We start from the raw sequence: 96333 nt of genomic DNA on the forward strand, positions 1-96333 counted from the left end.
GCGGGTCTGGCGACGCTTTTGAGTGAATTCAGCGTCAGAAAAGCTGAGTTGTTGATCCATGGCTAATCTCCAGCAAGGGCTGAGAGGAGATTAGCTTATTATCGGGGACTTAATCGCAGGTTCCTTAGCATGACAGGTGAGCTAGATCGATTGTTGAACCTGCCAGTTGATAAATCCAAGCTTGAACATGAACTAAGATTGGCAAAAGAAAGTTTAGATCTTGTTATTAAACAAGCCAGAGATATGGGAATTGAAGATGAGGCAATTGTACAGGCAAGAAACCCTTATCAATTACCTGTGCAAGTAATTATGAAAGATGATCCATCTAAAGGGATTAATGCTGATACGTTTCAAGAAAAAACGCGTAAAAGACAATTGGGTTCAATTACCGTAAGACAACAAAGATTGACAAAATTAGAAAAACAGTTAAAAGAATATGATAAATTTATGGAAACTCTCCAGGAGGTTGATAGTAAAGTTCACTCTAAAAGAGGTTTTGTTGAAGACTCTGTAATGGAATTTTTTATAGAAATACTATGTCCTTTTATCCAGTATGACTCAGCTCAATCGAGACAGAGTGATCCTAATGATTTTATAGTAGATTTTTATCGTATGTTTGGTGTTGTTCTTGATCCGGATAAAGGCGGATCGGTTGCAATGAAGTTAGACCTGCAACTAGATTACTATCTTGCTTCAGGGCAAGCGATTGAATTATCTGTTCAGGATGGTATAGATAACTATTTTAACAATTTAAAGATATGTAATGTCAAAGAAATCATTCATGTTGGAAGTGATATTTTATATCTTTCATCTCCTGATCAAGGTGGTGCCAGATCAAAACTATGGCTAAATGATAAAATTGAAACCCAATATACAACAGAAGACGGTAAGAAAGAAGTTGTTCACGAATATCAACTACTAAGTATTTTAACAATCGAGCTGTCTCATTATCGGGCATGGGTTATTCGTGGTGGTGATGTTTATTGCTTTGATAGTATGGAAGATCAAAAAGAGGGTGAGAGAATCATCCCGGCAATTAAAGTTTATCCAAATATGGGGCAGCAAATTAATCTTGGCCTCTTCTCAAAAGACGGTGGGTTGACGAAATATGCTGAGTCAGTGGACGCAGATGTTAAAGACTTTGATAAGACTACTTCTGAGGATGGGGATGAAGTAAATAATTTAAAAGATATGCAAAGATGTTATGCTTGTACTATGGATCATCTTAAATCATTTCATAGAGATACAAAGTTTCTTATGTACAAAAAAATAAATAGCTATGTAAGGGATATACCCGCAGATGCAGATCAGGAATGATTAATTATCATATAATAAAATTTGGGTTGATAGTTTGATATATTATCAACCCAAAATCATTCGATAAAACTTCTATTTTTCTATTAATCTATGCTGCTTCTCAAGCTTCTTACGAATCCGCTCACGCTTGAGTTTGGAGAGATAATCCACAAACAGCTTGCCGTCGAGATGATCGGTCTCGTGTTGTACGCAGACAGCCATCAAGCCTTCACACTCTACCTCGAATGATTCTCCGTTACGGTCCAGGGCCTTAACGCGCACTTTGGCGGGTCGATCCAGGCTTTCATAAAAACCGGGTACTGACAGGCAACCTTCACCGTATTCTGTGACTTCATCCGTCAGTGGGGTGATTTCAGGGTTGATGAACGCCATGGGATCGCTTTTATCTTCCGACAGATCCATGACGAAGATGCGCTTCTGGACGTTGACCTGGGTGGCAGCCAGGCCCACACCCTTGCTTTCGTACATGGTGTCGAACATATCGTCGATGAACGTGCGCAGTGCGTCATCTACGGTCTCGACAGGGGTGCCGACTTCACGGAGACGCTCATCGGGGTATTCAAGAATCGTCAATATAGCCATAATTTATGCCGTTCCATTCTTCTATAACATTGCGTGCATTGCCCACACCGGAACGCACATCATTTAGGGTTTATTGTAAATTTCCCCCGTTACTGACACAAATTAGCATTTTCAATACAACTGATAATGACTGTCACTGACACGGCTGTTGGTTTGTCTAACCATCTGACCGATTTGCGACGGCCATCACGCTAGTTCAGGTTGGCTGGTCTAGTGCCGAAAAACGTTGGTATCATGGGTGGAAAACAGGCAGAGGCCTGATCGGCAGAGCTGAGACATAACAATGAAAAAACTGTTACTGGGATGTGTGCTGTGGAGTCTTTCCATGATCGCCTGGGGGGAAGCGTCTGACGAGATGTTCCGGGACGATCGGCCCGAGAGCTATACGGTGGTACCTGGTGACACTCTCTGGGAAATCTCCGGCCGCTTTCTCAAGAGCCCCTGGCGCTGGCCTGAAGTCTGGGATATGAACAGCCAGATCAACAACCCGCACCTGATTTATCCCGGTGATGTCATTAATCTGGTTTATATCGATGGCAAACCGCATCTAACCGTCAGTCGCAATGGTCAGTCCGCCACGGGGGATGGCCGCACGATCAAGCTAATACCAAAAATCCGCAAGCAACGCCTGGCGGATGCCATCCCGGCCATCCCCCTGGATGCGATCAGCGGGTTTCTCAGTCACAGCCGGATCGTCAGTATTCCAGAAACATTGACGAATGCTCCTTACATTGTCAGCGGTAAGGAGGATAGATTGATCAGTGCCGCAGGAGACCTTATTTATGCCAGAGGGGTGGTGGAAGACGAAATCACCCGCTTTGGGGTCTACCGCAAGCAGCAGGTGATTACTGACCTTGAAACCAATGAGGTGCTGGGTATCATGGCGTTGGGCTTGGGATCAGCGACACTGAAGAAGGTTAATGGTGACCTGTTGTCGCTCAGGGTGACTCGGGCTTCAGAAGAAATTCGTGGTGGTGACCGGCTGTTGGTGTCGGAAGAGCGGGGGCTTGCGCCATCTTTCATGCCCAGCGTCCCGGAAGATCGTGAAATGAGGGCCAGAATTCTTCACGTTATCAGCGGCGTTAACCAGATCGGACGTTTTCACAATGTGATTATCAACAAGGGCGAGCGGGAGAATTTGAAAACCGGCAATGTCATGGCGATCTATAAAGATGTTGAGGTGCGAGACCGGTTCGCAGATGAAGTGATCACCTTGCCTCCGGAACGTGTGGGTGTGTTGATGGTCTATCGCACGTTTGAGAAGGTTAGCTATGGTGTGGTCTTAAAAGCCAGTCAGCCGCTGCGTATTGGTGACCTGCTAAAAGCCCCCTGAGTGTATTCCTGATCTATCCTGATTCCCCATTGCCAACAACAATGCCACCCCTGCAGTGTCAGGGGTGGGGAAACAGGATGTCGTTATGTCCGCGCTATTTGATAAACACTGGGATCAACTGGAGCCATGGCTTCGGCTGTTTCATCTCCCGGGGCTGGGGCTGAAACGCTTCCACTATTTGCTGGAGCATGTCGGTAGTCCGGAAAAAGTGCTGTCCCTGTCATTGAAAGGTCTTCTTGAGAGCGTGCCGAAATCCCTGGCAGTGAATATTGCGTCCAGTAGTAAGTCTGTAGGGATGCAGGATAGTCTGGCAGCGACCCGTAAGTGGTTATCAGAACCCAATCACCACATTATTTGCAGGGATTCCAGTGGGTATCCTTCATCACTGGCAGCCATTGCTGATCCACCCCCTTTACTCTTTAGCCAGGGAAATCCGGAGCATCTGCTTTCCCCACAGATTGCCGTTGTTGGTACCCGTTCTCCCACCCCACAGGGAAAGCATCATGCTTTTCAGTTGGCAGAAGCGCTGGCGGGTTGTGGTCTGACCGTAACCAGTGGGCTGGCCCTGGGTATTGATGGCGAAGCCCATAAAGGGGCGTTATCAGGCAAGGGCACTACGGTCGCCGTCGTGGCAACCGGCTTGGATCGTGTTTATCCGGAAAGACACCGGCCACTGGCTGAAACGATCTCCAACCATGGCGTACTGGTGTCGGAATTTCCGCTGGGTACTTTGCCAAGACCCGGGCATTTTCCCCGTCGAAACCGCATTATCAGTGGTTTGAGTCATGGAGTATTGGTCGTTGAGGCTGATGTTAAAAGTGGCTCCCTGATCACGGCACGCCTAGCCAATGAGCAGGGACGTGAGGTGTTTGCCGTTCCAGGGCCTATCAATAATCCCTGTACCCGCGGTTGCCATAGCCTGATTCGGGAAGGCGCCACCCTGGTAGAAAGTGTTGAGGATATCCTGCAGGAGTTAACCGGGCCTTTGGGGTGTTGGCAGTCGGTTCCATCCCATGCGCAGGATGAGTTGCCGGAAACGGGCTCAGAGAGCGAAAAACAGGTGCTCAATGCCATGGGGTTTGAGACCTGTCATACCGATGATGTCGTGCTGAGAACCGGCCTGCCCAGCCATAGGGTTGCCAGTCTATTACTCGATCTGGAGCTTGACGGGAAAATTGTCAGTGTTCCTGGCGGTTTTATGCGTATAACCAACCGTTCCGCTCTGGACAGGTAACGGCGGTTACGATACTTTGCGCGCTCACAAAGAATAATCATATTTGTCCAACCCTGTTAGAAGAGAGCCTGTAATGAGCCAACCTTTTGTTGCCATTCTCATGGGATCCGATTCTGACCTGCCCAAGGTTGAAGCGGCCATTGATGTCCTGAAGAAACTCAATGTGCACTGCGAAGTTCGTGTACATTCCGCCCACCGTACCCCCGATGCCACTCACAGTTATGTCAAAGATGCTGATGCTCGTGGCTGCGCCGCATTCATCTGCTGTGCCGGTATGGCGGCGCACCTGGCGGGTGTTGTGGCATCACTGACCATCAAGCCGGTGATTGGTGTGCCGATTGATGCAGGTCCCCTGGATGGTATGGATGCCCTGCTCTCCACTGCGCAGATGCCGGGTGGTATTCCGGTCGCTACTGTCGCCATCGGCAAGGCCGGCGCGAAAAATGCCGGTTATCTGGCTTGCCAGATCATTGCCCTTGGTGATGCCGACCTGGCTGATCGTCTGAAGGCTGATCGTCGCGCCAATGCGGAAAACGTACTGGCCCGTAATGCTGCCCTGCAGGAAAAACTGGGCGCGTAATGGCTCAGGATGTTACTGAAGCTGCCCGGGCACTGCGCTCGGGTGGCGTTATCGCCTATCCTACTGAAGCGGTCTGGGGATTGGGGTGTGATCCCTGGAGTGAAGCAGCGGTTCACCGCATTCTTTCCATCAAACAGCGGCCGATCAGCAAGGGATTGATTCTTGTTGCATCCTGTCCGGATCAGATTGCCCCGTTACTTGAAACCCTGAGCGATGATCTGTCGTCCAAGATCCTGTCCATGCAATCGCAGCCGTTAACCTGGCTGGTGCCAGATGAAACGAACTGGATTCCTGGCTGGATCAAAGGGGATTTTGACAGCGTTGCCATCCGGATCAGCCAACATCCGCTGGTGGTCGAGCTGTGTAATCTATTTGGCAAGCCCATGGTTTCGACATCGGCCAACCGTGCCGGGGAACCGCCCATGGTGACGCGGGAAGAGGTGGTCGCCACTTTTGACCAGGACGTTGACTGGATTACGGAAGGCGGTACGGGTGATGCCCAGTCGCCTTCGAGCATACGTGATCTGGTGACGGATCAGGTCTTTCGTTAAAAATCATTGCCGGCCGGACTGTTACTGCCTCGTGCCGGCAGATGACCCACTGATCGGAATTTCGCTTATGACTGACCAACCGGATATCGCCGCGGTAAAACATTACCTGTTGGGCCTACAGGATCGTATCTGTGATGGGCTGGCGGCAGAGGATGGCAAAGCGACATTCCGGGAAGATAACTGGGAGCATCACCATGGCGGTGGTGGCAGAGCCCGGGTCATTGAAAATGGCGCGTTGTTTGAGAAAGGCGGTGTGAACTTCTCCCATGTTCGTGGCCGTCAGCTGCCGGCAGCCGCCAGTGCTCGTCGACCGGAGCTGGCCGGCCGGAGCTTTCAGGCCATGGGGGTTTCGCTGGTCATCCATCCGGAAAATCCGTATGTGCCGGTTTCCCATGCCAATGTCCGTCTGTTGATCGCTGAGAAGGAAGGTGCTGATCCGGTCTGGTGGTTTGGTGGTGGCTATGATCTGACCCCCTGCTACGGTTTTGAGGAAGATTGCCAACACTGGCATCAGGTGGCACACAAGGCTTGTGAACCCTTTGGTGAGTTCGTGTATCCCCGGTATAAACAGTGGTGTGATGAGTATTTCTTCCTGAAACACCGGAATGAACCCCGGGGTGTTGGCGGATTGTTTTTCGATGATTTGAATGAGTGGCCTTTCGAAAAGTGCTTCGGTTTCATGCAGTCAGTCGGTGACAGTTATATCGATGCCTATCTGCCGATTGTCAGAAAGCGGAAAAACATGAGCTGGGGCGAGCACGAAAAAGCCTTTCAGCGCTATCGTCGCGGACGTTATGTGGAATTTAATCTAGTGTATGACCGCGGTACGATCTTTGGGCTGCAGTCCGGTGGCCGGACAGAATCGATCCTGATGTCTATGCCCCCACAGGTCGACTGGCGTTATGACTGGCATCCAGAGGCGGGCACGCCGGAAGCAGACCTGTATGAGAATTATCTGGTTTCCCGTAACTGGCTGGATTGAGAGGGATTACGATGAGCGATGCAACCCATGATCGTTACGCCGTCATTGGTAACCCTGTCGGACACAGCAGGTCACCCGCCATCCATGCCGCCTTTGCTGAGCAAACAGGTCAGAGCATGACTTACAAGGCATTGTCGGCGCCTCTGGATGGCTTCAGAGACGTTGTTTCATCCTTCTTTCAGACCGGTGGCAAGGGGCTGAATATCACAGTGCCTTTCAAGTTGGAAGCCTGGCAGATGGCTGAGCGTCGCACAGAAAGGGCTGAGTTGGCAGGTGCTGTGAATACCCTGTGGCGGTCTGATGATGGCTGCTTATGGGGGGATACGACGGATGGCATCGGCATGGTGACCGATATTGCGTCAAATCATAACATCACCATCACAGGCAAGCGCGTACTGGTTCTGGGGGCGGGTGGCGCTGTACGGGGCGTCCTGCAACCGCTGCTGGAACAGAATCCGAGCAGCGTGGTTGTCGCTAACCGAACCCTTTCAAAGGCTGAAACACTGGCTGATCTTTTCCGTGCAATCGGGCCGATCACGGCGTCTGGTCTTGAAACGCTGGATGGCATTTTTGACCTCGTGATCAATGGTACCTCTGCCAGCCTGCAGGGCGATTTACCACCGATCCCTGAAGGGATTATCAGCCCGGATTCCCGGGTGTACGATATGATGTATGGCGCTGAAAAAACGGCGTTTATGCAGTGGGCGGAATCCCGTGGGGTGGCGCTGGCGGTCGATGGGCTGGGTATGTTGGTCGAGCAGGCGGCGGAATCCTTTGCCATCTGGCGCGACGTGCGTCCTGAAACCGGTCCGGTTATCCGTCAGGTTCGCACCGCCATGGTGGCTGCATAAATATCGCAAAGCATTTGCGACCATAATGGTAAGATGAACAGACTGTCAGGAAACAGCGTGGGGAGCAGTAAATGACAAGTGCCCGAAATATCGGCTTTATCGTGCTGGTGGATGCTGGTGACAACGATGTCCACAAGATCCGTGAGACCTTGCTGGAGATTGAGGAAATTGATCTTGTTCACTGCCTGATCGGGCCGACCGACCTGATCTGTTATGGTCGCACGACGGATGTCAGTCAGCTCAAGACCCTGATGAGTGATCGCATCCACGCCCTGTTGGAAGACCGGTTCAATCCGATTGAGCGGACGGAAACCATGTTAGTGCTGGATCATTACGGGAGTGCACTTTCTTCAGAAACACATGCTCGCCCCAATGGCACCGGTGCCTGGATTTTTGCTGACTTGAGAATCAGCGGTTCCACTATTGCTGAAAAGCTGCTGAGTCGTCACCCTGAAATCAAAACCGCATTCAACGTATTAGGTCGTAATGACACCGTGTTTTATGTGGAGTCGGAAACCCTGGACAGCCTGATGGGTGTCATCGATGAAGGGTTCCGGGTACTACGTGGTATTGGCAGCGAAGGCAAGCCGACCAAAGCGCTCTCCCGTACGGATACCCGTCTGGTTCTGATGTAACGCCCTACCCGTCCAGTCTGTTGCAATATTCAGCAGGCTGGATTCGCTAACTTCTATAATCATCTTCTACACGTTGTAATGGGACTGTTCCCATGGTGATTATTCATGTTGTTACCGCGTATGCGCTGTTGTTATGGCATATGCTCTGGCCTATTGCTTTCGGGCTTGCCTTGTCCTCTTACATCCGCAGTCGTGTCCCTTCTGAAACCATTATCCGGAAAATTGGTAAAAATTCGCTTCACAGCGCATCGATTGCCGCGCTGTTCGGGATGGTTTCCTCAATCTGTAATTATGCGACAGCGGGAATGGGACATACCTTGCGACTCAAGGGCGCCAGTTGGCCCAATACTCTGGTTTTCATGATTGCCAGTACCAATATCGGTGTGACCATGGTGGTGACGGTCTACGGTTTTCTGGGAAGCACACTGCTTGGGTTACTCGCAGGTACGGCGATTTTCTTCATGATTGCTGCGTTTTTTCTGGCCATACTGATCCGGTTACCCATGCCTGAAGCCCATCAGGATCAAGCCAGTAAGCAGAAAGGGGATCCCTCTTATTGGCAGAAAGCCTGTGTTTTTTTTCACGATGACCTGGACATGATCCGGCGAGATATCCTGGTGGGATTATTGGTGGCGTCTACCGTCAGTATCCTGGTGCCATCGGCCTGGTGGCAGGCCCTTTTCTGGCAGTCTGCTGAACCGGGGGTGATGGTATGGCTATGGAACGCCATGGTTGGCGTGGTTATAGCGGTTCTGACGTTTGGTTGCTCAATCGGGAATGTCGCGCTGGCCGCCGTCTTGTGGTGGCACGGTGTTTCGCCGGGGGGCGTGATGGCGTTCATGTTATCCAGCCTGCTGACCTTCCCGATGCTGGGGATGTACCGTAAATACTATGGTCTCCAGACAACAATCAGGCTGGTATCAGTCCTTGTTCTGGGCGTATTAGTGGCATGTCTGTTGATGGATATGCTGGTGAATCATTTTGCAGTCGATGTTGTCCGGCATAACGTGCTCGTGCAGCAATCTGGCGCCGTCCGTTCTCTCGCTACGCTGGGGCTTAATCTCCTGTTTGGCGGTTTGGGTGTGAGAATGTACTTGCAGGGCCGACAAAAAGAGAATGGTTGCTCTATGGGATCAATGTGAGTCGGTATTGCGTCGGGTTAAGATTCATTCTGCCTTTCTGCAGTAGTATGGTTATTTTGGCTGATGTACAGCCTGCCCTTTCCTATTCACTGTCAGCAATCACGGAAAGCAACATGTTACTAAGCAGGATTATCGGTCACCGGGGTAATGCCAGTCAGGCGCCGGAAAATACCCTGGCCAGTATCCGTAAAGCTCACGAGGCAGGCGCCCAGTGGGTAGAGATTGATGTGGTCCTGCTTGGTGATGGGAATCTGGTGATTCATCATGACCAGTCCCTTCGGCGTTGCACGAATGGCAAGGGCAGACTCCTCCGGAGCAACCTTGAAACTATCCGGAAACTCGATGCGGGTAGCTGGTTCAGCCCTGACTTTGCTGGTGAGCGGATTCCAACATTGGTCGAAGCGCTGGCGTTGATACAGGAACTGGGGCTGGGCCTTAATCTCGAAATCAAGATGCACCGTCATTCCGTGAAAGCCCTGGTCGAACCGGTGATCGCCACTTTACGCACACACTGGAAAGACAATGACAAGTTGATCCTGTCCAGCTTCAGCCATGAGGCGCTGCTGCAATGCCATGCCCTGGCGCCCGAATTCCGTCTGGGCCATCTATTTGAGAAGCTGCCCCGTAATTGGCTGGGTCGGGCTAGGGATGTTAATGCCGTGACCATTCATGTGGACTGCAAGCGCCTGCGGGAAGCCCGTGCCAGGGAGGTTATTGCAGAGGGTTATGAGTTGTACTGCTACACCGTTAACAAACCTAAAGTGGCGGAAAAACTGTGGTGCTGGGGGATCAAGGGTATTTTTACCGACCGTCCACAGGACTTTGTGGGGTAAAGGCTCGCCATGCTGAGTATTGCTGAATAGCCAGCATAATGAGCAGGTTGCAACCCAGCGCAATGACACCGATATGAATACCCTGCCACTGTTTATAGCCCTGGCTCAGTGCCAGCGCATAGACGCCAATCCCGGCCAGCAGCCCTGAGAATATGGCTCTGGCAGACACCCTGCGCCAGTGTAGTGCGACAATGAACGCCGGCATGCACTGGAGCAGGGTTTCCAGTTTGATTTCCACTAGGCGCCAGAACGTAACGTCACGATAAAGTGCCCCTATTGCCAGTGCCCCCATAATGAAAATGGATAGCCAGCGATCCAGCTGCATGTTGCTGTTCTGGACGGGCTCTTTTGCCAGGTCCCGGCTCAGCAGTGAAACCAGGCTGAGCAGAACGGAGTCTGCGGTCGACATAATGGCGGCCAGAATTGCCAGCAGAATCATCATGGCGCCCAGGGTATGAATGGCAGAACCATCATCGGCCCAGTGTTTCAGAATGATGGGTAGCATCTGATCACTCTGGTAGCCTTCCCTGAAGAGTGGAATGGCAGCCAGACCGACAAAGAAAATGATCAGGTGCGTTATGAAAACAAACACGCCCAATATCGCCATGGAGTGATAGAGCGTGGCATGGCTTTTCGCGGCGAATATGCGCTGAATAGCTTGTGGGTAGATAACCGTTGAGAGTCCTACGAGTAACAGAGTGCTCAGCCAATACCGTTGTTGTTCCGACGATGGCGGTGCCAGGCTCTCGGGTTTGAGTTCGGCGATACCCGCAGTGATGGCAGCAAGGCTGTCATTTTTTTCCATGATCCAGACCAGCAACAGGATTAACCCTGTGAGCATGATCAGGCCCTGAACCGCATCCGTCCATGCCACCGCACGCAGGCCACCGACAAGGTCATACACCAGAATCACCAGTGCCAGTACGATCACGCCTACGGAGTACGAAATCATTCCGCCGGTGATCACCTCTGCGATTTCACCGATGGCTTTCAGCTGGGCAAACAGCATATTACCCAAAACGATCGTCATGATCAGGGTGATCCCTCGCCGAAGTATGGGTTCCACAGGGTCGTTTTGGAAACGGTGTCTCAGCCAGTCACCGGGCGTCACAAACCCCTGCTGACAAGCGATAGGGCGTAATGTTGGTGCAATGAAGTGATAACCGACAGACATCGCTACAACATACCCGACCGCTACCACCCAGAAAAAGCCCCGGCGCCAGGTCTCACTGGTCGCTCCCATCAGACTGTTACTGCTTTGAATGGTGGCGTAGAGCGTCAGCACCAGGACAAAAAATCCCAGGGATCGATTGGCGAGATAGTGGCTGCTATGTGCATTGCTGCGGTATCGCCAGGCCACTACACAGACCGGGATCAGGATCAGCAGGTAGAGCAGCAGGCCGCCCAGCCCGATGTCTGCAAGCGTCATGGGTGGTTTGTCTCCCGGCTCCAGAGCGAAAGAAGCACCCATACCAACAGATTAATAATGACGATCAGGCCATAACATAACAGCGCCCGGGTAACCCAGGCTGGCATGCCTAATAGCGGTGCCTGATGAAACGATAAGCTTCCATACCAGGGAACGGAGACTATAAGCAGCACGATCATACAAAACCGCAACAGAAACAGGATCTTTTGTTTTTGTTTATTCATGTCGATAGGTCACGCCATATAAAACAGGAAGAAAGTCACCGGCTGTCCGTGAATTACTGGTCTATATATAGACACTGTTGGAAGCAGTCGTGTTCCAGGCTGTCTTTTTTGTTTCCTTTCGGTTGGGACAGTAAAAATGTTGTCGTGTTCCCGTCTTATCCTGTGTGCTGCGGTTCTGTTTGGATCATCTTGCCTACTGGCGGGTGAAATTATTCTGACAGTAGCGAATGTCCGCAGTAGTGATGGCTACTTGTTAGCCGCATTGCATGATTGTGAAGAAACGTTTCCTAATGAAGGAGACGCGTTGATGTATGCCAAAGTCAAAGCCGTGGCTGGTAAAACGCGCTTGCGTTTCAGTGTTGAAGCGCCGGGCAGTTATGCGGTCTCCCTTTTTCATGATGAAAATGATAATGGTGTGCTGGATACCAACCTGATTGGTATTCCGGTGGAAGGTTATGGTTTTACCAATAATGCACGTGGCACATTTGGACCACCGGATTTCTGGGATGCAATTGTCAGGGTTGATGGTGGTGTGATTGCTCAGTCTATACAGCTAACGTATTAATATTGATAGTTAAAATTAAGCATGAGGGCAGTGGTACCGTAAAAAGGTACCACCTTGATTGTGAAAAATTACACGCCCTTAACGTAGTGAATCACGCCATCCAGGAACATTTGCACGGACAGCATGACCAGGATCATCCCCATCAGTCGCTCCAGCGCAAACAAACCACGTTCTCGCAGCAAATCATAGAGTTTTCCAGAACACATCAGGATACAGGCAGAGACAAACCAGGCGCTGATGACAGCCACTGTCCAGTCGAACAGGCGACCAGGATCCTGATTGGCCAGCAGCATGATGGCGGCAAGCAATGAAGGACCGGCAATCAGCGGTGTAGCCAGAGGGACGATCATGGGTTCGCCGTCCGGCGTATCCCCCATGATGCTACGTCCTTTGGCGGGGAAAATCATCCGGATGGCAATGATAAACAGGATAATCGCGCCAGCGATACTAACCGCCTCCTGTTTCAGGTTCATGATGGCCAGGAACGTCTGACCGGTATACAGGAACAACAGCATGATCGTCAGTGCGATGAAAAGCTCGCGAATCAATATCTTGTTTCGACGCTCCCGGGGGACGGCTTTCAGGATTGAGAGAAAAACGGGCATATTGCCCAGCGGATCCATAATGAGAAACAGAAGAATGGCGGCGGACCATATTTCCATGGCAGGTGCACCTTGTTGTTTGAGTGAAAAGGGAAACAGTGGTGAAGGCTGATGCTTATACCACATCCGGGAAAACGCTGTCATTCATGGTTCAGCGGACATAAAATGCTGCCTTTCATCCAATAAATCACCTTGATGAGTGATTAGTCACTATGACTGGAATGAGTGAAGCCCTGTATTCCCGCGATGTCATTAAGTCCTGGTCCGAACTTCACCGGGATTGCCGCCTGCTGGCACAGAAACTACTGACGCTGGGAGAGTGGAAAGGCATTATTGCCGTCACCCGGGGAGGGATGATTCCTGCTGCGATTATCGCTCGGGAGCTGGATATCCGCCTGATCGATACCTTCTGTATTACCAGCTACGAAAATCAGCAACAGGGTGAACTGACGGTTCTTAAAGATCCCGTGATTACTTCAGAAGGTGGCGGCTACCTGATCATTGATGATCTGGTCGATACGGGAAATACTCTGGCAATGGTGCGCAAGACCTTACCGAAGGCCCATATCGGAACATTGTATGTCAAACCGGCAGGCCAGCCACTGGTGGATACCTTTGTGCAGGCATATAGCCAGGAGACCTGGATACGCTTCCCCTGGGATATGACGCTGGGTTATGCCGTTCCGCTGGTGGAACAGGTTGAGGTCATCGAATGCTGACAGGATTCCCTGTCAGAGATTGAGCCAGACTTCCCTCGCCCAGTGCCAGATAGAAGGCCAGGTATCGTCGGATTCCCCTTCGTCTGACCACAGGGTGATCTCACCGTCTTCGCTGATGCAGTAATACTGGTCGTTATCACGGCAGATCGGGATCAAGTGGCGGGGGACAAGGGTATCCCACGCTTCGGCAGCGACATCCGGCAGGTGGGTATGGGATTGCGGGTCGGTTACCGTCACGGGTTCAATCGAACCGTAGACCACATCACTCACGTTTAGCAGGAATTCCCTCAGGTCGAACGGCAGCTGTATCAGCAGCTCTTCCTCGATTTCCACCAGTTCATCGTCATCAGGCAGCCTGAGGGGAACAGGAATATCCAGCGCATTGGCTTTCAATAGCTCAATAACATCTTCCACGGGAAACCGCCTTTTTGAATCAACAGGAATGAATTAATGGCTGCATTATTGTCCACAAACGGGATCCTGAGAAGACTTGTTTTGGCAGTTTCGTTGGGATGGAATTACAGCCTTCCAGGTTGTAATTCCAGTCAAGTATGCATTGAGAACACGCATATTCTCTGTGCATGAATGATTCAGAGCTTATTCCAGGCTTCAGACCAGGCAAGCCCGGTGGCGGGCGCGTAATAGCGTTGGGACTGATTACACCATGGCGTAAAGGGCCAGGGTTTGCATTTGTAGACGTTACCGTCACTGGCAAGGACTTTAGTCCCGTCAACGTAGTTCCCGATACCTTTCGGGTAGATATAGTCATAGTTTGTGGGTGGAGTGGGGTCATCACCACGAATGATTGCGGTTGAAAAAGTGTAGCCGGCATTTTTGGCAAACACGGCATTGTTAAAGATATTCACTTCGTCATACATATAGTGATTCATCTCAGCATGCCAGAATCCGATTTGTACTGATTTTCCGTGCAGATCATTCACTTTTCGGGCAAGTTCTGCCGTCCAGGCGGTAAACTCGGCATTTTTGGTTGTGATTCCAATGCTTTCGTTAACCACATCCACGCCCTGGTGATTCTGTAACTTGAAGTTGGCTTTATCACCGGGTTTGGCTTCATTGGTCTCCGATGTAATGTAACGGCCCAATTCAACCAGATCCGGAACGGGATCCGGGTCTGGGTCGGGATCCGGATCAGGCCCACCGCCACTCTTGGTGATGAAAAGGTCTGAACAGTTATAAAAGCCCTCGCCTGCAGGATCCAGACGCTGCCAGCGCATATAGAGAACGGCACTGCCCTTTCGCCCTTCCGGTATGGTGTAATCCATTGCATAAAAGCCATTAACAACCGGCTTTTCACCATGCTCTGCAATCAGTTCCAGGTCATTCCATGTCAGTGGTTGAGTGGCAGAGTCGTACCCGGTTTTACTCAGATAAATCTGGAAGAAATGGTTAGGGTGGGCGGCAGTCACTTTGATTTTAAGTGTGTGTTTTCCGGGTTTAATCGAGGTTTTCTGCCAGTTTTTATCAGGAATATCCATACCGGCTTTTCGAGGATCACCGGCCGCACAGAGGGTTGTATCCTTCACCACCGCTTCAACGGCTGACTGGTTGTGGTAATCGGGCACCAGGGCTGAGAATTCATTCTTTTGGGTGAACGGATAGTCGCCTGACTGGTTGTAGGCTTTCTGGCAGGCAGCATTGGGAATAGAATCTGACCAATAACCACCGTCATCAGCGCAGAAGACTTGTCGTGCTTTCGGTACCTCGACCCAACCATGCGCAAGGACGCCGCTCGCAAAAGACAATGAAAAAGTAGCTAATAGAGATGTCTTGAATGATGCATTACGGAAATACAGCATTGTTCTCACTGCTCTCAATGATTTTAAAAAAAGAAGGTTTTATACGAAAACAGGATGATTCATGAACGCATATTGCTGCGGATCATTACAGCAACTGTTTCAGTCTATTTGTTGTTAAACAAGGTGTATTGTCAGGAAGGGAGCGCGGTATGGTAAATCTTTGAGTATTGTTTAGATGATAATGAACAGATACAAGAGTTGATCATAATACTGCCCCTTAACGAAAAAGACCCGCCAAGCATAGCAGGTCTTTCTCCGGGAGGGATATATCAGATAAACAGGCATGGTATAAGCGGCATATCAAATATGTGTTATCAATACAGGCTTTGACTGTATAAAGAGGCCTATCTGATAATTGAATTAATCAGTTCTCATGTACCATTTTTGTCGATAGCGCAATACGATTCCATGCATTGATGGTGATGATTTGCATGATGCATTGAGCCAGTTTGTTTTCACCCAATACTTCCAGACAGTTATTGTAGGTTTCGTCTGTTACACCCTGTACGGAAATTTTTGTAATCTCATCTGCCAGTGCCAGCACCACACGTTCAGTCTCACTGAATAGTGGCGATTCTTTCCACGCGGCCAAGGCAAACAGGCGCTTTTGTGTTTCGCCAATTTTCAGGGCCTGTTCGGTATGCATTTGAATACAGAAGGCACACTGATTGATCATGGATACACGGATCTTTATCAGTTCTTTCATGGAATCTGATAAATCTGTTTTACCAATATATCCTTCGAGTCCGAGCATCGCTTCATATGCTGTGGGCTCCAGTTTGCTGATGTCGATACGTTTGTGCATGGTGAATACTCTCCTGAATACAGTCTGGAAAATATCAGGTCACCATAAATCCGGCCTGATATTTCAATATCAATGTGCTGTCTTTCCGATAGCCAGTGAGCGTATTGTGAATCATACGAACGGCGCCTAGAATCCACTGAATACCTTCAATGGTTTTGCATTCCATGCAAAGGTAGTAAGCGTGCTGGAATTAATTCGTATATTCATCCAGGTGGTTGAATCCGGTAGTTTTTCCAAAGCCGGTGCGGTACTGAATATGGCGCCTTCTTCAATTGCCAGAAATATTGATAACCTTGAAAAACAGCTGAATGTCATGCTGTTCCGGCGTAGTACACGACAATTACTGCTAACAGAGGAAGGCCACTTCTTTCTGGACGGGGCGGGCAAGCTGCTGGACGATGCTGACCACCTTGTACAGACCATGAACCAGCAGAATGATGATCCCCGGGGCGTGTTAAGAGTATCGGTATTTGAAAGTTTTGGGGGGCAATGTGTTTGTCCCCTGTTGCCTGAATTTCTGCTTCGTTACCCCAAGGTCAAGCTGGAGATAGAGCTGGATAACCGATTGGTAGATATGAATACCGAGAATGTCGATCTGGCGATCCGAATTGGCCGCCCATCCGACAGTTCTCTGCATGCCCGTCGATTAATGGAAAATCATACCTTGCTGTGTGCCGCGCCGGCCTATTTTGAGTGTCATGGCCTACCTGAATCACCGGAGGCCATTCGATACCATAACTGTCTTTTGCTTAGTCATGACCGACAACGTCATTACTGGTTTTTTCATCGTGATCGACAACATCTGAAAATACCGGTGCAGGGTAACCTGACGTCCAAGGGCGGTACGCCTTTACTGGCGGCTGCTTTAGGCGGTGCTGGACTTTTACTGTTATCCAGTTGGATGTTGACGGAGTCTCTTAACCAGAACCAGCTCCAGATCTGTTTACCGGAATGGGAGGTTTCCCAGCACGAGGAAGGCAGTGGTGAGATTTATATCGTGTATAGGGGCAGTAAATATCCCAAGCCGGTCATCCGGGCGTTTATTGATTTTATAATTGAAAAAATCGAGATGCTGGCCACCAGTTATAAGGCTTGTCATGCCGATGCTATGGTTAATGAATAAGTGTGAGTGAGTTAACCACGGAACGGATTCCCTTATGATTCGTCGTTTAAAATGGGTTGCGGGCTTATTGCTGCTCAGTGGTGTCTTGTTTTACCTTGGCGGTCGCTTCTGGCAGCAGGACCCTCGCGAAACATTGGTTTCAACAGTACAGGAAATCAGGGGCAAGGGCTGGTGTCAGCCGGAAGGGAATAAGCTGTGTGGCTATGATGAGCTGCGCATTGCCTTTGGTTCTCCCATGCAGCGCTTTTGCTATCGCTATTTGAATAATGCGCTTTTGATGATGGAAGCCAGTTGCCTGCATCAGGTCACGCTGGAGCTGCGGGACGTAGACCTCAGTCAGCTGGATATTGTTCAGGTGAACCTCAGTAATGCTGATTTATCGGGGAGTGATTTACAGCAGGCAAACCTGTCAGGCAGCAGCCTTAGGACGACGGATTTGAGTCGCGCCAACCTGTCTGGTGCCATTCTGGAATCAACAAAAACACTGTCTAAAATGGATCACGCCTCTTTCCGGGGGGCCCTGCTGCGGGGCGCGACCTCTGTATTTCAGGCCAGTTTCAAACAGGCAGACTTCACGGAAGCCGATCTTCGGGAAGTGAACTTCGGACGCTCGGATTTTCTTGGCGCCAATTTCACCAAAGCAGATCTCCGGAAGGCGAATCTGGCTTATTCCCGTCTCTCGGGTGCGCTATTTTCTGATGCACGCGTGGAAAACCTGGTGCTTCACCAAGCCTCGGGGCTGGATAATCAGACGCTCGACTGGTTGAGGAAAAACGGCGCAATTGTTGATCAGGAAGGCCTGGAAAAAGCGCTGCAAAATGGGCTCAGAATCCCTGTTATGTGGTGGTTCAATTTATCGAATATGAATCTTTCCGGGATCGATTTCACGGATACAACCCTTAGTGGCGTAACCTTCACTGGAGCAAAGCTTGATGGCGCAAAATTTGTAAATGCCAGCCTTGATCAGGCTAATTTCCATAATGCGGACCTGCGAGGTGCTGATTTCTCTGGCAGCTACCTGATTCATGCGGATTTCAGCGGTGCGGATCTGCGGGGTGCTCGGTTTGATAATGCGGTACGTCTGGAAACGATTAAGTTCGATAGTGCCACTCAATTTCCGGATACATTTTCACGTAACGTTACACCGGGTTCGCCATAGGCCGAATTCGAATTCGGCCTGAATGCATATAAAAAAACGTTATTAGCATTGGTAGACATCGGCTTCCAATCCCTCTAAAAAGAAAGAGAAGGATAAAAAAATACGTGGGAGGGAACGCGGTCATGCCTGACAATAAACAGCTCGCACTGATCACGGAAGACAACCCCATGGGAACCGACGGCTTCGAGTTCGTTGAGTTCTCTGCCCGCCAGCCGGAAGCGCTGGCAGCCCTGTTTGAGCAGCTGGGTTTCACGGCGATTGCCCGTCACCGTTCTCGCAATGTGACGCTTTACCGGCAGGGTGATATCAATTTCATCCTGAATGCCGAAGTTGATAGTTTCGCTGAAGATTTCACCATTATTCATGGTCCCTGCGCCTGTGCCATGGCCTTCCGGGTGGCGGATGCCGCACGTGCTATGGAGCGCGCGATTGGGTTGGGCGCCAAACCGGTCACCAACCGGCCGGGTCCCATGGAACTCAATATTCCGGCGATTGAAGGGATTGGTGGAAGCCTGATTTACCTGGTGGACCGTTACGGAGAATCCGGTTCCATTTACGATATTGATTTCATTCCCATTGAAGGTGTTGATCAGCATCCGGCGGGTGAAGGTTTATTTAATATCGATCACCTGACTCACAATGTTTTCCGCGGCAATATGGATCGCTGGAGTCAATTCTACGAATCTCTCTTCAACTTTCGGGAAATCCGCTACTTCGATATTGAAGGCAAAATGACCGGCTTGAAGTCCCGGGCGCTGACCAGCCCCTGTGGCAAGATTCGCATCCCCATCAATGAATCCTCCGATGATAAAAGTCAGATTGAGGAATATCTGCAGGAATACCACGGGGAAGGCATTCAGCATATCGCGTTGAGTTCGGAGGATATCTATGTCACGGTGGAATCCTTGGGGGATGAAGGCACTGCTTTCATGACACCGCCACCGGACACCTATTACGACATGCTGGAAGAGCGTTTACCGGGCCACGGCGAGGATGTCGAACGCCTGAAGAAAGATGCCATCCTGATGGACGGTAGCCCGGATGGACGGCTCCTGCTGCAGATATTCACAGAAACGGTCATTGGTCCCATCTTCTTTGAAATCATCCAGCGCAAGGGGGATGAAGGCTTCGGGGAAGGCAATTTCCAGGCATTGTTTGAAAGCATGGAGCGGGATCAGATCCGCCGGGGTGTATTGCAGGAATAACGCAGTACGCCGTCAAAACAGGGAATAACCGGAGGCATGCATGGCCAGCAGCGCAACGGCATATGTCGCAAGGGAACCTGACGAACAGGGGTATATCCACTATCCCGATGAGGAAAATGAAACCTGGCAGATCCTGATGTCGCGTCAGATGCAGTTACTCCCGGGACGTGCCTGCCAGGAATATTTCGATGGCCTGGACCAGTTGCAGCTGCCGGTTGACCGGGTGCCTCAACTGGAAGAGCTGAACCGCGTGCTGGCCCGTACGACAGGGTGGCGAGTTGAGCGTGTGCCGGCACTGATCTCTTTCGATCGTTTTTTCAAGCTGCTCTCGGAGAAATGCTTTCCCGTGGCGACGTTTATCCGAACTCGGAAAGAGCTGGATTACCTGCGGGAACCGGATATTTTCCATGAAGTATTTGGCCATTGCCCGTTGTTAACCAACCCGGATTTTGCCGCCTTCACGCATATCTATGGCAAGTTAGCCTATAAAGCCAGCAAGGAAGACCGCGTTTTCCTGGCCCGCTTGTACTGGATGACCGTCGAGTTTGGTCTGGTCGATACGGCTGAAGGTCTTCGTATCTACGGTGGCGGTATTCTCTCCAGCCCAAAGGAAACCGTGTACAGCCTGGAAAGTGATAAGCCGCTGCGGGAATCGTTTGACCCTGTCGCTGCCATGCGTACGCCCTACCGCATAGACATACTGCAATCGGTTTATTACATCCTTGATCAAATGTCAGTCTTGCAGCAATTGAGTGACATGGACATCATGGCTATGGTCAGTAAGGCGAAAACGCTGGGGCTGTTCGAGCCCCGTTATCCACCCAAAGATGAACCATGAGAACAGGATTCCGTTATGTCTGAACTCGCTAATGGGGTTTGTGAGCCCTGTCGCTCCGGCGCTCCTCAGGTCACCGACGACGAGATGCGTGAGCTGATGGCCATGGTGCCAGACTGGTCGATTGAGACGCGTGATGGTGTCATGCAGCTCGAAAGGGTCTATTCCTTCAAGAACTTCCGTGACGCGCTGGCGTTCACTAACCAGGTGGGTGAAATTGCAGAGGCGCAGGGGCATCACCCGGGCCTGTTAACGGAGTGGGGAAAGGTGACCGTGACTTGGTGGACGCACAAGATCAATGGTTTACACAAAAATGATTTCATCATGGCCGCAAAGACGGATGCTGCGGCAAACAACCAATAAGTGCGGCAAATACGCTAGATAATGCCGTGAAAACTGCTGTAATCAACGGGTAACTTGACCGATCAGACAGAAAAAATTTCTGTAATCACGCACCGATATTCGAATAAATCGCCCGGACTGACCGGGTAAGGAGCACTGTGTGAAGCTGGCCTCCCTGGCAGAAGGCAGAGACGGTAAATTGATTGTTGTATCCCGAGATCTGAAGCAGGCAGCTGTCGTACCCAAGATAGCAGGTACCTTGCAGCAGGCAATCGATAATTGGGAAGAAAAAGCCGGTCGGTTGAATGAGGTATATGAATTACTCAACAAGGGGGAATGGCCGGATGCTTTCAGCATGGATCCAGACCAGTGTGGCGCTCCCCTGCCCCGGGCGTTCCAGTGGCTGGATGGAAGCGGCTACGTTAATCATGTAGAGCTGGTCAGAAAAGCTCGTGGCGCTGAAATGCCAGAGAATTTCTGGACTGATCCGCTTATGTACCAGGGTGTTTCCGATAACCTGCTGGGTCCCTGTGATGATGTTCATGTTGCATCGGAAGACTGGGGAATCGACTTTGAAGCTGAAGTGGTGGTGGTGACGGATGATGTCCCCATGGGCGTTTCACCGGAACAGGCGGCTTCTCACATCAAGTTGCTCACCCTGGTCAATGATGTTTCTTTGCGAAACCTGATTCCTGCCGAACTGGGCAAGGGTTTTGGTTTTTTACAGAGCAAACCCGCATCAGCTTTTACAGCCGTAGTGGTGACGCCTGATGAGCTGGGTGATGCGTGGCAAGATAGCAAAGTTCATTTGCCGCTTCGGGTGGAATTGAACGGTGAGTTGTTTGGCCAGCCCAATTGCGGGGTGGATATGACCTTTGATTTTGCCCGGCTGATTTCCCATGCCGCCATGACCCGGCATCTTGGCGCGGGCACATTGCTGGGCTCTGGCACTATTTCGAATACGGATCGCAGCAGTGGCTCCTGCTGTCTTGCAGAACAGCGGATGCTTGAGATTATTGAAGGCGGCAAGGCCCAGACACCTTTTCTGCATTTTGGTGATCACGTACGAATAGAAATGCTGGATGCCAAGGGTAAATCCGTCTTTGGCGCCATTGATCAGCGTATCTGCCGGTACGAGGCGGATGCATGAAGCTGTATGACTATTTCCGATCGTCAGCGGCTTACCGGATACGGATAGCGCTGAACCTGAAAGGCCTTTCTTACGATTCTATCCCGATAAACCTCAGAACCGGTGAGCAGTGTTCGCCGGCCTATCGGGATAGAAATCCGCAGGGGCTGGTGCCGGCACTGGAAACGCCGCATGGTTTGTTGAGTCAGTCACTGGCCATTATGGAATGGTTGGATGAAGCCTATCCTGAGTCTGTTCCATTGCTGCCGGGGGATACATGGCTAAGAGCCCAGATCAGGAGCCTGGCTGGTCAGATTGCCTGTGATATCCACCCTCTGAATAATCTGCGAGTGTTGCATTATCTGCAGGGCGAACTGGGTGTATCTGATACAGCGAAATCAGACTGGTATGCTCACTGGGTTACGACGGGGTTTGAGGCGCTGGAACCTCAACTGTCTGGCTCCGGCTTTTGTATTGGAGAACAGCCGACGTTGGCAGATATTTGCCTGATTCCACAGGTCTACAACGCCCTTCGCTTTAAGGTGGATCTGTCACCCTACCCTGCTATCCGGCAGGTCTACGAACATTGCAACCAGCTGGAGCCTTTCCAGAAAGCGGCACCTGAAAATCAGGCCGATGCGAGTGTGTAAGCTGTTTTTTTCAATAGCCTTCAGCGATATGCAGGTCTTTCAGCTTCCGGTAATTTTCTGCGCTGTAATTGAAGAAACTCCGTTCTTTCTCGGTTAAGGGGCGCGCCTTTTTGGCTGGATTTCCCTTGTAGACAAAGCCACTCTCCAGCACTTTGCCGGGTGCGATCATAGCGCCGGCGGCAACCAGTACCTCGGACTCCACTACCGCACCATCCATGACAATGGCGCCAATGCCAATCAATACCCGGTCATGAATCGTGCAGCCATGTAGGCAGGCTTTGTGGCCGATGGTGACATCATCACCGATGGTCAGCGGCCAGCCGTCGGGATTAAAAGGACCGGCATGGGTGATATGCAGAACGGCACCATCCTGCACACTGGTGCGTTGACCGATCCGGATGGCGTGCATATCGCCGCGTATCACCGCCATGGGCCAGACCGAACTGTCATCACCGATTTCCACATCACCCAGAACAACTGCTGTTGGATCCACAAAAACACGTTCGCCCAATTTAGGCGTTTTGTTCTGGTAGGTTCGAAACGGTGAAGACATCATTTATCCCCTGGCAGTATGAAGCAACGTAAAAAACAGGTTTTTCATTATCTGCTGAAGACTATGGGCTTAAATGGCGGTTCCTGGCAAGGCGGTTTCATCCAGATTCAGCTCTCGGATACTGATTTCACGGATTTTATATTTCTGTACCTTACCGGTAATGGTCATCGGAAAACTGTCGGTGAATTTGAAATAGCGGGGAATCTTGAAGTGGGCAATCTGATCCTGGCAGAAATCACGAAGTGATTCTTCTGATGGGGGCTCAACCCCGTCCTTTAACCTTATCCAGGCGATGACTGCTTCCCCATATTTAGGATCAGGCACGCCGGTGACATGGATTTCAGCCACTGCCGGATGGGTATAAAACAGGTCTTCGATTTCTTTCGGGTAGATGTTTTCCCCACCCCGGATCACCATATCCTTGATTCGCCCAATAATCTGGATAAACCCGTCCTCATCCATCAGAGCCAGATCGCCACTGTGCATCCAGCCCGCATCGTCAATGGCATTCCTGGTGGCTTCTTCATCACCCCAGTATTTCATCATGACACTGTAGCCACGGGTGCAGAGTTCACCAATCTGCCCTCTTGGAGCAATGCGCTGATCATCGGTGGAGATGATTTTGGTTTCCTGGTGGGGCTGGGTTTTGCCAACGGTTGTCACCCGTTTCTCCAGTGAGGTGTCGTGGCTGGTCTGGGTGCTGACGGGGCTGGTTTCCGTCATCCCGTAGCCGATCTGGATTTCGCTGAGATGCATATCATGGATAATGCGTTTCATCAGTTCCACAGGGCAGAGGCTGCCGGCAATGATCCCTGTGCGCAGGCTGGAGAGTTCGTAGCTGGCAAAGTCGGGATCATGCAGTTCGGCAATGAACATGGTCGGGACACCGTGCAGGGCGGTGGCTTTCTCCTCGGCGACGGCTGCCAGAGTTTGTTGGGCATCAAAACCTTCTGAGGGGTAAATCAGCGTAGCGCCACAGGTCAGGCAGGCCAGGTTGGCGAGCACCATACCAAAACAGTGATACAGAGGAACCGGTACCACCAGTCGATCCTGCTCCGTGAGACGCATCTGGTGAGCCACAAAGTAGGCGTTATTCAGAATGTTGTGATGGGTCAGGATCACGCCTTTAGGGTGCCCGGTAGTGCCGGAGGTGTACTGGATATTGATGGGATCATCGAACTGAAGAGCCTGCTGGCGTTGTACCCAATCGTTTTCTGACAGGCCGTTCCCTGCCTCCATAATATCCTGCCAGCGGCTCATGCCCGGATACGTCTTATCAGACAGGGTGATGATGGTTTCCAGTGTGGGGACTTCGCTACTTAATCCTGATTGGCCGGGATTCTTTTGTGGTTCGGACAGAAGAGATTGCAGCATCCCAATGTAATCGGAGTGCTTGAACTGTTCGGCGGTGACCAGGAAGCGAATACCGCAGAGGTTCATGGCATATTTCAGTTCCGGGACACGATAGGCCGGGTTGATGTTTACCAGAATGGCTCCGATCCTTGCCGCCGCCAGCTGGATTAACGTCCATTCTGCTCGATTGGGTGACCAGATACCCACCCGGTCACCCTGCTCTACACCGAGGGCCAGCAGCGCCCGTGCACAGGCATCGGTTCTTTGCCTCAGTTCGCGCCAAGACCACCGTATGGACTGGTGACGGACAACCAGTGCTTCTCTGTCAGGAAAACGGTCTGTCGTTATATCCAGCATTTCGCCGATCGTCATCCCCAGCAAAGGTTGTTCTGCAGTGCCGGAGGTGTAGCTCAATCGGGATGCTGTCATCGCGTCGCTCTCCAGTTAACGGGAGTGATCCGTTTTCCCTGTTCAGGCAATAAATCGGGGAGGAAGTATAGTCAGCGGTATGTAGGGGCGTGGGGAGAAACGAGGGACTGCATTAAGAAAGGAAGGTTGCCCCAAAGCCGGAAGGCATTGGGGCAAGCGTGATTAGCGAACTTCGCCAATCGGCAGAACGGTACGGCCGAACTGTTCGTTCAGTACTTCCGCCATGGCCAGGTAGATGGCGCTGGCGCCGCAGATGATGCCTTCGAAACCGGCGATGGTGCCGATCAGCTTGGAGCCGGTGAAATCACGGGCAGCCAGCAGGAAGAACAACACGGTCAGGGACGCAAAGACGAACTGCAGGGCGCGGTTGGCCTTCAGGGTGCCAAAGAACATGAAACCGGTGAAAACGCCCCACAGGCCCAGGTACCAGCCCATGAATGCGGCAGGTGTCGCTTCAGAAATTCCCATGGACGGGAAGATCAGCAGCAGTACCAGGGACCACCAGAACAGGCCGTAAGAAGTGAAAGCGGTCAGACCGAAGGTATTACCCTTTTTGAACTCCATGATACCCACGATGACCTGAGCCAAGCCGCCGTAGCACAGGCCCATGGCCAGGATCATGGCGCTGATCGGAAAGAAACCGGCGTTGTGAATATTAAGCAGAATGGTGGTCATGCCGAAGCCCATCAGGCCCAGCGGAGCGGGATTGGCCAGTTTTTCTGACACGTCGGTATCCTTGCAGCAGCAGTGAAAAGTAGCGGATTGCAGACAACCGTTGTTCCTGACTTCAACCGGGAAAACCGGAAGCCGGAAAGGAAACTGAAGGCTGTGTGGAGGACTGTCGCCATAAGGCCAAAACAGGCCGGACAGTCTAAAGGGCAGCAAGCGTAGTCATTCGGTCAGCGAGGCAACATCCGCAATTACACGTTTTATGAGTTATTAGTACGAAATGTTGAAAGTGTGAACGGGTTCACAAAATGAGTCGGTAGATAACCGGTTCCCGGCATACCCTTAAAGCTGTACAGATGCTGGCTGTTCGATCGTACTGCTCTGAACACTCTGCCATGGATGGATCGCTTCCGAGCCCTTTGTCTTTCCCGGTAAAGCCCTGTTTCTCCGGTCTGTGCGTTGTCTCCTGCCGCCATGGTCCTGATCAAACGACTGCTGTTTCAGTGAGGAAATGCATATGGGGAATTATCTCCTGAGGTGCATGGCGTTGTGTTGTCTGTGCCTGATACAAACGACGATGGCTGTAGAAAACAATTATCGGGTGGGCGTTGGAATTTACGATATCACCGGGCCTGCTGCAGAAGTGAACCTGTTTGGTTATGCCAGTTCAGACCAGTTTTCCACCGGCATCCGTGATCGGCAGTGGTCACGGGCGTTTGTTATTGCAGAACCGATTTCAGCGGAAAACCGGGTAGTGTTTGTCTCGGTGGACCAGGGCGCAGTCTTTCAGGGCGTGACCCAGGGGGTGCTAAAAAAGCTCAAGGCGCGCTATGGGGATCTGTATAACGATGACAACCTGATCATCAGCGCAACCCATACCCATGGTGGTGCGGGAGGGCACTCACACTACGCTCTGTACAACGTAACCGCCGAAGGCTTTGTTCAGCAGACGTATGACGCGACAGTGGAAGGGATTTTCCAGTCTATTGTGCGGGCCCATGAATCGCTGGCGCCGGGCAGAGTCCTGTTTAACCGCGGCGAATTGTGGAATGCCAGCGCCAATCGCTCGCTGCCAGCCTATGAGAATAATGTCGATGCTGCCCAGTATGCCGCGATTGACCCTGAAATGACGGTGCTCCGGTTCATTCAGGGGGAAGACCGGGATATCGGCATGATCAGCTGGTTCCCCGTCCATGCAGTCAGCCTGCCGATGACCAACACCCTATTGACATCAGACAACAAGGGGATTGCCCAATACCTGTTTGAGAAGCGGATGGGGAGCAGTTATACCGGTGATGATGTGTATGTTGCCGCCTTCGCCCAGACCAATGCTGGCGATATGACCCCGAACCTTAACCTTAACGGCACAGGCCCCGGCACTACACCGGATGAAAGCAACCGAATGATTGGTGAAAGGCAGTTTGATAAGGCCTGGGAATTGTTCCAGAACGCAACAGAGCCATTGCAGGGAAGTCTGGCAGTACAACACCGGTATGTGGATATGTCATCTGTTGCAGTGAATGACCAATTCACAGGACAGGGGGACCAGACAACCTGTGTCGCTGCGTTAGGCTATGCCTTTGCCTCCGGAACGGAAGACGGACGCGGTCCTCTGTTTGAGGAAGGGAAACGGGAAAGTGAAATTTTCTGGGAAGGGATTACCGGTATGGTCATGCCGCCAACACCGGAACAGGAAGCCTGTCAGGCCCCGAAACCTATATTGCTGGCAACCGGGAATGTACAACCTTATCCGTGGACGCCCGATGTATTGCCTGTGTCCATCATGAAAATTGGCTCGCTTGGGCTGCTGGCCGCGCCGGGCGAGTTCACGATCATGGCAGGTCGTCGTATCCGCCAGACGGTTGAATCTGTTGCGGGCACAGGGTTGAGCCATACCGTGTTGGCCGGCTATTCCAATGCCTATGCCGGTTACGTCACTACCCGTGAAGAATACGATAAACAGCACTATGAGGGAGCCAGTACCCACTTTGGTCCCTGGACACTGGCAGCGTACCGGCAGTCATTTTCGCGTTTGGCTGAATCGCTGGCGGATCCGGCAATGAATCCCTGGGCCGGAGAACCAGAACCGGTGCCGGATGATCTGTCTGATGACCAGGTGGTGTATTACAACAAGCCGGTTGTGCATGATCAGGCGCCGGTGTTCAAGTCCATTGGTCAGACGGTGCAGGATGCCAATAGCGCCTATCAGAAAGGTGATCATGTGCAGGTGAAGTTCTGGTCAGGGCATCCCCGAAATGATCTGAAAACCATGGTGAGTTTCCTGAAAGTTCAGCGATATGAGAATGGACAGTGGCATACCGTGGCCCGGGATCGTGATCTGGAAACGCGTTATACATGGCAGCGTATAGATGGCTTCTGGGGTACCTCCCACGCCATTATTGACTGGTTCATTCCCACGGATACCCCTTCCGGCACATATCGCATAGTGCATGAAGGTGTGTATAAAGAGGCCTGGACGTTTCTGATGAAACCCTACCAAGGAACCAGCAAAGCCTTTCAGGTTCAGTAAATAAGGCCTGTCAGCACCTTGCCCTGGTGCATCGGAAGACGCCTGAAATATGTGGTGTCTTTCGGTTGGTTTTGATGATTGTTTTCTTTGAGATGGTCTTATCATTAGATAATAGTGGTGAGGCTTGCTGGGTATATGAAAATACCTCGTCACTCCAAAACCAAAGCATTCATAAATGGTACAGGCAAACGGTTACTGGGAGGTCAGAAAAGGGGCCGTAATCTTTATCAGTAATATCCCGTCACGCATGCAGTAAGTGTGAACGAATGCCTGATTGTTGATAGTCAGCGGATCCGTTTACAACAGATAAGTAAGATTCATAGATAGGGTATCTCAACCTCAGTTTTTGTGGAAATTATACGTTTTAATTCTTTATTCTTGCAGGTTCAGTTGAATATCCTCGAAAGTATTGAAAGGCGTTTCTGGGCACATCGCACAGCAATACCTTGCATATTGCTGGATTGCGATGTGTTTACGGGAAGTCAAGTAGTAGAAATTTATCCAGACGTTTTCATCGAATCTGTGCTTCAGGTATGGAAGTGGCAATACATCTGATAATCAAAGAATGTTGTCGGATATGCTGGGTTGCGTGGTGGATATGGCATCCTCGGTAATCTGCATTCAGATATTGGGATAAAGCAAAGGGCTCTAGCTGAACCCTTTGCTGTTGGTTATGGATTGGTTTTAGGTTGTATGTCAGTCACTATCAGGGTGACTTTGAGGAATAATTGACGTTACCCGGCTCCTGACCAAACCAGTTATTTGGAAGTTTATCTTTCAACTCTGGCGGCTGGCTGTTTTCCATGGGTACTATCGGGAATCTGCATTGGCAGAGTGACATTTCCCCCGGAAGAGTTGTCCACCATTGCTTATTCCAGACACCATCTTCAGTTTCACATAAAACGGTGCATTTTTCCTGCGCGTCATCTTCACCGTAGATGGGGCCGGCTTCTAGCGAATGGGTGGTGGACTGGCTGGTTTTGATGAAACGAATAGCCTTTTTCAGGAGGTTGTCTGTGATATGAACAACCTGAGGCCGATTGGTATTCAGGCGTTGACGAAAGACGAAATCATCAGCGGCAGGTAAAACGATATGGTCAGGTATGATGCCGATGTTATCGTAAGCCTTTCCATCAGGCGCAAAAGAGAGGGTGGTGCCGAGTTTGATTTCTGTTCCGCAGGGAAGTGTATATGTCTGTGGCATGGAGCTCCCACCACTGCTGCGGCTACCCATAAGGGTAATCCCATCCATCCCTTTTAGTGTCCCTGCGAGAATCTCTGCGGCATTGAATGTGCCCTGGTTAGTCAAAACTACAATCTGCTCAGGACGGGTATAGTGGGGCAGAATATCGTCCAGGCGATTAATCAGGTCAGAAAAATTATCAATAATAAACGCATCGTCAGCCGTTCTTACATCAAACTCCCGGACCATGTTGCGGAAGAATTGCTGTTGGGGCGACATGACCATGTAATGCCAGCGACTAAAGTTTTTCCCGTCAAACCAATTGTTTTGGGGTACTTTTGATATATGGCTGATATCTCCCCGGAAATCAGTCATTTCAAACGCCTCAATCGTTAGGCGTTCTTTATCAGACCAGATTGAGTGATTGGCTGGAAAGGTAAAGCGATGGGCCAGTTTGTCGCTGTCAGAATTGCCCCAGGGTTCGGCTTCGTCAGCGGGAAGACGATAGCTCATGATATTAGCGACTTTAGGGAGAGACTTTGGGTCTATCAGAAAAGGATATAACGCGATCATAGCCGTGCGATTACCCTTATGGTTATCACGAAGATCAAGAATCATACCCTTTTTGCTGGACGCTGCTCGGAGTTGTTCCATGAGCATGAAGAGTTTGGAAGCATCGTCATTTTCTGCAATGTTATACATTTCAGGTAATGGAACATAAGCAATATCGCCATCTATCTCTGCCGTAATGGTTTCTGAATCAGGTTGTATGTCGACAAAATGTACATGATGGCTGTTATCTTTAGGGCAGATGTGGATGTCTTCCTTGAGAGGAACAAAATGATCAATGGTTGAACCGTCTTCAGACGCAAGTGTTAGCCTTGCTTTATTGGACAATGTTTTGCCTGTCATTTTCCGGGCCTGATTAATATGTTCCAGCCAGTAGCGGGACTGCTGATAAATCCGTGCCGGATTCTGGGAAGAGATGTATGGTTCCAGTTGATGCACCCAGTAAGCTATGGGAAGCGTATCGATAGCGACAAGATAAGGGTGCTCAGGATCAAAGAGGTTTTGTTCTATAAAACTGTTGCCTTGGCCAGATTTAAATTCACAGGGAGATAGCAGAACAAACTTTGAGCGCTTGCCGGGTATGACCTTGAGAATGCCGATTTTTTGATCGTAAACACTGCTTTTGTGGGGGGATTGATTGGCGTTAAAAAGGTCTATAACCCCTGAGTGTGACTCGTTATAGGATGCAATAATTTTTTGTAACTCCAGGCGGTATGGGATCATTTCACCTGGTAGATTGTAACTGTCCAGTGTATCAAGCTTTTGATCAATATCGATTGTAAACAGGGGGTAGAAGGAAAAGTGCTCCTGTAATATAGGCTTAAGGTGGCTGTTGTTATAGCTGTATACCTCGCTGATGCTGATATCATCAGACTTTGCTGTCATTGATAATAAAAGACTGAGTATCGATATACTGAGAGTAAGAAAGCGCATTATATTCCTCCTGTTATAGTTCCAGAATGAAGCGGTAACAAAATAAGGTTGTGATAATATTTTTAAGCTCTAATGAAGAGAAAAATAGAAAAGTGCCTGTTTGATACAGGCCTCTATGTTTTTTTAATGTTAAAATCATATTCTTGATATACATGTCGTATCTATTAAAAGCATCAACAATAATTACCACTCAGGGTTCAGCATTACTTGCTAAAAGGGTAATAACGCTATTTAAATGGCACTGAAATATAGTCCTTAATATTTAAACCGGCCAATGCGTTTTCATACTGTCATCATTGATCTTAAGGAGGTATCAGAAAAGATGCTTTTTATAGAGCAAGTAATTTTTGGAGGACTGCTGTATCAAAAAGCAGGCTGATTCTGAAACATGTTATCGGCTATAGATGGATGAGTGCTTTTCGTCGATAAAAAATATTAGTTAATGTGAGCTGTAAGCGTCAGGCGTAATTGGTTTCGTTATACATTGATGTAATACAAAGAGTTACATGTATCTTCAGTTCAGCATCGAAAATATCCTGCTAGGTGCAGAGTGCCTATATGGCTATGTGCCAGCATTTTATTGACGTAAGGTTACCCTCTTAATATTAGGTTTGTCTAATGTATTGAGTAGGTCGAAGGTACCTGCTTTTTGACCCTTATGGCCGTCAATAAAAAAGAGTTTCGGTTGTTGTAGATAGGGGCTTCTTATGTGATCACCGGTCTGTAGTGCTTTGTAGAACTATCTAGTAGTGGGCAAACGGTTTTGTCGGAGGTTAGAGTGAAGAGACTATATCGGCGATAGATCTCTCACTGGTTCTATCCACAGGGTAGTATCTTTGCAAATACCGTACGTGCGGGGCTGAAACTTAATAGTGCTGGGTTCTTGAATAGGCAGGGCTGATGAACGATGTGCCGGTTTTCTTGGTGTTGTGAAGGATAGTAATGGTCCCAATCAACAGAAAAAAACCACTACAGGATGATGCCTGTAAATGCCGAACGACAAGCCCCGTTACGCTTCTGTAATCAGGTACCAGAAGATGTTGAGATTGGGTCACTGATAGGGTGGATATGACAATAAGAACCATGCGTAGCAATGCGCAGAAAGCCACAGCACTGCTCAAGGCGCTGGCCAATGAGAATCGTCTGATGGTTCTGTGTCTGCTGGTGGAAGGGGAAATGAATGTCGCTGAGATCAATGCGCAGATAGATCTCAGTCAGTCTGCCCTGTCCCAACATCTGGCTGTTCTGCGACGGGATGGACTGGTTGCCACAAGGCGGGAATCACAAACCATTTATTACCGCATTGCCAGCCCGGAAGCCGGAAAAATACTCGAAACACTGCACGGGATTTATTGCGATTCCAGGAGAAAATTATCATGAGTGCGTTCACTCCGCTTTCCGGACTGCTTGGTGGTATGTTGATCGGTTTATCTGCCGCGCTGTTGCTGTGGTGCAATGGTCGGGTGGCGGGTATATCCGGCATTATCGGGGGGATCCGTCGTGGTGATAGCCTCTGGCGTATCGCCTTTCTCATGGCCATGGGTGCTGGCGGGATGACAACGCTTGTGCTGTCAGGCAAACCGCTGCCTGTGCCGGCATCTAGCCCGCTTCTATTGATCAGCGCCGGGTTGCTGGTGGGATTGGGCACCCGGTTAGGCAGTGGGTGTACCAGTGGTCATGGCGTCTGTGGGCTGGCCCGTTTCTCTGTTCGATCATTGGTTGCCGTTATGGTCTTTATGGCAACGGCCATGTTGACGGTTTTCATTGTTCGACATCTGGTGTGAGGCGGAGCCATGAAACAGATAGTGATTGCGATCCTGTCAGGTCTTCTGTTTGGCGCAGGGCTGGCGCTATCCGGCATGCTCAACCCGGAAAAGGTGCTCGGCTTTCTGGATATCACCGGCCATTGGGATCCAACCCTGGCGCTGGTAATGGGTGGTGCGTTGCTGGTGAACATCCCAGCCACCCGATGGATTCTCAAGCAACCTGCCCCGAAAATGGCCCCCTACTTTACCCTGACATCCTTGAAACAGGTCGATAAACCGTTGGTCGTTGGCGCTGTGTTGTTTGGTGTCGGTTGGGGGCTGGTGGGGTTGTGCCCAGGACCTGCCATCACACTACTGGCGGGAGGAAACCCTCAGGTGGTGCTGTTCGTCAGTGCCATGCTGGCAGGATTATGGTTGCAACCGGTACTGGCGGGTTACCTTAAACGGGCATTTCGGCAAGCAGATGCTTGAAAAGCCCGCGCTCCGGCTCCATTGTTTTCTAAGGTATATGCCCAACTACATGAGAGTCGCGACATGATGAACCCGCTGCTGGAAGAACACGAATTACCGCCTTTCTCCCGGATTGATGCTGAGCAGGTCGGTCCGGCCGTTGATCAGCTGCTGAGTGATTATCGGACAGGGGTGGAGTCCCTTCTGGTAGAGGGCATGACGTTCGACTGGGCATCATTGCAACAGCCGCTGGATGCGCTGGATGACCGTTTTTCGCAGGCCTGGTCACCGGTCTCCCATATGAACTCGGTGGTGAACAGTGAGGCGCTGCGTGATGCCTACAATGCGCAGCTGCCCAAGCTATCTGAACTCACGACCTGGCTGGGACAGAACACGGCGCTTTACAACGCCTATCAGCAACTGGCCGACAGTGACGCATTCAACACACTGGATACCGCCCAGCAGAAAGTCATTATCAATGCTCTGCGCGACTTTAAACTCGCGGGGGTTGCACTGGCGGACGACAAAAAACAGCGCTATGGCGAGCTTAAAAAGCGCCTCTCGGAAGTGACCAGCAAGTATTCGGACAATGTGCTGGACGCCACCATGGCCTGGACCAAGCTGATCAGCGATGAATCCGAACTGGCCGGCCTGCCTGACAGCGCCAAGGCTAACGCCCGACAACTGGCGGAAGCCAAGGGCAAGGACGGATGGCTGCTGAACCTGGAGTTCCCGAGCTATCTGCCGGTGATGACCTACAGTGATGACCGTGCCTTGCGGCAGGAAGTCTATACCGCCTTTTCCACCCGAGCGTCTGACCAGGGTCCCAATGGGGGCGAGTTTGATAACTCTGCCCTGATGGATGAAATTCTTTCCCTGCGTCACGAACTGGCGCAACTGCTGGACTTCAACAATTACGCCGAATACTCACTGTCCACCAAGATGGCGGAATCCTCCGACAAGGTGATTGAATTCCTGGAAGATCTGGCCGCACGCAGCAAACCTCAGGCCGAGCATGAGCTGTCGGAACTGAAAGCCTTTGCGAAAGAGGTGGACGGTTTTGAGGATTTACAGGCGTGGGACGTCGCCTACTACGCGGAAAAGCTGCGCCAGCACCGCTACGCCATCAGCCAGGAAGCGTTGCGCCCCTGGTTCCCGGCGGAAAAAGCCATTAATGGGATGTTTGCCGTTACCGGTAAACTCTATGGCCTGACCTTCCGGGAAGTACAGGGTGTGGATACCTGGCACCGGGATGTCCGTTTCTACGATGTTATTCGTGATAATGATGTTATTGGCCGGTTCTATCTTGATCCCTATGCCCGGGAACACAAGCGTGGCGGCGCCTGGATGGATGTCTGCCGTACCCGCATGAAATACGATGAAAAGGTGCAGTTGCCGGTTGCTTATCTCACCACCAACTTCACCCCGCCGGTGGGCGACAAACCTGCCCTGCTGACCCATGATGAAGTGGTCACCCTGTTCCACGAGTTCGGTCATGGCCTGCACCATATGCTAACCCGTATCGACTATGCGGCGGTGTCTGGCATCAGTGGTGTTGCCTGGGATGCGGTGGAGTTGCCCAGCCAGTTTATGGAGAACTGGTGCTGGGAGCGGGAAGGTCTGGCACTGATTTCCGGTCACTATGAAACCGGCGAACCACTCCCCGATGAAATGCTGGAAAAGCTGCTGGCTGCGAAGAACTTCCAGTCCGCCATGATGATGGTACGTCAGCTGGAATTTGCCCTGTTTGATTTCAGAATGCACAAGGAATACCTGCCAGGGCTGAGTATTCAGGGCATGCTGGATGATGTACGCAAGCAGGTGGCGGTTGTGATGCCTCCATCATTCAACCGGTTCCAGAACAGTTTCAGTCACATTTTTGCGGGTGGTTACGCCGCGGGTTATTACAGCTACAAGTGGGCGGAAGTGCTGTCAGCGGATGCGTTCTCCCTGTTTGAGGAAAACGGTATTTTTGACCGTGCGACGGGCGAGAGCTTCCTTCACGAAATCCTCGAGAGAGGTGGTTCCAGCGAGCCCATGGAGCTGTTTGTCGCATTCCGCGGCCGTGAGCCACAGATTGATGCGCTGTTGAGACACAGTGGCATTCAGTAATCACCGTTTTATGCCATGAGAAAAGGCCGGCTGCATGCTGGCCTTTTTTATTGAACTATTGGCTTAGACAGACGTAATGCCGGGTTCTGGATGGCTTGCCATGAATTGCTTGATGGTCGACATATCCGGCAGCCCAGCCCGTGAACCTTCCCGGGTGCAGCACAGTGCACCGGCGGCGCTGGCAAAACGCAGGTTGTCATAAAAGGCGTAGCCACGTAGAAGTCCGGCGCAGAATGCGCCATGAAAGGCATCGCCGGCGCCAAGGCCATCAACACAATCGACCGGCCAGCTTCCCATGGCGCCCTCTTCCCCCTGCCAATGCCAGAGACACCCCTGACTATCAAGGGTGATGATGGTTTTTGCACAGTGTTGGGTCAGCTGTCTGAGGCCGGCATGCCAGTCTTCAGACTGCATATACTCCCTGACAAAGTCATGGGAGGCGATGACCATATCGACCTTGGGGATCAGCGCCAGCCGTCTGTCGGAGAGAAAGCAGGCATCCAGAATAACCGGGATGTTCTGCTCTCGTGCGGTTTCAATCAGCGCTATCGCAACGTTGAAGTATTCCCCATCAAGCAGAATTAACGAGGGCTGGCAGGTTAGTGGATCACTAACCATTGGAGTATGAGGCGTCTGGTACCAACTATATTCTGATTGACCATTTGAGTGGTTCAGGGCCAGAAACAGACTGGGGATATAATCTTGCTGAACAACCAGTTCCGTATTAACGCCATTCTCATGAAACTCATCCATCTGATATTGGCTGAACGGATCAATGCCTAACCGTCCCGAAAACCCCGTACGCAAGCCCAGCCTGGAAGCGGCTATCGCAGCATTCGCTGCCATACCCCCTCCATTAATCACCATGGATTGGATCCTATACTGCAGGTCATTGGTCGGGGTGTCGTCATGATTTATATGCACATCCAGACAGGAATGACCGTGTACCAGCAGTTCAATATCCATCAGGGCAGGAGTCGTCATGCAGCGTCTTCATTCGGTTAGTCAGCATGATAGTTATAGACAGAAAAATGCAGTTGGGTCAGGCGTGCTTGAGGCGTAAAATAGTGCGCCAATGCCAGTAAAAAAAGACAGTCAGGCAAGTATGAGTACCGTGAAACGCTTTATCGCTGGCGCCGTTTGTCCGCGCTGTGCTGCCATGGACCGAGTGGTCATGTATGAGGACGAAGGGCAACAGGTCCGGGAGTGTATTGACTGTGGTTTTCGGGATGTCATCGCCAAAGAGCCAGAGACCCCTGAGCTGGAAACCCGCGTCAACCGTCAGGCGAAAGCGCCGCAGGCCACAGAAGCGCAACCAATACGCTTTTATCCCAACCCGAAGTTATCCTCTAAAAAGGATTAAACCGATTTTTCTCCCATCCTTGTGTTGACCACACCGTGCTGGTCAACAGGGGAGCTATTTTTTCTTTGACCCTCTCTCGCCAAAAAGGCTTCTGACACCATTTTTCACTAGGTGCGTGTCACGGTTTTGTAGGTGGTTTGCGCTGCCATGTAGTGGTGTTTGGTTGGGTGACGATGTGCACATCAATGTCACTCTACTCCTCTGTATGTTTTTTGGAACGGACTCTGAGTGTTGCGTAATGGCTGGATTCTTAAAATGCGCATCACTGGTCGGGCAGACAACAAACCCGAAAAGCCATAAAGACATAACCGTTCCACCACACATTACAGAGAGAGTGATCCAATGAAAAAAGTACTTCTTGCCGCCGCCGTCGTTTCCGCTACCTGCATGGGCAGCATCGGTTCCGCCATGGCCAGCGATTGGTTTGTCGGTGTTGAAGCGGGTAAGGCGAAGGAAAAACTGTCCGCTGAATTCGTCGACGCCAAGAATTCATCCAAGAAGCTGGATCACTCTGACTTTGGTCTGCGAGTGGGTAAATACCTGAATGACAATGTTCGTACCTACGCCACTATCACCACCGGTAAGGACGATGGGAAGTTTGGCAATGGTCAGAAGGTGGAGCTGAAAAGCCAGAACCTGCTGATGTCAGCTGACTACCTGTTCGGGGACGGTAACCTGAAGCCTTTCGTCGGTGCTTCTATCGGTGCAAACCGTACCAAAATTGATGTATCCGGTGCCGGTAGCAAGACAGAAAAATCCTTCGCGTACGGCGCACAGGCCGGTGTTGTCTATACCATGGGATCCGTCGATCTGGAAGGCGGCTACCGTTACCTGAAGCACGACACCACGTTCAAAGCGAATACCGGTGACAAATTCAAGAACAAGGATACCCAGAAGGTTTACCTGTCTGCGTCCTACCGTTTCTAAGTGAAATGAAGAAAGACCCTGGTGAGAATCTGTCGCCAGGGCCATCTGCTATCCTGTTTTCCTGCACTGCTCTTCTCTTCGCGTTCATGATGGCGAAAACGGTTTCTAATTGATGCTTTTTTGTTTTGATGCCATTGATTTGAATAAACGAACCCCTGCCGTAAACACGGTATTCTGCGAGCTATCCGTAACTCTGTAAAAACATGCTATTGAGGCATTGTCGTCATGAATGCTGAACGTAAAGCCCTGATTCTATCAGCTGTCATTGCGCTCGCCCTGGCGGTTTGGGGCATTGGTATGGGCGTGTATTCGGGGTCGGATGCCATCATGCTCGATGGGAGTTTTAACCTGCTCTCTGCCGCCATGGCGTTTATTGGGATGAAAGTTGCCGGGTTAACCGAGTGTGGCTACACCAGGCGTTATCCGCTGGGTTTCTTTGCTTATGAGCCATTAATGGTCATGGTGAAGGGGATTTCCGTTCTAGTGCTGGTTGCCTTGGCGTTATCATCCAACATTCAGGTGCTGCTGGCAGGCGGTCGGGATCCACAGCTTGGGTTGATGCTGGTTTATGTCGGACCCGCAGTAGCCGGCTGCTTGCTGGCCTGGCGGGTGTGTAGCCGGGCGAACCAGAAACAGTCTTCAGGACTTCTGGTCGCCGAGAAGCAGGCCTGGCTGATCAATACGGTGATCTCCGGCTCTATTGGTATGGCATTGTTGATTGTGGTCGCTATTCAGGGGACTTCTCTTGGCTGGGTGGCCCGTTATACCGATCAGATCCTGGTGATAGGATTCTGCCTGGCCTTCCTGCGCGACCCCTGGCTGCTGGTCCGGAACGGTTTTCGCGAACTGCTGTTGAGTGCGCCGGATTCGGCTTACATTCATCCACTTCGTGAACGCCTTGCGGCTATGACGTTAGACCCTCACTTTTCAGTATCTGATCTCATGGTGCTGAAGACCGGTCGCCGAACCTGGGTCAGTATTACCGTCACAGGCGCTTGTGAGGATATGCCACTTAGGCAGTTTTTCAACATTCGTACGACCATACAACATTGTGCTGAGCAGTGTTATAGCAACTGTTCTTGTGAAGTCGTTCTGGAACGAGCCGAAGAGACCGTTGCCACTACGCCCTGATTACCTCAATTGTTCCCGGATACTCTTGGAACGGTACCTGTGTATTGGTTTTTGCACCGTAAACACCTCTTTGGTGTGGTTTTTTTCCGTGCTCGTCTTTCGTTGTGCGTGGGTGTTATACGCATGGATAACATTTGATCGGTCAATGTGTAATTAAAATATTACGGATGCTGAATTTTGTCGTAAGCCAGAATCCTTAAAATGGGTTTCACAAGTTGGCCAGACGGACATAGACCTGGCCAGTGATAAAAACAGGGATTCTTCCCAAAACCACAAAGAGTGTGAACCCATGAAAAAAATGATTCTCGCCGCCGCTGTCGTTTCCGCCACCTGCATGAGCAGCATTGGTTCTGTTATGGCCAGTGACTGGTTTGTCGGTTTCGAGGCGGGCAAAGCCCAGAATAAAGTCGCTGTAGAAAGCACGATTACAGATTTTTCCGGAAAGGCATCGGACAAGGTCAAGCACACCGATCTAGGCCTGCGCGTTGGTAAATACCTCAACGACAATGTCCGTACCTATGCCACCATCACGTCAGGCAAAGACAGCTGGGGCGGTGGCGCCGGCAAGGTGGAAATGAAAGACCAGAATCTGCTGGTATCCGCTGACTACCTGTTCGGTGAAGGTAACCTGAAGCCATTCGTTGGAGCGACTGTTGGCGCCAACCGTACCAAGATTGGTACATCAATCGGTAACGAATACGAAAAATCCTTTGCTTACGGAGCACAGGCAGGCGTTGTCTACACCCTGGGGCAGGTCGACCTGGAAGGCGGTTACCGTTACCTGAAGCACGACAGCACATTCAAGTTTGGCAAAGGTTCCCAGAGCCTGAAGATCAAGAGCAAGGATACCCAGAAGGTTTACCTGTCTGCGTCCTACCGTTTCTGAGACCGGTGATATCAGTCGGAGGGCACCCATTCGGCTCCCCGGCTGAAAGCGTTTAAGCATGAGAGGCATAGAGGGATGTCAATCATAACCCTCCGTATCGTTTGTGATACAGACCCTGAAATGCCCTGGTGGTAACGCACGCATAACATAGCCCTGTACCAAAAATGATTCAGATACATGAGTGCGTTTGAGCGTTATACAGGTTGTTTCCTGTCCGGGAGCGAAGAATGATGAAAATAAACCTGCCTTTATCCGCCATCAACAGTCCCTGCCTGTACAGCCTGATACCGGGAAAGGTCTTGTTGTGCTTCTGTGCCTGACGTGTTGTTGAGACAAAAACATTCCCATAAAGACAGCCTGCACATGGGGTATTCCCAGGGTGCCCGGCGGCAGAAAAAGGTTTGCCCTAACGACATTTTCAGGGTTTGTATGGAGGCTCTATGAAGCGTTTTGTTATCGCGCTGCTGGCACTGATCGTTTTCAGCATCAATACCCATGCCCAGCCATTGACCGGTATTCCACCGGTTGAATACCAGGTTGAGCTGAGTGATACCAAGTCTGAATTTTTTACCGTCGAAGTGAAGGGAAGCGCGTATGAGCGCGGTTACCAGCATGGCAAGGCGCTGCGTAAAGTGATCCGCCCGACGTTGAACCGATTTAAATACGATATGGTGTCGGCATTCCTGAAAACGGCCGGCACCGATTACCAGTGGCAGGATTACCGTCAGTTCTTCTATACGAATACCGGCCTGTATCAGATGGCGCAGCGTGAAGCTCCGGAACTGGTAGAGGAGATTCGCGGGATTGCCGATGGTGCAGGCCTTGATTTCAAAGATGTCTTTGCTTACAACCTGAATTTTGATGAAACCTTCTGGGTACTGGAGAAAATGACCGGTATTGATCCGATGCTGGCCTCCGAAAAGGCGGCCCGTGAGGCATTGCCATCCGGTCACTGTTCCCACGGTTCCGTGTGGGGAAAGGGTAAGGCAAGTGTCGGTTATACCTTGGACTGGACTCGCCATTTTGAGGGTAGCCAGGCGCTGATCAAGCATGTGCTTGAGGATGGCACGGTCCTGCTGACGACGACGTACGCCGGCACACTGATTGGCCACGGTATCAACGCCACTGCGGGGTATACCTTTACGCCACATTCCAAGTTCCAGCTGGCCCATGATGTGGATAACGGTCTGGCCCAGATATTCATCTACCGGACGCTGTTGCAGGCGGGATCAGTCGAGAAGGCGATCACCTTCCTGCAGGCGGTGAAGCCGGCAGCAGGTCTGGGTTATGCGCTGACCGATAAAAACGGGACCCGTACCTTTGAGGTGTCCGCTAATCAGGTGACCGAGTTCAAGACCGACGGTCACTGGATGGCAATCGCCAATGTAGCCCGTGCGAATAATGACCTGTCAGGTTCTTACAAGGCGGAGCTTAACCTGCAGAAGAAAACGATCGACATGGCCCATTTGCCAGCAGCCTATTGGGACTACAACCATGACAGTGTTGAGCGTTTCAACATTATCAGTGCCGATATCAAGGGCAAAACACCGGATCAGATGACACCGGCCCAATGGGAGAAAACATTCATCAAAAAGCCGGTTAACAAGCCAGTGGATGAAAAGCTGGAAACCTCCAACCTGTGGCATGTTGTGATCATTGATGATGCGTTTATTGAGTACCACGTGTCTCCGGGTAATCCTGGCAATATCCCGATGGAACGCTATCGCTTTAAATATCACTGATTTGAGAGCAGACCTTCGCTTACTGCATGGTTATGAACGTCTATTGATCATTCTCAATAGACGTTCATGGTTGAGTATTAAACTGCGAAGGGGAAAAACCAAATCCGATAACCATCAAAATACATAAGGAAAAAAACAATGTTCAGATTCGTCATTATTCTGTTTTCAGCGGTATTTCTATCCGCGTGTGTGTCTGTCGCGAAGGTGTCAGATTTTCCGACATCAAACAGTGACATTGATTTTGCCACGCTGTCTGAAAAATCCTTTGACGAGGACTCTGTCGGATTTTATACGACGGAATTTGAAGATTTTGTGCGCGTATCCCCTGTCTCTGAAGAGGCCCTTTACCAGGCGATAGAGGAGTCACTGAGAGAGGTTGGCTATACCGTGAAGCAGTCAAACCGGGAAAAAGGCGTAGTTATCGGCAAGAACGCCAGTGTTGGCATGACTGAATATGCGTCAGTCACCGGTGTTTATGTGAAACCGCAGCAGGGAGCGTTTCAGGTCTATGTCCGCACCAAGCTCACTCACTCCATCACACCCGGCTGGGCAAGCAAGTACGATGTTGCCAAGGCGGTGACAGGAAAACTCTGTGAAAACCTGGAAACCTGTGATCAGTAAAGGCTGATCGGGCACGTCTTTACTCATCCTTATGCTGTTTCGGCATGGTTCGGCCTGGTCGCAGATTGGGTTGAACCGGATGATGAGAAGGCCCCTTAGGATAGGATCGTTTTTATATGGCCCTCTGGTGGGGCAGCGTCCTATCAATCTGAAGCAGGCTTGATGCTATTTGAAGGCGTTGAGATGTGGCGGCTAATACCTATTGTTCGATCTGCGTTGATTCCTCAGGATAAATAGACGTTTTTTCTCAAAGTTTTTAACGAACATGCACACTCATTGTCACGAACGGTTCAACATCGTGAACACTGCCTACCAGGCAATGAGTGTTGTCGTGGTCGTCGTGGTCTCCCTGGTCATTCCTTAGGGTAGGCAACGTATGGCCGGCCCTTCTGGAGGGGCCGGCAGATTGTATCAAACATCTCTCCAGTCCCCGCCTCAAGGTCCGGCTCCAACCAATAGATGGAGTCATCAATGCTGCGAAAAGACCTGATAGCCCTTGGTTTTATGACCTTTGCCCTTTTCCTGGGGGCGGGCAATATCATTTATCCCCCCATTCTGGGACAGCAAGCGGGTTCCGAGCTGCTGCTCGCGGCAGTCGGCTTTCTATTAACTGCTGTAGGACTCCCCCTTTTAGCCTTGGTCTCCATGGCTTTGACAGGCGGTTCCCGAGAAATGACCGAACTCCTTCCCAGACGCTGGAGCCGGGCATTCTGGTTTATCCTGTTTATTGCTTTTGGTCCGGCACTGGTCATTCCAAGAGTGGCTGTGGTGGCGTATGAGATGGGGATGGCGCCTTTTCTGGAAGCTCCTCAGGCCGGGCAACTGGCTGTATATAGCGCTGTATTCTTTGCTTTGGCATTGCTGTTGGCGTTAAAGCCCGGCGCCATGATCAATGCCGTGGGTCGCTGGGTGACCCCTGCCCTTATTTTATTGCTCTGTGCCATTGCCTGGGGAACCCTGTCCCAGCCGCAGGATCTGATTCATGCAACGACCATGGCCGCACCATTGTCAGAGGGCCTGGTTCAGGGCTATATGACGATGGATTGTATTGCCGCTCTTGGTTTTGGCGCCGTTATTGGTCAGGCGATTCGCCAGCTGGGTATTACCGAGCCTAAAGCCATGGCTCGCTATACGATCTATGCAGCGATAATTGCGGCGGCAGGCCTGAGCCTGGTTTATCTCATGTTGATGTATCTTGGGGCGACCAGTACCAGCATTGCGCCCAATGCGACGAATGGCGGGCAAATTCTGGCCTTATATGTCGCGGCACTGTTTGGTCTGCCTGGAAAGTTGTTGCTGGCACTGACGATCTCCTTGGCCTGCCTGACCACCGCGGTAGGTGTAGGTTCTGCGTGCGCCCATTACTTCAGCCGTGAATTCAAACTGAACTACGCTGTAGCGCTGGCCGGCGTTATGCTGGCCTCTGCCGTTACCGCCAATGTTGGACTGACCCAACTGATCGCCATTTCCGCACCCGCTGTTGTCGCGCTTTATCCACTGGCTGTTGCGCTGGTTATTCTGGCGCTGGTGCGCCACAAACTCCCCAACGCCTTACAAGCCTACAGAATCATTTTCCCGATTGTTGCGCTGTTCGCCCTGTTGGATGGCGCCAAGGCGGCAGGGTTGCTGGCTGACGCATCAATACAGGCGCTTGAGCACTGGTTACCCCTGTTTTCACAGGGCATGGGCTGGCTGATTCCCTTTATGGTGACGTTGGCTTTTGTCTGGTTATCAGGTTATGGAAAACGTTTAACCCAGGTTGCCTGACTGTTTCAGGATGACGACAGATTACCTGAGAACCTCCCAATACCGGGAGGTTTTTTTATGGGTTTCTTAAAAGAGAATTCGTTATGAACCCTAATACTCAGGATTGAGTTTTTTCGTTGAAACTGCGCCATCTGTGTAACAGTTTTTTCGCCGTAACGCCTGATATCAGTAGAGTTATTGCTATTTAATGTAATAAAAGCCATACGGATAGTGAATTTTTAATCCTGCCCGAATCCTTAAAATGGGTTTCACACGCTGACCAGACGGATATCGCCCCGGGCCAGCAATAACAACAGCCAATGAAACCAATCCACAACGGGTGTGAAACCATGAAAAAAGTGATTATTGCCGCTGCGGTCGTCTCTGCCACCAGCATGGGCAGTATCGGTTCAGCGATGGCCAGTGACTGGTTTATCGGTGTTGAAGCTGGCAAGGCGAGGAATGAAGTCACGGTAGAAAAAAATACCTATGGCAAGGCCTCAGACAAGGTCAAGCATACAGACCTTGGTCTGCGAGTCGGCAAATATCTCAATGAGAATGTTCGCACCTACGCCACTATCACGTCCGGTAAGAACAGCTGGGGACATGGTGCAGACAAGATCGAAATGAAAGACCAGAACCTGCTGTTATCCGCTGACTACCTGTTCGGTGACGGCAACCTGAAACCATTTGTTGGGGCGACTGTCGGCACCAACCGCACCAAAATTGATACGGCTGTCGGTAACGAAACCGAAAGATCCTTTGCGTATGGCGCCCAGGCCGGCGTGGTTTACGCCTTGGGGCAGGTCGACCTTGAAGCGGGCTACCGTTACCTCAAGCACAACAGTACGTTCAAATTCAGCCAGGGAGCGCCCGGAATGAAGCTCAAGAACAAGGATACCCAAAAGGTTTACCTGTCCGCTGCCTACCGCTTCTGAACAACTGGCGGGGCGCATTAATTCGTGAGTTAAGGGCCTCGCTGTCACCTTTTGGTTCAATCGCTTGCAAAGGATCGTCACATGAATAACAAGAATGTCAGAACCCTCAAGCAAACCCTGTGTTCCGCCTTTCTGGCAATAGGGATGGTCGCCAGTGCCTCAGCGGCATTGATTCAGCACACCGACCAGATGGCCGAAGTCCGTTTTTCCGGTACCGCCTATGAGTTGGGTCAGCATGTCGCAACCGTAGCGGGTGATCAGATTCGCGAGGCTATGGATGATTATGCCGGGACACTGGATACGATGTTACCCGGCCTGCATGTCATGGCACTGGCTAAGGGGATGGAAGGTAACCGTGTTTATCCGCGATTGAAGGAGGTTTCGCCTGATGGTGCCGCTTATATTCAGGGCATGGCGGATACCCTGAACCTGCCGGAAAGCTTGTTGTTATCCGTGGCGATGTCCGATGAAGCGATTTTGGAATCCCAGGCCAACGGCGGTATGGGGTTTCTGCAGGCCAGCAAGCCCGATACCCATGATCCGGCGGCACCCGCGAAATGCACCACCTTTGGTTATTCCGATGGCCAGGGTTACGGCTGGGGAATGGCAAACTTTGACTATATGGGCATCAATTACAGTAATTTGATTGTGCTCAACTATACCGATGAAAACGGTGACCGACGCATTATCCAGACCTGGGCTGGCCTGATTCCATACGGTGGTGTGACAGCGGGTGGTCAGCCCCTGTTGATGAATACCCTGGCTGATCAGGGGACGATTCGTCAGGACAAGGGCGAAGCGATTATCAGTGAACAATCGACGCCATCCTTTTATCTCAGCTGGGATGCGTATGGTGCAAAAAACGCCGGTGAATTACAGACGCTGTTTAACCAGCACAATCACTATACGGCCTATTTCTCTTACACGCTGATCGATGCGCAGGGCAATGTCAGCAATATTGAGAATGCTTATGGCGATAAGGTGAACATGTCCGGTGCCGGCTGGCAGGCGCATGCCAATCACAGTATCTATGGCGATGCGTGGCAGACCCTTGGGCCTGATTTTGCTGCGCATACACTTGAGCGTCAGCAGGCCACAGAAGCCTTTATGGAGAACCATGCCGATAGCGCCAGCAAAACGCAGGTGCAGGATTTTGCTGGCCAAAAGCCGCTGTGGAAAGGACGCGGGAAGATGATGGGAACAGTGACAGCCACCTACTTCAGCGTGAAAGGCAAGCAGGTCGATATGTATATCCAGACCGACGCCGTTGGCGGTGGACAACACGAAGTGCATATCCGCAATTATGATCAGCCTGTATCATCTGCTGCTACACCTGTGACGCTCTCCCATTGACCGGAAAATGCTTGTATCTCGCAGTATGGTAGGTTGGTTTTCCTACGGAACCTACGAGATACAAGCGATTTATATGCCCGGTGGTCGAAGCAATAATCAGGATTCCAGGTAAGCCTCTGACAGCGTCGCGAGGTTTTTTTTCCTCAATCTTTGCGGGGGAAGACAATCCGACAAAGCGTGCTCCAGCCAGTGTATAAATGCCTGTTCCAACGCTTCCGGCACCCGGTGCAGCTGCAGTAACAGGTAACGGTGTCCCGATAATACAAATCCAAAGGGCGCAATCAGGTGCCCGCGTGCCAGATCATCCGCAACCAGAGGGTAGGATCCGATCGCCGCCCCCAGACCATCGATCGCGCCTTGAATACAGAAATAAAAATGGGCAAAGGTTTGCTGGGTATTCTTTGAAAGTGACATGCCATCAACACAGGATTGCCAATGCGCCCAGGCGTGCGGCCTTGTCTGGCTATGGAGCAGTTTGAGGCTGTTGAGGTCATTTTTTACCTGACGCCAATAATCCGGTGAGACGACAGGGCCGACCCACTCATCCACCAGTGGTGTCTGTTGGTACTCAGGGGATACCGAAAAATCATCACGACGAATGGCCAGGGACAGGCCGTTATCGCCCAGTGTGACAGGACCGCCGGCAGTCGACAGCCTGATATCGGCTCCGGGGTGATTGTCATAGAAATCCGACAGGCGTGGCATCAGCCAGCGCATGGTTAATGTGGGCTCACACGAGACTTCCAGGCAGGTTTTCTTAGTCTGGGCCAGTTTATCCACACCGGTTGTGAGCGCCTGAAACGCCTGTGTCGTATAGCCTCTGAGCTGTTCACCGGCCGGTGTTAACGCCACATTCCGTCCTTGACGGTAAAACAAAGGCTGCGACAGATACGCTTCCAGCACTTTGATCTGCTTACTCACCGCCCCATGGGTAATACATAGCTTTTCTGCCGCTTCACTGTAGCTGGATGAGGCTGCTGCGACATGGAAGATATGAAAGGCTTTCAAGTGCCTCATCTGTGAATTTTTCTCACATACTGCTGGAGATTGTTTCGATTATAGCCAGCGTTAGAACACATACAATAGGCCCAGCATTCACACCACAGATGACAATGGAATCTCCAATGGATTTGATCAGCATGGCCCTCCTTGGCGTATTAATCGTTATTAGTCCGGGGGCTGACTTTGTACTGGTTTTGAAGAACAGCCTTAACAGGGGAAGACAAGCGGGGATTCTGACAGCCGTAGGCATTAGTCTGGCTATCTGTGTGCACATCGGGTATTCGATGCTGGGTATCAGCTACTTAATCTCACAAAATGAATGGCTGTATCGCCTGGTGCGATATGCCGGCTCTGCCTATTTGATTTACCTGGGCATAAAAAGTGTTTTGTTTTCCAATCCCTCCCTTGACGCTGAAGCCGCGTCTGAAAAAGCGATAAAAGGTTATCAATATCTGGCGGAGGGCTTTTTGTGCAATGTCCTGAACCCGAAGACCATGCTGTTTTTCTTGAGTATCTTCAGTCAGGTGATTTCTCCTGACGCCAGTAGCCATCAGCTGACAGTACTGTATGGGATATACATGGTGTTACTCCATGGTTTGTGGTTTTGTGCCGTCGCCATGCTGTTTACATCGGATTTTCTTCAGGCACGCTTGCGCAGCGTGAGAACCGTTTTAAACAAAGTCTGCGGAACAGGTCTGGTCGCCTTTGGAACACTCCTTGCTATCAAAGCGTAAGGAGGATGGAGTTAACGGCATGCAAAAAGGCGAGATTGGGTGTTAACAGGCTCTCAAGAGTATTGGGATTGTTATGCCAACTCAGCGAAAAAACCATGGAAAAGCGATGTTTTTATGAGACAGTATGGCCAATGTCTGTGTCGTAAAAGTGGTAGATACATCCCGTGCTGTTTAACACCCGCAATTGCCTGTTTCTTCTTCTGCTCCTGCTTTGGGGCAGACAGGTGTGGGCGGGGTTTGATTTTGTCAGCCACGATGTCCCACCTATCGAAATCGCCACGACAACAGCCGATACCTTCAGCTATACATTCACCGTCACCTTTGACCCGAAGTGTACCTCTGGCTGTACCGGCTCTCAGGATTATCGGCTGGGATTTTCGCCCCGATCAATCGGTTCGGGTTCAGGCAATGCACCGGCTATTTCCGCCGGTGACCTTGGCAGTGTTATGGCAAACCGTGCGACATTCACCACAACCGGAGACAGCGAGGATAGCTCGAAAAAACAGTTTTCGCTCGGTGGCTGGTCATCCACGATTTCACCCTTTTCCTCGTCAACACGTGTGACAGCCACGTATACCGTGACATTGAAAAAGAATGGCTTACTGAACATTCTGACGGGTGGTGGCGATGCACTGGTGTTTTACCTGGTCGGGGAAGATGTGGATTCTGCCCGCTACTATGATTCCCGTGAAATCAGTATTCCGCTGAGCCGGGCGAATGAGGTCAAGATCTCGGGCCTTGAGGACGTCGTGCTTAACAGTGCGGATCTCTCGGGCAACAACCTGGATGCTGATATTGGTGTTTGTGTCTTCAGTACCACGGCGGAAGTCAGGCTCGATTTTGATGGGGCCAATGTTCCCGGGCAGGATTACCAGTTGAGCAGAACCAGTGGGTGCAACCAGTCGGGCCAGTGTGTGCCGTACCGGATCCGGGTCTGGACGCTCAATGAGGGCTGGCTAACGTATCGCCGAAAAGGACACCGTCAGGCCAAATGGACAGCCAGTACGAATGTGCAGTGTAACGGAACGGATAATATGACCATTCGGGTTCGCCTGAAAAAGAATGATGTTAATAATGCTGGAACAGGGGTTTACCAGGATACGATGACGGTAATTGTTTCTGCGGCCTGACTTTGTGAATATCCTGAATTGTCCGCGACAAGAATGACTTGATGGCGTGGAAAAAATCTAACGGGTTAGGGGATGCATTTCGCATTATTACTCGGTTAATCAGCCATATTTAGTCTATAGTTTGGCTCGACTGGTTGTGCAAGAATCAAGAAAGTGAAGGAATCCAATATGCATTATGATTCACGACTTGATGATATTGAACGGCGGTTAACTGTAGTGGAAACCTATCAGCGTAATTCGGCAGAACCGTTGAATGATACTGTGGAATATCAACGGGAAACCATGCAACGGCTGGAGCGTAATTATGGGCACATTGTACATATCCTTGAGCGGCAGAGTGCCACACTGGCTAACCATGATGATCAACTGGCCAGCCTGAACAGTGATGTCTGCATTCTGAAAGCTGATGTGGATGCCATGAAAACCAATGTTTCAACCTTGGAAAAACGGGTGGAACAGGGGTTTACCGGTGTGAAAGCGGATATTGCAACGCTAAACAGTGATATTACCGGCATTAAGACTGATATTGCGGTATTAAATAATGATATTACGGACATCAAAGCAATGCTGGTTAAGCATTTGAAATAATCGGGTTTAATTCTCTGCTGTTCATGATCTGATCCATGCTTTCTCGGATCCACTCAATACGGATCGCTGGCGGCTATTGATGCCAGCGATCAATCGGTTTAACCAGGTCTTCACACTCACTTGTTTTTCAGGTCGCTGTTAGTTGCCTGAATGGTTTCTACTATCTCTCTGATAATGCTGGGTAAGAAACGTATCTGTTGGGCGGAACCCAGATAGGTGACGGGTAATGTGGTATTAACCGGTTTGATTTCAAACATACGGCGATTGTTTATCGTCTTCCAGGCGAGTTTGAATTTCAGATTGCTGGAATGGTTATTGATCATTGGAATGACATCCTGTTTTTTGTAGAAAGACTGTGATTTAAAAAGATCTGTGTTACAGGTAATCGCGTTGTCTGTGATTACTCTGCAGAAAAAGGCTCATGCAGATTGCGTGTTAGGCCAAGGTTTTCTGTTTCTGCTATATAGTTGAGTGATCACAGGGTGTAGGAAAACGCGACGCCCACCCCACCGTTCTCAAAGTTGGCTGGCATGATGGCCAGGTTGGGATCGTCATAGGTGCTGGTGACCAGGTAGGAAACCCCATAGGCCAACGCAGCACCGCCTGCGACATCGGTCGCCCAGTGTTTGTTGGCATGTACCCGTGAATGACCCACCACGCTGGCGGCAATATACGCTGGCAGTCCGTATTTCATACCATACCGGTGATGAAGATAGGCAGCGCCACTGAAGGCGCTGGCCGTATGTCCACTGGGAAAGCTTTGGTAATTCGACTTATTGGGGCGTCGAACATTTGTAATTCGCTTGGTCGCGTGGGTAATCCCCTGGGTGATCACCCAGCCTTTGAGCATTTGTTGCATGCCTTCAGTGTCATCTTTGTAGAAAGAGACCGCCAGTGCGGCCAGAGGAACAGCAAACTGGCCGACATCCCCGACGGTTTCATAGTTAGCCTGTACTGGTGAAGCGATTGCAGTGGCAACTAAGGCTGCGGCGATCAGTGGCTGCTTCATGAGTGTGACCCCTTGGGTTTGGTTTTTGTAATTAGGTTTGATATCGAATCATTTAAGAGTGCGGTGACTTTATAAGGTTTGATGTTAAACCTCAATTGTTTATATGTAAGGAATAACCGTATATGTTGATTAAAATATAAGTTTATGTATTTAGGTTCTACGTCGAACTATGTTGCCCGTTTTCTAACGGGAAGCTAGAATCGGGGCACGATCAGGAAAGGTGTTACCGAATGAAAGCTTACGAGACGACGGCAGGAAGGAGCTGGATAGCCATGCACGTTCTCCAGAATCACGTGCAGGCAGAGCTGCAAAAGCGAAACAGTAGTATTAACATCGAACAGCTCTTACTGCTGATGGAGCTGGACTGGGAAGATGGCTTGCGTCCCACGGTGCTGGCGGAGCGGATGCTGCGCAGCAAGGGAACCCTTTCCAGCCTTATCCGTCATGCGGAGCGAGGTGAACTGATTGCTTCAGCCGCAGATCCTTCTAACCGGAATGCTAAGCGGATCTTCCTGACCCAGAAAGGCAAGCGGCTTCACGATGAATTGGCTCCCGTGGTTACCTCTGTACTTCAGGCGTCTGTTGGCCATTTATCCCGGGAGCATCAGAAGATTGTTGAAGACGCAATGGATGGCATTATCAGGAAATTTCATCCGGGATGGTTTGACCAGTAACCTGTGCTTCTGACATCTGCGCTACATTGCGTTCCGGGCTTTGTAGCCAGAAAGTCTGGCCTCGACAGTCGTTATATTTCGCTAATCAATCCTCCCCGCATCTTTTCGTTTTTTCATTACCCTCTTTGCTTCTTGATCCAGGTAATAGCAACCGTTCTCCTGCGGATAAAGGGTTCCTGATGCAGAATGGTTAACGGATCGTATTTGAGTGCAAGGCCGTTTTATTCCGTGACTCTGTCATTTTTTTATTACGGATAGTGAATTTTCTGGCATCTGATAATCCTTAGAATACGCCGAAAAGGTCCGTTGGAAACCGTAGCAGGCAGAGAGATTTTGCCTGAAAGGTAACGGGTTTGACCGGAGTCAGGTTGAGTGTATGGACGTTCAGCGGCCAGAATCACTCCCTGAGTGGCAATGGCGGCCTCCTCGTCCTGATAACTGCCGTTTATGCCACGGGACTGCAATGGCCTGGCTCCTGGTCACCTTCCACCTTTTTGTCGGTAGTGGTTGTTCCTTCATTGTTATGCGCATGGGATTGGGCGGTTGTTAGCTGTCCGGCAGGTTGTGGAATTAAGATATAGCGGATATGGCATCACATAATAAAACCTTCCTTCATTTTCAGGGTATTCCTGTCGCTCTGGTTTCATGGCTGTTATTACCCAGTGCCGGATTATTGTTATTAACAACAGGAAATGAGTCGCTGTTTCTGTATCTAAATGATGGTCTCAACCGTCTCATTGGTCCTTCGTTCTGGGCTTTTATTACGAATTTTGGTGATGGTTTTTTTCTGTTTCCGCTAGCGATGCTGCTGGCATGGAAAAGGCCGGACAGACAATTAGATATTCTTCTAGCCGGGATTCTGGCTGCCATTTGTCTGAAAATAACCAAAGGTTTGATCGCTGCAGATCGGCCGGTCGCGTTGCTGGGGCAATCGATAACCAATGTCACAGGGCCGGTACTGAAACGCCATAGTCTACCTTCCGGTCATTCGGGTACCGTGTTTCTGTTTGCGGGATTGAGCATGATCTGGCTACGGAATAATACGGTGCTGATCGTTGTGATGCTGGCAGGGCTGGTCGCCTTGTCGCGCATCGCCGTTGGTGCGCACTGGCCGGCAGATATCCTGTTGGGGGCGTGGATTGGGTTAGTCTGTACGGCACTGGGGGTTACGTTCCGTCGATCTCTCCGGTGTGGTGGACTTCAGTATCGACTGGCTTACATGCTCCCTGGACTGGTGACCGCAGTGGTGCTGCCGCACTATAACAACGGATTTCGTGACTTTGGTGGCGTGCTGTTGTGCCAGTATATGCTCGCAATCATCGCCCTGTTGGTCGTGATCGGTGAAATTGCCGCTATTTACCGACGTGGTGATCAGTGTCATAGCGTCGAAGAGGGTTATGCCGGATAACGTGTCATTAGTCCCCTGAAAACCGTCTTCTCGAGGTAATGCACCATGAAGATTCAACCGCTCAAGGCCTTCGTGATGACGGCTGAAATGGGCTCTATTTCTGAAGCGGCGCGTAAGATGGCGCGTCCCCGTCCTCAGGTCAGTAACTGGATCAGTGACCTGGAGGCTGACTGGGGCGTAGATCTGTTTGACCGCTCCAGCCATAAGCCGGAGTTGACCGAAGAAGGCCGACAGCTTCTGGACTATAGCCGTACCATCCTGCGAAATCTGGACAACCTGGATTCCAAGGTGAAAAATCTGCACCGGCAAAACAGCCTGCTAAGGATCGGGTTTGAGCGGTGTATTGCCCCGCTGCAAATCCAGCGATTACTGGAAGCATTGATGGTTCGTTATCCATCATTGTCGCTGAATGTGCTGTCCGAATCGTCCTGTCACATTCAGCGGGAACTGCAGGCAGGGCGGCTGGATATCGGCTTCTGTAACAACTATTACGTAGCGTCTCAGGATGTCCGCATGCGCCATGCGTTCGACAGCCGCTATATCGGTTGCTGTGCACCGGATTACCCACTGAATAATATTGAGGAACTGACTGCTAATGACGTCAGCCCCTACCGGCAGATCGACCTGTTTCTCCGGGAGGAAGACCTGCCGGACACGACCCGCTTCAGCGCCGATATTATGCAGGTCGACAGCTATCAGACGCTGCTTCCATTGATAGTGGGTGGCTATGGCTGGGGTATCTGTCCGATGAGCTTTGCCCGGCCTTATCTGAATGAAGGTAAGCTGGCGATCCTCAATCACCCGGAGGCCGTCGGTAGTCTGCCTATTTATGCCATGCATATGGATGCCTTGGCCTGTGAACCGTTTGCCGAGTGGGTGATTGAAGAAGGGGGCCACTATCTCGCTGGCATCGACTGATTGGCAATCATCATCCCATGGCTTCCAGTGATTCAGGCAAGACTTGACCACCATCAACCACTAATGTCTGGCCGGTAATAAAGCCGGCTTCTCGAGAGGCGAGGAAAAGTGCCGCGTAGGCAATATCATCCGTTGATCCCAACTTTTGCATCGGAATGGATGCTTTCATTGTGGCCATGTACTCTTCTGCCAACTCAGTCATACCTTCCGTGGCAATATTGCCTGGAAGAATGGCGTTGATTGTTATCCCGGTTGATGCCAGTTCAATGGCTGCCGTACGCATAAACCCGAGCATGGCGGCTTTGCTGGCACCGTAGTGTGACCAGCCGGGATAACCGGTAATCGGACCGGTGATCGATGATGTCAGGATGATGCGTCCCTGGTCGGATTTTTCCAGCGGTGGCAGGGCGCTTTTTACCGCATGAAACATGCCTTTGACGTTAACGTCCATTACCGTGTCCCAGTCTTTGGCAGTCATTTTTTTCAGTCGGGTATTGGGGAATATGCCAGCATTGCAGCAGAGGATATCGAGCCCTCCAAACCGCTGAACAGCCTGATCAACCGCGGCTTGTACCGCTTGAGCATCGGTCACATCGGTACAACAGTAATCAGCGGTACCTCCGCCTGCCCGAATACTGGATACGGCTTCGCTCAACAGAGCCTCATTACGGGCAGCGAGCAAGACCTTGCACCCCTTTTCGGCAAATACGTTGGCAACCCCTTTGCCGATGCCTTTGCTTGCGCCAGTAATAAGAACACTACGACCAGAGAGTGGTGCCAGCATGCCTGCAACCTGTTGATAACTGTTTGTGAAAAACTGAAATAAAGCAGGTTTTTGAATGACCGCCAGAATGATTTTGTTGCGATCGGTGAGGAACGGATAAGCAAACGGTATTTTTTATCGTCAGTGTTATTAGCTGTTTGCTTTTGTTTATGCATGTTGTTTAATGAAAGTGCAGTTCTATACTCAGTGGCATTTGCTGTATTCAGGCTGAGGGATCAGGCACATCGTGGTATACGTTGTGACGTTGATGTAGTGGTAATGCCGTATTCGCCTTTAGGGGATGAAACAAAGTGTGTAGTAACTGGTCGCTGGTAACCGGTGTGCTGTATGGACCGAACGCGGGCTGGCTGGTCGATGTCTTAACCCTTGATAGTTGAAGTGCTGTAACGGTCGGTGACCGCATCAGCCGTCATTGCCTCTCTGCAACCCAATGTATCGGGTATGGCACATTTGTGTCTTAACCCCACGATTCCTTCCCTGTCTGAATCAGCCCTATAGCCCTGAGCGGTGCTGGATTGTGTCACAGGAGTGTCCGTCCAGTACCAGGCACCATAACAACAAGAATGCCGTAGTCACTGCAGCTTGTTTGTCCGGCGCATCAGGGTCTGGTGTGTGTGCAAACGAGTCGGTGGCGGAACCGATTAGTCAGAGGAATCTAAGGGAATGAGGTTGCGCACACATAAGCTGTTCCTGCTTCTGGCTGGCCTGATGTCGACCGTGACAGCGAGGGCTGACTGGACTGTAAACATGACGGAAGGGGTGACCAGTCTCAGTCGCTCCATCTACAGCCTCCATATGACCATCTTCTGGATCTGTGTGGTCATCGGCGTGCTGGTTTTCGCGGTCATGTTCTGGTCGGTCATTTTCCATCGCAAATCCCGCGGGGCCAAGCCAGCTGAATTTCATGAAAGTACGGTGGTCGAGATTCTCTGGACCAGTGTGCCCTTCGCCATACTGGTCGCCATGGCCATACCGGCTACAAAGACGCTCATCGAAGTGTATGACGCGGATGACGCCGAGGTGGACATCAAGATCACTGGTTATCAGTGGAAATGGCAATACGAATATCTGGACGATGATGTCGGTTTCTTCAGTAACCTGAAAACCGGTAAGGAACAGATTTATAACGTCAGAACCAAAGATCCGGAATACCTGCTGGAAGTGGATGAGCCCATGGTGGTGCCGGTGGGACGGAAGATCCGTTTCCTGGTCACGGCCGCGGATGTTATCCACGCCTGGTGGGTACCGGCGCTGGCGGTGAAGAAAGATGCGATTCCCGGCTTTATCAATGAAGCCTGGACCAAGATAGATGAGCCCGGCATCTACCGCGGACAGTGCGCTGAACTCTGCGGTAAGGATCATGGCTTCATGCCGATCGTGGTCGATGCAAGATCAGAAGCGGATTACCAGGCCTGGCTGGATGAAAAGAAAGCCGAAGCCCAGAAAATCCGTGAGCTGACCAGCAAGGACTGGACCCTTGAGGAGCTTGTGGCCCGGGGGGAAGGTGTCTATACCAAGGTATGCGCCGCCTGTCACCAGCCTAACGGAAAAGGCATGCCGCCGATGTTCCCGGCACTGGATGGCTCGGATATGGCCACCAACCCGGCGCGGATGCTTGATCATGTGGACATTGTCGTGAATGGCAAGAAAGGCACGGCGATGCAGGCGTTTGGCGGTCAGTTGAGCGAAGCAGACCTCGCTGCGGTCATCACCTATGAACGGAATGCCTGGGGCAACAAGACCGGCGAGATGGTCACACCCAAGGCGATTCTGGATTACAAGCAGACCGGCAAGCTGCCGGAAGTACAGGCCGGTAAGGCACCGGAAGGAGGCAGCATATGAGCGCTGTGATTGACGATCATCAGGATCATCATCATGGTCCTGCCAAGGGCTTGATGCGGTGGGTTCTGACCACGAACCATAAAGACATCGGCTCCATGTACCTGTGGTTCAGCTTCGCCATGTTCCTGTTTGGCGGTTCCATGGCGATGGTGATCCGGGCGGAACTGTTCCAGCCGGGTATGCACATTGTTGAACCGGGCTTTTTCAACCAGATGACCACTATGCATGGTCTGGTGATGGTCTTTGGTGCAGTCATGCCGGCCTTTGTCGGTCTGGCAAACTGGATGATTCCGTTGATGATTGGTGCGCCGGACATGGCTCTGCCACGGATGAATAACTGGAGTTTCTGGATTCTGCCCTTTGCCTTCGCCTTGATGGCCAGCACGCTGTTTATGGAAGGCGGTGGTCCGAACTTTGGTTGGACGTTTTATGCGCCGCTGTCGACGACGTATGGGCCACCTTCAACCACATTCTTTATTCTCGCTGTTCATATGATGGGGATCTCTTCCATCATGGGCGCGATCAATGTCATCGCCACGATTCTGAATCTGCGGGCTCCAGGTATGACGTTGATGAAGATGCCGTTGTTTGTCTGGACCTGGTTGATTACCGCTTACCTGTTGATTGCCGTTATGCCGGTATTGGCTGGTGTGGTCACCATGATGCTGATGGATATCCATTTCGGCACCAGCTTCTTCAATGCCGGCGGTGGTGGTGATCCAGTGTTATTCCAGCATGTGTTCTGGTTCTTCGGGCATCCCGAGGTCTATATCATGATCCTGCCAGCGTTCGGGATTGTGTCTGCCATCATTCCCGCCTTTGCCCGTAAGCAGCTGTTTGGCTACACCTCCATGGTGTATGCGGTGGCCAGTATTGCGTTCCTGTCATTCATTGTCTGGGCGCACCATATGTTTACGGTGGGGCTGCCACTGACCGGTGAACTCTTCTTCATGTATGCGACCATGCTGATCGCCGTACCAACCGGGGTGAAGGTGTTCAACTGGGTAGCAACCATGTTCAAGGGATCCATGACCTTTGAAACACCGATGCTGTTTGCGACGGCCTTTGTTGTGCTGTTTACCATCGGCGGCTTCTCCGGTCTGATGCTCGCCATTGCACCGGCAGACTTCCAGTATCACGACACCTACTTTGTGGTGGCTCATTTCCACTATGTACTGGTTCCCGGCGCGATCTTTGGCATCTTTGCCGGTGTGTATTACTGGCTGCCGAAATGGACGGGCCACATGTACGACGAAACGCTGGGCAAGACGCACTTCTGGATGTCTTTTATTGGCATGAACCTGACGTTCTTCCCCATGCATTTCCTGGGGCTGGCGGGGATGCCGAGGCGCATACCGGACTACAATCTCCAGTTTGCTGATTTCAATATGATCGCAAGCGTGGGCGGTTTCCTCTTTGGTACCACCCAGCTGCTGTTCCTGTTCATCGTGCTCAAATGTGTACGCAGTGGGAAGAAAGCACCGGCCAACCCCTGGGAAGGCGCACATGGGCTGGAGTGGACAGTACCGTCACCGGCGCCTTACCACACGTTCAGTACACCACCGGATGTGAAATAGGTTTAATGCAGCGAGGTAAAGGGAATGGTGTTACAGGGGGCACAAAAGACCGTTATCAAGGCAACGCTGACAGCGGTTGCGATGTTTGGTTTTGGTTTTGCGATGGTGCCCCTCTATGACGTGTTCTGCAAGGTGACCGGGCTGAACGGGAAGACCAGCGATACACCCTATGAATACAGGGCTGAAGCCGCCCGGGTCGATACGTCCCGGACAGTGACCATTCAGTTTGTCAGCACCAATAATGCCAATATGAGCTGGGCTTTCAGTCCGAGTGTGAGGAAGGTGTCTGTTCATCCCGGTGAGGTGGCGGAGCTGAGCTTCAATGTCCGTAACCCGAGCGGCCAGCGTATGATCGGGCAGGCTATTCCCAGCGTAACGCCCTTTGATGGCACCGATTTCTTGCATAAAACAGAATGTTTCTGTTTTACCACTCAGCCGCTGGAAGCGTTTGAAGAGAAAAATATGCCGCTGAAAATCATTATTGATCCCGCATTACCACGGCATATCAAGAAATTAACCCTGTCATATACGCTGTTTGATGTGACAGACATGTATGCAGCAGCGAGCACGCCATGACGTCTCGCAGGCTAACATTGCAGTAATACAGACACTAATTTGCAAGGGACAGCCGGGCTGTAGTCCTAACCGATCACGCCGCTGCCACTGCCGGGAGCGACGTAAGGAAAGGGGATAACAGATGGCAGCAGAAGGTAATTACTATGTGCCGGCCCAGAGCAAGTGGCCGATAGTCGCAACAATCGGCCTGTTCCTGACGATGGTCGGCATGGGCATGATGATGAATGACATGTCCGCCGGCGTTAAAGATTCCTCGGCGCATTTTGTCTTCCTGGCAGGTTCGTTGATACTGGCTTATATGTTGTTTGGCTGGTTCGGCAATGTTATCCAGGAATCCCGCGCAGGGCTTTACAGTGACCAGATGGACCGGAGTTTCCGCTGGGGCATGGGCTGGTTTATTTTCTCGGAAATCATGTTCTTTGCCGCTTTCTTTGGCGCCCTTTTCTACGTTCGTAACTACGCCGTGCCCTGGTTAGGGGGAGATGGGGATAAAGGCCTTTCCAGTATGCTGTGGCCTGATTTTGTTTCTCAATGGCCATTGATGAGCAATCCGGACAATGAAACCTTCATGGGACCCGCGGAAGTCATACCGGCAGCAGGATTACCCTTGATCAACACGATTCTGCTGATCACCTCCAGTTTCACCGCAACCTTTGCGCATCATGCCCTTCGAAAGGATGCGCGGAAGAAAACCAAGATCTGGTTAGGTTTAACCCTGGTACTGGGTTTTTCGTTTTTGGTGTTGCAGGCCATGGAGTATATTCATGCCTATGAGGAGCTGGGGCTGACCCTGGCTTCAGGCATCTATGGTTCAACCTTTTTCATGCTGACCGGCTTTCATGGTGCCCACGTAACGCTGGGAGCCATCATGCTCACTGTCATGCTCGTCAGAATCATGAAAGGTCATTTCACGCCGGATAACCATTTTGGTTTTGAGGCCGCCTGCTGGTATTGGCACTTTGTGGATGTGGTCTGGATTGGGTTGTTTATCTTCGTATATATCTTTTAGTTTTTAACCGGACGTCATATGACGTCCAGTTTTTCCCCTGCCTATTCCGCCTGAAAACGCTCTATATTCAGGCGATTTTTTGTCCTCATGGTTTCTTGTTTTGTCACATAGGTAAGGTATAAACAGAAATACCTGTATTCCGTTGTCTATTCAAAAAAGCTCAATGAAAGGTGTCAGTGATTAGCACGTGATAACAGGTTCGTTGCCAGAGAATGGGTCTTTCTGGCTAGTGCTTATCAAACAAACCACGGACGAACATAACAATGAAAAAGCCGATATATCGACTGGCCAGCTTGCTTGTAGCAGGTAGTCTTAGTGTCTCTGCCAGTGCACTGAATATCATGGTCACCAATGATGATGGTTACGAATCGCCTAACCTGCGCGCGCTGTATCATGCCCTGAAAGCAGATGGGCATGATGTGTTTATTTCCGCACCCGCAGATGAGCAGAGTGGCAAGGCGGCATCATTTAATTATTTTTATCCTGCACCCATCGAGCAGGATGCGAATGATCCGGATATTCATTTTGTTCACGGTACACCGATGATGGCGGTTCTGTATGGGCTGGATGTCGTGTCGAAAGCGCGTTGGGGCAGACAACCGGATCTGGTGTTATCTGGTATTAATTCTGGTCACAATGTCGGGATTATGAATCCAACATCAGGCACGGTAGGTGCGGCCGTGACTGCGATCCGACGGGGAATACCGGCGATGGCTTTGAGCGGCGACCATGGCAGCGACCGGGACGGTAGCTCTGCAGCGCTGGCCAGTCTGGTAATGCCGGTTATTGATGCCCTTGAGGATAATACCCCTGTACTGCCCAGCGGTTATGGCTTGAATATCAACCTGCCCAGTTTGAGGAAATTTGCCGCTGAAGAGGTCACGTATCAAATGACTACAGCGGGTAACTTCTCAGCCAATGTACCGGTTTTCGTGACCAATATGGCGCCCTACTCCGTGCCTGAATACGGCATCAACCTGCCACCCCTGCCTGGTGTTGTTTTCACGGATTATGACCGCAGTGGTGCACCACGGGATCGCAATCCCCGCTCTGAGGGCCGAAAGGTTGAAGAGGGTGTGATTGCGATCAGTCTGCTGGATGCCCGCTATGGCGCAACAACGTATGATTATTCTGCGGAAAAGGCGCGTTATTCAATACGCTCCAGTTTGACTGGTTTACTGGGCTCAGGTTGGCGTAATTGGAACCGGTAAATTGTTAGTGATTCCGTCTGTTAGCGCCTGATCTCGAGGAATAGGTCATGCTGCTGGCAGTAGCCAGCAGCCTATAGGCAAAAAAACATTAGACATTGGAATGCGTAAATACTGTTTTATCAATATAAATCAACCTTTTTGACATAGAAAAGAATATAAGGCTCAGTTTTTATTCTTGGAAATATCTTTTTTGTTGATTTTGTCCGCATAAAGTAACTATGAACTCTTTCTATTAGCAAGAGTCCAATATAAATAGAATTACAGAATTTTATTTATGGAGTGTCATTTATGGAAAGCGCTGCAGCCTCTCAGAATGTCGAGTTGAATAGTGTATCCGTCGATCATTTATCTACAGAATCTCCCGAAGAGGAAAGCTGTTTTTGCTGTTGGTGTGTCAAAATCTGTGAATGTATAAATTATTTAAGGAAATCTCTTCATGAATGGTGGATAAAACAAGCTCTCTACATTTGGTGGGTAGATAGATCCTATAAAAAGACGTTGAAAGCTTATAATGTCAGTCACGTTCTGGAGAAGACGGCAGGAGAAGATAATACTCTAGGTCAAGGAAACTTTGGTAAAGTTGAGCGCTATAAGATGACAACGGAAGATACATCCAAGGCAAAAGTGAAAAAACCTGTATATTCAACGAATGATAATGAAAATGAGGAACCTGTAAGTCATTATTATGCTCCTAAACTTCATCAACAGGAAATTGCATATAAAACAGTTGATGGATCAAAGGCACTTGCTGGTGTATTTAAAGAAGTGATGGGAAAAAGTGGTGTCAGTGAAGAGGCGAAATATTTTCATAGCCAAGAAAAGAAAGCTCTGGCTACACTTGATCATCCCAATATTATTAAGCCTGTGATTGTAGAGGGAGATACTTGGCAAGCAAAAAAAATGGCTGTTATTGCGGTCCAATCGCTTTCAGAGGAAGAAAAGCAAGACTTGGCGCTTTCAGATGAAGAAAAGAAAGCCCTGGCGGCGGCGATAGCGGAAAGTAAGGGCATCCCAAATGACGGTAACATTGATGTTAATATTGACTTTGAATTTGAATATGTTGAATCTGTTAAAACTAAACCTTCCGGTATTCCATTACCGCTAGCGGATTCGACACTCAAGGATAAAATGACAGCAGGAGGATTATCGACCAAGGAAAAAGATAATGTTGCACGAGCGATGATTAGAGCAGTTGCTTACACGCATCAACGTGGCTATGTGCATTTAGATATTAACCCGAACAATATACTCAAAAAAAATAATGACTGGCTATTGAGTGATTGGGGGTGTGCACATCATTATAGTGAAATGTATGAAGGAAGTATGGATTTTATACCTGTGTACGTTAATAATGGCCCTAGACTCTTTTTTGGAACACCTAACTATTTTTCACCACAGATGCATGCGAGGTTAAGTCTCAATACGTTAAGCGCATACCAAATACCCTCAGCGACAGAAGCTATAAAAACCGGTAATAGACAATACCCTCACTTCGAAACCGATGCTCGTGCTGTAGATGCCTATTCACTAGGAATTGTTCTATTTGAATTGTTGACGGGAGTAAATCCAACACCTAGTGATATAAAAGATAAACCCCTTCATAAAATTGGAGATATTTTTCAGCAGAATGTTAATCGACTTTTGAGGGAGCATAAAGAAAGTTTGGGAGGGTATTATGATATTGTGGCGTCGTTGTTACAATCAAAGTGCAGAGATCGAATGACTGTTCCCACAGCAGAGAGCAGGCTCAGCCAAGTACCTATACCACAATAGAGAGAAAAATATTATACGATTAATGCAATTTTTAATTTCAAGATCAATTGAATTGGTGAATTTGAGTTTTTTGGGGTCGAGGAGTTTTGTTGATGGTTTTGCTATTGATAAATACATATAGTTGATTTTGTTATGAATAAAACTACTGCTACAAAAGTCAATACTACTGCTCATACTAGCCAATCTGGTAATTCATCTGAAGTTGGTTTTAGGGATGAAGGCTATTTCTGTTGTCGTTTTGTCTGCATATGTGAGTGTATTGGTAATCTTATTAAACGTATTGGCGATTGGTTTAAAGAATACGCTGATGAACAAGCTAAATTAAGATCTTACAAGGTACTACGTAAAAAATATAATGTGGCGCATGTTCTTGAGGGCAATAAGACTAATAATATGCTTGGGGATGGAGAATATAGCAAAGTATTTCGTTACAATGCTGCAGTGATAAATAAAGATACGGCGGAAACACAGCCAATAGCATACAAGGTTAAGCTCACAAGTGAACCTCATTCTTGCAGCAAAGAGTTTCCTGCTGAAATAGTAGAGCAATGTGAAAGATCTCATAATAAAGAAAATAAAGCGCTTTCAGATTTGTCTCACCCTAATCTCATGAAGCGTTTACAGCTATCGAAGAATGAAAGTCAGGTGAAACAAATGACTCTCTTCTCTTTGGTTAGTGAATCTGCAGAAGAAGAGAGTGATTCGAATACTAAAGGCGACGACTTTGAGATGATTGAGAGTTTTGATGAGCAAGACCCTGGAATTCCTTTGCCCTTGATGGATTGTACGTTAGGGGATGCTGTTTCCAGGAGGGCTATCAATGAAAAAGATAAACATGTTTGTATGATACAAATAAGTTCTGCACTTGATTATATGCATCACAAAGGTTGGGCTCATCTCGATGTGAAACCTGAAAATGTCTTCAAGAAGGGCAATACATTTGTGTTGGGAGATTTTGGTAACGCCCACCACTATAAAGAAATGTATAAAGGTAAAAAGAAATATATGCCTGTTTTTAATAAAAAAACGGCTGAGATTTTTTATGGAACACTTGGGTATGTATCACCACAAATGTATACACGCTTTCTTTATTCTATTGATGATTTACCGTGTGATAAATTCAACTTCTTCTTGAAAGAGGGAGGATTGCCAGCCATTGATACAGATGCTCGTGCAGCAGATGCTTATTCTTTGGGGGCAACATTTTTTGAAATGCTGACAGGAGAACTGTTAAACCCTGATGAAAGGGACCTCAAAGCCTCGCAATGTACGTCAGATCAAATAAAAGAATTCTACAAAAGTGCCGTAAGTAAAAAATTGCAGAGTCAAAAGCATAGATTAGGGCAATATTACGGGGTGATTGAAGGGTTGGTTCAATTTGATACGCATCAGCGGCTCACGGTTTCTCAGGCCTATGGGAAGCTTAAGTTACTACCAGAACCACAGTTACGGTTTTGACTCAACGGTAAAGCCAGGGCGCTGACACCTCCAGTTGTCCACTCATGTGGCCATAGACAATCAGGGCGAGTATGATGGCTGAAAGGGTGACTCGGGTTGTCAGCGACCAGACCAGCCGTGGTGAACCGCTCCGGTCCTTGATCAGGAAGTAGAAGCCACTGGCCAGGCTACCGATGACAGCCAGCAGAAGAACAACAATAATCACTTTTAACCACATGTCGGCGGGCTCGCTGATCTCGACTCCAGAGACCAGCATAACAGGCCTGCGGCGGGAAGGCAGTATGCCGCCACCGACGCGCAGTGCAGATGATGTGGAACTTTAAAACGAAACTTGTCTTACTGATGCTGTTGCTGTTCCCTCTGCTCACGGGCCTGGGGTTCTGGCAGTTGAGCCGCTACCAGGAAAAGCTGGATCTGGAAGCGCAGTTATTATCGCGTCAGCAGTCAGCCCAGCATTCACCCGAAACCCTCCGAACACTGGATGATCCCCGCTTTTACCGTCTGCAGGCTGAGGGCCGTTACCTGGACGATCAGACCTTTCTGCTGGATAACCGAATTCACCGTGGGCGCTCCGGCTATCATGTGGTCACCCCGTTTATGACGCACGGTGGACAGTTGATGCTGGTCATTCGCGGCTGGCTGGCCGGTAGTCCGGATAAAACGCAGATACCCGCCATTCCTTCAACACAGGGCAATAATATCCTCGATGGCCTTGCCTGGCAGCCGGCTGGCAAGGCGTTTCTGCTGGGGGAGGATCACTGGTCAGACAGCTGGCCCAAAGTCATTCAGGCGCTAGATATCGAACGGATGAGTGAGGTATTGGAGGCTGTGCCTCAAGCCTGGTTCCTGGTGCTGGACGAACATCAACCCGGCAGCCTCACCCGTGACTTTCACCCGATCAACATGCAGCCTGGCAAGCACCTGGGATACGCCATTCAGTGGTTCCTGATGGCGCTGGTGCTGCTGGGCATTGGTGGTTATTACCTCAAAACGGCAGGACGCACAGATGACGAAGGAAACTGAACAGCCAATGATGTCCGATACAGTCCCTCAGCCGACCGGTAAGCGCGGGCGGTTACAGGCGCTGTTCATTCTGATGCTGCCGATCACGTTGATGATTTTGGCAACATGGATGTATTACTCCGGTGCATGGTTGCCGACAGGGCGTATCAATAATGGTGCCCTGATTATGCCGCCCGTGAACCTCAATACCATGGGGGTGCGTGATGAAGGGGGTAACCTGCTGAACGCTGAGGCTCTGGATGGCGAATGGGGCATGCTGGTGCTGGCCGGAAGCGGCTGTACAGAATCCTGCGCCAATGCCCTGTATCTCAGCCGCCAGGTGCATATTGCCCTGGGGCGCAATGCGACCCGTATGAATCGTTACCTGATCAGTGATGGACTGTCATTATCCGATGAGCAGCAACGTGAACATCCGGGCCTGAAAATCCTTAAAGCGGATTTGGCGGAGGTGAAAAAGCAGTTGCCTGAATCTGTCATGGGCGATAATCCTATCCTGCTGGTGGATCCACTCGGCAACATCATGATGCACTATGGCCCGGACCATACCGGCAAGCAAATGCTCAAGGATCTCGAAAAACTGTTGAAGGCCAGCAAGATTGGCTGAAGAATAGAAGAACTATGTCGTAAAGGCAGTCCGACATCCGTTACCCGCAAAAACAACTATAACAATCGGTGTAACTGCGAGGGATCCGCAGTCGAGACCAGGGAGAATGCCATATGACAGTAGCTCCACAGCAGCGTCGTCTGTTTATTTTATCGCTTGTCGCCACCTGTCTGTCCGTTGTCGTTGTTGGCCTGGGGGCCTGGACACGGCTGGTGCATGCAGGGCTCGGCTGCCCTGACTGGCCCGGTTGTTACGGCTTCCTGACTGTGCCCAATGAGGCGCACGAAATTGCTACCGCCCAGACGCGTTTTCCGGATGACCCAGTGGATATCTTCAAAGGCTGGGCGGAAATGATTCATCGCTATGTGGCTGGCACATTGCTGTTGCTGGTGGCCGCTATTGCGGTGTTTGCATGGCGCGCACGGAAACAATCCTCAGAACATCGTCTTCCATTGAAGCTGCCCCTGTTTATCCTGGGGCTGATCATCTGTCAGGCGCTGTTCGGTATGTGGACGGTGACTCTGAAGCTCTGGCCCCAGGTTGTCACCGCTCATTTGCTGGGAGGCTTTGCCACACTGAGCCTGCTGCTGCTTTTGACGTTGCGACTCAGTCCGCTTTCAGTGAAAACCTTATCAGGTCCGCCGGTGACCACATTGAAGCGGTTGGGTGGTGTTGCGCTGTTGGTGGTGATCTTTCAGGTCTTCCTGGGTGGGTGGACCAGTTCCAACTATGCGGCGCTGGCCTGTCCGGATTTTCCTACCTGCCATGGTGTCTGGCTACCAGAACTGGATTTTGCGGAGGGCTTTGACCTCGCGCAGTCTATTGGTCCCAATTACCTCGGAGGACAGATGGACAGTGCCGCCCGGACAGCCATTCATTTCGTGCATCGCATCGGTGCTGTTGCTACGACCGTGATTGTGCTGTTGATGATTGCTGCTGCGTTCTTATGGCTGCGCAGGACTCCCCGGAACGATAAAAGTCTGCCGTTGTTAACTGTCCTGGTCACCCTTGCGCTTGGTGTGCAGGTGGCGTTGGGTATCAGCAATATTCTGTTTTATCTGCCACTACCCGTTGCCGTAGCACACAACCTGGGCGGCGCGTTCCTGCTGGCAACCATTATTGCCTTTAATTACCGGCTTTCTGCAGTGAATCGAAATACCGTTGCGTAGTGAGAGGAAAATAAATACGACAAGAATTCTTACAAAAATGGCATGGAAGTGACTATAAAAAAGAGGATGTTATGACGACGACAAACAAACTTGAGCTGGCAGCCCAACCGGCTGGCTGGCGAGACTACCTGGAACTGTGCAAGCCCAAGGTTGTCGCACTGATGCTGCTGACGGCCGTGATCGGTATGTGCCTGGCAACGCCGGGCATGGTGCCGCTGGATATCCTGTTGTTTGGCAATATGGGGATTGGGTTGTGTGCAGCCTCTGCTGCGGTCATCAATCATATCGTTGATCGGCGGATTGACCTGTTGATGGCGCGAACCCGTAAGCGCCCGGTGGCGACTGGCAAGGTTGAGCCGGCCGTGGCGCTGACCTTTGCGTTGGTCATCGGTGTCTTGGGCATGGCTGTGCTCATTACAATGGTGAATGCGTTGACCGCTTGGCTGACACTGGCGTCCCTGGTGGGCTACGCGGTGATCTATACCTCCATACTCAAGCGCGCCACACCACAGAATATTGTGATTGGCGGTATTGCCGGCGCTGCCCCTCCCCTGCTGGGCTGGACAGCTGTCACAGGGACCTTCCAAGGCGATGCGCTGCTGCTGGTGCTGATTATCTTTGCCTGGACACCACCGCACTTCTGGGCGCTGGCTATTCACCGCAAAGACGAATACGCCAAGGCGGATATTCCGATGCTGCCGGTCACCCATGGTGAGCAGTACACCAAGCTGCATATCATGCTCTATACCATCGTGATGTTTCTGGTCAGCCTGATGCCTTTCCTGACCGGTATGAGCGGATTGATTTATCTGGCAGGCGCAACCGTCCTGGGATTACGTTTTATGTATTGGGCAACAGTCCTTTATCGCGGGACACGCAAGCATGCTGCCATCAAGACATTCCACTACTCCATCACCTATCTGATGCTACTGTTTGTGGTGTTGTTGGTGGATCACTATTTGCCGCTGTGAGGGTGCCATGACGAAATCAGTCCGAATGACAGTATTTGCTCTGCTGGCGGTGGTTGCGGTCATTCTGGGGCTGACATTCAATAAATTTACACAGTCCCCGCCGCTCGACAGGGAAAAGTTACGTGATGAGGGTGTTTTTATCTTTGAAACACCCCGCACCTTTTCCATGGCGCCACTGGTCAACCATGAGAATCAACCCTTCTCTGTGGATAACATGAAAGACCACTGGACGCTGCTCTACTTTGGCTTCACGTTCTGCCCGGATGTCTGCCCAACGACCCTGGCCAAATTAAATGAGCTGAGCCTGGAGCTCCAGGCACTGGACAGCGAGTTGGCCAGGCGTTTTAAAGTGGTTATGGTGACTGTGGATCCGCAGCGGGATAACCCGGAAAAGCTGGCGAAATATGTCCCATTCTTTAATCGGGATTTTGCCGGGGTAACGGGGGATATGTCGAATATCTACGAGCTGACCCGGCAGTTGAATGTCGCCTTCACACCGGTTGGGGATACAACACAAGACGACTACCTGGTGGAGCACAGCGCGAATGTGGTGCTGGTCAATCCAAAGGGGGATTACCATGGATTTATCCGTCCCCCTCTGTTGGCTGCCCAGCTGGCGAAGAGCCTGCAGTCGGTCGACCGTGGATTTTAGCTGTGGCCGTTAGCGGATTTCAGTCACAACCTGCTCTTTGGGAAATCTGACCTTGGGGGCTCTGGAGGGATGGTTGAAATCCCCTTCGGCATGATTACCGACAAGCCCTAAAACGACGCTGGTCAGCCCTCGAGATTTCAAGCCCATTAGTTCATCCAGCATTTCCGTGCTGAATCCTTCCATCGGGCAGACATCCAGATCAAGGATGGCGCTGGATAACAGGAACTGGCCAAAGGCCAGGTACACCTGCTGCTTGAGCCACTGGTTGCGCTCTTCCGAAGGCTTGCCAGAGACAAAGCTGGTCAGCATGTTAAGCCGCTCTTCGTCGATTTCCATACCGCGGACACCCGCCGTCAGTTCTTCAATGGCGTGAACGTCATTTTCATCAAATTGGGTTTTGGCGCAGAACACAAACAGGTGTGACGCGTCGCAGAACTTGGGCTTGTTGTTCTCCCAGGCGGATTCTGCCAGTCGCGCCCGTTCATCGGGATTGGAGATGACAAAGAAATGCCAGGGCTGGCTGTTGATGGACGACGGCGCCAGGCGCAACGTCTCGATCAAGGTCTGGATTTTCTGCTCGTCAGCCGGCCAGTCGGGGTCGAAGACCTTAGTGGTGTAGCGGTTTTCAAGGATCGTTTTCAGCGTATCGTTCATGGTGAAAATCCTGATCACAGTTAACGACGTTGCGGTGAAGCCAGCGTCAGCAGGAATAGCAGGGTACTGCAGACCACGACGGAAGGACCCGCCGGTGTATCCTGGAACCAGGACAGCGCCAGGCCGCCCAGTACCGCCAGCATGCCAAACAGACTGGCGCCGATGGCCATCTGTTCAGGCGTACGTGCCAGACGTTGGGCCGTGGCCGCAGGAATGATCAACATGGCGGTAATCAGCAGGACACCGACAATCTTCATGGCGACGGCAATGACCAGGGCAATCAGCACCATCAGTGCCAGCCGCACCTTGCGTACGGGGATGCCTTCGACCTCAGCCAGTTCCTCGTGAACCGTCATGGCGAGCAACGGCCGCCAGAGCCATAACAGCAGTGTCATGACCAGTGCCCCGCCACCATAGATCCAGAACAGATCCTCGGTACCGACAGCCAGCAAGTCACCAAACAGGTAAGCCATCAGGTCGATGCGAACATTATCCATGAAACTGACAGCTACCAGCCCCAGGCTGAGTGCGCTGTGCGCCAGTATACCCAGCAGGGTATCCGTCGCAATGAAACGTTTCTGTTGCAGGGCGACCAGGAACAGGGCCAGCACCACACAGCAGACCATGACGGCAATGTTCAGGTTGATATCCAACAGCAAGCCGAGGGCAACCCCGAACAGGGCAGAGTGAGACAGTGTATCGCCAAAATAGGCCATCCTTCGCCATACGACAAACGCCCCAAGAGGGCCGGCAACCAGGGCGACGCCCAGTCCGGCCAGCAGGGCGTTAAGCAGAAAATCCGGCATGTGTTTGCGTCCGTGTGTGTTCGGTGGTGGAAGCGTCCGTTGAGGATTCAGGAATGATTTCGCCGCAGGAAGCGTGCTGGTGGTCATGGTGGTGGCTGTAGACGGCCAGTTCTTCCGATTCCCCGCCAAAGAGTTTCAGATAGGCCGGGTGGCGGCTGACCTGTTGCGGGTGGCCGGAGCAGCAGACGTGACTGTTGAGGCAGATCACCCGGTCGGTGGCCGCCATGACCAGGTGCAGGTCGTGGGAGACCATCAGTACACCGCAGCCGGTTTCATCACGAAGCTGGCCAATAAGGTGGTACAGCTCTTTCTGGCCATTCACATCGACACCCTGTACCGGCTCGTCCAGTACCAGCAGATCGGGCTTACGTAACAGGGCGCGAGCCAGTAATACCCGCTGCATTTCGCCGCCTGAAAGGGTTTGCAGGGGACTTTCGCTGACATGGGGAACGCCAGTTTTGACCAGGGCCGCGCTGATGTTTTTTCGGTTGGCGCCGGCAAGGGCCAGAAACCGCTGGACTGACAGCGGCATGGAGGGCTCCACATGCAGCTTTTGTGGCATGTAGCCAATCGTAATGCCGGAGGTCAGGGTTCGCTGCCCGGTATCTGGCTTCAAAAGGCCGAGCACGACACGAACCAGGGTGGTTTTGCCGGCGCCATTGGGGCCGATCAGTGTCACGATTTCACCCCGGTTTAGGGTCAGGTCAATGGTTTCCAGCACGGTGCGGCCCTGGAAACAGACACTGGCGCTTTTCAGCTGCAGTAACGGGTTGTTCATTAATCCGGTTTCCGACAGTTGGGACACAGCCCGGTCAGTTCGACGCTGGAATGATTGACCAGGAAGCCGCTGGTATTGGCAGCCTGTGCGATGGCGGTGCTGATCACGGCGTTATCCAGCTCAACCGTATTACGGCATTTTTCACAGATCAGGAACGAACTCTCATGGGGCTGTTCAGGGTGGGGGCAGCCAATATAGGCATTCAGGGAGGCAATACGGTGAACCAGTCCCTGGGCCTGAAGGAAATCCAGTGCCCGGTATACGGTGGGCGGTGCAGCACTGCGTTCCAGTGTTTGGGACAGCATTGCCAGGATCTCGTACGCACCGACTGGCTTGTGGCTCTGCCAGACCAGTTCCAGCACCTGGCGACGGAGTAGTGTCAGGCGCGCACCTTGCCGTCGGCAAAGGGTCTCTGCCTGATCCAGTGCGCTGGCAATGCACTGGTCATGGTTGTGAGTACAGTAAGCAGTATCGTTCGTCTGCAAGGGAGGCGACCCATAAAAAACAAAAAACGATACATTATAACACTATTGAGCTATTTGGAGAGGCTGAGTTATTGATCCGGTGAATGGAATGCGTTACTTACTTAGGCGCAAGTGCCTCGATGCCTGTTCGTTCACTGGTCGAGAAAGGAAATCTATGGGCTTTCCCAGGGTGCCATGGGAAATAGTTAACCGGTTTCCTGGTGCCCCAGATCTCTGATAAAACCATTTCAGCCGTCCGGTATGCTCCTACAAAGGATAAGCAAGGGAAATACAGTGAAGTATTTAGAGTAAAGAGAAATGCACGCCAGGAATATGGCATGAGCTCTCCGACAGAAGAGACGCATAGTGGACAGCAATGAGGGCATATTATGTTTCGTTGATATAATTTTGCATATCTTGAAAACCGGTTGCGTGACGCAAACAACTTTGTTAAAAGGTTGTCGTTTTCACTGGTTCCGCTTTCAAATTGATCTTCAGGTATGGCTGAAACGACTTGTTCAAGCTGGCTATAAGTTTCTGATATCTGGTCTAGTAGTCCTTCTATTTCTTTATTTTCTTCTGGGCTTATTTCTCGTAACTCTTTCTCTTTGTATAAATCAAAGAAAGCTTCATGTAATCGCTCTATTCTCTCGTTAAGGTTGATTTTAATTGTGTTTAGCTGCTCATAGGTGTCTGGTTTAATTGAATCAACCAATGGCTTCATCATTTTTTTAGTACTTTCTGATGAGATAAGTTTGTTCAACTTAGGTGTTATGTGGTTACAATATGCTTTTAACTCTGCACAGATCTTCTTTTTGTTCCTGTATGTTGCTATAGGATTAATGCAGTGTGTGCCTGGGTGGTATTTCTTATAATGCTTGTAGCGATTCTTACATGTTTCAACAATTAATCGAAGGAATGCGGCCGGTATGCTTAGGGCGCAGGCTATCGGCAGAATGATGATTGTCACGACAATCTTCAATGCGATAATTGAATATTCTTTTAGTTTTTTTAATGTGGATGATGGTGCTTTAGGAATATAGTTCTCTGAATTGGCTTCAGGAGAAGACGTTGTCTCTTCTCCAAAAGCTGAAACTGTATGGTTGTTGCTAAATAGCTTTATATTACAAATTGATGGTAAAGCTGCTAGCATTTTTGATACCTCAGGCTTTCTGTCATTGGATATAGTTTAAGCTGTTAAATTTCCGTGTTTATTATTAAATCAATTTCCTGGTTGTTTTTACGTGTTGAACCATAAAAGGTTCAGCGTTGTATAGATGATGCTTGCCTTTACGTTTGACCTTATAAATCAAAAACAGTTCCTTGTTTAATAAAGAGCGGCGAAAAAAGAATATATTATGTCTTATTTGTACATGTTATGCTGTTCTTGCTGGCATCTTTATTATAAGTGGCACTGATGCGAGTTGATTAGGATTAAGGAAGATAAAAAGGACTTGTTTATGCCACACTACCGGATTGAACCTATCGATATCTCTGACAGCATTTGGCAGGATTATAAGAGCGACAGCATTATTATTGAGGCTGATAATGAACAACAGGCTCGATTTATGGCGGCTAATCAAATTGCTGGCGAAAAGTTAAAAGACAACCGGGGGCAGGCAATGCCACTGCCGCCCTGTCTCGTGAAAGAACAGACCCGATGTATTTGCATAGACTGATTGCCTGACTGCATTTACAACTATCATAAAAAAGACTGACGGACAGGGAGTGTCATCATGACAGACAAACGGTTGTCATTTGCGATTGTTCTGGTGGGTTTTATGCTTTTTGGTTCTGAGGCAATGGCGCAGGAGTCTGACCGCTCTGGCGGGCAGCGCGTCACCAAGGAACAATTGAAGAACATGACGCCCGAGCAGCGGCGGGCCTGGTGGCAGAGCCTTAGCCCGGAACAGCGTGAAAAAATCAAAGCCAAGCGCCGTGCCAAGGGTGAGCATCGTGGTCATAACCATCCCCGTGACAAGGCGGGAGACCATGATAATCATGGTCATGATCGCGCCGATGGCCACAAGAAACGCCCGAAAAAACACGATGATCACGATCATGGGGATGATCATTAAACGCCTCTGGAGCATAGCCTGACATACTGGCAGGCTATTTTATCCAGCTATATTGCGTGAGCCCTTGTAACCTGCCTTTCTGGCAGGTTTTTTCTGTTTGAGTCCAGCCCATCGCTCCCGGATTGCCGTTCCGGCATTGGCCTTTCCTTTTGGGCATTTCACACGATCAGTCAGGCAGGGAATCATAGCGTATACATTCATGGCACCGGACACAGACTGGGCCGGCTGCGGATGCCTTGGCGGGAGAACAGGACAATGCTCGGTATTCTGGGAGGCATGGGGCCTCTGGCAACCATTGATTTCATGCAGAAAGTCGTTATGCGCTGCGGGGTAGGCTCCGACCAGGAGCATATGCCCATGCTGGTGCACAATGTCCCCCAGATCCCGGATCGCAGTGCCTGCATCCTGAAGGGCAGTGAAGACCCCTTCCCCGCCATGCTGGACGGCCTGCATCGGCTGGAAGAAAGTGGCGCAACCTGTGTCGTGATTCCCTGCAATACGGCCCATTTCTGGTTTGAACGCCTTCAGGCCGAGACCTCCATGACCATGATCAGCATTCTGGATTGCGTTATGGCTGAGATTCAGCAGCGTAACCTGTCGCGCATTGGGGTTATGGCAACGTCAGCAACGGTAGCCGCGGGTTTATACCAGCGCCGGATCGATGCCATGGGTGGTCAAACGCTATTGCCGGATGAGCTGGGTCAGGCTCGCATGATGGAAGCGATCTATGCAATCAAGGCCGGGTGCATGGAGGAAGGTACCGCCATGATGGAAGCCATTTTTGCGGATTTAAAGGATCAGGGGGCTGAATCGGTGATTTTGGGATGTACGGAAATCCCGGTTGGACTGGCCCGCCTGGCGATGGAGCAACCGGAAGCCTGCCTCGATGCCACGGCGTTGCTGGCGGATGCCTGCGTCCATTGGTATTACGATAGTCCCGCATTGGCGGCCTGAGGATAGTCTGAAATACTTTGCCGCACCCAACCCCTCCCTGCACCGGGCGTAAATTGAGTGACGGTATGAATCTCGAAACGAAATGGCTTGAGGATTTCCTGGCGCTGGCCGACCTGCGGAATTTCTCCCGTGCGGCCGCGCAGCGCAATGTGACGCAGCCTGCATTCGGGCGTCGTATCCGGTCATTGGAGCAGGCAACCGGCATTGAGTTGATTGACCGTGGGACAACACCGGTTAGCCTCACCCCACAGGGGCGTCTGTTCCGTACGACTGCCCGGAACCTGCTCAGACAGATGGAAGAAGGCCTCAACCAGATTCATGGCCTGGACGAACCTGGTAGTCAGCCCATTGATTTTGCCGCCTCCCATTCCCTTTCGCTCTCTCAGTTACCCAATCTGCTCGAACATATGGGCAAATTTGATGTTGCTACGCGCAGCCGGGTGGAAAGTATTGATATGGATCTGGCTGTAGAAGCTCTGCAACAGGGACGTTGTGATTTCTTGCTGGGATTTGATATCGATGCCCTGATGCAACCGCCCTTTGCCAGTTTGCCACTGGGCAAGACGTGGATGCGCCCGGTGTGCGCCAGTGATCTGGATGGAGCCCCCCTGTTCCAATTGGAAGCAGGACAGCCATTACCTTTGCTGCGTTACAGTCCGGGCTCCCATATGGGGCGTCGGGTGAATACCCTGCTGAAAAAAAGTGCGGATACTCTGCAGTTTCGCTCGGTCATGGAATCGTCCCTGACGGATTTGCTGAAGGTGATGGCGTTGCGGGGCAAAGGCATCGCCTGGTTGCCGGATTATGCGATCACGGACGAGCTACGTTGTGGACAACTTCAACCATTAGGCGGAGAAGAATGGCGCATAGCTGTCGATGTGATGTTGTACCGCAATGATGTCAGGTTGCATGCCGGCGCAGAACGGTTCTGGTCATTACTGGCGAAACAATGTGCTGCTGGTTGGTCGTTGCCCATGTGACCAGCAGCGTAGAAAGGCAGCGTAGCTTTTATGGCTGACTGTTTTGGGAATTGTCCTGACTGTTGCGTTTGAGCCATCGCTCAGGGAAGCGGGCATTCAGGGCTTTCTGTAGCCGTGTATTGTAGAGTTCCCGGAGATTCTTCAGGTCATCTTCACTCAGATCACTGTCTGCCAGCCGGGAAAACAGGTCGCCGGGTGTTGCATCAAAGCCGCGGTTATCCGTGACGAAGGCAATATGCTCAATAATGAGTGGCTTGGCGTGCTCAATGATGTTTGTCAGTTCTTCTTCCTGTTGTGCGAGTGTCAAACCATCTGCACGGGGTATCAGTAAAATCTTGTCATAACCCGGGCGGCCAAACAGCCGTCGGTGCCATTTGGCGACACCGGCAGCCACCAAAACCGCGTTAACCAGAGGACGAATCACTTTCTTGCGCTTGTCATGAGCATCCATCGCCCATGCAAGAAAATCCTTGTACTGTTTGACCAGCCCCCTGTTTTTCAGCCTGTCCCTGAGCATGGTAATGGATGTCCTTTTCTGTGGGCTTTCTGTGGTTTTGCGGCACGTTATTTCAGTCTAGACAATGTGTGGTGAATCAGCTGAAACGGCTTGACTGGAGGGAGTGTCCGGAAAAAATACGGCAGTATGGCAAGGTAATTGCTCTGCTCGTTTCGAACGTTGCGGTCGTTCTGATAAAAGTCACTGGCATTGAAGTGCAGGCGGTGTGCCGTGTTAGCATTGCCCGCTATCTGCTCAATGTCTTATGAAAGACGACGTCTTTCTGAGGCGGAACGATAAAAATGGACGAGCAGATGGCTCCGCCAGCCTTGGTTTTTCTGTGATAACAACCGTGTGCCCAGCAACGGTGTTTTTGTCATGGAACAGTCATCAAACTGACCGCGAGTGTTCATAAACGGACTTTACGATCAGCCACACGTCATAAAACAACTAAAGACTGCTCATGAAAACACCATTTAAACGTACCATCATTTTCGGCGTGTTATCCTCCGCCGTCCTTATGGCGGGATGCCAGTCGACCGATCAGCAGGTCGCTGCCGCCAAGCCAGACGTCAAGAATGTCATTATGATGATTGGTGACGGGATGGGGCCACAGCAAGTGGGCCTGTTGCAGGAATATGCCACTAACGCGCCGGGCTCCATCTACCAGGGTGAGCCGACCGGTATGGCGCAGTTCATGGATGTCGGCGTACTCGGTATGTCTCAGCATAATCCGGCGTACCATATCGTGGTCGACTCAGCCAGTTCCGCTTCCCAGCTGGCGACAGGTGAACCGTCACCGTCAGAGTCCATTGGCCTGGATGCCCTGGGTAATCCGGCTGAAACCGTACTGGAGCGGGCCAAAAAGGCCGGAAAAGCTACGGGCCTGGTCTCCGACACCCGCCTGACCCATGCGACACCGGCTTCCTTTGCGGCCCACCGCCCGCATCGCTCCCTGGAAAACCAGATTGCTGAAGATATGCTGGCAACCGAAGTGGATGTCATGCTTTCCGGCGGGCTTCGCCACTGGATTCCAAAGAGCGTCAACGACAAGGGTGATTTATATCAGCAACTGACCGAGCGTACTGACGGTGCGGTCAGGATCAAATCCAAGCGTAAAGACGACAAAAACCTGCTGCTTGATGCAAAAAATGCGGGCTATCAGGTGGCTCTGACGCGCAGTGAATTTGAAGCGGCTGACAGTGGTAAACTGTTGGGCCTGTTTGCGTACTCCGGTATGGCCGATGGTATTCAGCATACACGTCACAAGAATGATCCCGAGCGCACGGAACCGACCCTGAAGGAAATGACCGCCAAGGCACTGGATATCCTGTCTCAGGACCCAAACGGCTTTTTCCTGATGATCGAAGGCGGCCGTATTGACTGGGCGGGCCACGATAATGATGCCGGCACCATGCTGCATGAAATGCTGAAGTTTGATGAAGCGATCGGCTATGTCTACGACTGGGTGAAAGACCGTAACGATACGCTGGTTGTTATCACGGCTGACCATGAAACCGGTGGATTTGGTTTCTCCTACACGCGCGCTAACATTCCTGCGCCGGAGTCACTGAATGGTGAAGCTTTTGCAGAGCAGGCTTATAAGCCGAATTTCAATTTCGGCAGCTTCGATATTCTGGACCGTCTTTACGAACAGAAGATGAGCTACCCCGACATGTTCTCAGCGTTTTCCAAGACGGATAAAACCCCTGAAGACCTGGTGAACATTGTTAACGCCAACAGTGAGTTCAAGATCTCAGTTGAACAGGCCAAGGATATTCTTGCCAGCGAGAACAATCCTTTCCGGGTGGCCGGTCACAAGTATCTGGATACTGACAAGTTCCCGAAAGTGCGTGATTTCAGGGCATTCTATGTCTATGGCGAAGAGATTCGTCACGACCTTCTCGGACGTGCGGTAGCGGAAGATCAGAATGTCATCTGGGGTACTGGTACCCATACCAGCACACCGGTACCTGTGATTGCGTTTGGGCCTGAAGGTGCTGCGGAGCCGTTCGGTAAGATGGTGCACCACACTGATATTGGTCGTTTAGCAAAATCTATTATTGCGACAAAATAATTTTTCAATATGCACCAGCATGATAGTAATCGTCATGCTGGTGATCTTTAAATTTTGGTATTTGTTAATGATCGAGTGTTTGTCACTTATTCTTCTCAAAGTCGTTATTTTTTATTTTTTTTATTTCTATTATGTTCTTTGTTTAAAAATACATTTTTTTCTTAGAGGTTAAAGGTGAAGTCATATCAAACACCTCGTAATGGTGAGTCTCAGTTACGACCTAATAGTTTTTATAAAGAATCAACGCGGGTTATGAGTTGTACTCAAGATCAAGATCGGTGGAACTCTTTTCGTGTTGCTAAATATACTGGCAAACTTCTAGATACAAAAAGTTATTGGGAGGGGGCAAGTCTTGATTGTAAAAAAGCGTATGGAAAATTGTACAGAGAATTATGGTTAAGGGATGTGCGCAATATATCAGAGCCTCTTAGAATACTCTCCCATACAGAGGCTCTAGCTGGAGCTTCATCAGCTAAGAATACTGGGGATTGGTCAACATTTGAAAAAATACTTTTGTCGCAGCCTATAGATTATATTCCTCACCATATATCTATACCTATACAAAGCCATGAAGGCGTTAGGATAGAAATATCAAACTTGCGTTTCTTGTACCTTGGAAGTAGTGATCCTATTGTAGCTGAAAGAAGGTGTCTTGAAACATTGGTAAAGTATGGGTTTAATGTAGGCACAAATAACAAATTGCTGTATCAAGATTATAATTCAGGTGAAATGCAGTGCGAACCATATCCATGGTTAGAAAAGCTTATGGAAGGTTTTTTTAAAGATGATGAAGTGATTGATATCCTTGTTGAAAAACTGAATGTTTTTAAACTATCTACTCTAGCCAGAAAGGCAAAACACTGTATTAGGTTGACTATTGGGTATCATAATCGATCGAACTATTTGAGGTTGCTTCGACAATATATGCCTTGTCTTGCTCGTAAAGAACAAAAAGTCCAGTTTAGATGTCCGTTACCATCGTATTTCATAAGGGAAGAATTGCATAAATTAAGATTAAAATAAAAAGCATGTATAGAATAATCGGAAGATGACTATGTTAAATATTTCTCCAGTTTAAAGATGAGTAGCTAAAAATAAATACTCATCTTTAAATTGTGACTCATTTGAGTGATAGAAAAATAGAATGCGTTTATGATATTGCTGAATTGTTTTTAGACCGTATTCTAAGCATTGCCTGGAACTTCTCCGGATCCAAAAAGGTTCTTACCGCTTCGTCATTCTGATAGCTGTCATGGTGGTCTTCCGGGTGCACAAACGTCACCAGTCGGGATAGCCAGAACCGCAGGCAGGATAAACGCTGAATGACCGGCCAGGCCTGTTTTTCTTCAGGTGTGAAAAGACGTACAGACTGGTAGCCGTTCAGAAAGGCTTCAGTTTTTTCAGCATCCAGCCTCAGGTCGTCATTCAGACACCAGTCGTTAACCGCGACGGAGACATCGTAGATCAGCCAGTCATGGCAGGACTGGAAGAAGTCGATAATGCCGCTGACTTCACTGTTATCAAACAGCACGTTATCGAAGAACAGGTCGGCATGAATCAAACCTTCAGGCAGGTCGCTGAACTGCTTCAGTTCTTTCGAAATTTCTTGCCATTGTTCGGTCAGGAATTCTCGCTCTGCCTCTGAGAGCAAGGGCGTCAGCCGATCCACCTGCGCCTGTATCCAGGGAATACCACGCAGGTTTTCCTGAGAAATAGAAGCCGATTGACCAATCCGATGAATACTCGCCAGATAGCGACCAATGGTGAAACATTTCGGTGCGGTGATTTCCTGCTTTTCCAGATGCTCCCCTGGCATTCGCGGCTGCAGAAGGCAAGGCTTTCCTTTTAGTGTCAGCAGAGCTTCACCTTCCCTGTTGCGCACGGGGGCAGGAACCGGCAAGCCGTTGTCGGCCAGCAGACTCATGAAATCAATGAAAAACGGCAACTGTTCCCGGGGCTGGTATTCGAACAGGGTCAGTACAAACTGCCGGACTTCCGCTTCTCCGGCAACCTGCGTGTTCACGAAATAGTTGGAGTTCTCGACCCCTGCTTCAATTCCCCGGAAATCGACCAGCTCACCTTGGTCATAACCGGCAAGGAATGCCTCGATATCCTGCTGTTCCAGGTGGGTGTAAACCGACATCTCCACTCCAACGGTCGTTATTCTGTGTACCGGACGATGGTGTTCACCATTCCATGATTCGCCACGATGGTATCAACATTTGGGGCTGATCGGCACGGATAAAGTTGCCCTGACTGTCCACCGCGACCAGAAAGTAAGGTTTGCCGGCTTTGGGGGTCACTTTGATGGCGTAAAGGAAGCCATTGATCCGGAATTCCTGGATTTCTTTTTTCTCGCCAGAGCGGATCACTACATCGGTGCCTGCCGGCAGGTTATTGCTATCGAGGTTGAGGGTGCCGTCACGTACTGCATCGGCGAGGACCCTGGCGGTTTCGTCCATGGGTTCAACCGTTTCAGGAATGGGTTGGCTGGCAGGTTCTGCGGTAGTCTCTGGTGTGGAATTCATAGTATTACAGCCAGCGACAATGCCGGCGGCAGCCAATAACGGTAGCAGGCGGGTTAGCGATTTCATGGCAAGCCTCACATATCCCGGGCTGACACTCCGGGTGGTTGCGTTAGAATAGTCGTCTGTCGCAGAAAATGAGCGCGCATAGTCTACCCGCCCCGGTGGCAAATTATCAGGGCAGCGGCGTGAAAATCCTGCGATAACCCGTTAACCACTGAGTTGAAACGTTACTGATGCCTGCAGCAAACACTTCCGCCCCCCTGGTTCTGGTAGATGGCTCCTCCTACCTTTACCGGGCGTTTCATGCCCTGCCCCCGCTGGTCAGTTCCAAGGGGCAGCCGACCGGCGCCATCAAGGGTGTGGTGAACATGCTGCGCCGGATGCAGTCAGATTATCCGGACAGCGAGGTGGTGGTGGTGTTCGACGCCAAGGGCAAGACCTTCCGGGATGATATTTACCCCGAGTACAAGGCGCATCGCCCGCCTATGCCCGATGACCTGCGCAGTCAGATTGAGCCTCTGCATACCGTTATTCGCGCTATGGGCTTCCCGCTTCTGGTGATCGAAGGAGTTGAGGCGGATGACGTCATCGGCACGCTGGCGGCTATGGCGACCGAGGCAGGTCGTGACTGTGTGGTTTCCACCGGGGACAAGGATATGGCACAGCTGGTGAATCATCATGTCACCCTGGTGAACACCATGACGGATACCGTAATGGATATTCCCGGGGTTAATAACAAGTTCGGTATCGGGCCGGAACTGATTATCGATTTCCTGGCCTTGATGGGCGACAAAGTGGATAACATTCCCGGCGTCCCTGGTGTCGGCGAGAAAACGGCATTGGCGCTGCTGCAGAATCTGGGTGGCCTTGAAGCGATCTACGCCAGCCTGGACAAGGTGCCTGCCCTTTCCTTCCGCGGTGCCAAGACCATGCCGAAAAAACTCGAGGAAAATCGCGACAAAGCGTTCCTTTCCTATGAACTGGCGACGATCAAGACCGATGTCGAAATCGGCCTGACGCTGGCTGACCTGCGCAATGAAACCCCGGATAACGATGCACTTTTACACTGGTTCCAGGAGCTGGAATTCAAAGGTTGGATCAATCAGCTGCAGAAGGAGGGTACGGAAGAGGCTGTCGCCGAATCTACAACCGAATCAGCCGCTGTTGAGCGGGTCTATGAAACTGTGCTGACAGAGGCGGATTTCAATCGCTGGATGGATCAGCTGAAGCAGGCATCGCTCTTTGCCTTTGATACGGAAACCACCAGTCTCGATTACATGCAGGCTGAGTTGGTGGGCGTATCGTTCTCCGTAGAGTCCGGCAAGGCCGCTTACGTACCGTTTGCCCATGATTACCTGGATGCACCGGTGCAGTTGGAGCGTGATGATGTGCTGGATGCCTTGAAGCCATTGCTGGAAAGTGAAAAGCACCTGAAAGTTGGCCAGAACCTGAAATACGACAAAAGCGTGCTGGCTCGCTATGACATCACTCTGCGCGGCATCGCCTTCGACACCATGCTGGAATCCTATGTGCTGGATTCGACCGGCACCCGCCATGATATGGATAGCCTTTCGCTGAAATACCTTGGTGAAAGTACCGTCAGCTTTGAAGACATTGCTGGCAAAGGCGTTAAGCAGCTGACGTTCAACCAGATCAGTCTGGAACAGGCTGGCCCTTATGCGGCGGAAGATGCAGATATCACCCTGCGTCTGCACCAGACCCTGTGGCCAAAGCTGGAAGCGGATGCGCCGCTGAAATCCGTGTTTGAATCCATTGAGTTACCGCTGGTGGGCGTTCTGTCCCGCATGGAGCGTACCGGTGCGCTGGTTGATGCCAACTTGTTGGGTGTGCAGAGTATTGAACTGGCAGACCGGCTGCAGGTGCTAGAGCGGGAAGCCTTTGAGCTGGCAGAACAGGAATTTAACCTGAGTTCTCCCAAGCAGCTGCAGGAACTGCTGTTTAACAAGTTGGGACTGCCGGTCATCAAGAAAACTCCCAAGGGACAGCCGTCCACTGCGGAGGAAGTGCTGGAGGAGTTGGCGCTCAGTCATGAACTGCCACGTTTGATCCTTGAGCATCGTAGCCTCAGCAAACTGAAATCAACCTATACCGATAAACTGCCGCGGATGGTCAATCCGGTCAGCGGGCGTATTCATACGTCCTATCACCAGGCGGTGACGGCGACGGGTCGCCTGTCGTCCTCAGAGCCCAATTTGCAGAATATCCCGGTACGAACAGGTGAGGGTCGGCGAATCCGACAGGCGTTCATTGCCCCGAAAGGTTACAAGGTGGTTGCGGCTGACTATTCCCAGATAGAGCTGCGGATCATGGCGCATCTGTCCAAAGACGAAGGACTGTTGAATGCCTTTGCCCATGGGCTGGATGTCCACAAAGCGACAGCGGCAGAAGTCTTCGGTGTACCGCTCGACAGCGTTACTGCGGATCAGCGCCGCAGCGCCAAGGCGATCAACTTCGGGCTGATCTATGGCATGTCCGCTTTTGGTCTGGCCAAGCAGCTGGGGATTTCCCGTCAGTCAGCGCAGGATTATGTGAACCTCTATTTTGAGCGTTACCCCGGTGTGAAGGATTATATGGAACGCACCCGGAAACAGGCCCACGAGCAGGGTTATGTCGAAACCCTGTTGGGCCGTCGTTTGCATCTGCCTGAAATTAACGCCCGTAACAAGATGCGTCAGCAGGCGGCAGAGCGGACCGCCATCAACGCCCCCATGCAGGGAACTGCCGCCGATATCATCAAAAAAGCCATGATCGGTGTGGATCAGTGGCTGGCGGAGTCTGGGCTTGATGCCCGGATGGTCATGCAGGTACACGATGAACTGGTACTGGAAGTCGCTGAGGGTTGCCTGGACACAGTGGTTGATGGTCTGCGTGCGCATATGACGGCGGCCGCTGAACTGGCGATTCCGTTGCTGGTGGATGTCGGTGTCGGTGTTAACTGGGATGAGGCACACTAACTGACTGATAAATAAGGCATTGTTCCCGTTTCGAACAAAAAACATGAAAAAAATCAAAAAATTTTGTTAATAACGGGAACTTTTTGGTTAGGTCGGTGTCTGAGTAAGTAAGCAGACGAAATTTTCGACCTGCTCCTTGTGTGTTGTGTTGGTTTACTTGGGTAGGTGTCTGCCCCGACTCTACCCAAACATGTGAATACCTTGGCCCTGGCAGGAATTCCCCATCCTCCAGGGCTTTTTTTATGCTGGTTGAAATGCACGAAAACTGTCGTAAAAATTTTTTTCAGGCGCAGCGGAACTTTTTACGACTATCGTTGTCTGTATATAGGAGTGGCAAAAAGGCTACTCCTTCTACTCCTTGTGTGTTTGGTGTTTTTTAAGCTCTGGTCGGATGTCCAGAGCTTTTTTTATGCCTCCAGCTGGATGACTACGCTAAAGTTAGGAGGAGGCTATCCGGAACATTATCTGTAAATGATTGGATACTGACATAAGACCTGTCTTCACGATCATCATTGGGCTGATCAACATAACAGAATAACGTGTCGAGCAATGAGGCACTTCGTTCATCCGGGTGTGTGAAGAACCAGGTTGAGAGGTTATTGAGCGTCAAACGTTTTAAATCGATATTCTCAAAGTTATCGAGAATCCAGTCGGTGACAATCCCATGCTGTGGGTGTCCAAAAGAGGTTTCATGATGGGTAGCAACTTGTGTTAACAGTGTCTTCAGTAAGATTTTGACGACATCAAAGTCATTCCATGACTGTTTTGTCCCTGATGCCTGTTGTTTCTCTGTCTCTGAAGAGAGTACGTGCGTCAGTGATGCCATCGCTAGTTCAGAGGGAACATCATCCAGGTTAATCTCTGACCCGTTAAGCGCAAGCATATCGGCAAAAAGTTGCGCCTTTACGTTTGTTAATGTTGCTTTATAGGTTGGATTATTCAGACTATCCTGAAGATCTACAGCGCCTTCTCCAACTGACGAAAGATCTAAGTCGTAATCCATTACCTCATGAATCAGTTGAAGCCAACAGATCCATGGGTCTTCATAGTGTATTGGCCCAAGTTTATAATGGCCCCAGTGAACAAAGTGACACTCTGTTTCTGTCATAAATTCGCGTAACAGGGTTTGTTTATCCGTCGTACTTGTCGCTGTTGCTTTTGCCTGAATGAACGGTAAAAGCTGTAGTTTCGTAATACATCTTGCTGTATCTATGGTGGCCTGGTGGGTTTTCTGCATATGTTTTCGATTGAAATCCGGGCCTGCAGGACTGAAGAGGGCCGTGACATATTTAGGGCCATTTTCATGCGGATTCTGTGCGGCAGTTTCTTTGATAGCCTCATACATGTCATCGGAATATCCCGTATCACCCGCATCCAAAATGCATTCATTTTCTGTCATCACAAGATAACCGTACCCTGGTGCTTTGTGAAAATTGGTTAAGGGATTTGTGCCTGCCCAGTGGTTTGTGGGAATAGCAGCTAGCGTTGCCACTTGTTCACCATTTTGGTTTATCGCATAGGGTACAAAGGGATTCATGCGTAATCCTGTCGTTGAGCCATCTTCCCATTGGTAATCAAGCGCATTTTTGAAGATGGAATCGATTTTTTCAGAGCCCGCGGGAAAACACAGACGGGTTCTGATGGGTTTCTCGGGGACGACCTCGCTGGCCGTTTTTTCGAAAAAAGAAGGGAATTTCTGTTTAATAATACTGATAATACGATTAGCAATGCGTCGGCAGAGTGCAGGTACCTGTATAAATAGTTTGTATAGCCGTGTGTTCTTAAAGTGGTCTTTATGAGCATGGGTAACCATTGCGGCGTCGGTATTTTCGAGCCCTTTGGGAATGATGGGCTTTAATTGTGGGCTATAACCCGGGCCTAGCTGGGTTATAGCGGGATCAATATCCAAATACAGCATTTGGTCGGTTTTGGCGGGTACCGCGAGACTCAGGTAGGCATGTCCCCGTTTAATAAAACCGCCGCGGTTAGTTTTTTGGCCGCAGGGGATGACGCCTTTTTCAACGTTCTGTTGAGCTTTTTCTTTGATATCCTTGTTTAAGAAAAACAGGTCTTTGCCGGCACAAAGGCGTTTTATTTTTTCCCAAAATGTTGATAGGCCGATTTTCAAAGCATCGATGGGATCTCGCCAGCGGGCAATCCATGGGTGAGCGGTTTGGAGAGAATAATATCTCCTTTCCTTTAGAGGGACCGAGTCTGAGGCTCCCCATTCGCTGTAAGGAACTCTTCTCCAGGAGCAAGAAGAACAATCTGCTGATTTTTCCCATACCGCCAGCTTATCCGCGTAGGCTTCTATCTTTTTGCCTTGATAGCAGGCAGAAGCCCCTTGTATAGAAATTGGAGGTCTGTCTTCAATGGGAGACGTAGGAATAATGGGCGTTATCTTCCCTGCCGATGTCTGCACTACTGAGTTCCATGTGTGGTTGATTTAAAAAGATCTTTGTTAATAGACAGCCAATTACGGAAAAAATTCAGAATGATTGGGCAGGTCGTTATCTATTTCATTTGTTTATAAGAACGCTGTTTTGCTGTTCCTGTTATTTGTTGTGGATCGGGAACCAATGCGTCCGTCGTTGGTCAAATGTTATGTAATACCTGTGAACATCACCCCCCATGTGATGATCCATCGCGGGTATTGCACCATACCGTCGGTTATCGGAGCTCCGACGTTTAGCTCCGGCTCTCCGTTCCAGGAGGCCGGGGCTTTTTTTACCGGTTATTTGTCATTATTCGGCGTCATCGACCAGCAGCCAGGAATCCAGCCGGGCGGTCAGTTCTTCGACACCGGTGCGTTTCAGGGAGGAAAACAGCTGAATGCTCAGCTGAGCATCCCATTCTTTCAGATCATTACGGATTTTAATGAGCGCGCTTTTGGCAGCGCCGAAGTTCAGTTTGTCTGCCTTGGTTAGCAGGATATGGATGGGCATTCGGCTATCCCGGGCCCAGTCCAGCATGATCTGGTCAAACTCCTTCATGGGATGGCGGATATCCATCAATAACACCACACCGACCAGGCTCTGGCGTTTTTCCAGGTATTCGCCGAGGTGTTTCTGCCAGTCCTGCTTCATGGCCACAGGTACCTTGGCGTAGCCGTAGCCGGGCAGGTCGACCAGGCGGTGTTCCTCGTCAATAGGAAAAAAATTGATCAGCTGGGTGCGTCCCGGCGTCTTACTGGTGCGTGCCAGGCTGCTGGAACCCGTGAGGGTATTCAGGGCACTGGACTTGCCGGCGTTGGAACGACCGGCAAACGCCACTTCCCGGCCGGTATCGGCAGGACACTGGTCCAACCGCGCGGCGCTGGTCTCGTATCGTGTTGTACGATAGTTTAGGCCGGTCATCTGTTCAGACATGAAAAGAACTCATTTACGGTGAAAATCGGTTAATTGACTACCTGCAATCGGCGCGGACACGGATTACCATGTTCTGATTGCAGGGTCGATAGTATATAATGCTGACGCTATAGTGCGAGCCGGTCTTAAGCTCAATCAATAACGATAAAGGTATTGCACTGCAGTGAAAGACGGAAAAACAGCCTGTTCATGCTTGGCATGACAAAGGATCGAGCCGGATTTCGCTGTCTGATGAGGCGGATATGAAAATACTAACCAGAAGCGTTCTGCTGATCGCAGCCGGCCTGATGTCCCAGGCAGCGGTTGCCGGACAGACTCCGGAATCCGTATACCAGAAAGCCTGTAAAATCTGTCACGACACGGGTGTGGCCGCGGCTCCCCGCAAGGGCAATGCAGCTGACTGGGAGGCTCGTCTGCAATTGCCGATGGAAACGCTGGTGAACAGCGTCGTCCAGGGCAAGGGGGCCATGCCCCCTAAAGGCATGTGTATGGACTGCACGGCCGAGGATTATGAGGCGGTAATCCGCTATATGTCTGGGCAATAGATCTCTGAATACAGAACGGTAACGCGCTGGATTAGCCGAAAAGCTGGGTTTGCTATGAAAAAAATCATTCTGAGTCTTGTAGTGTCTCTGGGGGTATCGGGTGTTGTGCAGGCGGGAAGTGGGGATCCGCAGGCAGGCAAGGAAAAAACGGCTGTCTGTGCGGCCTGTCACGGGCCGACCGGTAACAGCATGGCACCGAATTTCCCCAAACTGGCCGGCCAGGGTGAGGGGTACCTGGTCAAGCAGATCCAGGATATCAAGTCCGGTGAACGCAAGGTGCTGGAGATGACCGGCATGGTGGAAAACCTGTCAGACCAGGATATTGCCGATATTTCAGCCTTCTATGCCAGCCAGGCGGTCAGCGTGGGCCAGGTGGATCCGAAGCATATCTCCCTGGGTGAAAAACTGTACCGTGGCGGTGATGTGGATCGGGGGATTCCGGCCTGCTCCAGTTGCCATTCCCCGACTGGCAAAGGCAACAGCTTGGCGAAGTTCCCGCTGTTGTCCGGTCAGCACCCGGATTACATCGGCAAGACGCTGCGTGATTTCCGTGAAGGTGACCGTGTGAATGATGGGGATACCAAGATCATGCGCACCATCGCTGAGAAGCTCAGCAACAAGGAAATCGATGCGCTGGCCAGCTATATCAATGGTCTGCACTGATCCTTCGGGTGATCCAGAAAGGCGGCTTAATAGCCGCCTTTTTTGTGTCTGATATTCCATTCCTTCGTTCAATCTACGTACTCTTTCCTGCCCACAAACCCCTGAAGCCTGTTTATTCATGGGATACGGCACTATTGTTTTGAAAGTTTGTCTATTGTGGACGGAGGGGATGGCAGCCTGACTGAGCTGACAATATCGGTACAACAGGTGCCAATACCGATACTTCCGAATATTTCTTTTTGTTATATAGATCACACATAAATACATCATGTTTGGAGCAGTGGAGAGTCGTATGCGAAAGCTGTTATGTGGGCTGATCATGGCCATCGGTCTGGTGGTTGTTCAGGCTCAGGCTGATGAATACCGGGCAGGCCAGCAATACAAAGTGCTGAAGGAAGCGGTGTCTGTTGAACAAACGGACGGAAAAATCGAAGTCGATACCATCTTCTGGTATGGCTGCCCTCACTGCTACGATCTGGAAAAGCTGATACCTGCCTGGAAAAAGACGCTGTCAGCCGATGTGGATGTGGTGAAAACGCCGGTTATTTTTGGTCGTCCTTGGCAACCCCATGCCCAGCTTTTCTACACTTTAGAAGAAATGGGATTGGATGAGACCGCCAATACCGCCATTTTTGAAGCCGTCCAGAAGGAAGGCAAACGGCTGGACAAGCCGGCTGACATGGCGGATTTCCTGAACGAGCACTTCAAGGTCAACAAGGAGACGTTCCTGAAGACCTATGACTCTTTCGGTGTACGCAACCAGTCCCAGAAAGCGTATGCTAAAGTCCGGGGCGCCCAGCTGATGGGAGTACCTGCCCTGATTATCGACGGACGCTACGTGGTGGATCCACAGTCTGCCGGTGGGCTTGAGGAAATGCTCAAGGTCGCCGATGCACTGGTAGATAAGGTTCGCCGGGAAAAGGCGCCACAGCAGAAAGCCGCAACAGCCGGTTAAGCCGGTTTTCTGATTCTGGTGTGTTCCGGGAGCCGTACAGACGCAGGTAAAGTCGTTGAATGCTATTCGCGGGCTACTGGCCCATCACAAGACAGGTCGTGGGTTTCATCAGGGGCAGGTGGTTGCCGCCAGCGTTGATGACACCGTTCAGGATGCGGCCCGGAACACCGTCAAGCTGCTGAGCTTTAATATCCAGGTGGGTATTAATACCCAGCAGTATCGTCACTACCTTACCCGCAGCTGGCAGCATATCCTGCCGACGTCCGCCCGTGTTACCAACCTTGACCAGATTGCACGGTTGATCAGTCCTTACGATATTGTCGCCATTCAGGAAGCGGATGGCGGTAGCCTGCGCAGCGGGTTTATCAATCAGATTGAATACCTGGCGCATCGAGCCCGTTTCCCTTACTGGTATCAGCAGCTTAACCGTAACCTCGGGCGGATTGCCCAGCATAGCAATGGTCTGCTGACACGGCAGGAACCACTGGATCTTGAAGACCATAAGCTACCTGGTCTACTGCCTGGTCGTGGAGCGATAGTGACGCGGCTGGGTTCAGCGGAAAATCCACTGCTGGTGGTCATGATGCACTTGGCGCTGAGTCAGAGAACCCGGAACAATCAGTTGGCCTACATCCGTGATCTGATTAAAGGCTGTGAGCATGTGATTCTTATGGGGGATATGAATACCCATGCAGAACAGTTGATGGGACATTCACCGCTTAAAGGAAGTGATTTACGGCCTGCGCTGTGGGATGACAACACTTTTCCCAGCTGGCGCCCCCGTAAGTCCCTGGATCATATTTTTCTGAGTTCATCTCTGTTCGTCCGGGACTATGGGGTCGTTGATTTTGCGCTTTCTGATCACCTGCCGGTCTCTGTGGAGATTGAGTTACCTTCAGGTTTCAAGGTCTAGCCTCATATCGTACCCAGCTTAGGCAACAACATCTGGCGATCCGCTTGAATGTGTTGGCATGCGGTGCTTTAAATGTGTTTGTGAGGAGAATGAATCCATATCCGTGGCCTCCATAGAACAGCTTCTTGCGCTTAAATGAACGCTTCTATCAGTAGGTTGGCGGTCTCGATGAAAATCGACCTCAGGTTCCTCATCGTCATCTAATACGCGAATCGTTGGGCCGCCGTGGTGGGGACGTTGCAGGCCAAACTTGCGTGGGTACGGATATCCATACGAAAACATTCCTGAAGCTGTATCTGATAAGCTCCCCATCGGAGGTATAGCACTGCGTCGACAAGTTCTGGAATCTTCACGATATTGTGGACGAATAAGAAAGTCGTCAGTGTCCTCATCATCTTGTAGTTCGTCGATTGTTAAGTCTGAGGCTGTTCTTGGTAAATCCCTGATATGATGCTCGTGGCTTGGTCTGACACGAGAAACATATCCTTGAGGGGGAATGACGGTATCTTCATGGTGTCGATGGCCGTCTAATGGTTCCCGATGATCGGGTGATTGAGAGATCGCTTCATCGTCCTCAAGTGCGTTCTCCTCGTTAGGAGTATATTGGTAAACTGCGCCATTTCCATCGGAGTGAACGTAATAATATTTGCCATGAATTGCAGCATAAATGGGGTGATCATATTGAGAATCCCCTGAAATCCAATTGCTTAACTGCTCACTATCCATTGCTTTACTGAAGCTTGCTAAACGTTTTAACGGGTTATCCATTGATAAGGGTTTTTGTGTTTCCAGTTCATAAGATCGAACCAAATTGTTAGCATCTACGAGTAATTGTCTAATAAATCTGAAGTCGTGGAATATAGATTCTTTATCATCATAGAAAGTCGCTTCGTCTAGGCCCGATAATTCGGAAATGCCACGCTGCAGGGAAGTCTCAGTTCTTTCAGTATTAAATATTGTAAATAATGTATCAAATTGCGGAGGAGTTGTTAAAAAGGAACTGTATTTATCATCTTCATTTGATTCAATGGAAGTTATGCAATGTTGGTATAGAATGCAAATTGGATCATTATCGTTTAATTGATAACCACATGCTTCCAGCTGCATTTTTGTTGCTAATACCGTGTCACAAAAAATTTGTACTTCTTGCTTATATTCGTTTACTAATTCTTTGCTAGCGGCTCCTGCATCAATGGTTTCAGTCTTTCTAACCATTAGCTCACGATAGCGCTGTTCCAGGTTTTGTTGCAGATTATCCCTGGCAAAAAGGCCAAGCTGATAATCGTTCTTTGTTTCTGCAATTTTTCTAATCGAATCTCCAGTTTCTACAGGTGCTTGTTCTGATTGTTGATTGTGTAATAATGTACTGATTGCCGGTAAAAAAGTTGCGTTGATCATAATAGGCCTCTGATTTTTGCAATGTTTATTGGATGATATTCCTTGAATATATTGACATTGTTTTTTTTGTTAGGTTCCAATATTCCGGTAAAATAGTCAGGTAGTGACTATTTTACCGGGAGTCACTCTAGTGAAGAGAAAACCTGAGAGTCTCAATAGAATCAGAAAAGTTCTAAAACTTCATTGAGAAAGAGGCTTCCCTGGGTAGTAGGTGCTATTTTGTTATTTCTTAACGTTATAAAACCAAGCCCATCTGCTTGCTTCAACGTATTGCTTATCTTCTCAAGCATCAGACCTGTTCGTTGAGAGAAATAACGAGCCTCTACGCCTTGGTTGAGCCGCAGGGCATTCATCATGAACTCAAGGGGCAGATCCTCTTCGACCAACGTTCTATGTCCGGCTTCAAAGGGCTTGGCAGGATTGAGGTAATCTGCCGGAAACCGGGTTTTCCAGTTCCGCAGGATTGCATCCTCTTCCAGAAGGGTAAGCTTTCCATGGGCTCCGGCGCCGATACCGATGTAATCGCCAAATTGCCAGTAATTCAGGTTGTGCCTGGACTGACGGCCTGGCTGGCTGTAAGCGGAAATTTCATACTGCTGGTAGCCGGATTCAGCGAGCAGTGCCTGACCCGCTTCCTGAATATCCCAAAGGGCATCATCTTCCGGCAAGACTGGCGGTCTTGAGTAAAAGACGGTATTGGGTTCAATGGTCAGCTGGTACCACGAGAGGTGTGTTGGCTTGAGCGCAATGGCGGTTGTCAGGTCAAAGAGGGCATCGTCCTGGCTTTGGTTGGGCAGCCCATGCATCAGGTCCAGATTGATATTGGTAAAGCCTGCAGTAAACGCCATTTCCACAGCACGCTGGGCTTCCTCGCCGTGATGAATACGGCCAAGCTTTTTCAGCTTGTCATCCTGAAAACTCTGAATACCGATAGATAGCCGGTTAATGCCGGTTTGTCGAAACCCGGTGAATTTGTCCTGCTCAAACGTTCCTGGATTCGCTTCGAGGGTGATCTCAATCTCGTCACTGAAATCGATATGCTGGCGCAGCCCGGCAAACAGTCGCTCATAGGCACTGGGGGATAGCAGGCTTGGGGTGCCGCCACCGATGAAAATACTGTGCAGGGTTCTACCCTGAATCGCATCCAGAGAGGTTTCAAAATCCTGCAGCAGAGCGTTTACATAGTCCCTTTCCGGCAGCTCCCCTTTGGCCGTATGGGAGTTGAAATCGCAGTAGGGACACTTTTGGATGCACCAGGGAACATGGACGTAGAGACTGAGAGGTGGAAGGGTCAGCAAATTGGTTACCGCCAGCAATAACAGGGCCTGGAATCATAAGGGACGGGCACGCAGGACACCATGACCAGCGTGCGCAGAGGATTATGCAGTGAGCTTTTCTGCCAGCTGTCGCATGGCCATCGCGCGGTGGCTCTGACTGTTTTTCTGCTCCGGCGTCAATTCGGCTGCCGTGCTGTGCATGCCGGGCACGAAGAAGACCGGATCATAACCGAAGCCATGATCACCCCGGGGTTCTTCGATGATATAGCCTTCCCATGTACCCTGGCAGATCAACGGAGTCGGGTCATTGGCATGGCGCAGGTAGACCAGCAGGCACTGGAAACGTGCAGTCCGCTCGGCTACCGGTAAGCCCTGAAGCGCTTTAAGCAATTTTTCAATATTGTCCGCATCGGAGGCACTTTCTCCGGCATAGCGGCTGGAATAGATCCCTGGTGAACCGTTCAGGGCATCCACCTCCAGGCCGGAATCGTCAGCGATAACCGGCAGACCGGACGCGGCCGCCGCCCGGGCCTTGAGAATGGCGTTTTCGACAAACGTCAGCCCGGTCTCTTCCACCCCCGTGACCCCGAACTGTTTCTGGGTCAGCATCTTGATGTTATGGGTGCCCAGCAGGTGCTGGAATTCCGCCAGCTTACCGTGGTTGCCGGTGGCGAGGACGATCTGTCGAATCTCTGAGGACATGGATGCTGTCAGCCTTCGTAGAATGTTCGTGAGAAGCGGACGGTCATCGGGCCGCCGCCCCCCTGCTCGGGCGTTACTGTGACGGTGAACCACAGCAGTTCTTCATTGATAAAACGGAAAGGCGCTAGGTAGTACACGGCTTCTCCTTCATCAATCAGCCGGAAGGTCAGGGCTTCTTTCTGTTGTAACAGGTTGGCCGCCTCGCCCTTAATCTGCGCCTTCACCGGCTTGCCCTTGTAGTGTACGGCGATATTGACCAGCCCGGTACGTTTGTCACGTGTCAGAGCATAGCTCTTTGCGACCTGGGGTGTCACAAATGTACTGTTGAATGGGGAGTAATGAATTACGTAATCGCCGAACCGTTTTGTAGACGCCGGTTCATTGGCAACCGCTGTGTTGAGGGACAGGAGCAGAGACAGGAACAGCAGGGATGAGCGTACAGGTCGCATCAGGCAGCCTCGTTGTGTCGACACAGGTGATAGATGGCAATTTCGCCAAACAGGTTCGGCATGGCACGGCCCAGTGCCGGGCTTTCATGTTCCCGGTTGGCCACCAGGCGGTTGAGAATCTTCAGGTTGCTCTTGCGGCAAAGATCCTCGAAATCCCGGAAGGTGCAGAAGTGGATGTTCGGGGTGTCATACCAGGTGTAGGGCATGAATTTGGAGACCGGCATTTTGCCCCGAAGGGTCAGATGTGTCCGGCAGCGCCAGTGGCCGAAGTTGGGAAAGGTGACGATGCATTCCTTCCCAACCCGCAGCATTTCCTCCAGCACAAGGTGCGGAAAACGCATCACCTGCAGGGCCTGGGTCATGACCACAGTATCAAAGGTGTTATCACCAAAGTTCTTGAGTCCGTGATCCAGGTTCTGCTCGATTACATTCACACCCTTGGTAATGCAGGCCTGGATATTCTCCGGATTGATTTCCAGCCCGTAGCCTTGCACGTTGTGGCTGGTCGTCAGCTGGTTTAACAATGCGCCGTCGCCACAGGCCAGATCCAGTACCCGGCTTTGGGGCTTGATCCAATGCTGTATGAGTTCAAAGTCCTTACGCATCAGCAGACCTCCTCAGCGACGCGTCGCAGGTAAGCCTGCAGGGTGTCCATGTAGCGGGGAATGGCCATCAGGAAAGCATCGTGCCCCTGGGGAGCATCGACTTCCAGATAGGAAACCGGCTTTTTAGCGGCCAGCAATGCATTCACGATTTCCCGGGAGCGATCGGGCGCAAACCGCCAGTCCGTTGAAAAGGACAGTACAAGGAAACGGGCTGAGGTGTTTTTCAGCGCCTTGACCAGGTCATGATCAAACCGGGCTGCCGGGTCGAAGTAATCCAATGCCTTGGTCATCAGGAGATAGCTGTTGGCGTCGAACCGTCCAGAGAACGCCTCGCCCTGATAACGCAGATAACTTTCTACCTGGAACTCCGCGCCGAAGTCGAAGTTGATTTTGTCCTGCCTGAGTTCCCGGCCAAACTTGGTGCCCATGGCGTCATCGGACAAATAGGTGATATGACCGACCATGCGCGCCAGCATCAGCCCGTTCTTGGGAATAACGCCCTGTTCCTGGTAATGACCATCATGGAAGTTTTCATCGCTCATGATGGCGCGGCGGGCCACTTCATTGAAGGCAATGTTCTGGGCGGACAGTTTCGGTGCTGACGCAATAAGGACTGCATGACGAAGCCGTTCCGGATAACGGATCGTCCACTCCAGTACCTGCATACCACCGAGGCTGCCGCCAACCACTGCCGCCCACTGCGGAATGCCCAGCTGATCGGCCAGGCGCGCCTGACTGTCTACCCAGTCATCCACGGTTACCACTGGAAATGTAGGTCCCCAGGGGCGGCCGGTTTCCGGGTTGATGCTGGTTGGGCCGGTGCTGCCATGGCAGCCACCCAGGTTATTCAGACAGACGACAAAGAATGTATTGGTATCAATGGGTTTGCCCGGGCCGATGGCGGTATCCCACCAACCGGGTTTGCGGTCTTCCGGGGAGTGGTAACCGGCTGCATGATGATTGCCGCTCAGAGCGTGGCAAACCAAAATGGCATTGGATGCCTCTGCATTGAGTTCGCCATAGGTTTCGATCATCAGATCAAACTGCGGCAGAATCCGGCCACAACGCAGGTGCAGGGGATCAGCAAAGTGCAGCTTGCGCGGCGTGACGAGTCCCACGGAATTCTCGAGCAGACTCCGTACAGGGGGGGCGTCTCGCTGCTCTGCGGCAACATCTGTCATGGCGAATTTGTTCGAATTATTTCAGGTGAAGCAAGTCTAAAGGAGCCGGCTTGATGGGTCTAGGTGCCAAAGATGAACGGATTCTGATAATGAAAGGACAGGAGCTGGAGTGTAGGCATGAAGCATGCCTGTTCCCATAATATGTGCTTCATAATGAACGAGAGGCGTTCCTTGGGAAGCCTTAACCCAGCGTCTATCGTCTCATCACTGTTGTAATACGCACGGGTCCCCATTTGGTGACATAGAGTTAGAAGCTACCAATAATAATAAAAACAATTATCATTGCCATTAGGTTTTATTTTTCTGCGAGCTTTGCTATACCTTCATCATCAGGTGAGTAGGTGTCTTTTTGGGAAAAATGCTATGCATCGTCGATTTTTACTGACTGGAGCAACAGGGCTTATTGGTTCATCAATAATTAGTTTGCTAGAGGATTCTGATGAGGTTTGTATCCTGGTAAGAAATTCGCGGTTTTTTGCATTACCGCGTGGCGTCACTTTGCAGCTGGATGGTGATATAACGCTGCCTGAATTTGGCTTTAATCACGCAGTGATAAAACAGTTGAAATCTATTGACTGTATTATCCACAGCGCAGCCAATACCGACTTTAATGCCAGCGACAATGCACTATACAGCACCAATGTTGTTGGATTGGTGCAGGCGCAGGGGCTCGCAAGAAAACTGAAGGTACCGCTCATTTATATCAGTACTGCATTTGTCAGAAAAAATACTGATGATTGCATGAATAACTATGAGCTCAGTAAAACCATTGCAGAAAGCAAGCTGGATCAATCTGTAACGGTTGTGCGCCCATCTATTGTTATTGGAAAAAGCTCAGATGGCGTAATGCCAAGAATACAAGGATTTCATCGTTTATTGAGATACATTACCCGTTCATCCTTACCAATATTGCCTTGTTCGTCTGGTGCGACGGTAGATGCCATACCCTGTGATATTGTGGGAAAATCGATCTTGCATATATATGACAATCAACTGAGCGGAGAGCACTGGATTACAGCAGGCGAAAAATCAATCAATATCAAGGATCTGATTATGATTGAAGCGGATAGAAAGGATGTAGATTTTGTGTGTCCGAAGTTTATTGATCCAGATATGTATGAGCGTCTCATTAAGCCTGTTTTTATTCCTAACCTCGATAGACGCAACCGATTGCTCTATCAGAGGATTGCAAATGTTATTACCTATTTTTCCAATAACTCGATATTTGCCAGTACTATACCAAAACTGGGAGAGTATTTATCAGAGTGGTATGGGCGCTATGACCTTAGAGAACAAATACTAAAAGATGTAAGAATGCTTGGTTGATTTTGTGGTGCTACAAAGTCGTTCCTGATTACCACCTAACATAAGCCATTCTCCCGTCTAAACTTACGACACTGGTTTTCCTTGGGTTAGGAGACGTGTCATGGCCAGGAACAAAATCCAGTTTCAGAAAGGCATGAGCCTTGTGGAATT

The 96333-nt window shown here is 50.5% G+C and carries 95 protein-coding genes; 63 read left to right on the forward strand and 32 right to left on the reverse strand.

The features are described from left to right. The first annotated feature begins 129 nt into the window (after positions 1–129). Positions 130–1317, forward strand: coding sequence for a hypothetical protein (locus tag KHS78_RS18250; protein ID WP_211830080.1), 1188 nt, complete (start codon positions 130–132; stop codon positions 1315–1317). A 72-nt stretch (positions 1318–1389) separates the two neighbouring features. Here the strand turns inward: KHS78_RS18250 and def are convergent, their stop codons facing one another. Continuing rightward, positions 1390–1899: a peptide deformylase gene (def, locus tag KHS78_RS18255; protein ID WP_211830081.1), complete on the reverse strand. Its 510-nt coding sequence runs from the start codon at positions 1897–1899 to the stop codon at positions 1390–1392. 283 nt (positions 1900–2182) lie between these two features. On the opposite strand from def, the gene KHS78_RS18260 reads away from it, so the two are divergent. The 9 genes from KHS78_RS18260 (at position 2183) to KHS78_RS18300 (ending at position 10040) form a co-directional block, all read left to right on the forward strand. Next, on the forward strand, positions 2183–3232 hold the full coding sequence (locus tag KHS78_RS18260; RefSeq protein ID WP_211830082.1) for a LysM peptidoglycan-binding domain-containing protein: 1050 nt from the start codon (positions 2183–2185) through the stop codon (positions 3230–3232). A gap of 85 nt (positions 3233–3317) precedes the next feature. After that, the gene (gene dprA / locus KHS78_RS18265; protein ID WP_211830084.1) at positions 3318–4466 is read left to right on the forward strand and encodes a DNA-processing protein DprA; all 1149 of its coding nucleotides are present in this window, start codon (positions 3318–3320) and stop codon (positions 4464–4466) included. Positions 4467–4539: 73 nt separating this feature from the next. Then, entirely contained in the window at positions 4540–5046 is a 507-nt protein-coding gene (gene purE, locus KHS78_RS18270) for a 5-(carboxyamino)imidazole ribonucleotide mutase (RefSeq protein WP_211830085.1), read from the forward strand. Beyond that, positions 5046–5597, forward strand: a complete 552-nt coding sequence (tsaC, locus tag KHS78_RS18275) for an L-threonylcarbamoyladenylate synthase type 1 TsaC (protein WP_211830086.1) — start codon at positions 5046–5048, stop codon at positions 5595–5597. The genes purE and tsaC overlap by 1 nt, the downstream gene beginning before the upstream one ends. A gap of 67 nt (positions 5598–5664) precedes the next feature. After that, complete coding sequence (gene hemF, locus KHS78_RS18280; RefSeq protein ID WP_211830087.1) at positions 5665–6579, forward strand: oxygen-dependent coproporphyrinogen oxidase; 915 nt, start codon at positions 5665–5667, stop codon at positions 6577–6579. A gap of 11 nt (positions 6580–6590) precedes the next feature. Further along, positions 6591–7430: a shikimate dehydrogenase gene (gene aroE / locus KHS78_RS18285; RefSeq protein ID WP_211830088.1), complete on the forward strand. Its 840-nt coding sequence runs from the start codon at positions 6591–6593 to the stop codon at positions 7428–7430. A 71-nt stretch (positions 7431–7501) separates the two neighbouring features. Further along, positions 7502–8065 (forward strand): Lrp/AsnC ligand binding domain-containing protein, encoded by a 564-nt coding sequence (locus KHS78_RS18290; RefSeq protein WP_211830089.1) that lies wholly within the window; start codon positions 7502–7504, stop codon positions 8063–8065. Positions 8066–8157: 92 nt separating this feature from the next. Beyond that, the gene (locus tag KHS78_RS18295) at positions 8158–9207 is read left to right on the forward strand and encodes a permease (RefSeq protein ID WP_211830091.1); all 1050 of its coding nucleotides are present in this window, start codon (positions 8158–8160) and stop codon (positions 9205–9207) included. A 113-nt stretch (positions 9208–9320) separates the two neighbouring features. Then, entirely contained in the window at positions 9321–10040 is a 720-nt protein-coding gene (locus tag KHS78_RS18300; protein ID WP_211830093.1) for a glycerophosphoryl diester phosphodiesterase, read from the forward strand. On the opposite strand, the gene KHS78_RS18305 is transcribed toward KHS78_RS18300, so the two are convergent. Further along, a complete protein-coding gene (locus KHS78_RS18305) occupies positions 10009–11469 on the reverse strand; it encodes a sodium:solute symporter family protein (RefSeq protein ID WP_211830095.1) in 1461 nt (486 codons plus the stop codon). The genes KHS78_RS18300 and KHS78_RS18305 overlap by 32 nt on opposite strands. A 360-nt stretch (positions 11470–11829) precedes the next feature. On the opposite strand from KHS78_RS18305, the gene KHS78_RS18310 reads away from it, so the two are divergent. Further along, positions 11830–12258, forward strand: coding sequence for a DUF2141 domain-containing protein (locus KHS78_RS18310; protein WP_211830097.1), 429 nt, complete (start codon positions 11830–11832; stop codon positions 12256–12258). Between the two features lie 68 nt (positions 12259–12326). Here the strand turns inward: KHS78_RS18310 and KHS78_RS18315 are convergent, their stop codons facing one another. Continuing rightward, complete coding sequence (locus KHS78_RS18315) at positions 12327–12920, reverse strand: YhgN family NAAT transporter (protein WP_211830100.1); 594 nt, start codon at positions 12918–12920, stop codon at positions 12327–12329. A 152-nt stretch (positions 12921–13072) separates the two neighbouring features. Here KHS78_RS18315 and gpt point away from each other — a divergent pair, with 152 nt between their 5' ends. Beyond that, positions 13073–13579 (forward strand): xanthine phosphoribosyltransferase, encoded by a 507-nt coding sequence (gene gpt / locus KHS78_RS18320; protein ID WP_343216937.1) that lies wholly within the window; start codon positions 13073–13075, stop codon positions 13577–13579. A gap of 12 nt (positions 13580–13591) precedes the next feature. Here the strand turns inward: gpt and KHS78_RS18325 are convergent, their stop codons facing one another. From KHS78_RS18325 to KHS78_RS18335, 3 genes are all read right to left on the reverse strand, one after another. Beyond that, positions 13592–13993 (reverse strand): SMI1/KNR4 family protein, encoded by a 402-nt coding sequence (locus KHS78_RS18325; RefSeq protein ID WP_211830101.1) that lies wholly within the window; start codon positions 13991–13993, stop codon positions 13592–13594. A gap of 176 nt (positions 13994–14169) precedes the next feature. After that, positions 14170–15396 carry a lytic polysaccharide monooxygenase gene (locus tag KHS78_RS18330; protein ID WP_211830102.1) on the reverse strand — a complete coding sequence of 409 codons (1227 nt, stop codon included), beginning with the start codon at positions 15394–15396 and terminating at the stop codon, positions 14170–14172. A gap of 364 nt (positions 15397–15760) precedes the next feature. Then, positions 15761–16201: a carboxymuconolactone decarboxylase family protein gene (locus KHS78_RS18335; RefSeq protein WP_211830103.1), complete on the reverse strand. Its 441-nt coding sequence runs from the start codon at positions 16199–16201 to the stop codon at positions 15761–15763. A gap of 181 nt (positions 16202–16382) precedes the next feature. Between KHS78_RS18335 and KHS78_RS18340 the strand changes: the two genes are divergently transcribed. From KHS78_RS18340 to maiA, 7 genes are all read left to right on the forward strand, one after another. Then, positions 16383–17324, forward strand: a complete 942-nt coding sequence (locus KHS78_RS18340; protein WP_211830104.1) for a LysR family transcriptional regulator — start codon at positions 16383–16385, stop codon at positions 17322–17324. 34 nt (positions 17325–17358) lie between these two features. After that, positions 17359–18483 (forward strand): pentapeptide repeat-containing protein, encoded by a 1125-nt coding sequence (locus KHS78_RS18345; protein WP_211830105.1) that lies wholly within the window; start codon positions 17359–17361, stop codon positions 18481–18483. Between the two features lie 122 nt (positions 18484–18605). After that, positions 18606–19688 (forward strand): 4-hydroxyphenylpyruvate dioxygenase, encoded by a 1083-nt coding sequence (hppD, locus tag KHS78_RS18350; protein ID WP_211830107.1) that lies wholly within the window; start codon positions 18606–18608, stop codon positions 19686–19688. 40 nt (positions 19689–19728) lie between these two features. Then, positions 19729–20526, forward strand: coding sequence for a phenylalanine 4-monooxygenase (phhA, locus tag KHS78_RS18355; protein WP_211830108.1), 798 nt, complete (start codon positions 19729–19731; stop codon positions 20524–20526). Between the two features lie 15 nt (positions 20527–20541). Continuing rightward, positions 20542–20886, forward strand: coding sequence for a 4a-hydroxytetrahydrobiopterin dehydratase (locus KHS78_RS18360; protein WP_211830109.1), 345 nt, complete (start codon positions 20542–20544; stop codon positions 20884–20886). Positions 20887–21025: 139 nt separating this feature from the next. Further along, complete coding sequence (locus KHS78_RS18365; protein WP_211830111.1) at positions 21026–22015, forward strand: fumarylacetoacetate hydrolase family protein; 990 nt, start codon at positions 21026–21028, stop codon at positions 22013–22015. Next, positions 22012–22644, forward strand: a complete 633-nt coding sequence (maiA, locus tag KHS78_RS18370; protein ID WP_211830114.1) for a maleylacetoacetate isomerase — start codon at positions 22012–22014, stop codon at positions 22642–22644. The genes KHS78_RS18365 and maiA overlap by 4 nt, the downstream gene beginning before the upstream one ends. A gap of 10 nt (positions 22645–22654) precedes the next feature. Here maiA and KHS78_RS18375 read toward each other — a convergent pair whose 3' ends face one another. The 3 genes from KHS78_RS18375 to satP form a co-directional block, all read right to left on the reverse strand. Continuing rightward, on the reverse strand, positions 22655–23197 hold the full coding sequence (locus KHS78_RS18375) for a gamma carbonic anhydrase family protein (RefSeq protein ID WP_211830116.1): 543 nt from the start codon (positions 23195–23197) through the stop codon (positions 22655–22657). A gap of 69 nt (positions 23198–23266) precedes the next feature. Beyond that, positions 23267–24979: an AMP-binding protein gene (locus KHS78_RS18380; RefSeq protein WP_211830118.1), complete on the reverse strand. Its 1713-nt coding sequence runs from the start codon at positions 24977–24979 to the stop codon at positions 23267–23269. Between the two features lie 162 nt (positions 24980–25141). Further along, positions 25142–25705: an acetate uptake transporter gene (gene satP, locus KHS78_RS18385; RefSeq protein ID WP_211830120.1), complete on the reverse strand. Its 564-nt coding sequence runs from the start codon at positions 25703–25705 to the stop codon at positions 25142–25144. A 520-nt stretch (positions 25706–26225) separates the two neighbouring features. Between satP and KHS78_RS18390 the strand changes: the two genes are divergently transcribed. Continuing rightward, positions 26226–28178: a neutral/alkaline ceramidase gene (locus KHS78_RS18390; RefSeq protein WP_211830121.1), complete on the forward strand. Its 1953-nt coding sequence runs from the start codon at positions 26226–26228 to the stop codon at positions 28176–28178. 706 nt (positions 28179–28884) lie between these two features. Here the strand turns inward: KHS78_RS18390 and KHS78_RS18395 are convergent. Beyond that, positions 28885–30864: a S41 family peptidase gene (locus tag KHS78_RS18395; protein ID WP_211830122.1), complete on the reverse strand. Its 1980-nt coding sequence runs from the start codon at positions 30862–30864 to the stop codon at positions 28885–28887. A gap of 1068 nt (positions 30865–31932) precedes the next feature. Here KHS78_RS18395 and KHS78_RS18400 point away from each other — a divergent pair. From KHS78_RS18400 to prlC, 4 genes are all read left to right on the forward strand, one after another. After that, positions 31933–32244: an ArsR/SmtB family transcription factor gene (locus KHS78_RS18400; protein ID WP_246506668.1), complete on the forward strand. Its 312-nt coding sequence runs from the start codon at positions 31933–31935 to the stop codon at positions 32242–32244. Continuing rightward, on the forward strand, positions 32241–32648 hold the full coding sequence (locus tag KHS78_RS18405; RefSeq protein ID WP_211830123.1) for a YeeE/YedE family protein: 408 nt from the start codon (positions 32241–32243) through the stop codon (positions 32646–32648). Before KHS78_RS18400 ends, KHS78_RS18405 begins: the two co-directional genes overlap by 4 nt. 9 nt (positions 32649–32657) lie before the next feature. Next, a complete protein-coding gene (locus KHS78_RS18410) occupies positions 32658–33101 on the forward strand; it encodes a DUF6691 family protein (protein WP_211830124.1) in 444 nt (147 codons plus the stop codon). A 63-nt stretch (positions 33102–33164) separates the two neighbouring features. Next, a complete protein-coding gene (prlC, locus tag KHS78_RS18415; protein WP_211830126.1) occupies positions 33165–35192 on the forward strand; it encodes an oligopeptidase A in 2028 nt (675 codons plus the stop codon). A 63-nt stretch (positions 35193–35255) separates the two neighbouring features. On the opposite strand, the gene KHS78_RS18420 is transcribed toward prlC, so the two are convergent. Next, the gene (locus KHS78_RS18420) at positions 35256–36176 is read right to left on the reverse strand and encodes a carbohydrate kinase family protein (RefSeq protein ID WP_211830128.1); all 921 of its coding nucleotides are present in this window, start codon (positions 36174–36176) and stop codon (positions 35256–35258) included. 121 nt (positions 36177–36297) lie between these two features. Here KHS78_RS18420 and KHS78_RS18425 point away from each other — a divergent pair, with 121 nt between their 5' ends. The 9 genes from KHS78_RS18425 (at position 36298) to KHS78_RS18465 (ending at position 45899) form a co-directional block, all read left to right on the forward strand. Beyond that, positions 36298–36555, forward strand: coding sequence for a YheV family putative zinc ribbon protein (locus tag KHS78_RS18425; RefSeq protein WP_211830130.1), 258 nt, complete (start codon positions 36298–36300; stop codon positions 36553–36555). Between the two features lie 342 nt (positions 36556–36897). Then, positions 36898–37482, forward strand: a complete 585-nt coding sequence (locus KHS78_RS18430; protein ID WP_211830131.1) for an outer membrane beta-barrel protein — start codon at positions 36898–36900, stop codon at positions 37480–37482. 225 nt (positions 37483–37707) lie between these two features. After that, positions 37708–38613, forward strand: a complete 906-nt coding sequence (locus KHS78_RS18435; protein WP_211830132.1) for a cation efflux transmembrane domain-containing protein — start codon at positions 37708–37710, stop codon at positions 38611–38613. A 289-nt stretch (positions 38614–38902) separates the two neighbouring features. Further along, on the forward strand, positions 38903–39499 hold the full coding sequence (locus KHS78_RS18440; protein ID WP_211830133.1) for an opacity family porin: 597 nt from the start codon (positions 38903–38905) through the stop codon (positions 39497–39499). 440 nt (positions 39500–39939) lie between these two features. Next, the gene (locus KHS78_RS18445; RefSeq protein ID WP_211830134.1) at positions 39940–41241 is read left to right on the forward strand and encodes a C45 family autoproteolytic acyltransferase/hydrolase; all 1302 of its coding nucleotides are present in this window, start codon (positions 39940–39942) and stop codon (positions 41239–41241) included. A gap of 138 nt (positions 41242–41379) precedes the next feature. Then, positions 41380–41862, forward strand: coding sequence for a hypothetical protein (locus KHS78_RS18450; protein WP_211830136.1), 483 nt, complete (start codon positions 41380–41382; stop codon positions 41860–41862). A 471-nt stretch (positions 41863–42333) separates the two neighbouring features. Then, a complete protein-coding gene (gene brnQ / locus KHS78_RS18455; RefSeq protein WP_211830138.1) occupies positions 42334–43629 on the forward strand; it encodes a branched-chain amino acid transport system II carrier protein in 1296 nt (431 codons plus the stop codon). A gap of 329 nt (positions 43630–43958) precedes the next feature. After that, positions 43959–44546, forward strand: a complete 588-nt coding sequence (locus tag KHS78_RS18460) for an outer membrane beta-barrel protein (protein WP_211830140.1) — start codon at positions 43959–43961, stop codon at positions 44544–44546. Between the two features lie 81 nt (positions 44547–44627). Then, positions 44628–45899, forward strand: coding sequence for a C45 family autoproteolytic acyltransferase/hydrolase (locus KHS78_RS18465; protein ID WP_211830142.1), 1272 nt, complete (start codon positions 44628–44630; stop codon positions 45897–45899). A 96-nt stretch (positions 45900–45995) separates the two neighbouring features. Here KHS78_RS18465 and KHS78_RS18470 read toward each other — a convergent pair whose 3' ends face one another. Beyond that, positions 45996–46916, reverse strand: coding sequence for a LysR family transcriptional regulator (locus KHS78_RS18470; protein ID WP_211830143.1), 921 nt, complete (start codon positions 46914–46916; stop codon positions 45996–45998). A 2-nt stretch (positions 46917–46918) separates the two neighbouring features. On the opposite strand from KHS78_RS18470, the gene KHS78_RS18475 reads away from it, so the two are divergent. The 3 genes from KHS78_RS18475 (at position 46919) to KHS78_RS18485 (ending at position 49353) form a co-directional block, all read left to right on the forward strand. Further along, positions 46919–47635, forward strand: coding sequence for a LysE family translocator (locus KHS78_RS18475; protein ID WP_343216939.1), 717 nt, complete (start codon positions 46919–46921; stop codon positions 47633–47635). A 164-nt stretch (positions 47636–47799) separates the two neighbouring features. Further along, on the forward strand, positions 47800–48765 hold the full coding sequence (locus tag KHS78_RS18480; protein ID WP_211830144.1) for a hypothetical protein: 966 nt from the start codon (positions 47800–47802) through the stop codon (positions 48763–48765). 168 nt (positions 48766–48933) lie between these two features. Next, a complete protein-coding gene (locus tag KHS78_RS18485) occupies positions 48934–49353 on the forward strand; it encodes a hypothetical protein (protein WP_211830145.1) in 420 nt (139 codons plus the stop codon). Positions 49354–49469: 116 nt separating this feature from the next. On the opposite strand, the gene KHS78_RS18490 is transcribed toward KHS78_RS18485, so the two are convergent. Then, complete coding sequence (locus KHS78_RS18490; protein WP_211830146.1) at positions 49470–49676, reverse strand: hypothetical protein; 207 nt, start codon at positions 49674–49676, stop codon at positions 49470–49472. Positions 49677–49828: 152 nt separating this feature from the next. Then, the gene (locus KHS78_RS18495) at positions 49829–50362 is read right to left on the reverse strand and encodes a phosphatase PAP2 family protein (RefSeq protein WP_211830147.1); all 534 of its coding nucleotides are present in this window, start codon (positions 50360–50362) and stop codon (positions 49829–49831) included. 230 nt (positions 50363–50592) lie between these two features. On the opposite strand from KHS78_RS18495, the gene KHS78_RS18500 reads away from it, so the two are divergent. The 3 genes from KHS78_RS18500 (at position 50593) to KHS78_RS18510 (ending at position 53362) form a co-directional block, all read left to right on the forward strand. After that, entirely contained in the window at positions 50593–51036 is a 444-nt protein-coding gene (locus KHS78_RS18500; protein WP_211830149.1) for a MarR family winged helix-turn-helix transcriptional regulator, read from the forward strand. 586 nt (positions 51037–51622) lie between these two features. Next, positions 51623–52444, forward strand: a complete 822-nt coding sequence (locus tag KHS78_RS18505; protein ID WP_211830150.1) for a phosphatase PAP2 family protein — start codon at positions 51623–51625, stop codon at positions 52442–52444. A 45-nt stretch (positions 52445–52489) separates the two neighbouring features. After that, positions 52490–53362: a LysR family transcriptional regulator gene (locus KHS78_RS18510; protein ID WP_211830151.1), complete on the forward strand. Its 873-nt coding sequence runs from the start codon at positions 52490–52492 to the stop codon at positions 53360–53362. A gap of 10 nt (positions 53363–53372) precedes the next feature. Here KHS78_RS18510 and fabG read toward each other — a convergent pair whose 3' ends face one another. Further along, complete coding sequence (gene fabG, locus KHS78_RS18515; RefSeq protein ID WP_211830152.1) at positions 53373–54146, reverse strand: 3-oxoacyl-ACP reductase FabG; 774 nt, start codon at positions 54144–54146, stop codon at positions 53373–53375. A gap of 663 nt (positions 54147–54809) precedes the next feature. Between fabG and coxB the strand changes: the two genes are divergently transcribed. The 7 genes from coxB (at position 54810) to KHS78_RS18550 (ending at position 63592) form a co-directional block, all read left to right on the forward strand. Beyond that, positions 54810–55988 (forward strand): cytochrome c oxidase subunit II, encoded by a 1179-nt coding sequence (coxB, locus tag KHS78_RS18520; protein ID WP_211830153.1) that lies wholly within the window; start codon positions 54810–54812, stop codon positions 55986–55988. Next, on the forward strand, positions 55985–57565 hold the full coding sequence (gene ctaD, locus KHS78_RS18525; protein WP_211830154.1) for a cytochrome c oxidase subunit I: 1581 nt from the start codon (positions 55985–55987) through the stop codon (positions 57563–57565). Before coxB ends, ctaD begins: the two co-directional genes overlap by 4 nt. Before the next feature lie 24 nt (positions 57566–57589). Then, complete coding sequence (locus KHS78_RS18530; protein WP_211830155.1) at positions 57590–58141, forward strand: cytochrome c oxidase assembly protein; 552 nt, start codon at positions 57590–57592, stop codon at positions 58139–58141. 121 nt (positions 58142–58262) lie between these two features. Further along, complete coding sequence (locus KHS78_RS18535) at positions 58263–59150, forward strand: cytochrome c oxidase subunit 3 (RefSeq protein WP_211830156.1); 888 nt, start codon at positions 58263–58265, stop codon at positions 59148–59150. Between the two features lie 263 nt (positions 59151–59413). Continuing rightward, the gene (locus tag KHS78_RS18540) at positions 59414–60361 is read left to right on the forward strand and encodes a 5'/3'-nucleotidase SurE (RefSeq protein ID WP_211830157.1); all 948 of its coding nucleotides are present in this window, start codon (positions 59414–59416) and stop codon (positions 60359–60361) included. A 288-nt stretch (positions 60362–60649) separates the two neighbouring features. After that, positions 60650–62134 (forward strand): protein kinase domain-containing protein, encoded by a 1485-nt coding sequence (locus KHS78_RS18545; protein WP_211830158.1) that lies wholly within the window; start codon positions 60650–60652, stop codon positions 62132–62134. A gap of 132 nt (positions 62135–62266) precedes the next feature. Continuing rightward, positions 62267–63592, forward strand: coding sequence for a protein kinase domain-containing protein (locus KHS78_RS18550; RefSeq protein WP_211830159.1), 1326 nt, complete (start codon positions 62267–62269; stop codon positions 63590–63592). 1 nt (position 63593) lies between these two features. Here KHS78_RS18550 and KHS78_RS18555 read toward each other — a convergent pair whose 3' ends face one another. After that, entirely contained in the window at positions 63594–63848 is a 255-nt protein-coding gene (locus KHS78_RS18555; protein ID WP_246506670.1) for a twin transmembrane helix small protein, read from the reverse strand. Between the two features lie 50 nt (positions 63849–63898). Between KHS78_RS18555 and KHS78_RS18560 the strand changes: the two genes are divergently transcribed. The 5 genes from KHS78_RS18560 (at position 63899) to KHS78_RS18580 (ending at position 68011) form a co-directional block, all read left to right on the forward strand. Next, positions 63899–64615 carry an SURF1 family protein gene (locus KHS78_RS18560; protein WP_211830160.1) on the forward strand — a complete coding sequence of 239 codons (717 nt, stop codon included), beginning with the start codon at positions 63899–63901 and terminating at the stop codon, positions 64613–64615. Then, the gene (locus tag KHS78_RS18565) at positions 64599–65219 is read left to right on the forward strand and encodes a hypothetical protein (protein ID WP_211830161.1); all 621 of its coding nucleotides are present in this window, start codon (positions 64599–64601) and stop codon (positions 65217–65219) included. The genes KHS78_RS18560 and KHS78_RS18565 overlap by 17 nt, the downstream gene beginning before the upstream one ends. Positions 65220–65332: 113 nt before the next feature. Next, positions 65333–66388 carry a COX15/CtaA family protein gene (locus KHS78_RS18570; protein ID WP_211830162.1) on the forward strand — a complete coding sequence of 352 codons (1056 nt, stop codon included), beginning with the start codon at positions 65333–65335 and terminating at the stop codon, positions 66386–66388. A 71-nt stretch (positions 66389–66459) separates the two neighbouring features. Beyond that, on the forward strand, positions 66460–67359 hold the full coding sequence (gene cyoE, locus KHS78_RS18575; RefSeq protein WP_211830163.1) for a heme o synthase: 900 nt from the start codon (positions 66460–66462) through the stop codon (positions 67357–67359). 7 nt (positions 67360–67366) lie between these two features. After that, a complete protein-coding gene (locus tag KHS78_RS18580) occupies positions 67367–68011 on the forward strand; it encodes an SCO family protein (RefSeq protein WP_211830165.1) in 645 nt (214 codons plus the stop codon). Positions 68012–68020: 9 nt separating this feature from the next. Here the strand turns inward: KHS78_RS18580 and KHS78_RS18585 are convergent, their stop codons facing one another. The 5 genes from KHS78_RS18585 to KHS78_RS18605 form a co-directional block, all read right to left on the reverse strand. Next, positions 68021–68665 (reverse strand): nitroreductase family protein, encoded by a 645-nt coding sequence (locus KHS78_RS18585; protein ID WP_211830167.1) that lies wholly within the window; start codon positions 68663–68665, stop codon positions 68021–68023. A gap of 20 nt (positions 68666–68685) precedes the next feature. Continuing rightward, positions 68686–69471, reverse strand: a complete 786-nt coding sequence (gene znuB, locus KHS78_RS18590) for a zinc ABC transporter permease subunit ZnuB (protein WP_211830169.1) — start codon at positions 69469–69471, stop codon at positions 68686–68688. Further along, positions 69452–70249, reverse strand: coding sequence for a zinc ABC transporter ATP-binding protein ZnuC (gene znuC, locus KHS78_RS18595; RefSeq protein ID WP_211830170.1), 798 nt, complete (start codon positions 70247–70249; stop codon positions 69452–69454). Before znuC ends, znuB begins: the two co-directional genes overlap by 20 nt. Further along, positions 70249–70734, reverse strand: a complete 486-nt coding sequence (locus KHS78_RS18600) for a Fur family transcriptional regulator (RefSeq protein ID WP_211830172.1) — start codon at positions 70732–70734, stop codon at positions 70249–70251. Before KHS78_RS18600 ends, znuC begins: the two co-directional genes overlap by 1 nt. Before the next feature lie 97 nt (positions 70735–70831). Beyond that, positions 70832–71866, reverse strand: a complete 1035-nt coding sequence (locus tag KHS78_RS18605) for a hypothetical protein (RefSeq protein ID WP_211830174.1) — start codon at positions 71864–71866, stop codon at positions 70832–70834. 307 nt (positions 71867–72173) lie between these two features. On the opposite strand from KHS78_RS18605, the gene KHS78_RS18610 reads away from it, so the two are divergent. The 4 genes from KHS78_RS18610 (at position 72174) to KHS78_RS18625 (ending at position 74725) form a co-directional block, all read left to right on the forward strand. Then, positions 72174–72392, forward strand: coding sequence for a hypothetical protein (locus tag KHS78_RS18610; RefSeq protein ID WP_211830176.1), 219 nt, complete (start codon positions 72174–72176; stop codon positions 72390–72392). A gap of 57 nt (positions 72393–72449) precedes the next feature. Next, a complete protein-coding gene (locus KHS78_RS18615; protein ID WP_211830177.1) occupies positions 72450–72791 on the forward strand; it encodes a hypothetical protein in 342 nt (113 codons plus the stop codon). A 255-nt stretch (positions 72792–73046) separates the two neighbouring features. Further along, positions 73047–73745 carry a cysteate racemase gene (gene cuyB / locus KHS78_RS18620; protein WP_211830179.1) on the forward strand — a complete coding sequence of 233 codons (699 nt, stop codon included), beginning with the start codon at positions 73047–73049 and terminating at the stop codon, positions 73743–73745. 65 nt (positions 73746–73810) lie between these two features. After that, a complete protein-coding gene (locus KHS78_RS18625; protein WP_211830181.1) occupies positions 73811–74725 on the forward strand; it encodes a LysR substrate-binding domain-containing protein in 915 nt (304 codons plus the stop codon). A 28-nt stretch (positions 74726–74753) separates the two neighbouring features. Here KHS78_RS18625 and KHS78_RS18630 read toward each other — a convergent pair whose 3' ends face one another. Beyond that, positions 74754–75242, reverse strand: a complete 489-nt coding sequence (locus tag KHS78_RS18630; protein ID WP_211830183.1) for a hypothetical protein — start codon at positions 75240–75242, stop codon at positions 74754–74756. A gap of 442 nt (positions 75243–75684) precedes the next feature. On the opposite strand from KHS78_RS18630, the gene KHS78_RS18635 reads away from it, so the two are divergent. After that, positions 75685–77298: an alkaline phosphatase gene (locus tag KHS78_RS18635; RefSeq protein ID WP_211830185.1), complete on the forward strand. Its 1614-nt coding sequence runs from the start codon at positions 75685–75687 to the stop codon at positions 77296–77298. 174 nt (positions 77299–77472) lie between these two features. Then, a complete protein-coding gene (locus KHS78_RS18640) occupies positions 77473–78321 on the forward strand; it encodes a hypothetical protein (protein WP_211830187.1) in 849 nt (282 codons plus the stop codon). Positions 78322–78448: 127 nt separating this feature from the next. Here KHS78_RS18640 and KHS78_RS18645 read toward each other — a convergent pair whose 3' ends face one another. Next, positions 78449–79441, reverse strand: a complete 993-nt coding sequence (locus KHS78_RS18645) for a homoserine kinase (protein ID WP_211830189.1) — start codon at positions 79439–79441, stop codon at positions 78449–78451. A gap of 43 nt (positions 79442–79484) precedes the next feature. Next, positions 79485–79892 carry a DUF2782 domain-containing protein gene (locus KHS78_RS18650; protein ID WP_211830191.1) on the reverse strand — a complete coding sequence of 136 codons (408 nt, stop codon included), beginning with the start codon at positions 79890–79892 and terminating at the stop codon, positions 79485–79487. A gap of 167 nt (positions 79893–80059) precedes the next feature. Here KHS78_RS18650 and polA point away from each other — a divergent pair, with 167 nt between their 5' ends. Beyond that, a complete protein-coding gene (polA, locus tag KHS78_RS18655) occupies positions 80060–82801 on the forward strand; it encodes a DNA polymerase I (RefSeq protein WP_211830194.1) in 2742 nt (913 codons plus the stop codon). Positions 82802–83228: 427 nt separating this feature from the next. On the opposite strand, the gene KHS78_RS18660 is transcribed toward polA, so the two are convergent. Then, complete coding sequence (locus KHS78_RS18660) at positions 83229–85223, reverse strand: MBL fold metallo-hydrolase (protein WP_211830196.1); 1995 nt, start codon at positions 85221–85223, stop codon at positions 83229–83231. 322 nt (positions 85224–85545) lie between these two features. Continuing rightward, positions 85546–86169 carry a ribosome biogenesis GTP-binding protein YihA/YsxC gene (yihA, locus tag KHS78_RS18665; protein WP_246506671.1) on the reverse strand — a complete coding sequence of 208 codons (624 nt, stop codon included), beginning with the start codon at positions 86167–86169 and terminating at the stop codon, positions 85546–85548. A 242-nt stretch (positions 86170–86411) separates the two neighbouring features. On the opposite strand from yihA, the gene KHS78_RS18670 reads away from it, so the two are divergent. From KHS78_RS18670 to KHS78_RS18685, 4 genes are all read left to right on the forward strand, one after another. After that, a complete protein-coding gene (locus KHS78_RS18670; protein WP_211830197.1) occupies positions 86412–86714 on the forward strand; it encodes a c-type cytochrome in 303 nt (100 codons plus the stop codon). 54 nt (positions 86715–86768) lie between these two features. Then, positions 86769–87377, forward strand: a complete 609-nt coding sequence (locus KHS78_RS18675; RefSeq protein ID WP_211830199.1) for a c-type cytochrome — start codon at positions 86769–86771, stop codon at positions 87375–87377. Positions 87378–87669: 292 nt separating this feature from the next. Next, the gene (locus KHS78_RS18680; protein ID WP_211830201.1) at positions 87670–88332 is read left to right on the forward strand and encodes a thiol:disulfide interchange protein DsbA/DsbL; all 663 of its coding nucleotides are present in this window, start codon (positions 87670–87672) and stop codon (positions 88330–88332) included. A gap of 55 nt (positions 88333–88387) precedes the next feature. Then, positions 88388–89245 carry an endonuclease/exonuclease/phosphatase family protein gene (locus KHS78_RS18685; RefSeq protein WP_246506674.1) on the forward strand — a complete coding sequence of 286 codons (858 nt, stop codon included), beginning with the start codon at positions 88388–88390 and terminating at the stop codon, positions 89243–89245. Positions 89246–89263: 18 nt separating this feature from the next. Here the strand turns inward: KHS78_RS18685 and KHS78_RS18690 are convergent, their stop codons facing one another. The 6 genes from KHS78_RS18690 to metX form a co-directional block, all read right to left on the reverse strand. Then, positions 89264–90643, reverse strand: a complete 1380-nt coding sequence (locus KHS78_RS18690) for a hypothetical protein (protein ID WP_211830203.1) — start codon at positions 90641–90643, stop codon at positions 89264–89266. Positions 90644–90804: 161 nt separating this feature from the next. After that, a complete protein-coding gene (gene hemW, locus KHS78_RS18695; RefSeq protein WP_211830205.1) occupies positions 90805–91941 on the reverse strand; it encodes a radical SAM family heme chaperone HemW in 1137 nt (378 codons plus the stop codon). 81 nt (positions 91942–92022) lie between these two features. Next, entirely contained in the window at positions 92023–92622 is a 600-nt protein-coding gene (rdgB, locus tag KHS78_RS18700) for an RdgB/HAM1 family non-canonical purine NTP pyrophosphatase (protein ID WP_211830207.1), read from the reverse strand. An 8-nt stretch (positions 92623–92630) separates the two neighbouring features. Further along, positions 92631–93071 carry a DUF4426 domain-containing protein gene (locus tag KHS78_RS18705; RefSeq protein WP_211830209.1) on the reverse strand — a complete coding sequence of 147 codons (441 nt, stop codon included), beginning with the start codon at positions 93069–93071 and terminating at the stop codon, positions 92631–92633. Next, positions 93071–93676 (reverse strand): methionine biosynthesis protein MetW, encoded by a 606-nt coding sequence (gene metW / locus KHS78_RS18710; RefSeq protein WP_211830211.1) that lies wholly within the window; start codon positions 93674–93676, stop codon positions 93071–93073. The genes KHS78_RS18705 and metW overlap by 1 nt, the downstream gene beginning before the upstream one ends. Further along, positions 93676–94857 (reverse strand): homoserine O-succinyltransferase MetX, encoded by a 1182-nt coding sequence (gene metX, locus KHS78_RS18715; protein ID WP_211830213.1) that lies wholly within the window; start codon positions 94855–94857, stop codon positions 93676–93678. Before metX ends, metW begins: the two co-directional genes overlap by 1 nt. 363 nt (positions 94858–95220) lie before the next feature. On the opposite strand from metX, the gene KHS78_RS18720 reads away from it, so the two are divergent. After that, positions 95221–96183, forward strand: coding sequence for an SDR family oxidoreductase (locus tag KHS78_RS18720; protein WP_211830215.1), 963 nt, complete (start codon positions 95221–95223; stop codon positions 96181–96183). The last annotated feature ends 150 nt before the right edge of the window (positions 96184–96333 follow it).

This window comes from Kistimonas asteriae (assembly GCF_018263925.1).
Lineage (GTDB): Bacteria > Pseudomonadota > Gammaproteobacteria > Pseudomonadales > Endozoicomonadaceae > Kistimonas > Kistimonas asteriae.

Coding starts and splice junctions, on each gene's coding strand:
- KHS78_RS18250 (WP_211830080.1), top strand. CDS start 130: ATGACAGGTGAGCTAGATCGATTGTTGAACCTGCCAGTTGATAAATCC.
- def (WP_211830081.1), bottom strand. CDS start 1,899: ATGGCTATATTGACGATTCTTGAATACCCCGATGAGCGTCTCCGTGAA.
- KHS78_RS18260 (WP_211830082.1), top strand. CDS start 2,183: ATGAAAAAACTGTTACTGGGATGTGTGCTGTGGAGTCTTTCCATGATC.
- dprA (WP_211830084.1), top strand. CDS start 3,318: ATGTCCGCGCTATTTGATAAACACTGGGATCAACTGGAGCCATGGCTT.
- purE (WP_211830085.1), top strand. CDS start 4,540: ATGAGCCAACCTTTTGTTGCCATTCTCATGGGATCCGATTCTGACCTG.
- tsaC (WP_211830086.1), top strand. CDS start 5,046: ATGGCTCAGGATGTTACTGAAGCTGCCCGGGCACTGCGCTCGGGTGGC.
- hemF (WP_211830087.1), top strand. CDS start 5,665: ATGACTGACCAACCGGATATCGCCGCGGTAAAACATTACCTGTTGGGC.
- aroE (WP_211830088.1), top strand. CDS start 6,591: ATGAGCGATGCAACCCATGATCGTTACGCCGTCATTGGTAACCCTGTC.
- KHS78_RS18290 (WP_211830089.1), top strand. CDS start 7,502: ATGACAAGTGCCCGAAATATCGGCTTTATCGTGCTGGTGGATGCTGGT.
- KHS78_RS18295 (WP_211830091.1), top strand. CDS start 8,158: ATGGTGATTATTCATGTTGTTACCGCGTATGCGCTGTTGTTATGGCAT.
- KHS78_RS18300 (WP_211830093.1), top strand. CDS start 9,321: ATGTTACTAAGCAGGATTATCGGTCACCGGGGTAATGCCAGTCAGGCG.
- KHS78_RS18305 (WP_211830095.1), bottom strand. CDS start 11,469: ATGACGCTTGCAGACATCGGGCTGGGCGGCCTGCTGCTCTACCTGCTG.
- KHS78_RS18310 (WP_211830097.1), top strand. CDS start 11,830: ATGTTGTCGTGTTCCCGTCTTATCCTGTGTGCTGCGGTTCTGTTTGGA.
- KHS78_RS18315 (WP_211830100.1), bottom strand. CDS start 12,920: ATGGAAATATGGTCCGCCGCCATTCTTCTGTTTCTCATTATGGATCCG.
- gpt (WP_343216937.1), top strand. CDS start 13,073: ATGACTGGAATGAGTGAAGCCCTGTATTCCCGCGATGTCATTAAGTCC.
- KHS78_RS18330 (WP_211830102.1), bottom strand. CDS start 15,396: ATGCTGTATTTCCGTAATGCATCATTCAAGACATCTCTATTAGCTACT.
- KHS78_RS18335 (WP_211830103.1), bottom strand. CDS start 16,201: ATGCACAAACGTATCGACATCAGCAAACTGGAGCCCACAGCATATGAA.
- KHS78_RS18345 (WP_211830105.1), top strand. CDS start 17,359: ATGATTCGTCGTTTAAAATGGGTTGCGGGCTTATTGCTGCTCAGTGGT.
- hppD (WP_211830107.1), top strand. CDS start 18,606: ATGCCTGACAATAAACAGCTCGCACTGATCACGGAAGACAACCCCATG.
- phhA (WP_211830108.1), top strand. CDS start 19,729: ATGGCCAGCAGCGCAACGGCATATGTCGCAAGGGAACCTGACGAACAG.
- KHS78_RS18360 (WP_211830109.1), top strand. CDS start 20,542: ATGTCTGAACTCGCTAATGGGGTTTGTGAGCCCTGTCGCTCCGGCGCT.
- maiA (WP_211830114.1), top strand. CDS start 22,012: ATGAAGCTGTATGACTATTTCCGATCGTCAGCGGCTTACCGGATACGG.
- KHS78_RS18375 (WP_211830116.1), bottom strand. CDS start 23,197: ATGTCTTCACCGTTTCGAACCTACCAGAACAAAACGCCTAAATTGGGC.
- KHS78_RS18380 (WP_211830118.1), bottom strand. CDS start 24,979: ATGACAGCATCCCGATTGAGCTACACCTCCGGCACTGCAGAACAACCT.
- KHS78_RS18390 (WP_211830121.1), top strand. CDS start 26,226: ATGGCTGTAGAAAACAATTATCGGGTGGGCGTTGGAATTTACGATATC.
- KHS78_RS18395 (WP_211830122.1), bottom strand. CDS start 30,864: ATGCGCTTTCTTACTCTCAGTATATCGATACTCAGTCTTTTATTATCA.
- KHS78_RS18400 (WP_246506668.1), top strand. CDS start 31,933: ATGACAATAAGAACCATGCGTAGCAATGCGCAGAAAGCCACAGCACTG.
- KHS78_RS18405 (WP_211830123.1), top strand. CDS start 32,241: ATGAGTGCGTTCACTCCGCTTTCCGGACTGCTTGGTGGTATGTTGATC.
- KHS78_RS18410 (WP_211830124.1), top strand. CDS start 32,658: ATGAAACAGATAGTGATTGCGATCCTGTCAGGTCTTCTGTTTGGCGCA.
- prlC (WP_211830126.1), top strand. CDS start 33,165: ATGATGAACCCGCTGCTGGAAGAACACGAATTACCGCCTTTCTCCCGG.
- KHS78_RS18420 (WP_211830128.1), bottom strand. CDS start 36,176: ATGACGACTCCTGCCCTGATGGATATTGAACTGCTGGTACACGGTCAT.
- KHS78_RS18425 (WP_211830130.1), top strand. CDS start 36,298: ATGAGTACCGTGAAACGCTTTATCGCTGGCGCCGTTTGTCCGCGCTGT.
- KHS78_RS18430 (WP_211830131.1), top strand. CDS start 36,898: ATGAAAAAAGTACTTCTTGCCGCCGCCGTCGTTTCCGCTACCTGCATG.
- KHS78_RS18435 (WP_211830132.1), top strand. CDS start 37,708: ATGAATGCTGAACGTAAAGCCCTGATTCTATCAGCTGTCATTGCGCTC.
- KHS78_RS18440 (WP_211830133.1), top strand. CDS start 38,903: ATGAAAAAAATGATTCTCGCCGCCGCTGTCGTTTCCGCCACCTGCATG.
- KHS78_RS18445 (WP_211830134.1), top strand. CDS start 39,940: ATGAAGCGTTTTGTTATCGCGCTGCTGGCACTGATCGTTTTCAGCATC.
- KHS78_RS18450 (WP_211830136.1), top strand. CDS start 41,380: ATGTTCAGATTCGTCATTATTCTGTTTTCAGCGGTATTTCTATCCGCG.
- brnQ (WP_211830138.1), top strand. CDS start 42,334: ATGCTGCGAAAAGACCTGATAGCCCTTGGTTTTATGACCTTTGCCCTT.
- KHS78_RS18460 (WP_211830140.1), top strand. CDS start 43,959: ATGAAAAAAGTGATTATTGCCGCTGCGGTCGTCTCTGCCACCAGCATG.
- KHS78_RS18465 (WP_211830142.1), top strand. CDS start 44,628: ATGAATAACAAGAATGTCAGAACCCTCAAGCAAACCCTGTGTTCCGCC.
- KHS78_RS18470 (WP_211830143.1), bottom strand. CDS start 46,916: ATGAGGCACTTGAAAGCCTTTCATATCTTCCATGTCGCAGCAGCCTCA.
- KHS78_RS18485 (WP_211830145.1), top strand. CDS start 48,934: ATGCATTATGATTCACGACTTGATGATATTGAACGGCGGTTAACTGTA.
- KHS78_RS18490 (WP_211830146.1), bottom strand. CDS start 49,676: ATGATCAATAACCATTCCAGCAATCTGAAATTCAAACTCGCCTGGAAG.
- KHS78_RS18495 (WP_211830147.1), bottom strand. CDS start 50,362: ATGAAGCAGCCACTGATCGCCGCAGCCTTAGTTGCCACTGCAATCGCT.
- KHS78_RS18500 (WP_211830149.1), top strand. CDS start 50,593: ATGAAAGCTTACGAGACGACGGCAGGAAGGAGCTGGATAGCCATGCAC.
- KHS78_RS18505 (WP_211830150.1), top strand. CDS start 51,623: ATGGCATCACATAATAAAACCTTCCTTCATTTTCAGGGTATTCCTGTC.
- KHS78_RS18510 (WP_211830151.1), top strand. CDS start 52,490: ATGAAGATTCAACCGCTCAAGGCCTTCGTGATGACGGCTGAAATGGGC.
- fabG (WP_211830152.1), bottom strand. CDS start 54,146: ATGCTGGCACCACTCTCTGGTCGTAGTGTTCTTATTACTGGCGCAAGC.
- coxB (WP_211830153.1), top strand. CDS start 54,810: ATGAGGTTGCGCACACATAAGCTGTTCCTGCTTCTGGCTGGCCTGATG.
- ctaD (WP_211830154.1), top strand. CDS start 55,985: ATGAGCGCTGTGATTGACGATCATCAGGATCATCATCATGGTCCTGCC.
- KHS78_RS18530 (WP_211830155.1), top strand. CDS start 57,590: ATGGTGTTACAGGGGGCACAAAAGACCGTTATCAAGGCAACGCTGACA.
- KHS78_RS18535 (WP_211830156.1), top strand. CDS start 58,263: ATGGCAGCAGAAGGTAATTACTATGTGCCGGCCCAGAGCAAGTGGCCG.
- KHS78_RS18540 (WP_211830157.1), top strand. CDS start 59,414: ATGAAAAAGCCGATATATCGACTGGCCAGCTTGCTTGTAGCAGGTAGT.
- KHS78_RS18545 (WP_211830158.1), top strand. CDS start 60,650: ATGGAAAGCGCTGCAGCCTCTCAGAATGTCGAGTTGAATAGTGTATCC.
- KHS78_RS18550 (WP_211830159.1), top strand. CDS start 62,267: ATGAATAAAACTACTGCTACAAAAGTCAATACTACTGCTCATACTAGC.
- KHS78_RS18555 (WP_246506670.1), bottom strand. CDS start 63,848: ATGCTGGTCTCTGGAGTCGAGATCAGCGAGCCCGCCGACATGTGGTTA.
- KHS78_RS18560 (WP_211830160.1), top strand. CDS start 63,899: ATGATGTGGAACTTTAAAACGAAACTTGTCTTACTGATGCTGTTGCTG.
- KHS78_RS18565 (WP_211830161.1), top strand. CDS start 64,599: ATGACGAAGGAAACTGAACAGCCAATGATGTCCGATACAGTCCCTCAG.
- KHS78_RS18570 (WP_211830162.1), top strand. CDS start 65,333: ATGACAGTAGCTCCACAGCAGCGTCGTCTGTTTATTTTATCGCTTGTC.
- cyoE (WP_211830163.1), top strand. CDS start 66,460: ATGACGACGACAAACAAACTTGAGCTGGCAGCCCAACCGGCTGGCTGG.
- KHS78_RS18580 (WP_211830165.1), top strand. CDS start 67,367: ATGACGAAATCAGTCCGAATGACAGTATTTGCTCTGCTGGCGGTGGTT.
- KHS78_RS18585 (WP_211830167.1), bottom strand. CDS start 68,665: ATGAACGATACGCTGAAAACGATCCTTGAAAACCGCTACACCACTAAG.
- znuB (WP_211830169.1), bottom strand. CDS start 69,471: ATGCCGGATTTTCTGCTTAACGCCCTGCTGGCCGGACTGGGCGTCGCC.
- znuC (WP_211830170.1), bottom strand. CDS start 70,249: ATGAACAACCCGTTACTGCAGCTGAAAAGCGCCAGTGTCTGTTTCCAG.
- KHS78_RS18605 (WP_211830174.1), bottom strand. CDS start 71,866: ATGCTAGCAGCTTTACCATCAATTTGTAATATAAAGCTATTTAGCAAC.
- KHS78_RS18610 (WP_211830176.1), top strand. CDS start 72,174: ATGCCACACTACCGGATTGAACCTATCGATATCTCTGACAGCATTTGG.
- KHS78_RS18615 (WP_211830177.1), top strand. CDS start 72,450: ATGACAGACAAACGGTTGTCATTTGCGATTGTTCTGGTGGGTTTTATG.
- cuyB (WP_211830179.1), top strand. CDS start 73,047: ATGCTCGGTATTCTGGGAGGCATGGGGCCTCTGGCAACCATTGATTTC.
- KHS78_RS18625 (WP_211830181.1), top strand. CDS start 73,811: ATGAATCTCGAAACGAAATGGCTTGAGGATTTCCTGGCGCTGGCCGAC.
- KHS78_RS18630 (WP_211830183.1), bottom strand. CDS start 75,242: ATGCTCAGGGACAGGCTGAAAAACAGGGGGCTGGTCAAACAGTACAAG.
- KHS78_RS18635 (WP_211830185.1), top strand. CDS start 75,685: ATGAAAACACCATTTAAACGTACCATCATTTTCGGCGTGTTATCCTCC.
- KHS78_RS18645 (WP_211830189.1), bottom strand. CDS start 79,441: ATGTCGGTTTACACCCACCTGGAACAGCAGGATATCGAGGCATTCCTT.
- KHS78_RS18650 (WP_211830191.1), bottom strand. CDS start 79,892: ATGAAATCGCTAACCCGCCTGCTACCGTTATTGGCTGCCGCCGGCATT.
- polA (WP_211830194.1), top strand. CDS start 80,060: ATGCCTGCAGCAAACACTTCCGCCCCCCTGGTTCTGGTAGATGGCTCC.
- yihA (WP_246506671.1), bottom strand. CDS start 86,169: ATGTCTGAACAGATGACCGGCCTAAACTATCGTACAACACGATACGAG.
- KHS78_RS18670 (WP_211830197.1), top strand. CDS start 86,412: ATGAAAATACTAACCAGAAGCGTTCTGCTGATCGCAGCCGGCCTGATG.
- KHS78_RS18675 (WP_211830199.1), top strand. CDS start 86,769: ATGAAAAAAATCATTCTGAGTCTTGTAGTGTCTCTGGGGGTATCGGGT.
- KHS78_RS18680 (WP_211830201.1), top strand. CDS start 87,670: ATGCGAAAGCTGTTATGTGGGCTGATCATGGCCATCGGTCTGGTGGTT.
- KHS78_RS18690 (WP_211830203.1), bottom strand. CDS start 90,643: ATGATCAACGCAACTTTTTTACCGGCAATCAGTACATTATTACACAAT.
- rdgB (WP_211830207.1), bottom strand. CDS start 92,622: ATGTCCTCAGAGATTCGACAGATCGTCCTCGCCACCGGCAACCACGGT.
- KHS78_RS18705 (WP_211830209.1), bottom strand. CDS start 93,071: ATGCGACCTGTACGCTCATCCCTGCTGTTCCTGTCTCTGCTCCTGTCC.
- metW (WP_211830211.1), bottom strand. CDS start 93,676: ATGCGTAAGGACTTTGAACTCATACAGCATTGGATCAAGCCCCAAAGC.
- metX (WP_211830213.1), bottom strand. CDS start 94,857: ATGACAGATGTTGCCGCAGAGCAGCGAGACGCCCCCCCTGTACGGAGT.
- KHS78_RS18720 (WP_211830215.1), top strand. CDS start 95,221: ATGCATCGTCGATTTTTACTGACTGGAGCAACAGGGCTTATTGGTTCA.